This is a genomic window from Bifidobacterium sp. UBA4282 (genome assembly GCF_002394995.1).
GTDB lineage: Bacteria > Actinomycetota > Actinomycetes > Actinomycetales > Bifidobacteriaceae > Bifidobacterium > Bifidobacterium pullorum_B.
This window is the reverse complement of record NZ_DGVO01000003.1, coordinates 393-115,735: the sequence shown is the minus strand read 5'-3', so window position 1 is coordinate 115,735 and position 115,343 is coordinate 393. Positions and strand designations below refer to the sequence as shown.

The 115,343-nt window shown below is 64.3% G+C and carries 84 protein-coding genes, 1 tRNA gene and 1 pseudogene (1 of these 86 only partly in view); 24 read left to right on the top strand and 62 right to left on the bottom strand.

The window, feature by feature from the left end:
* The 11 genes from B4C31_RS00760 to leuA form a co-directional block, all read right to left on the bottom strand.
* Positions 1-613: the start of a glycoside hydrolase family 3 C-terminal domain-containing protein gene (locus tag B4C31_RS00760; protein ID WP_291530931.1), read on the bottom strand. It extends 2,510 nt beyond the left edge of the window; the window shows 613 of its 3,123 coding nt (coding positions 1-613); it begins with the start codon at positions 611-613; its stop codon lies off the left edge, out of view.
* A gap of 197 nt (positions 614-810) precedes the next feature.
* Positions 811-2,127 carry an ATP-binding protein gene (locus B4C31_RS00755; protein ID WP_291530930.1) on the bottom strand — a complete coding sequence of 439 codons (1,317 nt, stop codon included), beginning with the start codon at positions 2,125-2,127 and terminating at the stop codon, positions 811-813.
* Positions 2,117-2,830 carry a LytR/AlgR family response regulator transcription factor gene (locus B4C31_RS00750; protein ID WP_291530929.1) on the bottom strand — a complete coding sequence of 238 codons (714 nt, stop codon included), beginning with the start codon at positions 2,828-2,830 and terminating at the stop codon, positions 2,117-2,119. Before B4C31_RS00750 ends, B4C31_RS00755 begins: the two co-directional genes overlap by 11 nt.
* 324 nt (positions 2,831-3,154) lie before the next feature.
* Positions 3,155-4,522: a DHA2 family efflux MFS transporter permease subunit gene (locus B4C31_RS00745; RefSeq protein ID WP_291530928.1), complete on the bottom strand. Its 1,368-nt coding sequence runs from the start codon at positions 4,520-4,522 to the stop codon at positions 3,155-3,157.
* Between the two features lie 402 nt (positions 4,523-4,924).
* Complete coding sequence (locus B4C31_RS00740; protein WP_291530927.1) at positions 4,925-6,214, bottom strand: alpha/beta hydrolase; 1,290 nt, start codon at positions 6,212-6,214, stop codon at positions 4,925-4,927.
* Between the two features lie 3 nt (positions 6,215-6,217).
* Positions 6,218-6,607, bottom strand: coding sequence for a hypothetical protein (locus B4C31_RS00735; protein WP_291530926.1), 390 nt, complete (start codon positions 6,605-6,607; stop codon positions 6,218-6,220).
* Position 6,608: 1 nt separating this feature from the next.
* Positions 6,609-9,554, bottom strand: a complete 2,946-nt coding sequence (locus B4C31_RS00730) for a glycoside hydrolase family 3 protein (RefSeq protein ID WP_291530925.1) — start codon at positions 9,552-9,554, stop codon at positions 6,609-6,611.
* A gap of 113 nt (positions 9,555-9,667) precedes the next feature.
* The gene (locus tag B4C31_RS00725; protein ID WP_291530924.1) at positions 9,668-10,984 is read right to left on the bottom strand and encodes an ATP-binding protein; all 1,317 of its coding nucleotides are present in this window, start codon (positions 10,982-10,984) and stop codon (positions 9,668-9,670) included.
* Positions 10,981-11,688, bottom strand: coding sequence for a LytR/AlgR family response regulator transcription factor (locus B4C31_RS00720; protein WP_291530923.1), 708 nt, complete (start codon positions 11,686-11,688; stop codon positions 10,981-10,983). Before B4C31_RS00720 ends, B4C31_RS00725 begins: the two co-directional genes overlap by 4 nt.
* A gap of 307 nt (positions 11,689-11,995) precedes the next feature.
* On the bottom strand, positions 11,996-12,901 hold the full coding sequence (locus B4C31_RS00715) for a glycosyltransferase family 2 protein (protein WP_291530922.1): 906 nt from the start codon (positions 12,899-12,901) through the stop codon (positions 11,996-11,998).
* Between the two features lie 149 nt (positions 12,902-13,050).
* Positions 13,051-14,961, bottom strand: coding sequence for a 2-isopropylmalate synthase (leuA, locus tag B4C31_RS00710; protein WP_291530921.1), 1,911 nt, complete (start codon positions 14,959-14,961; stop codon positions 13,051-13,053).
* A 193-nt stretch (positions 14,962-15,154) separates the two neighbouring features.
* Between leuA and B4C31_RS00705 the strand changes: the two genes are divergently transcribed.
* A complete protein-coding gene (locus B4C31_RS00705; RefSeq protein ID WP_291530920.1) occupies positions 15,155-16,693 on the top strand; it encodes a metallophosphoesterase in 1,539 nt (512 codons plus the stop codon).
* Here B4C31_RS00705 and B4C31_RS00700 read toward each other — a convergent pair whose 3' ends face one another.
* Positions 16,694-17,314 carry a DUF5701 family protein gene (locus B4C31_RS00700; protein ID WP_033507085.1) on the bottom strand — a complete coding sequence of 207 codons (621 nt, stop codon included), beginning with the start codon at positions 17,312-17,314 and terminating at the stop codon, positions 16,694-16,696.
* Between the two features lie 117 nt (positions 17,315-17,431).
* On the opposite strand from B4C31_RS00700, the gene asd reads away from it, so the two are divergent.
* Positions 17,432-18,526: an aspartate-semialdehyde dehydrogenase gene (gene asd / locus B4C31_RS00695; RefSeq protein WP_291530919.1), complete on the top strand. Its 1,095-nt coding sequence runs from the start codon at positions 17,432-17,434 to the stop codon at positions 18,524-18,526.
* 66 nt (positions 18,527-18,592) lie between these two features.
* Here the strand turns inward: asd and B4C31_RS00690 are convergent, their stop codons facing one another.
* The 3 genes from B4C31_RS00690 to recR form a co-directional block, all read right to left on the bottom strand.
* A complete protein-coding gene (locus B4C31_RS00690) occupies positions 18,593-19,159 on the bottom strand; it encodes an ACT domain-containing protein (RefSeq protein ID WP_291530918.1) in 567 nt (188 codons plus the stop codon).
* Positions 19,160-19,189: 30 nt separating this feature from the next.
* Entirely contained in the window at positions 19,190-19,954 is a 765-nt protein-coding gene (locus B4C31_RS00685) for an aspartate kinase (RefSeq protein WP_033507079.1), read from the bottom strand.
* A gap of 196 nt (positions 19,955-20,150) precedes the next feature.
* A complete protein-coding gene (gene recR / locus B4C31_RS00680; RefSeq protein WP_033508134.1) occupies positions 20,151-20,756 on the bottom strand; it encodes a recombination mediator RecR in 606 nt (201 codons plus the stop codon).
* 163 nt (positions 20,757-20,919) lie between these two features.
* Here recR and B4C31_RS00675 point away from each other — a divergent pair, with 163 nt between their 5' ends.
* Positions 20,920-21,294, top strand: coding sequence for a hypothetical protein (locus B4C31_RS00675; RefSeq protein ID WP_291530917.1), 375 nt, complete (start codon positions 20,920-20,922; stop codon positions 21,292-21,294).
* A 67-nt stretch (positions 21,295-21,361) separates the two neighbouring features.
* Positions 21,362-22,081, top strand: coding sequence for a hypothetical protein (locus B4C31_RS00670; protein ID WP_291530916.1), 720 nt, complete (start codon positions 21,362-21,364; stop codon positions 22,079-22,081).
* A 24-nt stretch (positions 22,082-22,105) separates the two neighbouring features.
* Here B4C31_RS00670 and dnaX read toward each other — a convergent pair whose 3' ends face one another.
* The 9 genes from dnaX to B4C31_RS00625 form a co-directional block, all read right to left on the bottom strand.
* Positions 22,106-24,583 (bottom strand): DNA polymerase III subunit gamma/tau, encoded by a 2,478-nt coding sequence (gene dnaX, locus B4C31_RS00665; RefSeq protein ID WP_291530915.1) that lies wholly within the window; start codon positions 24,581-24,583, stop codon positions 22,106-22,108.
* 145 nt (positions 24,584-24,728) lie between these two features.
* A complete protein-coding gene (locus B4C31_RS00660; RefSeq protein WP_033507074.1) occupies positions 24,729-25,790 on the bottom strand; it encodes a diacylglycerol/lipid kinase family protein in 1,062 nt (353 codons plus the stop codon).
* Positions 25,791-25,831: 41 nt separating this feature from the next.
* Positions 25,832-26,242: an Rv3654c family TadE-like protein gene (locus tag B4C31_RS00655; protein ID WP_291530914.1), complete on the bottom strand. Its 411-nt coding sequence runs from the start codon at positions 26,240-26,242 to the stop codon at positions 25,832-25,834.
* Positions 26,243-26,287: 45 nt separating this feature from the next.
* Positions 26,288-26,722, bottom strand: coding sequence for a TadE family type IV pilus minor pilin (locus B4C31_RS00650; RefSeq protein ID WP_291530913.1), 435 nt, complete (start codon positions 26,720-26,722; stop codon positions 26,288-26,290).
* Positions 26,719-27,003 carry a DUF4244 domain-containing protein gene (locus tag B4C31_RS00645; protein WP_129238162.1) on the bottom strand — a complete coding sequence of 95 codons (285 nt, stop codon included), beginning with the start codon at positions 27,001-27,003 and terminating at the stop codon, positions 26,719-26,721. Before B4C31_RS00645 ends, B4C31_RS00650 begins: the two co-directional genes overlap by 4 nt.
* A gap of 192 nt (positions 27,004-27,195) precedes the next feature.
* Positions 27,196-27,699 (bottom strand): type II secretion system F family protein, encoded by a 504-nt coding sequence (locus B4C31_RS00640; RefSeq protein WP_291530912.1) that lies wholly within the window; start codon positions 27,697-27,699, stop codon positions 27,196-27,198.
* Positions 27,700-27,743: 44 nt separating this feature from the next.
* The gene (locus tag B4C31_RS00635) at positions 27,744-28,076 is read right to left on the bottom strand and encodes a hypothetical protein (RefSeq protein ID WP_349679111.1); all 333 of its coding nucleotides are present in this window, start codon (positions 28,074-28,076) and stop codon (positions 27,744-27,746) included.
* Between the two features lie 317 nt (positions 28,077-28,393).
* The gene (locus tag B4C31_RS00630) at positions 28,394-29,404 is read right to left on the bottom strand and encodes a CpaF family protein (RefSeq protein WP_291530910.1); all 1,011 of its coding nucleotides are present in this window, start codon (positions 29,402-29,404) and stop codon (positions 28,394-28,396) included.
* On the bottom strand, positions 29,397-30,296 hold the full coding sequence (locus B4C31_RS00625; protein WP_291530909.1) for a P-loop NTPase: 900 nt from the start codon (positions 30,294-30,296) through the stop codon (positions 29,397-29,399). The genes B4C31_RS00630 and B4C31_RS00625 overlap by 8 nt, the downstream gene beginning before the upstream one ends.
* Before the next feature lie 577 nt (positions 30,297-30,873).
* Here B4C31_RS00625 and B4C31_RS00620 point away from each other — a divergent pair.
* From B4C31_RS00620 to B4C31_RS00610, 3 genes are all read left to right on the top strand, one after another.
* The gene (locus tag B4C31_RS00620) at positions 30,874-33,111 is read left to right on the top strand and encodes an RNA degradosome polyphosphate kinase (protein ID WP_291530908.1); all 2,238 of its coding nucleotides are present in this window, start codon (positions 30,874-30,876) and stop codon (positions 33,109-33,111) included.
* Positions 33,112-33,218: 107 nt separating this feature from the next.
* Positions 33,219-34,286 carry an NUDIX hydrolase gene (locus B4C31_RS00615; RefSeq protein WP_043170282.1) on the top strand — a complete coding sequence of 356 codons (1,068 nt, stop codon included), beginning with the start codon at positions 33,219-33,221 and terminating at the stop codon, positions 34,284-34,286.
* A gap of 4 nt (positions 34,287-34,290) precedes the next feature.
* Positions 34,291-35,013 carry a hypothetical protein gene (locus tag B4C31_RS00610; protein WP_291530937.1) on the top strand — a complete coding sequence of 241 codons (723 nt, stop codon included), beginning with the start codon at positions 34,291-34,293 and terminating at the stop codon, positions 35,011-35,013.
* A gap of 140 nt (positions 35,014-35,153) precedes the next feature.
* Here the strand turns inward: B4C31_RS00610 and B4C31_RS00605 are convergent, their stop codons facing one another.
* The 7 genes from B4C31_RS00605 to B4C31_RS00575 form a co-directional block, all read right to left on the bottom strand.
* Positions 35,154-36,188, bottom strand: a complete 1,035-nt coding sequence (locus B4C31_RS00605) for a LacI family DNA-binding transcriptional regulator (RefSeq protein ID WP_291530907.1) — start codon at positions 36,186-36,188, stop codon at positions 35,154-35,156.
* Between the two features lie 171 nt (positions 36,189-36,359).
* Positions 36,360-37,907: an alpha-N-arabinofuranosidase gene (locus tag B4C31_RS00600; protein ID WP_291530906.1), complete on the bottom strand. Its 1,548-nt coding sequence runs from the start codon at positions 37,905-37,907 to the stop codon at positions 36,360-36,362.
* 412 nt (positions 37,908-38,319) lie between these two features.
* Positions 38,320-40,599, bottom strand: coding sequence for a KUP/HAK/KT family potassium transporter (locus B4C31_RS00595; RefSeq protein WP_291530905.1), 2,280 nt, complete (start codon positions 40,597-40,599; stop codon positions 38,320-38,322).
* Between the two features lie 283 nt (positions 40,600-40,882).
* Positions 40,883-41,851, bottom strand: coding sequence for a family 43 glycosylhydrolase (locus tag B4C31_RS00590; protein WP_291530904.1), 969 nt, complete (start codon positions 41,849-41,851; stop codon positions 40,883-40,885).
* 74 nt (positions 41,852-41,925) lie between these two features.
* Entirely contained in the window at positions 41,926-42,759 is an 834-nt protein-coding gene (locus tag B4C31_RS00585) for a carbohydrate ABC transporter permease (protein ID WP_291530936.1), read from the bottom strand.
* Positions 42,760-42,806: 47 nt separating this feature from the next.
* On the bottom strand, positions 42,807-43,760 hold the full coding sequence (locus B4C31_RS00580) for a carbohydrate ABC transporter permease (protein WP_291530903.1): 954 nt from the start codon (positions 43,758-43,760) through the stop codon (positions 42,807-42,809).
* A 225-nt stretch (positions 43,761-43,985) separates the two neighbouring features.
* The gene (locus tag B4C31_RS00575) at positions 43,986-45,230 is read right to left on the bottom strand and encodes an ABC transporter substrate-binding protein (protein ID WP_291530902.1); all 1,245 of its coding nucleotides are present in this window, start codon (positions 45,228-45,230) and stop codon (positions 43,986-43,988) included.
* Between the two features lie 263 nt (positions 45,231-45,493).
* Here B4C31_RS00575 and B4C31_RS00570 point away from each other — a divergent pair, with 263 nt between their 5' ends.
* Positions 45,494-46,507: a LacI family DNA-binding transcriptional regulator gene (locus B4C31_RS00570; protein WP_291530901.1), complete on the top strand. Its 1,014-nt coding sequence runs from the start codon at positions 45,494-45,496 to the stop codon at positions 46,505-46,507.
* Positions 46,508-46,511: 4 nt separating this feature from the next.
* Here the strand turns inward: B4C31_RS00570 and B4C31_RS00565 are convergent, their stop codons facing one another.
* Positions 46,512-47,468 carry a TatD family hydrolase gene (locus B4C31_RS00565; RefSeq protein ID WP_291530900.1) on the bottom strand — a complete coding sequence of 319 codons (957 nt, stop codon included), beginning with the start codon at positions 47,466-47,468 and terminating at the stop codon, positions 46,512-46,514.
* Positions 47,469-47,997: 529 nt separating this feature from the next.
* Here B4C31_RS00565 and B4C31_RS00560 point away from each other — a divergent pair.
* The gene (locus B4C31_RS00560) at positions 47,998-49,041 is read left to right on the top strand and encodes a LacI family DNA-binding transcriptional regulator (RefSeq protein WP_291530899.1); all 1,044 of its coding nucleotides are present in this window, start codon (positions 47,998-48,000) and stop codon (positions 49,039-49,041) included.
* A 177-nt stretch (positions 49,042-49,218) separates the two neighbouring features.
* Positions 49,219-51,264, top strand: coding sequence for a glycoside hydrolase family 31 protein (locus tag B4C31_RS00555; RefSeq protein WP_291530898.1), 2,046 nt, complete (start codon positions 49,219-49,221; stop codon positions 51,262-51,264).
* 106 nt (positions 51,265-51,370) lie between these two features.
* Here B4C31_RS00555 and B4C31_RS00550 read toward each other — a convergent pair whose 3' ends face one another.
* A complete protein-coding gene (locus tag B4C31_RS00550) occupies positions 51,371-52,744 on the bottom strand; it encodes an ATP-binding protein (protein WP_291530897.1) in 1,374 nt (457 codons plus the stop codon).
* A gap of 391 nt (positions 52,745-53,135) precedes the next feature.
* Positions 53,136-54,506: a glycoside hydrolase family 27 protein gene (locus tag B4C31_RS00545; protein WP_349679113.1), complete on the bottom strand. Its 1,371-nt coding sequence runs from the start codon at positions 54,504-54,506 to the stop codon at positions 53,136-53,138.
* A gap of 248 nt (positions 54,507-54,754) precedes the next feature.
* On the opposite strand from B4C31_RS00545, the gene B4C31_RS00540 reads away from it, so the two are divergent.
* Positions 54,755-55,819 (top strand): glycoside hydrolase family 43 protein, encoded by a 1,065-nt coding sequence (locus B4C31_RS00540; RefSeq protein ID WP_291530895.1) that lies wholly within the window; start codon positions 54,755-54,757, stop codon positions 55,817-55,819.
* A 102-nt stretch (positions 55,820-55,921) separates the two neighbouring features.
* On the opposite strand, the gene B4C31_RS00535 is transcribed toward B4C31_RS00540, so the two are convergent.
* The 9 genes from B4C31_RS00535 to B4C31_RS00495 all read right to left on the bottom strand — a co-directional run bounded on the left by B4C31_RS00535 (position 55,922) and on the right by B4C31_RS00495 (position 70,629).
* Positions 55,922-56,893: an AraC family transcriptional regulator gene (locus B4C31_RS00535; RefSeq protein ID WP_291530894.1), complete on the bottom strand. Its 972-nt coding sequence runs from the start codon at positions 56,891-56,893 to the stop codon at positions 55,922-55,924.
* Between the two features lie 4 nt (positions 56,894-56,897).
* Positions 56,898-59,081, bottom strand: coding sequence for a glycoside hydrolase family 127 protein (locus tag B4C31_RS00530; RefSeq protein ID WP_291530893.1), 2,184 nt, complete (start codon positions 59,079-59,081; stop codon positions 56,898-56,900).
* Positions 59,082-59,376: 295 nt separating this feature from the next.
* On the bottom strand, positions 59,377-60,186 hold the full coding sequence (locus tag B4C31_RS00525) for a hypothetical protein (RefSeq protein ID WP_291530892.1): 810 nt from the start codon (positions 60,184-60,186) through the stop codon (positions 59,377-59,379).
* A gap of 115 nt (positions 60,187-60,301) precedes the next feature.
* Positions 60,302-61,621 carry an ATP-binding protein gene (locus tag B4C31_RS00520; protein WP_033507050.1) on the bottom strand — a complete coding sequence of 440 codons (1,320 nt, stop codon included), beginning with the start codon at positions 61,619-61,621 and terminating at the stop codon, positions 60,302-60,304.
* Between the two features lie 466 nt (positions 61,622-62,087).
* Positions 62,088-63,893: an ABC transporter ATP-binding protein gene (locus tag B4C31_RS00515; protein WP_291530891.1), complete on the bottom strand. Its 1,806-nt coding sequence runs from the start codon at positions 63,891-63,893 to the stop codon at positions 62,088-62,090.
* A 17-nt stretch (positions 63,894-63,910) separates the two neighbouring features.
* Positions 63,911-65,758 carry an ABC transporter ATP-binding protein gene (locus B4C31_RS00510; RefSeq protein WP_291530890.1) on the bottom strand — a complete coding sequence of 616 codons (1,848 nt, stop codon included), beginning with the start codon at positions 65,756-65,758 and terminating at the stop codon, positions 63,911-63,913.
* A 513-nt stretch (positions 65,759-66,271) separates the two neighbouring features.
* On the bottom strand, positions 66,272-67,249 hold the full coding sequence (locus B4C31_RS00505; protein ID WP_291530889.1) for an aldo/keto reductase family protein: 978 nt from the start codon (positions 67,247-67,249) through the stop codon (positions 66,272-66,274).
* A 399-nt stretch (positions 67,250-67,648) separates the two neighbouring features.
* Complete coding sequence (locus B4C31_RS00500) at positions 67,649-68,977, bottom strand: MFS transporter (RefSeq protein WP_291530935.1); 1,329 nt, start codon at positions 68,975-68,977, stop codon at positions 67,649-67,651.
* 320 nt (positions 68,978-69,297) lie between these two features.
* Positions 69,298-70,629, bottom strand: a complete 1,332-nt coding sequence (locus B4C31_RS00495; RefSeq protein WP_291530888.1) for an MFS transporter — start codon at positions 70,627-70,629, stop codon at positions 69,298-69,300.
* Between the two features lie 231 nt (positions 70,630-70,860).
* Between B4C31_RS00495 and B4C31_RS00490 the strand changes: the two genes are divergently transcribed.
* On the top strand, positions 70,861-71,697 hold the full coding sequence (locus B4C31_RS00490; RefSeq protein ID WP_291530887.1) for an AraC family transcriptional regulator: 837 nt from the start codon (positions 70,861-70,863) through the stop codon (positions 71,695-71,697).
* 104 nt (positions 71,698-71,801) lie between these two features.
* A complete protein-coding gene (locus B4C31_RS00485; protein ID WP_291530886.1) occupies positions 71,802-73,349 on the top strand; it encodes a DUF5597 domain-containing protein in 1,548 nt (515 codons plus the stop codon).
* A gap of 99 nt (positions 73,350-73,448) precedes the next feature.
* On the opposite strand, the gene metG is transcribed toward B4C31_RS00485, so the two are convergent.
* The gene (gene metG, locus B4C31_RS00480; RefSeq protein ID WP_291530885.1) at positions 73,449-75,314 is read right to left on the bottom strand and encodes a methionine--tRNA ligase; all 1,866 of its coding nucleotides are present in this window, start codon (positions 75,312-75,314) and stop codon (positions 73,449-73,451) included.
* Positions 75,315-75,458: 144 nt separating this feature from the next.
* Here metG and B4C31_RS00475 point away from each other — a divergent pair, with 144 nt between their 5' ends.
* Complete coding sequence (locus tag B4C31_RS00475; protein ID WP_291530884.1) at positions 75,459-76,037, top strand: hypothetical protein; 579 nt, start codon at positions 75,459-75,461, stop codon at positions 76,035-76,037.
* 41 nt (positions 76,038-76,078) lie between these two features.
* Positions 76,079-76,408 (top strand): hypothetical protein, encoded by a 330-nt coding sequence (locus B4C31_RS00470; RefSeq protein ID WP_239455074.1) that lies wholly within the window; start codon positions 76,079-76,081, stop codon positions 76,406-76,408.
* Between the two features lie 18 nt (positions 76,409-76,426).
* On the opposite strand, the gene rsmI is transcribed toward B4C31_RS00470, so the two are convergent.
* On the bottom strand, positions 76,427-77,491 hold the full coding sequence (gene rsmI, locus B4C31_RS00465) for a 16S rRNA (cytidine(1402)-2'-O)-methyltransferase (RefSeq protein WP_291530883.1): 1,065 nt from the start codon (positions 77,489-77,491) through the stop codon (positions 76,427-76,429).
* 126 nt (positions 77,492-77,617) lie between these two features.
* Here rsmI and B4C31_RS00460 point away from each other — a divergent pair.
* From B4C31_RS00460 to B4C31_RS00450, 3 genes and pseudogenes are all read left to right on the top strand, one after another.
* A pseudogene (locus tag B4C31_RS00460) lies at positions 77,618-78,016 on the top strand (transposase); the annotation flags it as partial.
* 178 nt (positions 78,017-78,194) lie between these two features.
* Positions 78,195-78,869, top strand: coding sequence for a VTT domain-containing protein (locus tag B4C31_RS00455; protein ID WP_291530882.1), 675 nt, complete (start codon positions 78,195-78,197; stop codon positions 78,867-78,869).
* Positions 78,870-78,950: 81 nt separating this feature from the next.
* A tRNA-Ala gene (locus B4C31_RS00450) sits at positions 78,951-79,023 on the top strand.
* Between the two features lie 135 nt (positions 79,024-79,158).
* Here the strand turns inward: B4C31_RS00450 and B4C31_RS00445 are convergent.
* Genes B4C31_RS00445 through B4C31_RS00435 form a run of 3 tightly spaced genes read right to left on the bottom strand, consistent with a single transcriptional unit; the run spans position 79,159 to position 85,955 of the window.
* Complete coding sequence (locus B4C31_RS00445; RefSeq protein WP_291530881.1) at positions 79,159-82,215, bottom strand: hypothetical protein; 3,057 nt, start codon at positions 82,213-82,215, stop codon at positions 79,159-79,161.
* Positions 82,212-82,841 (bottom strand): hypothetical protein, encoded by a 630-nt coding sequence (locus B4C31_RS00440; RefSeq protein WP_291530880.1) that lies wholly within the window; start codon positions 82,839-82,841, stop codon positions 82,212-82,214. Before B4C31_RS00440 ends, B4C31_RS00445 begins: the two co-directional genes overlap by 4 nt.
* 45 nt (positions 82,842-82,886) lie before the next feature.
* On the bottom strand, positions 82,887-85,955 hold the full coding sequence (locus B4C31_RS00435) for a hypothetical protein (protein WP_291530879.1): 3,069 nt from the start codon (positions 85,953-85,955) through the stop codon (positions 82,887-82,889).
* A 177-nt stretch (positions 85,956-86,132) separates the two neighbouring features.
* Between B4C31_RS00435 and B4C31_RS00430 the strand changes: the two genes are divergently transcribed.
* The 5 genes from B4C31_RS00430 to B4C31_RS00410 all read left to right on the top strand — a co-directional run bounded on the left by B4C31_RS00430 (position 86,133) and on the right by B4C31_RS00410 (position 91,727).
* Positions 86,133-86,855, top strand: coding sequence for a vWA domain-containing protein (locus B4C31_RS00430; protein ID WP_289068216.1), 723 nt, complete (start codon positions 86,133-86,135; stop codon positions 86,853-86,855).
* A gap of 63 nt (positions 86,856-86,918) precedes the next feature.
* Complete coding sequence (locus tag B4C31_RS00425) at positions 86,919-88,367, top strand: protein phosphatase 2C domain-containing protein (protein WP_291530878.1); 1,449 nt, start codon at positions 86,919-86,921, stop codon at positions 88,365-88,367.
* Entirely contained in the window at positions 88,358-89,392 is a 1,035-nt protein-coding gene (locus tag B4C31_RS00420; protein WP_291530877.1) for a hypothetical protein, read from the top strand. The genes B4C31_RS00425 and B4C31_RS00420 overlap by 10 nt, the downstream gene beginning before the upstream one ends.
* Before the next feature lie 3 nt (positions 89,393-89,395).
* A complete protein-coding gene (locus B4C31_RS00415; RefSeq protein ID WP_291530876.1) occupies positions 89,396-90,100 on the top strand; it encodes a hypothetical protein in 705 nt (234 codons plus the stop codon).
* A 37-nt stretch (positions 90,101-90,137) separates the two neighbouring features.
* The gene (locus B4C31_RS00410) at positions 90,138-91,727 is read left to right on the top strand and encodes a protein kinase domain-containing protein (RefSeq protein ID WP_291530875.1); all 1,590 of its coding nucleotides are present in this window, start codon (positions 90,138-90,140) and stop codon (positions 91,725-91,727) included.
* Positions 91,728-91,730: 3 nt separating this feature from the next.
* On the opposite strand, the gene B4C31_RS00405 is transcribed toward B4C31_RS00410, so the two are convergent.
* The 8 genes from B4C31_RS00405 to B4C31_RS00370 all read right to left on the bottom strand — a co-directional run bounded on the left by B4C31_RS00405 (position 91,731) and on the right by B4C31_RS00370 (position 104,374).
* Positions 91,731-92,402: an HAD family hydrolase gene (locus tag B4C31_RS00405; RefSeq protein WP_278711568.1), complete on the bottom strand. Its 672-nt coding sequence runs from the start codon at positions 92,400-92,402 to the stop codon at positions 91,731-91,733.
* A 77-nt stretch (positions 92,403-92,479) separates the two neighbouring features.
* The gene (locus B4C31_RS00400) at positions 92,480-93,052 is read right to left on the bottom strand and encodes a heat shock protein transcriptional repressor HspR (RefSeq protein WP_033507034.1); all 573 of its coding nucleotides are present in this window, start codon (positions 93,050-93,052) and stop codon (positions 92,480-92,482) included.
* 16 nt (positions 93,053-93,068) lie between these two features.
* Entirely contained in the window at positions 93,069-94,076 is a 1,008-nt protein-coding gene (locus tag B4C31_RS00395; RefSeq protein ID WP_291530874.1) for a DnaJ C-terminal domain-containing protein, read from the bottom strand.
* A 157-nt stretch (positions 94,077-94,233) separates the two neighbouring features.
* The gene (gene grpE / locus B4C31_RS00390; protein WP_291530873.1) at positions 94,234-94,944 is read right to left on the bottom strand and encodes a nucleotide exchange factor GrpE; all 711 of its coding nucleotides are present in this window, start codon (positions 94,942-94,944) and stop codon (positions 94,234-94,236) included.
* 15 nt (positions 94,945-94,959) lie between these two features.
* Entirely contained in the window at positions 94,960-96,825 is a 1,866-nt protein-coding gene (gene dnaK, locus B4C31_RS00385) for a molecular chaperone DnaK (RefSeq protein WP_291530872.1), read from the bottom strand.
* A 384-nt stretch (positions 96,826-97,209) separates the two neighbouring features.
* Entirely contained in the window at positions 97,210-99,267 is a 2,058-nt protein-coding gene (gene phoA, locus B4C31_RS00380) for an alkaline phosphatase (protein WP_291530871.1), read from the bottom strand.
* 499 nt (positions 99,268-99,766) lie between these two features.
* The gene (locus B4C31_RS00375; RefSeq protein ID WP_291530870.1) at positions 99,767-102,262 is read right to left on the bottom strand and encodes a glycoside hydrolase family 31 protein; all 2,496 of its coding nucleotides are present in this window, start codon (positions 102,260-102,262) and stop codon (positions 99,767-99,769) included.
* A 339-nt stretch (positions 102,263-102,601) separates the two neighbouring features.
* Complete coding sequence (locus tag B4C31_RS00370) at positions 102,602-104,374, bottom strand: alpha-amylase family glycosyl hydrolase (protein WP_291530869.1); 1,773 nt, start codon at positions 104,372-104,374, stop codon at positions 102,602-102,604.
* A 323-nt stretch (positions 104,375-104,697) separates the two neighbouring features.
* Between B4C31_RS00370 and B4C31_RS00365 the strand changes: the two genes are divergently transcribed.
* On the top strand, positions 104,698-106,035 hold the full coding sequence (locus tag B4C31_RS00365) for an ATP-binding protein (protein WP_291530868.1): 1,338 nt from the start codon (positions 104,698-104,700) through the stop codon (positions 106,033-106,035).
* A gap of 96 nt (positions 106,036-106,131) precedes the next feature.
* Here B4C31_RS00365 and malQ read toward each other — a convergent pair whose 3' ends face one another.
* From malQ to B4C31_RS00335, 6 genes are all read right to left on the bottom strand, one after another.
* Positions 106,132-108,381 carry a 4-alpha-glucanotransferase gene (gene malQ, locus B4C31_RS00360; RefSeq protein WP_291530867.1) on the bottom strand — a complete coding sequence of 750 codons (2,250 nt, stop codon included), beginning with the start codon at positions 108,379-108,381 and terminating at the stop codon, positions 106,132-106,134.
* A 267-nt stretch (positions 108,382-108,648) separates the two neighbouring features.
* Positions 108,649-109,410, bottom strand: coding sequence for a TraX family protein (locus tag B4C31_RS00355; RefSeq protein ID WP_288922805.1), 762 nt, complete (start codon positions 109,408-109,410; stop codon positions 108,649-108,651).
* 62 nt (positions 109,411-109,472) lie between these two features.
* The gene (locus tag B4C31_RS00350; protein WP_291530866.1) at positions 109,473-111,563 is read right to left on the bottom strand and encodes an alpha-amylase family glycosyl hydrolase; all 2,091 of its coding nucleotides are present in this window, start codon (positions 111,561-111,563) and stop codon (positions 109,473-109,475) included.
* Between the two features lie 128 nt (positions 111,564-111,691).
* Positions 111,692-112,597 carry a sugar ABC transporter permease gene (locus B4C31_RS00345; RefSeq protein ID WP_033507012.1) on the bottom strand — a complete coding sequence of 302 codons (906 nt, stop codon included), beginning with the start codon at positions 112,595-112,597 and terminating at the stop codon, positions 111,692-111,694.
* Positions 112,594-113,994: a carbohydrate ABC transporter permease gene (locus B4C31_RS00340; protein WP_291530865.1), complete on the bottom strand. Its 1,401-nt coding sequence runs from the start codon at positions 113,992-113,994 to the stop codon at positions 112,594-112,596. Before B4C31_RS00340 ends, B4C31_RS00345 begins: the two co-directional genes overlap by 4 nt.
* 19 nt (positions 113,995-114,013) lie before the next feature.
* Positions 114,014-115,270 carry an extracellular solute-binding protein gene (locus tag B4C31_RS00335; RefSeq protein ID WP_291530864.1) on the bottom strand — a complete coding sequence of 419 codons (1,257 nt, stop codon included), beginning with the start codon at positions 115,268-115,270 and terminating at the stop codon, positions 114,014-114,016.
* Between the last annotated feature and the right edge of the window lie 73 nt (positions 115,271-115,343).

Sequence of the window (115,343 nt, the reverse complement as noted above, 5' to 3'; positions counted from 1 at the left end):
ACTCGCCGTACTGCGAGGCGTAGTCGGGGTTGAGCTGGGCCAGCTCGTCCAGCGTCAGCTCGCACGGATCGTTGTACTTGGTGATATCCGCATACTCGGGGATGACGCCGCTGCCGAACTGCGGGGTCGACCACTCCTTGTCCGCGAAGTAGGCCTCGTACGCGGCCAGCATCGAGGGGTTGAGCTGGAAGCCCTTCTCGGCGAACGCGTCCGCGATCTCAACGGTCGAGTAGCCGTCGGTGATCGAGCCGCCGGAGCTGCCGTAGACCGGCGCGTAGCTGCGCACGCCGAACATCGTGATCTTCGCGTCCTTGGCGATCGGCAGCGCGTCGTTCTCGTTCTTCAGCAGGACGTTGGTCTCCTCGCCCTCCTTGAGCGCGAACTCCTTGAAACCGTTGTACGCCTCCTCGGCCGTCTTGAATTCCGACTGGTAGGTCCAGGTGTCCTCGTCGTTGTCCGAGGCCTCGGTGACGGTCTGCTGGCTGCGTGTACCGAGGAAGGCATCGACCGAGGTGCGGTACATCTCCAGCGTCAGGCTTGCGATGATGGCGATGGACAGCAGCAGCGCGCCCACCGTCGTCAACCCTCTCCAGATGTTTGTTCGTTTGAACATCTATCCTCCTTGATTCTCTGGTCCGGACGCATCCCATCCGCCACGACGGGACGCAGGTCCGGGGAAATCCGAAGAGACTCCCTATGTTCCAGAATCCGCGGGGAACGACGCATATTCAACGCCCGCTGCGCAACCAGCGGTTTTTCCGCATCGAACGGCATGTCATCGGCGCGCGTCAGGTGGCGCACGCAGCGTCGTCAGTCCAGGTTGAGCGGAATGAGCGCCGTCAGCCGAAACACACCCCCGTCCGCGTCGATGGCCATCGTGCCGCCGTAGCGTTCCACGATCATCCGGATCGAGCGCACACCGAACCCGTGATAGCGGTCGTCGCCCTTGGTGGTGCGCGGCAGGCCATCACTGAAATCAAGATGACCGGCGTATGGGTTCTCCACACGGATGGCGAGCATGCCGCGGCGGCAACGCACATCCATATCGATATACCGCCCGGCATCGTCGGCCATGCCGTCATTCGCCTCGATGGCGTTATCAATGGCGTTGCCGAACAGCGCATAGATATCGGTCGGACGCATGAAGGAGAGCGGACGGCCGTCGACCATCCGATTGAATGGGATATGGCGGCGTTCGCAGGTCAACGCCTTCTGCTTGAGGAGCACGTCCAGCGCCTCGTTGCCGGTGCGCACCGACGAGTCATAGATGTCGACCAGGCCATTCAGCTCCTCAATCTCATCGGGATCGATGCGGTCACCGAATGCGGCAAGCTGTTTCTTCAGATCATGGGTTTTGACGTTAATCAGGTCGATGGTCTCCTTGGACTGCTCCATCTGCGCCTTCTGCTGTTCCAGCAGCCGCTGCAGCACATTCGAGTCCTCCTCGGCACGCTCACGGTCCACGATCTCGCGCAGAAGCGCGAGCAGGAACACGCAGTTGACCAGATCGAACAGGGCGAACACCGTATAGGTGCTGCCCGTCAGATCGTCCGCAGCCAACGTATTGAACACATTGGTGAACACACTGACGCACAGCGACATGCCCGCCAGCAACGGCAGGATCAGGCCATAGCCCAGGTTCTCCACACGTCTGCCGCGTAGGGGCCTGACGAACGCCGCATACCCAATCGCATACATCGGCACCAACAGCACGGGGTAGGCGTAATCCACCCACGACTCTGGCGTACCGCCGAACACATGCAGCGCGGCGGCCATCAGTCGCCCGCCGCGGAACGCGAAATGCTGCAGCGTACCCGCCGCAACCATGTAGAACAACGCCTGCGACCATCGCACATCCACGCACCAGTGCAGCAACACGGCCGACGCCGCGAAGTACACCATGTACTGGGCGATCAGCGTCCACGTGTTCTCCGGTATCACGGCATTCCACGCCACAGACAGGCATACCAGCGCGATCAGCGCCACCGGCACACGGACGGCTGCATGCCGCCGCCGATCCAGCCACCCGGTGAATAACACGGCGGCAACCATGAGTTCGAGCATGAACCCGTTGTCGTCGAAGAACATCACCGCCGACCGGACAAGGTCGGACCAGTTACAGGACATTGCCGACCCCCATTGCGCGGGTCAGCCCCTCCATGAACGTCTTCCTGAACGCGCGTCCGATCGGCAGCTCGGTGCCGTCCGCCATCAGCAGCGTGGAACCACGCACCTCACGGATATGGCGGGCGTTGACCAGGAACGCCTTCGCGCACCGCAGGAACCCCTTATCCCCCAACCGTTCCTGCGCCTCGGCCAGCGTGCCCGAACCGTGGACCACGCCGGATTCGGTGTGCAGGATCAGGTTGTGGCCGCGCACCTCGAGATACTCGATCTCGCGCAGCAGCAGGCGCACGGTGCCTCCCTGCTGGCTGACGACGATGGCGTCCGACTCGTGCTCGCACAGCCGTACCGCACGCTTGAGCTTGCGTTCGAAATCCGGATAGGAGAACGGTTTGACGATGTAGTCGAGCGCGTCCACCTCATAGCCCTTGGCTGCGAACTGGGCCATGTTCGTCACGAAGATCAGCACCACCTGCTCGTCGATCTCGCGCAGCCGGCGGGCGGCCTCCATGCCGTTCATATTCGGCATCTCGATGTCCATGAACACAAGGTCATAGGACGGCTTATACCCTTCAAGGAAGCTCGTCGCCTCCACGAAGCGGGTCACGTTGAACCGCACGCCGTCGGTGCCGGTGTACTGGCCCAGACAGGCCTGCAGCTTCGTCGCCGCCGCATCGTCATCCTCGACGATCGCCACATTCAGCATCACCGACCTCCTTCCGGCCCACACCCTCCCACTATAACGGCTGGCGGCGGGCACGGGACCGGCCGGCAGGCAGGACGCGCACGGACGGGACTATGTGTCACCGGGACAGTCCTGTTGAACGGTATGCGCAAAGGACCCCTTCCCCGCGCAATAGTCAACAGTTGAAAAGACGACCCTGTCGAAAAAGTCGCGGAAAACGGGCGATTTCCACAGCCTATTCAACAGTTGAACAAGCTGTACTGTGCAAAACCTTGCGCGGAACGGCCGTTCCCTGCAGGGTTCTACACAGTACCAACAAGTCAACAGTTGAGAAAGCGGCCGTCGTCACTCGGCGGCGAGCTCGCGCCGCTCCTTGAGCAGGAACGAGAGCGCCAGCAGGACCACGATCAGCACGATGGCGAAGACGTAGCCGTAGCGGGCGCCGTCCACGAAGCCCTGCGCCGGGTCGGTGCCGCCGGCGGCCTCGTAATTGGTCTGGCCGAGGGTGAGCAGGCAGGTGGCCACGGACGTGCCGATGGCGCCGACGACCTGCTGCATCGTGTTGAGGATGGTGGAGCCGTCGGCCGCGAGTTCGCGCGGCAGACCCTTGAGGGCCGCGGACTGCACGGACTGCTGCATGAACGGGATGCCGACCATGATGACGATGTGCGCGAACACGAAGAACGCCGGCGCCGTGCCGGTGCCGATCATCAGGAACAGCACGCCGCCGATGATGGCGATGACGGCGCCGATGCGGGCCAGGATGGTCGCGCCGTGACGGTCGTACAGGCGGCCGGCCGCAAACGAGCAGATCGCGTTGATCACGCCGCCGGCGAGCATCAGCATGCCGGCCACGGTGGTGTCAAGCCCCAGACCGCGCTGGAGTTCCTGCGGGGCCAGGTACATGACGGCCAGCGTGCAGGCGAACGAGCAGGTGACCATGATGGCCGGGATGCGGAATTCGGCGATGCCGAGCGTACGCAGCTCCAGCAGCGGGGTGTCGACGTGCAGCTGGCGGTAGACGTAGAGCGCCAGCACCGCGATGCCGATGACGAGCAACGCGATGACCAGCGGGCTGAAGCCCATGTCGGCGACCAGGCTCACGCCGGCGACCAGGCAGCCGAAGCCGATGACCGAGCTGATGACGGACAACGCATCGACCTTCGGCCGTGTGGTGTCGATCGGGGTGACGAAGAATGCGGCGGTGCAGACCATGGCCACGGCGGCCACGACCGCGAACAGCACGAAGATCGCACGCCAGGAGAACGCACCGATCAGCACGCCGGCCAGGGTCGGACCGATGACCGGGGCGAACATGATGACCAGACCGGCCACGCCGTTGGCGGCGCCGATCTGCTGCGGCGGGAACACGCGCATAATCGCGGCGTACATCGTCGGCAGTACGACGCCGGTGCCGACGCCTTGCAGGATGCGGCCGAACAGCAACAGCGCGAACGTCGGGGCGGCAGCGGAGATCACCGCACCGATCAGGAAGCAGCCAAGGGCGACCATCACCAGGGTCTTGGCCTTGACCCACTTGAGCAGGAAACCGACGCACGGCAGCACGATGCCGATGGCCAGCATGTAGCCGACAACCATCCACTGCGCGGTGCCGGCGGTGATGGCGAAGGTGTCGCACAACGCGGGCAGCGCGATATTCATCGACGTCTCGGACAGCATGCCAAGGAACGCGCCGATATACAAACCGATCATGAGCCTGTGGGGATTCGCGAATGCGTTTCGTTCAGACACGGGCGGCATAAACCTCTCTCTCATTCTGGCCTTCCGGGCCATGGACAACGGGAATGCTTATGCGGCAGGCGGCGACGCGTCCGCCGACGGTGATCGGCGGCCACCGTCGGCCCGGCAAAGAAAAACCGCATGCCCTCTTGGGATCAACCGGCGCGAGGTCCGGTACGACAAGAAGTCATGCGGTTTTCGAAAGTCAGCGGTTACCGTAACACGAAGACACCGTGCTTCGTAAGTCGCGCGTGTCGCGGGACGCATGCAAAAGCGCCCGGCCGCGCAATGGCGACCGGGCGGGACAGGCCAAGGAGGAAGCCTGCGTGCGGAATCAGGCGGCGTTATGGCGTCAGCCGCCCGAGCCGAGAACCGTCAATGGAAGATCCGCGGCAGGAAGTTGTAAAGCGCGAGATGCCAGTTGCCGGCCGAGTGGTACCGCATCGGGAAGATGTCGAACTCAGTGTTCACGCCGGCTTCCAGTCTCGGTTCGATGGACAGCAGCGTACGGTAGTCCTCGATCTGCCCGGGTAGGGCGAAGTCGAAGGTGCCGCTCGTCACATAGAGATAATTGATCGGATAGTCCTTGAACGCGTCCGATTGGATCGTCTCACGGAAGTAGTCCGCAGAGGTCCGGCTGCCGCTGAATGTGCCGAACCAGGAGAACCAGTCCAGGCTCCCGCAGATCGCCGAATGGTAGGTGGTCACGGCGCCGCGGGAAAGCCCGGCGAAGGCGCGGTGGTCGCGGCTGGCTTCGAAACCGACGGCGTCGGCCGTCTCGGCATACGTGGAGTATCTCGATTCGATGATCGGCATCAGATCGTTGCGCAGCTCCTCCTTGAAGGAGTACGTCAACGGGTCCAAACCATCGGCGCAGTCATCCTCCACATAGAACGTCGGGGTCACGATGATCATCGGTTCGATGGCACCCGTTTCGATCATCCTGTCGACCATGGTTTTGTTCTCGGGATGGGTGACGAACCAATACGCCTCGTCGTCCCCGGTGCCGTGCATCAGGTACAGGATGTCGTACTGCCGCGACTCATCGTAGCCGTACGGCAGGTATACGTATGCGGCCTTGGTGACGACACGTTCGTCGGTGGCGTACGCCTTCGTCTCGTATTCCACGCGTTCGAGCGTGCCCTCCTGCTCGGCCGGCGTCGAGAAGACCGCAGGCACGTCCCAGATCTCGGTCTGCACAGTGGTATGGGAGCGGGCGATCGCCGCACCACCCTGCCAGACGGCGAGCGAGACGACCACAATGGCGGCGATGGCGGCGAGTACGCCCCCGCCTGCCTTGACCGGCACCCGCCGGAACCGGATTTGCACCGCGGTTCCGGCGACCGCGCCGATCAGGGCAATCGCAGCTTGGACAAACATCTCAGCGTTGAACATCGTCGTCTCGGCGTAGTTCATCGTGCAACCAAGCACAATGCCGGCCACGCCCGGCGCCACCAGCACCGCCGGCAGATTGGAACGCACCGCCAGCACGCCGGAGAGCACGAACAGCAGCTCGACGACCATGATGGTGGCGATCGGCCACATTCGGCCCAAGGCCGCATACCGAATCAGGTCGAACACGGCGATCACGGCGAACCCTGCCGTCGCCGCGGCGCAGATCGCTTCCACCGGGTGCCTGACCACCGTCTGACGAAGTTCACGCATCGTCTACTCCTTTGCAGGCTCTCCAGCAGACGCGGGCCGGACGACGGTCGCCACCGCCGCGGCGATGACCGTCACGCCCAGCAGAACCGCGCTGACGATGTAGGAGGTGCTCAATCCCTCCACGTTCATCTTCGAAAGGATGTCATACCCTTCGTCGAACGCACGGTCCACAAACACGGACGCAGCGGCCAATGCGGCCACGAAGGGCGCGTATTCGAGGAACGGGAGCTTTGCCGCGAACGCGCAGACCAGTTCGAGCGCGGCGCAGACGATCAGCAGTCCGATGATGATCGGCGAGTTCTCCTTGGCGTCGGCGAGCGCGTAGACGACTGTGGTCGCGACCGCCAGCACGGCTGCAATGATGCCGGGAATCTGAATGGTTGGGGACTTCATGTCATGCCTCCGTTTCGATGGTAACCCGGTTGCCGCGTAGCGACCTGCGAACCAGCAGCGCCACCATCACGATGTCCGAGATGGCCAGCGCGGCGACGGCTACGTAGGCGATGTTCAGCCAATACGGGTTGACACGGTTGACGACGGTTGCCGTGGAGATGCCGTTGATGCCGATGGAATTGGCGACGTTGTACAGGATCACGTGGCAGGCCTCGCGCAGGTTGGCCAGCATCTTGCTGTCCTGTCCGGCGGTTTCGCGGATGACGTTGTAGAACACGTCCGCCGAGGTGGCCCACATGGTATTGCCGTTCTCAAGGCCGGCACCGATGCTCTGCAGTCCGGGCAGCACGGCCATGTCCGTGTCGAGGATGGCCGTCGATCCCCATTCCCCGCGGATCACATCCTTGAGCAGCGGCGCATAGGCACCGGACCAGGTGCAGCCGATGCGGTTGAACGAACCCATTGTGGCCTGCGCCTGACCTTCGGTGAACGATTTCTCGAAGGCCTTGAGATAGATCTCGCGGATGGCCTGTTCGTTCGAGAAGGTGCTGACGCCCTGACGGTTGGTCTCCTGATCGTTGAGGGTCAGGTGCTTGATGAACGTCATCACGCCGCGCTCCTGCATGCCGACGACCTCTTCGTAGGCCAGTTCACCGGACAGGTAGCCGTCTTCGGAGAAGTACTCGAAGTTACGTCCGGCATACGGCGTGCGGTGGATGTTGACGGCCGGGGCATAGGCACCGGCGGTCTCGGTGCGGATCCAGTCCTCGCCCATCGCGTCGCCGAGGCGGCGCAGCAGGTCGCGGTTGAACGTGGAGGCGCTGACCACCTCGCCGCAGTAGCCGGTGGCCGGACTGCCGTCTTCCACGTACATGCGCACGTTCTGTCCGGCGGGGCCGTCCTTCATGTAGACAGCAGGATAGGCGATCGTCGGCACGGCGATCTGGCCGGACTTGGTCACGAGTGTGACCATGTCGTCGACGGTGAGCTGGTCGAGGAACGTATCCCACTGCTCGGTGTCGTCGAATTCCACCCCTGCCATCTGGGCGATGTTGATGCCATTCTTCGCGCCGGTGGTGATCGCCGAGGTGTCGGAATCCCCCGGCTGGTACTCGCCGTCGGCGTTGATGTCGGCGATCATCTCCTCATTGGCTTCCAGTTCGGAGTAAGGCTCGGGGAAGGTGTTCCAATCGGCGCGGGTCAGATAGCCCGTCTCCTTGCCGTATCCTTCCAGGGAGGCGGTGTCGAAGCGATTGGTGATCTCCTCTCCGGCGTACGACTCGTCGAGCAGCACCTGCTCGACGTTCGTCCAGGAGAAGGCCTTCGCGGCGTCGCCCTCGGCATCCATGCCGTCGGCGGTGGTGTACCCTTGCGCGGCGAGGATGTTGTTCAGCGCCTCATGCGCGCCGTTTCCGATCGCGAAATGGTAGTCGCCGGCATCGAGCACATAGGTTTTCGCGGTCTCGTAATCATACGAGCTGTAATCGTCCGCATCGATTGCGATCGTCACTTCCTCGGAGGCACCGGGTTCGAGCGTATCGGTCTTGCCGAATCCGACGAGCTGAACCGCAGACTTCTCCGTGCCGCCGGCGGTGTACGGCTGCTGCGCATACACCTGGACCACGCTCTTGCCTGCCACGTCGCCGGTGTTGGTCACGCGTACGGTCACTTCGGCGCCCTCGGCATTCACGGACGAGGAGACGATCTCCTGCTCATACGGGTTGCCGTCCTCAGTGCCATAGCTCAGGCCATAGCCGAACGGATAGACGACTTCGGCGTCATAATCCCACGTATCACCCATCGTGGCACCCGCTGCGGAGAGCGCGTTCGTGCCGGAAGGGTCGGTCACGCCGTCGGCGTAGCGGGTTTCGTAATACCGATAGCCCACGTAGATGCCTTCGCGGTAGACCACGTACTTGGTACCGAACACCGATTCGCCGGCGGCCGCGGTGATCGCGTCGGCGTTGGAGAACGTAAAGTCACCGAAGTTCTGCATGGCGGGCGATGAGAACGAATCGGCCGCCCAGGTGTCGACCAGGTGACCGGACGGATTGATCTCGCCGTCCAGCACCTTGGCCACGGCGCGTGCGCCGCTCTGGCCCACGCCGCCAATCCACAGGCAGGCGTCAATGCCGTACTGTTCCTGGTCCACCCAGCTGAGCTCCATGGCGTTCGATGTGTTAATCAGCGCGATGACCTTGTCGAAGGCACCACTGGACTGGATCTCCTCCAGCACGGCCTGCTCGTTCGGCTGCAAGGCCAAGTACTTGGTACCGTCACCGAAATCGCCGATCGGCATGTCCGATCCCTCGCCGCCGACGCGGGAGAACACCACGATGGCGGCGTCCGCGTAGTCGGCATAGGAGGCCTTGGCCTCATCCGTGTATTCCGCCACAGGCGGTTCGGCCACGAAGATGTCCTCCGGCAACGCGCCCATGTAGGTGCCGTTCGACCGTGTGTAGCCTTCCTTGCCGTCATAGGTCTTGTAGAAGTCCCACATCGCGTCGTTGACGTCGAACCGGCCGCTATCCTCCAACGCGTCCTTGAGATTCACGGCGCGACTCGGGTCGATGCCGCCCGCGCCGGTCCCGCCCAGCACCAGATCGACGGACGAGCGCCCGAACAACGTGACCTTCGAACCTTGCGCCAACGGCAACGTATCGTTGTCGTTCTTCAGCATGACGATGCCTTCGCCGGCCACCTCCTGGACCAGCTGGTCGGCGGTGTCCTTCCATTCGGCCAAGGACATGCCGTTATCCTCGCCGTTGTTGACGACCTCGCCAGTACCATCGTCAACGGTCTGGTAGGTCGAGCCTCCCAGAACCGTGGAAATCAGCGAGGCGTATGAGCCGGCGCCGGTGGTCGCGCCGACGGCCAAGGCCAGCATCGTGCTGACCACCGCGACGCCCACGCGCAGGCCTCTGCCCGTTCCTCGTGGTGTTGTCATGGATTCTCCTCCTAACTGCTCTGTTATGGAATGAGCTAGGAACTACGGTATGCAATCCGTCACGGGTGGAAACCGGTATGGCAAAACCGGTATCCGAGCTGGCAAGAACGTCGTCACCGCGCCGCTACGCACTCGTTTCCGTATGGCAGCAGGATGCTGACGACGAAGAGGTCGCCCTCCGTGGTGATCGCCAAGGATCCGCCATACCGTTCGACGATGTACCGTACGCTGCGCATGCCGAACCCGTGGTATCGACGGTCGTTCTTGGAGGTGACGGGCAATCCACCGACCATCCGCGGACGGCGTGCGCAATAGTTTTCGATTCGAATGACCGACATGTTGCCATTACGACGTACCGATACTGCGATGGTGCGCAGTGATGGCGGTTCGACGGTGCGTTCGTGCTCGATGGCATTGTCCAGGATGTTGCCGAACAGGGATGCGATGTCGGAGGGGCGCATGAACGTCAACGCCTCACCTTGGGCGATGACCGTCATCACGATGCCCTCGCTGCGGCAGACCATCTGCTTCTGCGCCAACACCACGTCCAGATCCCGGTTGCCGCTGTTGCATGTGTCCTCGTATCTGGCCACAATACGTTCGATATCGTTGAGTTCGGCGTCATCCACATTACCGGTTGCACGGATACGTGCAATCTGGTGTTTGAGATCATGCGCCTTCATGTTGATCAGGTCGACGCTCTCCTGCGCGATGGCGTACTGACGGGCCTCCTGACGCATCATGCGCTCCAGCATCGCCCTCTCGTCGGATTCGCTTTTCAGCGCCACGAACCCATATTGCACGCACAGGCCGGCCAGACAGCACAGAATCAACGGCGGACGCGACACCCAGTACCGGTCCAGCCCGTACACCTGGAACAGATATTGCATGACATAGGTGAACAGCGCCGCCATCACGGCGAACGTGTACACGTAACGGCCTTCCACCTCAACGTGTCCGCTCGCATACGGACGTCTGGCGAACAGCAGGAAACAGAAGGCGTACACCACGCAGGTGCATCCCACCGACAACGCGAACCAGCCCACGTCGGGAATTCTGTCGGCGAACGGGCGATAGATCAGATTCTCCACGTTATATGACAGGTTCTGCGTCAGTTGCGCGCCCACGCAACAGAACAGCAGCTCACGGAACGAGCCCTCCAGTATCCACCGCCACAACATCAGCGACAAGAGAAAAACGGTCAATGAAAACAAACCGGAGACATATCCGCTGATCCAATTCGGAACCGCCACCATCAACGGCAGAGCCACGACGAATCCGAATATCGCACGCATCACCGCGTGGCTGCGCCGGCGCAAACCATACGTGAACAACGCTTCAGCCAGCAGAATCTGGACGATGTATCCGTGGGCGATGGTGATGCGCAACAGCGAAGGCAATCCGGGAACCAGGGCATCGGTTATGCTCACGGCAACACACCTCCCGCCATGAATACGGTCAGTCGCCTGCGGAAATCGTTGCGATAGGTGCGTGCGATCGGCAGGTGCTCGCCGTTCACCATCACCTCGTCGGCGCTGGCGGCCGTCACGTAGGCCATATTCACCAGAATCGACGCGCGGATTGCGGCGAATCCCCGGCCTTCGAACCGCGGCGAGAGATTGCGGATCGTGTCACGCACGCGGAACTCGCCATCGGCGGTATGGATATGAACGTAGTGTTTGTCGCTTTCCAGGTACATGATGCGCGAGAAATCGATCGAACGCACCTCACCCGGCAACACGACCGTGAACCTGTCGTCCGTGTGCACACGGACCAACGCCTTGTCGAACTTGATGCGGAACAGGTCGTACGACAACGGCTTGAGTACGTAATCAAGCGCATCCACCTCGTAGCCGCGAATCGCATACTGCGCCATGCTGGTGATGAACATCAGGCATACGTTGGGGTCACGATCGCGCAGTTGACGCGCGGTTTCCAGCCCGTTCATATGCGGCATCACCACATCCATGAACACAATCTGATATTGACCCCGGAACCCGTCAAGGAACACCGAGCCATCAACGTACCGGTCCATACCGAACGCGCGGTGGGTCTCGCCGGCATATCGTCGGACGTATTCCTCCAACGTGGAGGCGAACTCATCATCATCCTCGACAATGGCCACGCGCACCATTCCTGTGTTCCTTTCTCGCCACACTTCCACTGTATCGGAGACATTCGGGCAATCCCGAATCCGAATGCTTCAGTATGCGCCAAACGACGCGTAGCTACGCGACACGTGGCAAAAACCGACGCGTGTCAGGCAACAATCGTCGTACACGCCCGGTTTCTACGGACTCTGATGCATCGTGACCGTGATCTAATTCAAAGAACGGCGGTATTCCGCCAATCTCTGAAAGTATCAGAGTCACAATAGTGTCAGAGTCCACAGAAGCCGGGCGTGCCGGGGAGAAGTGGGAGGTTGGAGCGGCAGAGGCAGCTTACGTCACCGAACGCAGGCGGACGGCGGCGGCCATGCCACCATCACCGTATGTGGGCGAGGCCATGAAGGCGCGCGAGTCCGGCTGGCTCTCCAGCAACGCGGGGTGTTCGCGGACCGTGCGCTCCCACAGGTTGAGCCGGGCGATCGACGTGGCCTCGATGCCCAGGAGCGCATCCGTGAGATGGGCGGCGTATGCGGCATGGTGCTTGTCGATGAGATAGCGCATCGTTTCCAGACGCGTGGTCATGCTGGTGATATTCGGGCTTGCCGGCGCAGTGCGGTACTCAATCAATGGCTCGGGGGCGATGGCGATGTGAGGCTCTCGCCCGGTCACGGTTGTGTCTGTCTCCGGTGCCACGGTTTCGAGCAGGGACAGGCAGAAGTCCCAGTCCTCGAATCCGGAACGCATCGACTCGTCGTAGCCGCCACATGCTTCCCAGACGGACCGCCGGAACGTGAAGGTCGCCGGGCAGGCGTTGCGCGACAGGAAGTCGGCGATCGTGCCGCCGGTCGGTTTGACGACCGCGTCCAGCACACCGAAGGTCCGCAGCCAGCCGGATGCGGCGACGGCGGACGCATCGCCGTCCAACAGACCGACCGTCGTCTCCAAGAACGTTGGCAACAGTCGGTCGTCGCCGTCCAGCACTGTCACGTAATCGGTCCGCGCCGCTCGGATGCCGACGTTGCGCGCGGCGGACGGTCCGGCGTTCCCCTGCCGGACGACGGTGATGTCGTCCGCTTGTTCCAGTTCGTCCAGCACGTGTACGGATGCCGGATCCGTCGACCCGTCGTCCACCACGATGATCGCATCCGGACGCAGCGTCTGCCGCCGTACCGAGTCGACGGTCTCGCGAATCATCTCGTTCTGGTTGTAGCTGGTGATGACCACACTGACATTGCCCATGCCCACCATTATCCCCGTATCCGTTCCCGACCATGCCCGCCGTTGCTTCGGTTTGCAGACAGGGACATAACGAAGGGTCCCGCAGCCATTCGGAGCTGCGGGACCCTTCAGGAGTCTTGGCACGCCGTCGTTGACGACGGCCCGTATGTTCAGCGCATCGACCGGTTGATGGCGGAGATGATGGCCTTCAGCGAGCTGGTGATAATCGAGGAATCGATGCCGACGCCCCAGATCACCGTGGTGTCCGCCTCATCGCCGATCTCGCACTCCACGTAGGAGGCGGCCATGGCGTCGGTGCTGGCGGTCATCGTATGCTCCACGTAATCCATCACCGACACATTGATGTCGATGGCGGCAATCGCGTTGATGAACGCGGCGATCGGGCCGTTGCCCACGCCCATCAGCTCGCGCTCGACCGGCTCATCCACGCCCACGTTCACGCCGCGGTCGAGCAGCCTGGCCTTGAGCACTGTGTCGGAGCCATCCTCACCGGAGGAGACCTGCACCTTGAGCAACTTCAGACGGCCCCACTGTTCAAGCGTCTCGTCATGGCTGTCGCCAACGATCGCACCGGCGGCCGTGGCACCCGTCTCCTCGACCGGCAGGTACTCGTCCTTGAACAGACGCCAGATGTCCGCGTCCTTGACCTCCTTCTTGGTCTCGTCCGCGTACTTCTGCACGATCTTGTCGAACTCCACCTGCAGGCGCTTGGGCAGGTCGAGGTTGTGGTTCGTCTTGAGCAGGTAGGCCATGCCGCCCTTGCCGGACTGGGAGTTCACGCGGATGATCGCCTCGTAACTGCCGCCGACGTCCTTCGGGTCGATCGGCAGGGACGGCACGAGCCACACGAAGTTCTCCAGGTTGGCGCCGGCCATGTCAGCCGCCATCTGGCGGGCCTCCAGACCCTTCTTGATCGCATCCTGGTGCGAGCCGGAGAACGCGGTGAACACGAAGTTGCCCGCGTACGGGTGACGTTCGGAGATCTTGATCTGGTTGCAGTACTCGACCGTCTTGCGGATCTCCGGCACGTTCGAATAGTCGATCTGCGGGTCGATGCCCTGGGTCAGCATATTCAGACCCAGCGTGACCAGATCTACGTTGCCGGTGCGCTCGCCGTTGCCGAGCAGACAGCCCTCGATGCGGTCCGCGCCTGCCAGGATGCCCAGCTCGGCGGCCGCCACTGCCATGTCCTCGTCGTTGTGCGGGTGCAGCGAAAGCACCACCGAATCGCGGTCCTGCAGATGGTTCGAGACATACTCGACCTCATCGGCGAACACGTTCGGCGTGGTCATCTCCACCGTGGCCGGCAGGTTGATGATCATCTTGTGCTCGGGCGTCGGCTTGATCACGTCGATCACCGCGTTGCACACCTCGACCGCATAGTCCGGTTCGGTGCCGGTGAACGATTCGGGGCTGTACTCGTAGTACAGCTCGGTCTCGCCTGCCTCGCCCTCCAGCTCCTTGCACAGTTCGGCCGCATCGGTGGCGAGCTTCTTGATGCCCGCTTTGTCCTTGCGGAACACCACCTCGCGCTGCAGCACGGACACCGAGTTGTAGAAGTGCACCACCGCGCGCTTGGCGCCGCGCAGGCACTCGTAGGTCTTGCGAATCAGGTGTTCGCGCGCCTGGGTGAGCACCACGATCGTCACGTCGTCGGGGATGAGCTCACGCTCGATGAGCAGGCGGATGAAGTCGTAATCGGTTTCGGAGGCCGAGGGGAAGCCCACCTCGATCTCCTTGAAGCCCATCGAGATCAGCATATTCCAGAAGCGCAGCTTGCGCTCCGAATCCATCGGGTTGACCAGCGCCTGGTTGCCGTCGCGCAGATCCACCGAGCACCAGCGCGGCGCACGCTGCAGCCGCTTGCCCGGCCAGGCGCGCTCCGGATAGTCGAACGGCACCTGCTTGTCATACGCCACGTACTTGTTGTACGGCATCTTGCTCGGCTTCTGGGGTTCGCCGATGAAACGCGCCGGAGGCAGCAGCGGGTCGTTGTTCCCTCCGTTGGATGCGGCGGCCACCGCCGCAAGATCGAATACCGATGATTGATCCTGACCCATCTCTCCTCCTTTACTTGGTAGCGCCGCCGTCAGGGCGGACCGTTGCATGGGTAAGCCACGTGCATGCACGCTTATGCCTCATACTAGCGCCTCAACCCGTCGCCGAACCCGCGCGTTTCGTACTCTGGTTCCAGTCGCTTCGCAATCAGCTAGCCGCCATACGACTACGCTCGAAACCGGATACAGTGGAACCATGACGCTGCGATTCAACGAGGACGGCACGTTCCGCGTGCTGCAGATGGCCGACATCCAGGACAAGCCCGAGGTCAATCGGGACACCATCCGTCTCATCGAGGCCGCAATCCGTGAGACCAAACCGGATCTGGTGGTGCTTACCGGCGACCAGATCCGCGGCTACGATCCGGCATACATCGACACGTTCCTGCGCCGACGCGGCGAGGAGCCGGGCGCACGGGTACGGCTCATCACCGAAATCGAGGCCCACATCTACGGCGTCAAGCGCAGGTACCCCGAGGCGGCCGAACTAGCCGAACGGATGGCCGACCGTCTGGAGGACCGCGGCCATACCGCGCCGGCGGTGCTCACCGGTGATGAGCCGCCGAGCATCGACGAGCTCATGGCCGAATCGGCCGGCAAGGTCCGCCGAACCATCCAGGCGTTTCTGCAGCCGGTTGTGGATGCGGGGGTTCCCTTTGCCGTGACCTACGGCAACCACGACTTCCAATGCGGCATCCTGCCCGATGAACAGGATGATATGTATCGCGAACTCCCCGGCTGCATGAACCCGGTTGCACCCTCGGCGCGACCAACGGCGGATGCAGTGGACACGGCGGATGGCCTGAGCCGAGATGGAATGGCAAGCCAAACCCCGGACAGGCCGGGCACACCGTCCCCGGCCGAATCGTTGGGATTCGAGCCGGGCACGTTCGCGCTGCCGATCGAATCCGCGGACGGCTCGGGGCGCATCGCGATGGCGGTGATGATGGTCAACTCCGGCGATTACGCGGGCAAGCCCGAGGAGAACGACGCCGAGTATCCGGCGTATATCGCCAACTCGCGAGGACTGGACCTCGCCGATTCCGACGGCTACGGCACCCCCTCCCCCGAAGCGATCGCCTGGCTGGGCGGCGTGCAGCATGAACTCGGCGCGCGCAACGGCGACGGCCAACCGGTGCCGGCGATCGCGTTCCAGCACATTCCCCCGCAGGAGTTCTACGACTGCCTGACCGAGGTGCCGGCGTGGACCCCGAATGCCGTGGAGGGTGCACGCACGCACGCCGGCCACTGCTACGTGCTCAACGATGCGGTCTGCCGTCCCGGATCCAGGCTCGGCGAAGCGATCGGCTGCGCGGACGAGAACGTCGGGCAGGTTGAGGCGATGCGTCAGGCGGGCGGCTATTTCGCGCTGTTCTGCGGGCACGACCACAAGAACGCCTTCGTCGGACATGTGCACGGCATGGACCTGGGGTATGCGCCGACCTGCGGATTCGAATGCTATGGCCCGAAGTCGCGGCTGCGCGGGGTGCGACTATTCGAGTTCCATGAATCCGATCCGGCCGCCTATGAGACGCGGATGCTGACCTGGGGCGATCTGATCGGCAGATATTCCCGCAACGAGTTGCGTGTGTTCTTCGAAGATCACTGCATAACCGACGCCATCGGCTTGCGCAACGAGCTGCGCCGCCCGTCGGTGTTCACCACCTTGGTGGGGCTTGGCGCCGCCGCATTGGCCGGCATCGCCGCAATGATTACCCGCCTGTTCAAACGCTGATCACGGGAAGAGGCTCACGCCGCGGCGGGCCATGCAGTACGCGTTGCCCAGCCAGGTATGGCGGGAGTTGGGCCAGACCGCGCCCAGACGCGGGGCGTTCTGGCTCATCCAGATGCTGGGCACGCGGCCGTCGGCGCTGCGCGACCCCAGCAGGTTGAAGCCATTCTTCTCCAACAGCCATTCCGGATGTTGGGTGGCGATGGCGAGCCCCTCCTCCAGGGTGAGCGGTAGTCGCTCGTCGGAGTCGATGAGTTTGCGCGCCACGTCGGGTTCGCGGTTGATGTAGCAGGTGCCGGTGTGTGGTTCGACCACCAGGTAGAACGGCCCCTCGGGTGGGGTGAACCCGTCTTGCGGCAGGAAGCTGGCGATGTCGCGCGGGGGCATGGTGGTGAATCCGGCCATGCGGTTGATGCTGGTCCGGGCGATCAGCGATTCCGGGGAAACCAGCTCGCGTGTGGGGATCAGAAGGATGTCGCTACCCAGATCGCTGTGTTCCAGCGCGGCGATCAGCGGCTGCGCGAGCGCGCGGAACGCGTCCTCGCTCATGTCGGCCACGTCCGCATATCCCAACGCCACAATACGGTCGAGCTGCCTCGACGCCTCTTCCGATGCCTTCGACATGCCTCCAGTATCCCACATGCCCGCTCCCACGGCCAGCATGTGGAAAAGGGCGAAAACGAAGTTCCCGCCGTCTCCTACAATGAGGGCACGTCATCCCCACGATCCCAGAGGTGAGATATGTCCGAAAAACTCAAGGTCGGCATCATCGGCGCGACCGGTATGGTCGGCCAGCGTTTTGTGACGCTGCTTGACAATCATCCGTGGTTCGAGGTGACCACGCTCGCCGCATCCGCCCATTCCGCAGGCAAGACCTACGAGCAGGCCGTGGGTGGCCGGTGGAAGATGGAGACGCCGATGCCGGCGGCCGTCAAGGACATGATCGTGCGGGATGCCGAGGATGTGGAGTCGGTGGCCGCCGACGTGGATTTCGTGTTCTCCGCCGTGAACATGCCGAAGGACGAGATCCGCGCGTTGGAGGAACGGTACGCCAAGACCGAAACCCCGGTGGTCTCCAACAATTCCGCGCACCGCTGGACCCCGGATGTGCCGATGGTGGTGCCGGAGATCAATCCGGAGCATTACGAGGTCATCAAGTACCAGAGGGCCCGCCTGGGCACCACGCGCGGGTTCATCGCCGTCAAGCCCAACTGCTCCATCCAGGCGTATACGCCGGCGCTGGCGGCCTGGCGCGAGTTCGAGCCGCGCGAGGTGGTGGTGAGCACGTATCAGGCCATCTCCGGCGCGGGCAAGACCTTTGCCGATTGGCCCGAGATGGAGGGCAACATCATCCCGTTCATCTCCGGCGAGGAGGAGAAGAGCGAACGCGAGCCGCTGCGGGTCTTCGGCCATGTGGATGAGTCCAAGGGGCAGATCGTGCCGTTCGACGGGCCGCTGCGCATCACCTCGCAGTGCATCCGCGTGCCCGTGCTCAACGGCCACACCGCCACGGTGTTCATCAACTTCGGCAAGAAGCCGTCCAAGGACGAGCTCATCGACCGTCTGGTCAACTACACGTCCGAGGCGTCGCGTCTGGGGCTGCCGCATGCGCCGAAGCAGTTCATCCAGTATCTGACCGAGGACGACCGCCCGCAGGTCCGTCTCGACGTGGACTATGAGGGCGGCATGGGCGTGTCCATCGGTCGTCTGCGTGAGGATACGCTGTTCGACTTCAAGTTCGTGGGTCTGGCCCATAACACGTTGCGTGGCGCGGCGGGCGGCGCGTTGGAGAGCGCTGAGATGCTCAAGGCGCTGGGCTATATCTCCGCCAAGTAGGTCGGTATGCTGAGGCGGGAGGCAGTGGCTGCCTCCCGCCGTTCTGTTTCGGGAAAACCGACCGGTTCAGCGACCGGTGCCGCCGTAGACCACGGCCTCCACCTGATCGGCGTCCAGCCCATAGGCGGTGTGCAGGGCGCGCACCGCGTCGTCGAGCTCCGGCAGCGGTACCAGGGCGGCGATGCGGATCTCGGAGGTGGAGATCATCAGCACGTTGATGCCATGGTCGCTCAGCGCGTTGAAGAACTTGGCCGCCACGCCCGAATGTGTCTTCATGCCCACGCCGACCACAGCCACCTTGCCGACATTGTTGTTGATCTCGAACGCCTGATAGCCCAGTTCGTCCTGCTTGACCTCCAGCACCTCCTGCACGCTGCGCACCGTGGTCTCCGGCACGGTGAAGGAGATGTCGGCGGTGCCGGTGGAGGCACCGGCCTGCACGATCATGTCCACGTTCACGCCGGCCTCCGCCAGCTGGGTGAACACCTTGGCCGCCATGCCCGGCTCGTTCGGCACGCCGCGTAGCGTGGCCAGCGACTCGCTGCGGTCGTGCGCCACGCCGGAGATGACCGGGGCCTCGGGGCCCAGGTCGGGGAACAGATCGCCCATGGACTTGTTGTCATTCTCGTTCATTGGTCCGCCTTATCCGATGGTGGGTTGTTGTCAGTCGATGTTGGGAAGCGTGCGGGGGTCCACGCCGTCCGGCACCACCAATGTGCCGGGCCGGTGGGAGAAGGAGCTGCGCACATGCAGCGGCATCATGAACCGCTGCGCGTATTCCACGCAGCGCAGGGCCAGCACCTTGGAGCCGCAGGACGCCATCTCGGTGATCGAGTCGTAGTCGATGACGGGGATGCGGCGGGCCGTCGGCACAATGCGCGGATCGGCGGTAAAGATGCCGTCCACGTCGGTGTAGATCTCGCAGATGTCGGCGCCCAGAGCCACGGCCAACGCCACGGCGGAGGTGTCGGAGCCGCCGCGACCGAGCGTGGTGGCGTCGCCGCCCTCGTTAACGCCCTGGAAGCCGGCCACAATCGCCACACTGCCCTTGTCCAGGGCGCGCTGCACGCGGTCGGGCTTGACGGCCTTGATGTGGGCGGCGCCGAACTGGGCGTCGGTCATGAATCCGGCCTGCGACCCGGTGAACGAATAGGCGTGGGAGCCGGCCGCGTGGATGGCCATGGCCAGCAGGCTCATCGAGATGCGCTCGCCCGCGGTCATCAGCATGTCCATCTCGCGCGACGGCGGGTTGGAGTCGATGCTGAGCGCCTGGTCGATCAGATCGTCGGTGGTGTCGCCCATGGCGGAGACCACCACGGCCACGTCATGGCCGGCGTTCTTCGTTTCGATGATGCGACGCGCGACGCGCTTGATCGAATCCGTGTCGGCCACCGAGGAGCCGCCGTACTTCTGCACGATAAGAGCCACAGTTGGTCCAATCCTCTTCTTCCAATACCGCCCACGATTCTACGCAAGCGCCACGATTATATGGACGTCGCGACGGCGCGGACCGTGCCAAGACCACGATGCGGGCTGCAAGCGCCCGTATACCGGGCAGTACCGGGATGCCCGGCAATCCATGGATGACGGTCATCGGACAACACACGGCGACCGCGGTGCGGGCTCACGCCTCCCGGCGACCCTCCAATGCGCGGCCCAGCGTGATCTCGTCGGCGTATTCCAGATCGCCGCCGACCGGCAGGCCGCTGGCCAATCGCGTGACGGTGATGCCGGACGGACGCAGCAGCGCGGACAGGAACCGCGTGGTGGCATCGCCCTCGATATTCGGGTTGAGCGCCAGGATGACCTCGTGCACGCCGCCGTCTTCCTTCAGCCGTTCCAGCAGTTTGGGGATGTTCAGCGATTCCGGCCCCACGCCGGCCATCGGGTTGATCGCGCCGCCCAGCACGTGGTACAGGCCGTGGAACGTGTGCGTGCGCTCGATGCTCATAACGTCCTTGACCTCCTCGACCACGCAGATCACGCCGCGGTCGCGCCGCGGATCCGCGCAGATCGGGCAGGGGCTCGATTCGCAGACGTTGCCGCACACCTCGCAGAACCGCACCTTGGTCTTGACCTCGTCGATCGCGTCGATCAGGTTCTGCGATTCCTCGTCGGAGGCCGACAGCAGATAGAAGGCGATGCGCTGCGCGCCCTTCGGCCCGATGCCGGGCAGTTTGGCGAATGCGTCGATCAGGCGCTGGATCGCGCCGTCATACACCAGTGCCATCGCACACCCCGCCTTTCGCAAACCGTTGCAACTGTCGTCCCAACATCCGCCGAACCGCCATCATACCAACATAACGTCCACCATCATCGTAGCCGTCATATACACAATACGCGTAGCACCCCGCAGGAGTCGCACACACCACGACATTACAATCGCCATACGGATGAACGCACCCGCAACGATGCGGCCCGCATCCCACAACCAACAATCACAGGAGATTATCATGACACGGAAAACTTCATCGATTATCGCAAGCGTAGCATGCTGCGTCATGCTATGTCTCAGTAGCCAGACCGCCTCGGCCGAGGAATACTATTACACCGGCGAGCGCAATGACTCGCAATATACCGCCTTCTATGGGTACAACTGGACCCATTCCTACGCTTCATGTCAGTCCCGCGCTTCACGGTGCACCGTGGAAGCATGGCAGGACGGACACGCTCACAAGAAGGCGACGGTTCAGGGAATGAATCAACTCATCAAGGTCGAAGATTGGGGCGACATAAAGAATGTCAACGACGGTGCCAAATTCTACTAAGCAGCCGTGCCGTGGAACGGCTTATCCGACGGCACGACAAATCATCACCCTGCTGGTTTGCCTAATTATGGCGCTGGCACCGGCGGCATGCTCCTCTGAAGACGACGCGTCGAAGGACGCCGCCGATACCGCCGCGGTTCAGGAACCGTCCACAGGCGTCACTGGCAACGGCGAAGATTCCCCCTCATCCCCCGACGAATCGGCGAACACATCCAAAGACGGTGCGTCAAGCGAGGTGTTCGCCAATTCAATCGAGGGATACATCGACTACTACTTGGCCCAGCCCGCCATCCTGAGCGACTACGAGACGACGGTGCTCACCAAGGCCCGCGAACAGGGAGGTGTGTCCGTAACCCAATACGAGCAGGCGTGGTCGCGCTACAAACAGTGTATGACGGATCTGGGCTACAAGAACGTCATCCTTGATCATTTGTCCAACGGGCTGTACCAGCGGGTGATGAGCGACACCATCCCCGATCAGGCCAAGTATGACAAAGCCATGCGTGACGATGACGACTGCTACGACGACATCGCCGTAATAGCACAGGTGTACAACGCCCAAATCGGCAACGTCCATTTCTACACCGATATCGACGAGGGCTTCATCGACTGTCTGCGCCGCAACAGCCTGGTACCCATCTCATACACCGCCGACCAGTACAGCGAGGAACGAGCTTCACAGCAACTGAGCTTCAACCTTAATGACCCCGAAGTCGTGGGATGTGCGGTGGCGAACAATTACTTCTACGGATATGAGGGTGAGCCGCATACCAATTGGTTCCAGTAATCGGTTCGCCAGCGATCCGGCAAATCACCCCATGCCGTGCTTGGGCGGTTGGGCGTTCCTCGGGTTCTTCGGGTCGTCAGCGGCGAATTTCTCGACCTTCTTGACCTCGAAGATCTTCGAGAGCTCCTCGACGCTCAGCGCGGCGGCCGTGCCCAGCGATTCGTCGCTCAGCGAGTATTCGTCCTCGTCCGGATCGACCTGGGGTCCGGACGGTTCGACGGGTCCGGCGGCCTCGGCCGCGTGCGCGTCGAATCCGCCTGAGGCCGGAGCCGACCACGGATCGTCCGCAGTGGCATCCGGGGCTGCGCCCGCGAAGAAATGCCGCTCATGGCCCGCCGACGGCTGCGACGCCGCGGCCGGCTGCGACGCCTGCCGTGGGGCCGGTGACGTCTGCGATACGCCCCCGTCCAGCACGGCATCCGGCACCTGCGGTGCCGGCATCGGATGCGCCCAAGGATCATCGTCATCGCTCAGGTCGGGAACCGCGACATGCTTACGCGGGGACGACATCGGTGGTACGGGCGTGATCGGCGTCATCCAGGGGTCATCATCGTCCGGCGACTCCGCGTTGAAGACGGGCGACGATGCGACCGGGTGCGACGGGGTTCCTCGGTGCCCGGGTTCGTCGGATTCGGAGGGCTCCTCGCCATCGTGAGCCGCGTGGCTCCCCGGTTCGGCCGCGGCGCGACCGGCGGTCATGGCCGCCGTGCTGGCCGCCGCGGCCTCGGCCTTGGCCATGAGAATCTGCGTCTTCACCTGCTTGACCTGTTCGGGGCTCAGACGCTTGATGGGCACCACGCGCTCGCCGTTCGCGGCCACGCCCGTGGGCGCGATCATCGTATGCGCGCCGAAGGTACGGCGCACCTCATCCAGCACCACATTGGCGGCTTTCTTGCCGCTATGCTCCGCATCGGTGGCCACGGCCAGCGAGAACGCGTGCTGGCTCAGCGCGCTATCGAAGGTCATCGACAGCCGTCCCTTGCCGGAGGCGTCCACGGCGTAGGAGACGGTCGGTACCTTGCCGTGGTCCACGTACTCGCGGATCTCCTCGGGCAGCGCGGTCAGCACGGCCTCCCACTTCTGCTCGGGCGTGCGCGTATCAGGCTGCCGCGGTTGCTCCGTAGCGGGTTGCGGGGCCGGCTGCGAAGTGCCGGCATGCTCCTGTTGCTGACCGGCCGGGGCATCAGACGGCACGCCTGCGACGGGACGCTGCGCTGCCGCGGCAGCGTCCTCGCGCGGGGACGTCGTGGACGCACTCAGGGCACTCGCCGGCTGAGGCTTCCGATTGCGCGCGGCACCGACGAACCCGACGTGGGGCGTGGGCTGGGACACCGTCTGACCGGCGGCCTCCGCGGAACCGGATGATTGCGGGACGGCGGACGCGGCCGGCGCGAATCCCTGCTCACGGCCGGCCAACAGTCGCGCGGCCAGCAGCTCAAGCCGCATGCGCGGCGAGGTCGCGCCGGACATCGACCCCAGCGTCGTGTTGATCATCTCGGCCATCGCCGTCAGCTCCGACAGGCTCAACGCGGCGGCCTGACGGTGCAGACCGTCCATATCCGAGGCGGCGTCATCGCCCAGCACATGCTCGGCGCGTTCACCGCCCAACGTCAGCACCAGCAGGTCGCGAACGCGCGCCAGCAAGTCCTCCACGAACCGGCGTGGATCGAACCCGCCGATCACCACCTTCTGCACCACGCCGTACAGGGCCTCGCCATCCTTGGCGATCACCGCGTCGATGGCCTCGCCGATCAGCCCCTCTGGCGTGAACCCCAGCAACGCCACGGCCGAATCATACGGAATCGCCCCGTCCACGGCGCCGACCATCAGCTGGTCGAGCACCGACAGCGTGTCACGCATGGAGCCGCCGCCCGCACGCATGGCCAGCTTGAGCACACCCGGCTCGGGCCTGATGCCCTCCTGCTCGCAGATGCGTTCCAGATACGGCCCCATAACCTCCTGCGGCACCAGCCGGAACGGGTAATGGTGGGTGCGCGAGCGAATCGTGCCGATGACCTTCTCCGGTTCGGTGGTGGCGAAGATGAACATCACATGCTCGGGCGGCTCCTCCACGATCTTCAGCAAGGCGTTGAAGCCCTGTGGCGTGACCATATGCGCCTCGTCGAGGATGAAGATCTTGTACCGGTCGCGCGCGGGGGCGAATCCGGCGCGTTCGCGCAGCTCGCGGGCATCGTCCACGCCGTTATGGCTGGCCGCGTCGATCTCGACCACGTCGATCGACCCCGGTCCGCCGGTGGCCAAGTCCTTGCAGCTTTCGCATTCGCCGCACGGATGCGACGTGGGTCCCTGCGCGCAGTTCACGCAACGCGCCAAGATGCGGGCGGAGCTGGTCTTGCCGCAGCCGCGCGGCCCGGAGAACAGGTAGGCGTGGGTGAGCTTGCCCTGGTCGAGGGCGCGCATCAGCGGCACCGTGACCTGGTCCTGTCCGATCACACCGTCGAAGGTGTCCGGACGATACCGCCGATACAGTGCGAGTGCCATGGCCGCCTGCCTTTCACATCCCCGTGCCGCCGTTGTCGATTCCTGTAGTGTGTTCACATTACCCCACCGACGGGAACGGGCCACGGCGAAGACCCTCATCCATACGCGCTGTCATGCGGAGGCTCGCCGCCGAACACGGCGGCCGTCAGCAGACGAATTCGCCGGTCAGCGAATCACGGCCGTCGCGGCGGATGACCACCGAGGACCGATCATCCAGCCGGCGCAGCTGCTGATCCGCAACCGCCGGGGGCACCAGCACGCGCAGCGCCCGGTCCATGGCCGTCACCCTCACAGGCAGATCACCGACGTATTCGCCGTCCGCCATCAGCATGGGCGGCATCGGGTATCCCTCGATGTGGGAGATCTCCACTTCGCGGACGCGGCGCCATCCGAACAGCGGGTGGGCAAGCAGCCGGCCGTTGTAGACGTTCGGCACGATCCGCGCGAGCTCCCCGAGCTTGGGCATATGGTCGAGCCACACCAGGTCCAGCAGCCCGTCGTCGAAACTCGCGTACGGGCAGACCTCGATGCCTCCGCCGATATGCCGCGAGTTGGCCACGGTCAGCAGCGGCGAGACGATGTCCCGCTCATCCACACGGCCGTCGGCCAGCACGGCACGGACATGGTATCCGTATGCCTTGAGCCGGGTCAGTTCCACCGCCACGGCGGCCAGGTACCGCAACGACCCGTTCGGCAGATGCGAATGGTTCGCCCGATCGTTGATGCTGGCGTCCACCCCGCAGGACAGCATGCCCGCATAGTAGCGGTCGATGGACGCGGATTCGCCGATGCCGGTCACATGCCCCATGTCCACATCAAGGGATGTGCCGCATGCGATCGCGCCCACAATGCCTTCGACCGCCGTCTCGATACGGTTCACCGGCAGTTCCAGGCCACGGGCGAAGTCGTTGCCCGACCCCACCGCCACGATGCCCAATGGCTTGCCGCTGCCTCCGATGGCGTTGGCGCCGAGTGCGATCATGCCGTCGCCGCCCACCACCACCAAGGCATCATAGAGTTCCGCGTGCTGCCGCGCGTTCGCCAACGACTCCTCGAAGCTGCCGCCGGTCAGATCCATGACGGCGAAGCCGTACCGTTCGCCCTCCCGACCCAGCAGGTCGAACGCCCGCTCGTAGGCTTCCTCGCCATGACCCTTATCCGCGATGGGGTTGCCGATGCATGCCACCGTTCCGATCGTTTCTGCCATACCGTCACCTTATCCGATACCGGTGGTTCCACGCCAGTGTTTCACGGAATGTCGCACCGTTGCGGACCGGCACGGGATCGCCGTTCCACCCACGCCGCCACGGGAACGCCCGTGGGCGATCGGATCGTCACCGTCACATCCTCATCCTCGATGGTGCAGGACTCCAGCTGCGCATCCTGTGCGGAGGCGATCGTCCGCGCCGCCGCACATGGATCGGCGCCGCCCTCGAGCAACATCCGTGCCGCGGATACCGCGGCCGTGTCGGCCACGCCACGCGCCTTCGCCCCGGCGATCAGCACGGCGCCTCCTGCCGCAAGTGCCCCCATCAGCAAGGCGACCACCAGAATCAGCATGACGCCGGCCACCGTGCCCGACCCCTCGTCGCAATCGCCCCAACCGCGGCCACGACGCCACTTTCGTTCAACGGATGCATCCTTCAATTCGTCCACCATCAACACCCCTTTCCGTCATCCACCGGATTGGCAGCGGCAACGCCGTCACTGTGCGACGCCGGTGGCCTCAGCCGTTACCACGGTAGGCAGCACACCCAGCGGATCAGGGATAACCGGGCAGGACACCGTGACGCTCACCGCTTCGCCGCCATGCGTCACCGACACCGACGAGTCCGATCCAGCCACCGCCTGGGCGGCTCCGACCGGGTCCGACTCGTCACCGGCGACGACGATCTCGCGAACGGCAACGGCCGCCGCGTCCTGACAGCTCATCGACACCGTCACCGTACGGGCGAGCGCAATCAGCACCACGGCAACCAGGACGACGGCGGGGAGCACCACCGCGAATTCCGCGGTGACGGCCCCCTCGTCCGCCGCCAGACGCCAGCCCCGCCACAGCCGACGGTTGCGACGACGTTCACCGACGGTTCCGAAGTGAATCCGCCGGATGTCACGTCGTTGATTCATCCGCTGGCTCATGCCACGTTCAGCGCCTGCTTGACGATATCCGTCAGCAGGTTCTTCACCGTTCCGGATTTGAGAATCGCGACCAGCAACGCCGCGAATCCGGTGGCCGCCACCAACACCACCGCGTATTCGGCGGTGGCCGCACCCTCCTCCGGCTCCGCCGTCAGCGTTCTCATCCGTGCGTCCAACAGGCAGATCCCGCGTTCCGCCCGCTCACGCCATCCCGCCACGCGTTCACGCAACGGCACCGATATGCCGGTCCCCGCGCCGATGGCATCCGTCTGCTTGCTCATGATGTCCCCTTACGTAGTAGTGCGCCCGATCGGATGACCGGGTGCACACCACTATGGACCACAACGGATTCCGACGCCATGGCATCCGGACAATGTGGTCGAACGATACCGGGTTATCCACACCTCGGGCATGTCGTCCACCGATATTGTGGACGGATGGCTCATACCCTGGAAGCACACCACAGCGGCGGGTCAGAGGAACGACACCACCGAGGGGATCACCCCGACGCAGATGAACGCGGGCAGGAAGCACAGCCCGGTCGGCATCAGCAAACGGACGGACAGTTTCGCCGCGCGCCGTTCGATGCCGGCCCGTGCGGCCCCATCGACGCGTTCGATGGCGGCGGTCAATCGCTCCTCCGGCGAAGCACCGTACAACCATGCGTCCTCCAACGCATCCCTGACCTGCCGGCAGCTCACCCCATGCCGCCGCTCCTGGCCGCACGGCACCACCCACGCCTCATGCCACGGCATCCCGCGGCGCAGCCCATCCGCCACCCCGCACAGATCGCCGCCGAACTCCCCGCCAACCACCCTCCCCACCTCGTCCAATGCCGTGGGGATCGATGACCCCTGCCGAATCACCACGGCCAGCATCCCCATCACCGCAGTCACGGAGGGGTCCTCCCACACCGCCTCCGACGATCCGCCGTCCGGCAACCGGTCATGGCGTCGTACCAGCAGCATCCACGCCATGCAACCTATTGAGACCGCTGCGCCCCACATCCACCACCCCATCGTCATGAATCCCCCTCATCCTCAAACAAGGCGCGCAACCACACCAGACCAATCAGATAGCAGACCCCTCCCAGTCCCAGACACGCCATCCCGCCGGCCGAACCGAGCAGGAACCCCACCGGATCGGCTCCCAGCAGCATGCCCATCGCCACCGTGAGGAACGGCAACGCCGACAACAACCTGACCGTGGCCAACGGCATGGCGAAGGCGTTGCGGCGCAGGTCCTCCATCATACGCAGCCGTCGATAGTCGTCGGCCACCACGTCGAGACAACGCACCATCTCGCAGCCCGAACGCTCGCTCAGCCGACACGCGGCCGTGAACTCGAACGCCATTGTCTCCACCTGCCGCATGGTCTCGTCACGATTCCGAGCACGCCGCAGCACCGCAACCATCCTGGCCACGGTAATGGACCGTGTGGCGAACGGATACCTTCCGTGACTCCCCAATGCCTCCTGCACTGTCCCACCGCCGCGCAGGCGGCCACGAACCTGGGCGAGGAATTCCCCCATGCCCTCGCCCGTCGGTACACCGGCACCGGCGTTGCCGCCACCGCCACAGCTCCGCCACCGCAATCTGCATACCGCGCTTGGGCGCCATGCGGTGGACACCGCGGCAGCCACCGCAACAGCCGCGCACACCGCCCAGCTCATCATGATTCCGCCGCCATCCACCGGCGCCGGAACGGTTCCCATTCCGGCGCATACGCGGCGCGGCGGCCATCCCATACGGCGATCGGCACGCCGGACAGGCTGCCGCGGTCATATATCAGGCAACCGATCTGGCCGATGTATCGTCGGCCGTTGCGCCGTTCCAGGTGCAGCACCACATCGAACGCACCGGCCGTCAACATCGCCAACGCCTGGGGAGCCAACCCCGCCAATAGTCCCAAGGCTTCCATCCGCGCCGGCACACGGGCCACGCCGTCGGCGTGCAGGGTCGTCATACCGCCGTGATGCCCGGAGTTCAGCGCACGCAACAAATCGGCGATCTCCTCGCCGCGGCATTCGCCCAGCACCACACGGTCCGGGCGCATACGCAGCGTGGCCTTCACCAGTTCCGGCAATCCCACCGCGCCGGCCCCCTCCACGTTGGCCTCGCGCGAAACCAGCGACACATGGTTCGCCAGTCCCAGCATGCCGAGCTCACGCACCTCCTCCACCGTTACGATGCGTTCGCTCGCGCCGCATTCGGCGAGCAGCGCCTTCATCAATGTGGTTTTGCCGGTTCCCGTGCCTCCGGTGATCAGGATGGTCGCGCGCCTTGATACCAGCCCTCTGAGCAACGGCAGCCACGTCTTCGGCATGGCACCCCGGACCGCCAACGATTCCAATCTGGGCATACCGCATTCGGGGAAACGAATCGAGATCGCGGCACCCTGCGGCACCAACGGCGCGATCACCGCATGCACGCGTATGCCGCCGGCGGTCGAGGCATCGGCGATCGGACAGGCATCGTCCAGCCGTCGGCCAAGCTGCGCGCACAGCTGCACGGCATAGTCGCGCACGGTCTGCGGGGAACGGAACGCCGCATGCGGATGGAACTCGTCCATCCCGTTGCCGCGATCAACCCACACACGCCCGTCACAGGTCACCGCCACATCGGTGACGTGCGGATCATGCGCCACATCCTCCAACGGCCCCAGCATCAATCGGTCATCCATCCCCACCCCCTTGGGCCATCATCGACTCCACGCTGTCCGTCAGTCGCCGGATGGCACGACGGTTGCGCCCTCGGAGCGCGCGCAAGCCCAGCCCCTGGAGCATATCGTCATGCAGATGCCTGTCATAGCGCACACAGGCTTCGAGCGGCGCATCCAGATAGTCCTCGGCCTCCACGCCGCTCACCACGCCTTTGCCGCGCGCGCCATGGGGATGGACGCCAACCAGCAGCGTCCTCTTGCGGAGCGTGCCGGGGACGTGCTCCAGCCAGACCTTGGCCCTGGCCAATCCCAATACCGACAGCTCCACCGCCACAACCTGAACCCCGGCCGCCACACCCGGCAACCTCTGACCGAGAGGACCACGCCCGGCATCCACTACCACCGTCTGGCTTGACTCGCGCAGGGCGTGCAACACCGCCTCCATCTCCCATGAGCCCGGAGCCTCGCCGCTCCATGGGTTGCATGCCAGTACACCGATACGACCCCACTGCGGCAGCTCATGGGCCAGCGCCCCGCCGTCGATGCGTCCGAGCGGGGCCTCCACCGTTTCGAAGCGGAGTCCGGATTCCCCTTCCAGGCCGAGCAGTACATCGAGGCCGCCGCCGTCGAAATCGGCATCGACCAGGGTGCACCGGCGGTCGCGCCGGTCCAATTCGGCGGCCAGCATGGCCGACACCGTGCTGGCGCCGAGCCCGCCGCTGACGGCCGTGACCGCGACCAGGTTGGCGTGCAATGTGGCGGTGGCCAGCGCCGGCGGACGAACGCCCCCGCCGCGCCCGACAGAGGGTAACGCCATGGCGGAAACCGTCCGGTGCCGCGCCTGCACGGCGACGTCCGTGGTCTTGTCCCGCCGGCTGCGCGGCGGTGATGTGGTTCCTGATGTGATGCTCATACGACGATTGAATGCTCTGCCCCAACTCGCGCTCAAGCCCGATGGGCCAATGTGGTCGAACGATGCCGGGTTATCCACACCGCCGGCGTGTCATCCACATGAGCGACCTGCACACATAACGAAAAGACCCGCCGAAGCGGGTCTTCCGACAAGTCCAACAGCGGCGGAATCGCAACACAACATCATCGTTGTAACGGTAAGTCTTTCCAATGCCCGTTCAACGTAACAGTCCTTTGTGACCATACACTTTTGTGGGCTTCCACCTGTTCAGTTGTCCTTGTACTTGCCATTATGCTCGGCGCTGCGCCAGGCGCAACCCGAAAACCACGAATGTGTTCTTTTTTGCCGAAGTGTTCTGCAACCGAACATCGTCACGCCCTCCATGAGAGGTCCTGCGACTATCGAACGGGTTCCGATGTTCATTTCTGTTCGCATCGCCGCAGCGCGGCGTGTCGCAGCGCCGTCCTGCGGCCCGATCGCCCAACCATGCCCCCAACGAGACAGTTTATGTAAACAGCGGTTGAATTCTTGCGTTTTCGCGTGCGCCGCAATCGTTGTCATCCTAAAGTAGAGGACTATGGCACAAATATTCGACGCATCATCGAAGGCGATCCTGCGCAGCCAAATCGCTGAGCACATCGCCGAAACCGATAAGGACGACAGGCGCGAGGCTCGCGACGGCGAGGCCCCGCTGCCCGACGACCGCTTCTTCGAGCGTGAGCTGAGCTGGCTCAAGTTCAACTGGCGTGTAATGGAGCTCGCCCAGGACGAAAGCCTGCCGCTGATCGAGCGCGCCAGCTTCGCCGCGATCTTCGCCTCCAACCTGGACGAATTCTTCATGGTCCGTGTGGCCGGCCTGAAGCGCCGCATCGACACCGGCATCGCCGTGACCTCATCAAGCGGCCTGAGCCCCCGCCAGCTGCTCCGTTCCCTGGGCGAACAGGCACACGCCATGCAGGACGAGCACGCCCACTATGTGGTGGATACGCTGCTGCCGGCCCTGGCCGACGAACGCATCGTGCTGCTCAACTGGGACCAGCTGAGCACCTCCGAACAGGAGCGTCTGTCGCGCTACTACCGCCAGCAGGTGTTCCCGGTCCTGACCCCGCTGGGCGTGGATCCGGCCCACCCGTTCCCGTATGTCTCCGGCAAGTCGCTGAACCTGGCCGTCATCGTGGAGAACCCCACGTCCGGCAAGTCGCACTTCGCCCGCGTGAAGATTCCGGACAACCTCAACCGTCTGGTGCCGGTCGATGACCGCACCGACGAGGAGGGCGCCGAGGAGCGCTACGGCTTCATCACGATGGAGAACCTGATCATCGCGCACCTGGAGTCGCTGTTCCCGGGCATGATCATCAAGGAGGCCCGTTCCTTCCGCGTGACCCGTAACGAGGACATCGACGTGGAGGAGGACGACGCCGAGAACCTGCTCAACGCGATGGAGAAGGAGCTGCTGCGCCGCCGCTTCGGACCGCCGATCCGCCTGGAGATCTCCGACGCGACCAGCCCGTTCCTCTCCCAGCTGCTCGCCGACCAGCTCGGCGTGACCAGCGACGAGGTGTACCGTCTGCCGGCCCCGCTGGATATGACCGTGCTGTTCGAGCTCGGTGGCATCGACCGTCCGGACCTGAAGTACCGTCCGTTCGTGCCGACCACGAACCGCCAGATCGCCGAGGTCGAGTCCAGCCGTGCGCAGGACATCTTCGCCGCGATCCGTCAGCACGACATCCTGCTGCACCACCCCTACGACTCGTTCTCGACCTCCGTGCAGGCGTTCCTGGCGCAGGCCGCGGCCGACCCGAAGGTGCTGGCCATCAAGCAGACGCTGTACCGCACCTCGAGCAAATCCCCGATCATCGACGCGCTGATCGACGCCGCCCACGCCGGCAAGCAGGTGCTGGCGCTGGTCGAGATCAAGGCGCGATTCGACGAGGACGCGAACATCGCCTGGGCACGCAAGCTCGAACGAGCCGGCGTGCACGTGGTCTACGGCATCGTGGGCCTGAAGACCCACTGCAAGATCTCGCTGGTGGTCCGTCAGGAAGCCGATGGTCTCAAGCGCTACTGCCATGTGGGCACCGGCAACTACAACCCGAAGACCGCGCGCCAATACACCGATCTGGGCCTGCTGACCTGCGACCCGGTGGTCGGCCAGGACCTGACCCGCCTGTTCAACCAGCTGTCGGGCTACGCGCCGAAGTCGAGCTTCCACCGCCTGCTGGTGGCGCCGCGCACTATCCGCACCGGTCTGATCCAGCGCATCCGCCGCGAGGAGGACGCCGCACGCGCCGGCAAGGAGGCGTGGATCAAGATCAAGGTCAACGCGATCGTGGACGAGAAGACCATCGACGCGCTGTACCGCGCCAGCCAGGCCGGGGTCAAGATCGACATCGTGGAACGCGGCATCTGCGCGCTCAAGCCAGGCGTGCCGGGACTGAGCGAGAACATCCGCGTCCGCTCGATTCTCGGCCGCTTCCTGGAGCACAGCCGCATCTACGCCTTCTGCAACTCCGACGGCCCGCAGATCGGCGAAGGCCCGGTCTCCGGCCCCGAGGTGTGGATCGGTTCCGCCGACCTCATGCACCGCAACCTGGATCGCCGCGTCGAGGCGCTGGTGCGCATCACCGACCCGGACCAGATCAACGAGCTGATCAGCTACGTCGACCTGCAGATGGCGGACAGCACCGCCTCCTGGCATATGCAGCCGGACGGCACCTACATCCGCCACTCCCGTGACGAGGAGGGCCGTCCGCTGGTCGACAGCCAGGACTACCTGATCAAGCGTCATCAGCGCCGTCCGCGCGGCAACAGCTGACGCCGTATTCCGCATACCGCACGATGGCCGGCCCCACGGGGTCGGCCATCGTCGTTTCTTAAGAAAACTACGTAGCCGCAACCCGGGAGTGACCTACAATGAGAGGAATGGGAAACAAAGTCAGACGAGTCGTGGAAGCGGCGGGCGGCATTCTCTACCGTTGGCGCGAAACGCCGCCGAACGCATCCGATTCCCCGGAACATGACCTCGACAACCTCCAGGTCTGCATCGTCCACCGTCCCAAATACGACGACTGGAGCTGGCCGAAGGGCAAACTCGATCCCAACGAGTCGCATCGCCACGCCGCGGTCCGCGAACTCGGCGAGGAAACCGGCACCACCGTGGAGCTCGGCCCATACCTCGGCGAGGTCGAATACCCGTTGTCCGAAGAGGGCAAGAAAACCCGGCGGTCCAAGGACCGTACCGTCGACACCAAGCACGTGATGTTCTGGATGGCGCGTCCGGTCGAGGCCGTGGACGCCGAACACCTGATCGACGCCTTCGGCCCCGTGCACCGCGCCGACGTCGGCGAGATCGACGGCATCAGCTGGATGTCGGTACGCGAGGCGCGGCGCATCCTGACCCATTCCACCGACAAGGACCTGTTGGCGATCTTCGTGGACCGCGTCAGGGAAGGCGCCGCTCGCTCGCACGCGATGATCATCGTGCGGCACGGCAAGGCGGAGGCCCGCAAAGTATGGAAAGGCACCGACGCGAACCGCCCGATCACCCCTCGCGGCGCGGCCTACGCCTTCGCCCTGAACCGCGAACTCGCCTGCTACAACCCGACACAACTAGCCACGTCGCCGTGGATGCGCTGCCAGGAAACCCTGCAGGTGCTCTCCTGGCAGACCGACCGCCCGATGAACCACGTGGACGAGCTGACCGAAGACGCCTTCGCGGAGGACCCCGACGCGACATGGCGGCGGTTCCTGCAGGAGATCCAAGACACCCTCAACAACCGTCGCAACACGGCCATCTGCATGCATCGTCCGGTCATCGGGGGCATGTTCGACCACCTGCGCGGCATGTGCGCCACCAAGCTGCTCGGCAAACGGCTCATCGCCAAATCCCCGTATATGCCCACCGGTAACGCCGTGGTACTGTATGTCATCGATTCACCCAACGGTCCCCGCATCATCGACATCCAAAAGGTGGCCCCCATTGTCTACTAGCGCACTGCACTACGGTTCCGGTTCGATCCTGCCCAGCCGCTCCGGGTTCGCCGCCTCCACGGGCGGCGCGCGGCCGGCGCGCCCCGGCCAGCTCAGCCAAGGGCTGCTGGACGGCCTGGCGGGCGGCGCCGATCCCGAAACGATTCGCGAGCTCAGCCATACCTCCGCGGCGGCCCTGCTCGACCGGGTCCATCACACCGAGGACCCGGAAGTGGTCGCACGCGTGCTGACGCTGGTCGACCACGAGGGCGTGGACGTCATCGCGGAGCTGTGGAGCCACGCGGAGCCCGACTCACTGCCGGGGGTGCTGTGGCGGCTGTACCTGCTGCGAACGTGGATGCGCAAGCGGACGACCGCGATCGCGCAGCTGTGGCGGCTGGGCGAGCCGACCGTGACCTCGGCCTCGGTGATTGCGGGCGTGAACCAGGCCCCCACCGAAGAGGACATCGCGGCCACCGCCGATTCGATTCTGGCCGGTGCGTTCACGGGTGATTTCGCCGTGGCATTGGACCGTGCGGCAGTGTTCACCGACGTGGTGGCCAACGGGTTGCGACTCCAGGCGCACCGGATGGTGGCGGGTTATGGTCCCGACGCAGCCGCATCGGACGAGGAGAAAACGGCGCGCACCCAAGCCGCGCGCCTCATGCATACCGCCGGCAACCTGATGAGCACCGCCAAGGTGTTCCATCACGGCGCCGCGCTCTGGCGGCACGGCAAGCTCGAATAATCCGGCGTGGCATACGCCGCGAGCCTGTACAATGTAGATTCGCGCCGGACCGTGCTTAAGCCCCGGGCTCCATTTGTTGCCGCTGCGAGCGGCGTTTGCGCCGACAGGCGCTTTCACGGTTCGGCGCTTCGCCTAATCTTCTATCGCGTGGAATCGCGGCGCACCAGATCGAACGAGGTCACGTATTTGCGCGCCGGTTCCGACGACCCCTCGATGCGCGCGACCAGCATATCCACGGCATGTCGCGCGTAATCATCCACATGCGGGTCGATCGTCGTCAATCCGGGCATGCAGTACTCGGCATCCGGCACGTTGTCGAACCCAATGACCTGCATATCCTGCGGCACGCGCACGCCGCGCCGCTGCAGCTCGTGGATCACCCCGATGGCGAGCGCGTCGTTCAGGCACATGACCGCATCCGGACGCGGCGCATCCGGATCGTCCAACAGCCCCGCCACCGCATCGCGGCCGCCGGACTGCACCCAATCCGCGTTACGGACCAGCCGCCAATCGACCTGCAGGCCACGCTCCTCATGGGCCAACACATAGCCGCGAGTACGCATCGTGCTGGTGGTTTCGGGCAGCGACTCGCGGTCGGCATCCGGGCATGCGTTCTCCGCGGTGCCGCCGATCAACGCGATCCTGCGGCATCCCGAATCCAGCAGCGACCCCACCGCGGTGCGTACGGCCTCCACGTTCGGCATCGTGACCCAATCGCACAACCCTTGCGTATCGTAATCGCCCACAATCACCAACGGATACGGCTGATGCAGTATCGTGCGATCCGTGATCGGCGAACCCATGAAGAAAATCCAGCCGTCCGCGGCCAGCTTCTTCGTCTCCGGAATCGCCTGCTCCAAGCCGCCGGCGCTGTTGTAGGTATCAGTGATCACCGCGTACCCGCGGGAACGTGCCGCCGCCACGATGCTGTCGGCGAGATAGGGCATGAACGGCTGGCAGAAATCGGTGATGGCCAGTCCGATGAGCTTCGTACCGCCGGTTTTCATGGCCCGGGCGGACACGTTGACACGGTATCCGAGGCGTTCGATGGCATCCTGAACACGCTGGCGCGTCTCCGGGCGCATACTGCCGGTGTTGTTCAGCACATTCGATACCGTCTTGATGGAGACGCCCGTCTCGCGCGCCACGTCGGTGATGGTCACCCGTTTCGCCACAGCACCCCTCTCGTCGTACCTCGGGCATGTTCGCACGGCTCGGCCGGAACGCCCGTCTGATTCCAGCATAACGCGTTTTCCCCTATGCAATCCGTTCCCTGCCGCCGAGCCCGGGGGAAACGAGGCCGTACGGTCCGACCTTCCACGGACCAGACCGCACGGCCGCTCGCGTCACTTGATGTGCAGGGCGGTCCAGCTCACCGGGGGCAGCGAGACGCGAACCGTGCCGGTCTCGGCGTCGTACGCGGCCGACTCGTTGGCGTGCGGGGTCACCCGGTTCTGATCGTCAAGCGTGTTGGCGGCGAACAGGTCGTCGTCGTGCAGCGTCTGCGCCTCCACGGACGCCGGCACCGCGCCGTCCTGCAGCTTGACCTCGAACTCGGCGGTCGACTCGAGCGAACGGTTCACCGCGAACACGGCAAGGGAACCGTCGGCGCAGCGCACGGCCACGGCGTTCACGCCGTCGACCTCGCCGTACCGCGGCGTATCCACCGTACCGGCGGTCAGCTTCGGTTCCAGCACGGTACCGCCCTTGGCCAGGCGCGCGGTGACGGAGAACGGGTGGAACGTGGTCTGACGCCAGGCCGGGCCACCCGGCTCCGTCATGATCGGGGCGATGACGTTGACCAGCTGCGCCAGGCTGGCGGCGTGCACACGGTCGGCGTTCTTCAGCAGGGTGATCATCAGGTCGCCGAACACCACGGCGTCAGTGGCGGTGTAGATGTCCTCCAGCAGGCGCGGGGCCACGGGCCAGTTGCCGATGCCTTCGGGGGTCTTGCTCGGTTCCTCGCCCTGATACCAGACGTTCCACTCGTCGAAGGAGATGTACACGTCGTGCGTGCTCTTCAGGTGGGCCTTCGTGGCGTCGATGACGGCGGCGACGTCCTTGATGAAACCGTCCATGTCCACGCCGGAGGCCAGGAAGCTGGCCATGTCGCGCGTGCCGTCCTTCTTGAAGAACGGCTGGTAGTAGGCGTGGCAGGAGATGAAGTTCACGTTCTCGTAGGTCTTCTCGAGCACGGTCTGCTCCCATTTGCCGAAGGTGGGCATGCCGTGGGCGGAGGAACCGCAGACCACCAGCTCCACGTTCGGGTCGATCTGGCGCATGCCGGCGGCCACGGAGGCGGCGAGCGTGCCGTAATCCTCGGCGGACTTGTGGCCGAGCTGCCACGGGCCGTCCATCTCATTGCCCAGGCACCACATGCGGATGTCGAACGGCTTGTCGGCACCATTGGCGCGGCGACGTTCCGATAGCTCGGTGCCGCCGGGCACGTTCGCGTACTCCAGCAGATCGAGCGCCTCCTCCAGACCGCGGGTGCCGAGGTTCACGGCCTCCATCAGCTCGTTGCCGCCGGTGGCCTCCAGCCATTCGGCCATCTCGTGCAGGCCGAACTCGTTGGTTTCGGTGGAATGCCAGGCCAGATCGAGACGGCGCGGGCGGCTCTCCTTGGGGCCGACGCCGTCCTCCCAGCGGTAGCCGGACACGAAGTTGCCGCCCGGGTAACGGATGGTGGTGGCGCCGAGTTCCTTGACCAGGTCGATGACGTCCTTGCGGAAGCCGTGTTCGTCGGCGGTCGGGTGTCCCGGCTCGTAGATGCCGGTATACACGCAACGGCCAAGGTGCTCGACGAACGAACCGAACAGACGATTGTTGACCGGAGCGACCTCAAAATCGTCATCGACGACGAGACGGGCGGCCAGATGGTCCTGCTGGGACATGGGATTCCTTTCTACATATCTGCATGCACTCTGCATACGTGACACGTATCCATACAACGATGTACCGCGGAGGCGCGGGCGACCGGGGACATCCGTGCGACAGCCACCAGTGTAGTACAACCTTGTACTGACTGCCGGAAGGCGTGTCGCAGAGACGACCGGGCCCTTCTGGTGCACCATCACCGCACCACTGCAACAAAAGGACCTCTTAGGCCTCAACGACGAGTCCAAATGACGCACTGGCACCATAAAGCTGCGACAAAAGGACCATAAAAAACGCCCGGCGGATCCGAAAGATGCACCTATACCGCAAAACTGCATCAAAAAGGGCCGCGAACCGTACAACGACGGTTCGCGGCCCCTGACATGCCATTAGGCCATCCGGCTCACGCCGGCTGTTCGGCCTGCCGGCTCAGCCCTCGCGCTTGGGCGCTTGGCTGGCCACGCGGGTCAGGCGCGGCGGGCGACGCGTGGACACGAACAACGGCTGCACCTCGACCAGCGGGTTGTACGGCGCCAGGCCGAACCACTTGACCGGGGAACCGGCCACGCGGCGGATCGCGTACTTGATCTGCAGCGAGAGGGCACCGCGGCCGGAGACCTTCGACTCGGGCATCAGCGCCTTGTGGATCACCACGTAGCGGATGGTGCCGATGCCGGGATCGGCGTCAAGCTTCGGGTAGATCGACTGCTGGTTCGGCAGTTCGCCGGTTTTCTCCAGATCGTGCATGATCTGATGCAGGTAGGCCGGGATGGACTGCGACACCTTGAAGCCGAGCCGGATGCGCACACGGAACAGGTAATCCGTGCCGAAGTTCTCGACCGAATACTCGCGGGTGAACGGCTCGTCGGTGGTCTCGACGACCACCGCCCACCATGCGCGTGCGCGCTTGGGGTGATCAGCGAAAATCGAGAAGAAGATGTCCGTATCGAGACGCTTCAGGTCCGGATCGCTGGTCAGGTAGACGATGTTGTCCGCGAACCGGTGAATGCGGCTGTCGCCGTGCAGCTTGTCCAGCGCGGGGAGGAAGTCCTTCGGCATCATATGGCGACGCTGCGAGCGCTCCAGCTTGGTGCCCTCGTTCCACGTGTACATGATCATGAGGATCGCCAGCGTGAGCAGCAGGGTGAACCAGCCGCCGTGCAGGAACTTAGCCATCGAGGCGGCGAAGAACAGGATCTGGATCGCCAGGAACACGATGGTGAACACAACGGCACCGAACTTGTTGCTGCGATGCCACAGGTAGATGCCCAGCAGGATCGTGGTGGTGATCATCGTGATGGTCAGCGCCAGACCGTAGGCCGCCGAGATATGCTCCGAGTCGCGGAACAGCAGCAGCACGGCCAGCGTGGCCACGCACAGCACCACGTTGACGACCGGAATGTACAGCTGGCCGCGGGTGCGGGCCGGGTACCGGACCTGCAGATGCGGCATCCAGTTGAGGCCAGTGGCCTCGGAGACCATGGTGAACGCGCCCGTGATCAGCGCCTGGGAGGCGATGATGCCGGCGGTGACCGACAGCACGACGGCCACATAGCGCACGTTCGGATCCATCATCTGGAAGAACGGGTTGATGCCCTCGGCATCGGCCAGTTCGGAGTTGTTCTGGTTGCGCAGCATCCAGGCGCCCTGACCGAAATAGTTGAGCACCAAGGCGACCTTGATGAACGGCCAGGTGAAGTAGATGTTGCCACGGCCCACATGCCCCATATCCGAGTACAGCGCCTCGGCACCGGTGGTCGACAGGAACACGGTGCCCATCAGCGCCAGGCCGGCGGCGTTATTCGGGCTGAACAGGAACTTGATGCCGTAGTACGGGTTGAGCGCGGCGAGCACGGACCAGTCGTTGCCGATGGCCACCACGCCGACGACCGCCAGGAACGCGAACCAGACCATCACCACCGAGCCGAACACCTTGCCGATCGACTCGGTACCGCGCGACTGCACGGCGAACAGGATCACGATGATCACCGCGGTAATCATCATCGTCAGATCCTTGTTCTCGGTGAACAGATGCTCCAACGCCGGCAGCGTCTTCAGACCTTCGACGGCGGACGAGATCGACACGGCCGGCGTCAGCACCGAGTCAGCCAGGAACGCCGCGCCGCCGAGCATGGCCGGTATGACGAGCCACGCGCCGTACTTGCGAATCAGCGAATACAGGGCGAAGATGCCGCCTTCGCCGTTGTTGTCGATACGCATGGCGATCAGCACGTACTTGACCGTGGTAATCAGCGTGATCGACCAGAACACCAGCGACAGCATGCCGAGCACGGCCTCGCGCCCGGTGTTGGCCAGGCCGCCCTGACCGGACAGGAAGGTCTGCGCGGTGTACAGGGGCGAGGTGCCGATGTCGCCGTAGACGACGCCGAGCGCCACGATGGCCATGCCGAGGCTGACCTTATCCGGACTGGACTGCAGTTTGCACCACCAGCGACCGATCGGGCCGCGGGCGGCGACCTTATCGAGTTTCTCGGCCTCCTTGCGTTCGGCCTCCTGCTGCTTGGTGATTTCCTCGCGCTCTTCCTTGGTCAGCTTGCTGCGCGAGACCTTCGGCGCGTTAATGAATGAATCCGCCCTGAGCAGAGTTTGATCGGGTTTCTCGGCGTTTCTATTAGCCGCGGAAGCACCATTACGTTTCCCAGACTGCTTCCCGTTCTGCGACGACCCACGCTGACGTGATTCCGCCATAGTACATATCCTCCATCGCCGGGGACCTTCCCCGCACGCGAGTTTCTCTCACTAGTACGAGAAGCGGCGCCGATTTTCGACGCCGCTCCCCTGCACTGCTGGATAGTCTATACGGTTCCTTCACCTTTTGCGAATCGAATTGTGAAGACGACCCCGGAAACCGTTGTCCCGCAACGGTTTCCACACTCCGGAAACACACCGCGACCATACGCGAAACGCCGCCGCGGGACGACAGGAATCCATCGTTCCGCGGCGACGCGGATATGCACCGTGTGGCGCGTGGTCAGAACGACAACGGCCTGACGTACGACCCGACCTGCGGCCGCACGACCTCCAGCGTGCCGTCGGCGTTGTGCATCAACGGTGCGAACACCACCTCGCGATGGCACCCGTCGCCCCCCGACCAGCGTCCCGCCGGATGGTACGCGAAGCGATGGTAGGCGATGATCCACTCGTCGGTTCCCGGAATGTTGACGATATTGTGATGCCCGGTACCGTACAGGCCGTGCGCCGGGTCCTGCTCCAGCAGCGTGCGCGGCTCGCTCCACGGCCCCTCAAGGCTCGGTCCCATCGCGTATTTCACGCAGTACTCCGGGTCGCGCGCGTCGTTCTCGCTCCACGAGGCGTAGTAGATGCCGTTGCGTTTGTGAATCCAGATCGCCTCACGGAAATCGCCGGGGATCCAGGAGAACGCGCGGTTGCGGTCGAAGCCGAGGCAGTCGCTGTCGAGCGGCGCAACCCACGCCCGACCGTTGCCCCACAGGAAATACCGGGTGCCGTCGTCCTCCACATATACGCCGGGGTCGATCGTATGGCAGTCGAAATCACCGCGACGCACGATCGGTTCGGGTTCGGCGAGGAACGGACCATACGGGGTCTCGGCCGTAGCGGCACCGATCTGGTTTCCCGCGACGAAATAGAACACGTAGCGGCCGTCTGCGGCACGCACGATGCTCGGCGCCCAGGCACCGTTCTCGCCACTCCACCACGGCACGTCACGCAGGTCCAACGCGGGGTAGCGCTCCCACGTCGCCAAATCGTCGGAGACGTACACGCTGAACACGGTGGTGCCCCAGTCGTCCACACCGTCGTCGGTGCAGTACAGGAAGTACCGCCCGTCGAAGATCGCGAGGTTCGGGTCGGCGCAGTAGCGGCGCAGGGGGTTGGTGTTCAGCCGGGTGTCGTTGACGCGGTGGGGCAGGTCGCCGCGCGCGGCCTGCGCCAGACGCGGCTGTTCCATGGCAATGGTCATGTCATGTACTCCTTGTATCGGTCCGCCCGCCGCCCGCGGAAGGAAGGGGACGGACGGCGGGCGGGACGGTTCGTTCAGCCCTTGACCGAGCCGGCGACCAGGCCGGCCACGATCCACTTCTGGCAGAAGATGAAGAACACGAACACCGGCAGCAGCGCCAGCACCGTGATCGTCATGAAGCTCGGCCAATCGGTGGAGAACTGGCCGACCGCGTTGTACACCTGCAGGACGATCGTGCGCAGATCCGAGCTGGAGATGAACACGTTCGCGTTCATGAAGTCGTTCCAGGTGCTCATAGTCTGGAATACGACCACGGTAGTCAGGATCGGCTTGATCAGCGGCATGACGATGTTCCAGAAGATGCGCAACGGTCCGGCGCCGTCGATGCGGGCAGCCTCGATCAGCTCGAACGGCAGCGAGCGCATGTAGCCGACGATCAGGAAGTAGCAGAACACAGCGCCACTGAGGTAGATGATGATCAGACCGGCAAGCGTGTTGACCAATCCCACCTGGGCCTCCATGCGATACAGCGGGATCAGCGTGGTCTGCGCGGGCACGATGAAGGCGACCATAAGGATGGCGCCCACCGCTGCGGTGAATGTGGATTTGCGCAGGATCATGCCGTAGGCGGCGAGCGCACCGACGATGACCTGGATGGCCACGCCGAAGAACGTGACGATCAGGGTGTTGATCAGCGAGCGGACGATCGGCACCGTCTCGAACGCGTCGATGTAGTTCTCCAGCGTCCACTCGGCCGGCAACCCCAGCGGGTTGGCGTTCATGTCGGGAATCGTCTTGAACGTGTTGATGACGATGTACCACAGCGGCACGGCGCACAGCAGGGCCAGGGCGATCATCACCACGCTGGTGATGACCGAGCCGATACGGCGGCGTGTGGTGAAGTTCATGCCGGCACCCTTGGGCGCGGGAGCGGAGATCTTGCCGTCGACGCTCATCACTGGAACCTCCTCGAAATCAGGTTGGAAATGCCCATCTGCAGGAACACCACGATGCCCGTGGCGATGAAGAACAGCACGGCCAGAGCGGAACCGATGCCGTACTGGGACTGGCCGATGCCCTGCTGGATGATCGACTGGGTGACCGTGTACGTGGAATAACCAGGGCCGCCCTTGGTCATCGTGTAGGGCAGGTCATAGACCTTCAGGCCGCCGGACATCAGCAGGAACGTCGAGGTGACGATGCCCGGGGTCAGCTGGGGCAGCGTGATGTGGACGAATTGCTGCAGGGGGCTGGCGCCGTCGACCCTGGCCTGCTCGTACAGGTCGGCCGGAATGGCCTGGAGGAAGGCCAGGTACAGCGTGGCGTGCCAGCCGATCTGGGCCCAGATGGCGATGAAGATCACGCAGAACTTGGCAAGCGCGTTGTTACTCAGCCACGGGACCGGATCGATGCCGAACGCCGAGAGCACGGAGTTGACCACGCCGCTTTTCATCGGCGAGAAGATGTACTGCCAGACCATGCCCATGATGGCCAGGGACGGCACGGAGAAGAAGAAGAATACGGAGCGGACGAAATTGCATCCGACGAACTTCTTATTCAGGACTACGGCCAGGGGAATGGCGAGCGCGGTCACGCCGATCATGACCACGACCGCGTACAGGATGGTGAACCCGAGACCTTCCAGGATGGAGGAGTCGGCGAACACCTTGGCGTAATTCTCAAGGCCGACCCAGTTCATGTCCATGCTGTACCCGTTGAAGTCGGTGAACGAGAAGTACAGCGTCTGCACCAGCGGCACGAGGAACAGAATGACGAACACCGCCAGGATCGGCAGCAGGAACCAGAACGAGGTGAGATCCTCCCGCAGGCCCTGCGCCTTGCGACGCTTGCGGTACACCTCCTCGTTCAGGGGCGGCAGCGTCGCCGCGGATTGACTTGTATGACTCATGGTCTCTCCAATCTCAGTAATGGAGTAATGGATGTCAATGGATGGTTCAGCGTCGGAACCATTACGGAGAACGGCCCCCGTACCGTTCCATGGCACATGAATTGCCGTGGGGTCGCGAAACCGGCGCGCCGTGCAGGCGTTCGGCGAGTTCCGCGAGAGAAGTTCAAGACCGGCCGACGCGACCGTGACATATATGTCACGCCGGCCTGGTCCATCGGCGACCGCTTACTGCGCGGCGGCCATCTTGGCGTCGATGTTGTCGGCCCATTCGTCGACAGTGATCTCGCCCTGCACCAGACGCTGGCTTTCGGCCTGCTGAGCGGTGATCAGCACGTCCGGGTTGCTGTAGAAGTTGGTGGACAGGAAGTACGTGCCGGGCTGTACGTTCTGCTGGTACACCGTGGTGTACTGTTCGGTCACCTCGGACTCATAGCCTTCCACGGTGACGGCGTTGCCGTTGGCGGTCTGCTGGTCGAGTGCCCAATCGCTGGCCATGAACTCCAGGAACTTCTTGGCGGCGTCAAGCTTCTCGCCTTCCAGCTTGGAGTAGATGGCGAACGCCGGCGACGGGGAGCCCTGGGCGTAGCTTTCCATGCCCTCCTCCAGGATCGGCATCGGAGCGTAGCCCCAATTCATGTCTGCGTCCTGGAAGGTGCTGAAGTCCCACGGACCGGTGCAGATCATGGCAACCTGTCCGTTGGCGAACTGGGTCTTCATGTCATCGCCGCTGATGCCGACCGTGTCACGGGTCACCAGATCACGCTCGTACAGCTCCATCCAAGCTTCGACGGCCTCCTTCTCATCGGCGCCCGGCGTCTGCGGATCCTCGTCGACAAGCGTGGTCACGTCCACGCCCTCTTGGGCGAACTGCGATCCGAGGAACGCGTCGGGGATACGGCTGAGACCGTCGGCGATCGTCTCCAGATACGGGGTGATGCCGGCGTCCTTGAGATCCTGGCACAGGTCGAGGAACTCGTCCCACGTCGCCGGCGGCTCCTCCACGCCGACCTCGGCGAGCAGATCCTTGTTGTAGACGATGCCCGAGGCCCACGAGGTCAGGGACATGCCGTAGACCTTGCCGTCACGGGAGACGAAGTCCTTGTTGGCCTGGGAGATGTTCTCCATGAACGGCTCGTTGGTCAGGTCGAGCACGTAGTCGTTGTCCATCAGATCGGCCTTGTTCTCGGAGGTGATGATGAACACATCGGGCGCCTGGTTGCCGACGAGGCGGGTCTGCAGGGTCTGGATGTACTCCGGGGTGGGCGGCGAATAGCTGAAGTCGATGGCGATATCCGGATTCTCCTCCTCGAACTTGTCGATGAAGGGCTGCATGATCTGCTCGTTGTCCCAGCTCAGGAAGCTGATGGTGGTTTTGCCCGAGTCCGCGCTGCCGCATGCGGCGAGCGGCAATGCCACGGCGACCGCGGCGACCGCGGCGAGCGCGACCTTGAGATTCCTGCGAAGTGTCATTGGGTCTCCTTTCGTTGCGGGCTTCCGCGCCCATGGTCAGGATGGCAGCCCCGCCGTCCCGTCTCCATTTGAATCCTGAATTGACACGATTCAATTGGCGATGATTCTGTTATACACGCATTGTTGAATCGTGTCAAATCATGGGGTACAGTAGCACTGAACACGGTGTTTCGCCGCCGCAACAACAACGACGGCGGCGACCGCGCAGTACGATGGGACGTATGGCGATCATCGCCATATGAGGAGGGAACATCATGGTCACGATGAGCGACGTGGCAAAAGCCGCAGGGGTGTCCCGGGCCACCGCGTCATACGCGCTGCGCGGCGACCCGCGCATCGCCCCCGCCACCGCTGACAAGGTGCTGCAGGCGGCCAAAACCCTGCGATACACCGCCAACCTGTCCGCACGTTCCCTGCGCTCGGGACGCAACGGCGTCGTCGCCGTCGCCATCTTCGAACTGGACCGGCCCTATCCCTCCGAGATGGCGGCCGCCGTCTCCCGAGAAGCCGCCCGCCGCGACATGCAGACCATCGTCCAGCAGACCTCGAACTCCAAGGACGACGAAATCTCCATCCTCCGGCACGTCACCAACCAACTGTGCGACGGCACCATCTTCAGCCCCGGCAACATCAGCGGCAAGGAGATCCGCGCCCTGATCGGAGGCAAACCGATCGTGCTGCTCGACGACATCTCCGTCGAGCCGGTCTTCGACTCCGTCGACACACCCTGTGAGGACGGGGCACAGACCGCCGTCGCCCACCTGCTCGACATCGGATGCCGCAACATCCTCATTGCCGGCGCCGGCCCGCAGGACCTCAACGCCGGGAACCCACCCATCGGCGTGCGCAGGAAACGCATCGTCGGATGCCGTCGCGCCCTCGAACGGGCGGGCATCCCGCTCTCCGCCGGCATGATGGTGCCGCTGGAGACCTGGGATTCGGAATCGGCACGGACGGCCGCGCACGCCATCGCCGACTCCGGACGTCCCGTCGACGGCGTATTCTGCATGACCGACACCATCGCGTTGGGCCTGATCCGCGGGTTTGCCGACCGTGGGATCCGCGTGCCCGAAGACGTGGCCGTCATCGGGTTCGACGGCATCTCGGAGGGCGAATGCTTCATCCCCTCCCTGTCCACCATCCGCACCGACCTCGACGATCTGGCGCGCAAGGCCATGGGGCTGCTGCTCAAGCGCATCGACGACGAAACCGACGACGCGCCCGTGCGCCTGACCGCCGACTACGAGCTGGTCGTGCGCGAATCCACGCGACGGTAGGCGCTCACACCCCGTACACGGTGCGGGTCACGCGGCGGGTGGCGCGCGCGACCTCGGCTACCGGCAGGTCGAACACGTCCGCCAACGCGGCCAGCGTGTACGGGATCATGTACGGCGCGTTCGTCCGGCCGCGATACGGCATCGGTGCCAGATACGGCGCGTCCGTCTCCACCATCACATGGTCGAGGCCCACAATGCGCGCCGACTCGCGGATGCCGTCGTTGCCCTTGTAGCTCACCGTGCCGGACATGCTCAGGTACCAGCCGTGCTCGCGAGCCACCTTGGCCATCTCCGCGTCGCCCGAATAACTGTGGAACACGGTGAATTCCGGGGCGCCGTCCGCCAGCAGCGTTTCGATGACCTCACGGTGCGCGTCGCGGTCGTGGATCTGCATCGGCAGGTTCAGCTCCTTGGCGAGCGCGATATGGTCGCGGAACGCCTGACGCTGCAGTTCGCGCGCCGAACCGCCTGTGCGGAAGAAGTCCATGCCGGTCTCGCCGATGGCCACCACCTGCTCGGGGTAGGTGACGGCCAGTCGATGCACCTCGGCGAGCGCCTGGTCGAAGGGCACGTCGTGATGCGGCTTGTACTTGAGCTCCAACCCGTCCGGCCCGGGTACACCGCGGTGCCCGTGCAGCACCGACTCGTTGGGGTGGATGGCCAGAGCCGCGTGCACCACGCCGGGATGGTCGAGGGCCATCTGCACGGCCGTCATCAGGTCCGGCAGCTCGCAACCGGAGTCGATGACGCCTTCGATGCCGACGGCCGCGGCCTGGTCGAGCAGCTCGCTGACGCTGTAGACGGGAACCGCCGGCTGCCCCTTCATCTCCGCCTCGTGGCTCATCGCCTTGGAGAAGGGGACGACGGAGGCGACATGCGTATGGTTGTCGATGGTCCGGGCGTCTTCGGGCAGCGGCTCGGGGGCCGGTGCCCAGCTGCGGTCGCGGTGATGCTTGCTCATGGTTCCCCAGTGTAGCCGGGAGGGGGTTCGCACTACCTCGCGATTCAAATCAGGAGGCCTTGATTTTCCTTGCCTCCGTTTTCGAAAGTCGAGGTAGTGCGAACCTCAGTTGGGCATCATCCCACAGCAATGACCGTAAACGACCACGCCAACATCCTGGAACAACATACAGCGTGCCTTGCGGCACGGCAATCCACCGATTCTCTCCTGCAGCCCATCGTCCGTATCCGTCGAAAAGGGAGCGGACAGCTCGTCCCATATTTCATCCACGACATGGAAAGCACAGGCGGAATCCCAGGCATACCGGCACTCCACCAACCGAAACGGACGCCCGCTGAACGCCAAGTCCGCCCACTAAATGACATCCCGTGAGCCCATGACCGAAAACGCGTCGCAACCCAGCAGTCCAACACCATGGGATAGTTCACCGGCCCGGAAACCCCTAAGCTGGAGATACATCGAATCGCCGGGCGGCCCAATGCCCAAAGAATCGGAGTGAAGCTTGGCGACCTAAACGAAAGGAGATGCCATGGTCACGCTCGACGATGTCGCCGCACGCGCCGGCGTCTCGCGCATGACGGCGTCGAACGCGCTTCGCGGCAAGACGGTCGTGCGCCCGGAAACGGCCCGCAAGGTCATCGCGGCCGCCGAGGAGCTCGGCTACCACCCCAACCTTGCGGCGCGCCAGCTCAGTTCGGGACGCACCCATGTCATCGGGCTGACCGTCGCCGACTTCGACCTGATCTTCCCTGCCGCCCTGGCCGCGGCCATCTCCGACCGGGCCCAGGCGCTCGGATACCAGGTCATCGTGCAGCAGACGCGGTTCTCGCACGACTTCGAACGCCGCATGCTGTCCAGTGCCACCAGCCAGATCTGCGACGGCACGATCATCTGCTGGCCCAGTTCCGCCTCCGCCGAGATGGAGACCTTCGCCCGCGACCACCCGCTGGTGCTGCTGGACGGGTTCGGCCTGGAAGGGCGCTGCGACTGCGTGTTCACCCCCTGCACCGAAGGCATGACGGCCGCAATGCGGCATCTGATCGAACATGGCTGCCACAGGGTGCTGATGCTCGGCGGCAGCTATCTGCCGCCGGAACGGTTCGCGGAGGCCGACACCTCCGAACGGCGCCGTATCCGGGGTGCGGCCGAAGGACTGCTGTCGAACGGCCTGCCGTACCGCGCCGAAGACGTCTACCCCTGCGGCTGGACGCGTGAGGCGGGGTACCGCCGCATGCGGGCCATCCTCGAGGAACGCCGCGACTTCGACGGCGTCTGCTGTCTGAACGACCCGATCGCGATCGGCGCGCTCACGGCGCTGACCGACGCTGGGATCCGCGTGCCGCAGGATGTGGCGGTCATCGGGTTCGATGGCGTGGAGGACGGCCGATATCTCTCCCCCGGTCTGACGAGCGTGGCCATCGACCCGAGGCAGGCCGCCGAGGTCTGCCTGGATCTGCTCATCGAACGCATCGGACAGCGGCCGGACGTCCCCACGGATGACGGAACCGCACCGCCGCGGACGATCACCCTCGGGTACCGGCTCGAATCGCGTGGCAGCGGTGAACGCCTGTGATTCGCAGGCGCACCCCTTGATATCGCCGCCCAAGCCACACGTGCTTGCCGCACCGAAATTTTAGCGCTACAATTCACGTGACGACAGGGAATGCATCCCGCGCATCCCGGCGGAGCAGCATCGCCCCGACCGCATAAACCCGCGGACGCATTCCACCCAACACAGCGAAGGAGCTCCATGACCACCTCACCCTTCACCATCGCCGGCAACGCCCTGACCTGGGTCGGCGACGGCGAGACAGTCCGCATCGAACCGTGGGGCGCGAACAGCGTCCGCGTGCGCGCCCGGCTCATGCAACCGATCGCCGACGCCGACTGGGCGCTGCTGCCGCCGCCCGCCGACGCCCCCGCACCGACCATCGTCATCGCCGATGACGGCTCCCAGGCCTCCCTGACCAACGAAGGCATCACCGTGACCGCGCGCATGCCCCGCTGGGACGGCCGCTGCGAGCTGACCTTCACCGACGCCGAGGGCAAGCTGCTGTTCAAGGAGGCCGACGACGGCGGCGCGCTGCGGCTCAAGGCGCGCAAGTACGAGCCGCTGTCCGGCGGCGGCGCCCGCACCACCGTCACGTTCGATGCCGACCCGCATGAGCACCTGTACGGCATGGGCGAGTACCAGCAGCCGGTCATGGACCTCAAGGGCACGTCGTTGGAGCTGGCGCACCGCAACTCGCAGGTCTCGGTGCCGTTCGTCGTCTCCTCGAAGGGCTACGGCTTCCTCTGGCACAACCCTGCGGTCGGACGCGCCACGTTCGCCAAGACCGGCACGCAGTGGCAGGCCGCGGCCTGCGACCAGATCGACTACTGGGTCACCGTGGGCACGATGCCCCAGATCGAACGCCAGTATGCCGACGCAACCGGCCACGCGCCCGTCATGCCCGAATGGGGCCTGGGATTCTGGCAGTGCAAGTTGCGCTACTGGAACCAGGAGCAGCTGCTCGAGACCACGCGCGAGTTCAAACGCCGCGGCATCCCGATCGACCTGATCGTCATCGACTTCTTCCACTGGCCGCTAATGGGCGATTTCCGGTTCGACGAGGAGTTCTGGCCCGACCCGAAGGCCATGGCCGACGAACTGCACGAGATGGGCATCAAGCTCATGGTCTCGGTCTGGCCGCAGATCGACCTGGAATCCGAGAACTATGACGAGATGCGCGCCCACAACTATCTGGCCCATGTGACCTCGGGCAAGGACGTGGGGATGTGGTGGCCGCGCGACAACCAGTTCCTCGACGCCACGAATCCGGAGGCGCGCGCCTTCGTGTGGGGCCTGGCCAAGCGCAACTACACCGACATGGGTGTCGATGCGTTCTGGCTGGACGAGGCCGAGCCCGAATGGGGCGGCGACTACGACTACGACCACTACCTGTTCCATATCGGCCCGGTGAACAAGGTCGGCAACGTGTACCCGCAGCTGTACAACAAGACGTTCTACGACGGACAGCTTCAGATCGGCCGCGAGAACGAGATCGTGAACCTGACCCGCGCCGCCTGGGCCGGCTCGCAGCGCTATGGTTCGTTGGTCTGGTCGGGCGACGTGCACTCCACCTTCGACGATCTGAAGGCACAGATTACCTGCCAGGTGCATATGGGCATGGCGGGCATCCCGTGGTTCACCACCGACATGGGCGGTTTCTGCGGCGGAAATCCGGACGATCCGGACTTCCGCGAGCTGTACGCGCGCTGGTGCCAGTTCTCCTGCTTCTCGCCGGTGATGCGCAACCACGGCGACCGCTCGCCCGCCACCAAGGTCCCCGGCAAGCCGACGTTCGACCGCAAGGGCAACCCGATCGACCACATCCACACCGGCGCGGACAACGAGCCGTGGACCTACGGCGAGGACGTCGAACGGATCGTGCGCAAGTACATCGACGTGCGCGAGACGATGCGCCCGTACACGCGCGACCTGTACGCGCAGGCCCACGCCGACGGCCAGCCGCTCGCCCGCGGCCTGTTCTACGAGTTCCCGGAGGATGAGGCCGCGGCCGACGTGGCCGACGAGTATCTGTTCGGCCCGGATCTGCTGGTCGCCCCGGTGACCGAACTTGGCGCGCGCTCCCGCGAGGTCTACCTGCCCGGCGACGGGTCGACGACATGGACAAACCTGCATGACGGAGCTGAGTACGCCGGCGGTCAGACCGTCACCGTCGACGCGCCGCTCGATGTGCTCCCGCTGTTCGCCCGCAACGGCGCCGACCACGGACTGAACGGCATGATCTGACGCCCGCCCCTTCACGACGGGTCCGGCGCGTAGGCTTCCGCGCGTCGGACCCGTCGCCGGCTCACGGCCGCCCGCATCGTCTGCATCCGCCGTCGGACGCCATCCCTCAGCGCATACCGCGGTCGAACAGTTCGACTGTATCGCCGTCGTCATATGCCCGCAGCAATCGGCGCAGGAGGAACGTGGCAAAATACGGCAACGTCAGCAGACCATCACTGGCTCCCACATTGCTTGCGCCGAGCTTTATCCCGAACTGAATATCCGGGTACGAATCAGACGACAGCAGCGTACGCATGGATTTGGCAGAACCGTTCCGAGCTTTTACCTCCACCGGCACCAGATTATTTCTGGTCCGAATGAAGAAATCCTCCTCCAACGTCGAATTTTCCCGCTTGTAGTAATACAGCCCATACCCACTCTTACGCAGGGCCTCAGCCACGATGCTTTCGTACAGAGCACCCTTATAAACTCCCAGATTACGGTTGGCACGAAGATCGTCACTCGCCTCATCATCCAACATGGATACGAACAACCCGGTATCGGCACAATAAATCTTGTATTTGTTTTCATCGTAGTTCCCCTTCAGCGGCAGCTCGGGAAACGACAGACAGTGGCAGACGTTCACGATGCCAGCCGATTCAAGCCACTCTATACAACCGCGATAGTCTTTGAATCGCGCCCCCCGAGCGACTTTGCTGATCTGGAACTTTTTGTTGTCCTTGGCCAACTGAATCGGGATATGCCTGAACACGTTGAGGATTCTCGCACGATCCATACCGACAGCGTATTTTTGAATATCTTCCTGATAGTCCAGCACAAGCTGGCGTTGCATCTGCAGTGTACCGGCAAATGTGCCACTCGTTATATAAGCGGCAACGACCGCAGGCATTCCGCCCAACGTACAGTAATCAAGGAACAAGGAAAGGAACAAGTCCATCTCGGTGCCCGAAAAGGGCTTCAGATCAACCAAATGAGAGAACATCCCCTCGATGGCATCATCATCGTAGCCTTTCGCCCAAAGAAACTCCTCAAAATCAAGTGAGTGCATCTCATAATCGGTCTTGTAGCCAACACTGTTGCTCTCAATGCGCTGATAGTTGATCCCCAACATCGATCCACTGCAGATGATGTCAAACCGTTTATCGATATGGAAAAACTTCAATGTGGTGGCGATGTCAGGGTAATCCTGTACCTCATCGAAGAAAATCAACGTCTTGTTCGGCACAAGTTTCTTGCCGGGGTCCAGTAAGGAGATATTACGAATCACGTCCTGCACGCCATACCCGTCGGCGGCAATCGAGCGATACTTCGGTTCTTCCACGAAGTTGATTTCCACCACGTTCTCATAATGACTCTTCGCGAATCGACGTATGGATTCCGTCTTGCCCACCTGTCGAGGCCCCTTGACGACCAAAGGCTTTCTACCATCATCGGCGTGCCATTGCGTCAGGAATCGATCTACCTTACGTTGCAGATACATCGAGAATCGGCCTCCTCACGGTGATTCTTCGTCTTCACCCACATTTCATGAGGGAGATTTAAGCAGTTTACCACATTTCATGAGGGAGATTTTGCACAGAAATCACATTTCATGAGGGAGATTTTGCCGTACATTCACGTTCCCGCGAAGAGGATGGAGAACGATGCGGTCGGTTCGGAGCGACGTGGTATAACCGTCATCACGGCCTCCGGGGATATGCGGTAGCGTTCAGTTGGGGGCGCAGTCGGTTGGGAACGTCACCTGATTGCCAGGCAGGATATGCCACCACATCGTGGCATATCCGGCCCTTGCGTCACGTTAGGTTCCCGAGTGAGGGAAACCCCAACTGAATACCGACCCGTCATGAAGCGGACGACCGATCACCCGGGGTTCACTTGGGATCGAGGGCGATCCACAGCACGCCGTGGGGCGGGATGGTGCCGCGGATCACACGGTCGGCCCCCTCGCCCTCGATCCGCACGTCGGCGGGCGCGGCGCCGTCCTCGATGCCGGCGAACAGGTCGGTCAGCGTCCACCGGCCGTCGCGTTCGTCCAGTCCCACAATCGACTGCAACTCGATGTTCCGGCCGAGCTCGTACGCATCGTCGCCGGTCCAGAACAGCGCGGCGTAGTGGCCGCCGTCGTGCGCGGACATCGTGCCGTCGGCCCAGTCGACGGCGTCGGCGGCCCACACGATGAGTTCGCCGCGGTAGGAGTTCTCATCGTCCCAACTGGCGAAGATCCGCTCGCGCACGGTCTCGTGGTTATTGCGGGACCCGGCGGTGACCTCGCGCAGCGCGGGGTTGGCGAGCGCGGCGATGGTCTGAGGCGTGGAGGTGGGCAGGTCGCCGCCGACCATGAGCGGGCTGCGGCCCATGCACCACAGGGCGAGCAATGAGCGGCGTTCGTCGGGGGTCAGGCGGCAGTCGCGGTCGTCGCCGCGTTCGGCACGCAGGCCGATATGGCCGAGCGGGAGCATGTCGGCGTCGGCCCAATGACCGGTGGTCTGAAACGGCGCCCAGCGGGCCAGGCGTGCGAACTGCTGGTAGATGTCCTCCCAGCGGTCCCACAGGTCGTCGGAGATGCGCCACATCTCGGCATTGCCGCGCAGGAAGTCCACGTAGCCGGTGGACACCCAGCCGCCGGGCGACAGCGACAGCGTGATCTCGCGCCCGTACTTGGTTTCGGCCTTGGCGATGGCGCGATGGTAGGCAGCGATCTCGTCGGCGTGGAACGGGGTCTGCATGTCGTCGACCTTGAGGAAGTCGAGCCCCCAGGCGGCGAACTGGTCGATCTGCGCGTCGTACCAGGCCTGCGCGCCGGGATGGTTCTGGTTCAGGCCGTAGTTGTCGGGGTTCCAGACGCATACGTGGTCGAGGTCGACGACGTCGCGGGCCGTGTACGTGGTGCCGAACACCGGCAGGTTGTTCTCGACGGCGATGCGTGGGATGCCGCGCATCATGTGCACGCCGAGTTTCAGACCCAGGGCGTGCACCTGTTCGGCGATCGGCCCGAAGCCGCGGCCGTTGGCCGATGACGGGAACCGCTGCGGGTCGGGCAGCTGCCGGCCGTATTCGTCGAGGATGAGAGGCGCGTTCTCGTTGTAGCCGTGGGCGCGTGCGGTCGGGTCGTACCAGTCGATGTCGATGACGAGCGTATCCCACCCGGCGTCCAGCAGGTGTTCGGCCATGAACCGCGCGTTGGCGAGCACCTCGGCCTCGGTGACGGTGGTGCCGTATGAATCCCAGCTGTTCCAGCCCATCGGCGGACGCCATGCCTTTATCGGTGCGGTCATGTTACTGCCCTTTCCGTCGCGTCGAACACACACCATGCAGGCGATCGGCGGCGACCTGTACGAAAACGTTGTACTATTGCAGTTGATATAGTATCAACGACACCCGTACCACATGCCGACCCGGTCGCATCCGGACGACGGTTCGCCGATGTCGGCCGACCGGCGGCGTCATGCCCGGTATAGTTACGATTCATATTGATACCCCCGAAGGAGACATGATGATCGCTCCGCCCACGGAACCCACCGCCGCCTATCTGTTCGTGCATTTCACCGGCTTGGAGCAGACCGAAACCGACGAACAGCTCTACTTCGCGCTAAGCCGCGACGGCCGCCACTGGCGCGACCTGCGAGAGGCTGGGTTCCCCGTGCTGACCTGGAAGGGCGGCGAAGGTGGCGTGCGTGATCCGCATATCGTGCGCGACCCGCGTGGCGGGTTCCACATCGTCGCCACAGACCTGAGCATCTACCACCGCGGCGGTTGGGGGCCGCACGACGGCGCGACCGAGAACGGCTCCACCGGGCTGGTGATCTGGGATTCGCCCGACCTGTCTCACTGGAGCGAACCGCGGCTGGTCGACGTGGCGTCCAAGATTCCCGGCGCTGGCATGGCATGGGCGCCCGAGGCCGCTTGGGATCCGGACCGCGAACAGTGGATCGTGTTCTGGGCCACCAAGACAAACGCGGACGCCCCCGCGGGCAGCGATGCAGCCGCGCTGAACAACGAGCTGGGCGACCGCACCAACATGTATTACGCCACAACCGCCGATTTCCGCACGTTCTCCGATCCGGTCAAGTGGATCGACCGCAAGAACGTGATCATCGACACCACCATGCTGCGCGACGATGACGGCTGGTGGTACCGTGCATCCAAGGATTCCGAGATCACGATCGAGAAGACCCGCAACCCGTACGCGGTCACGCGTGAGGTGCTGCGCACCGACGACCCGAACGAGTGGAGTTTCGTCGGCACGCTCACCGATCTGCTGGGTAACGGCCGCTATTCGGAGCACTATCTGGAGGGGCCGGAGCTGTTCGTATTCAACGACGCGGACGTGGCGACCGTGAACGGACGCCCGATGCGCTACGGCCTGATGTGCGACCAGTATGCGGAGGGCAAAGGATATACGCCGTTCCGCTCGGCAGATCTGGGGTCGCGCGACCCGCTGGACTGGTCCGTGGCCGACGACATCGACTTCGGCCGGGTCAAGAAGCGCCACGGCGCGATCCTGCCGATCACCGAAGCCGAGTACGAGGCGATCGAGGACACCTTCGCCAACTGATCCGGCGCATCGACGAGACACACCATGCCGATGGCACAGACCGTCGCCCCGCCTCCCGCGCCATCGTCGGCCACCGCCTCATCGCCCGCGAATCCACCGGCCTCACTCCGTGTTGAACAGGCGCGCGGGGAAGGCTTCACGGTATTGGGTCGGCGTCAGGCCGGTACGGCGTTTGAAAACACGCATGAAATACTTAGGGTCGTCGTATCCCACCTCGGCGGCGATATCGGTCACGGGGCTGGTGGTGGACGACAGCAGTTCGCGCGCCCGATCGATCCGGTATTCGGCGATCTGTTCGGCGACGCCGATGCCGAACACCCGCCGGTACAGCGAGGTCAGGTAACTGGGCGTGTAGTGGAACCGTTCGGCCACACCAGCCACGGTGACATCCTCATACGCGTTCGCCCTCAGCCATGCGCGTACCGACCGCATGGCCGCCAGCCCGGAATCCGATGTCCGCCCCGATCTCCGCGCCCGCTCCTGCGCCGAGACCTCCAGCAACAGGCTGGTGGCGAAGTAATCGCAGTACGCGTTACGGTATGGGCCGAATTCGGCGAACAGATCGACCATCTGGGCGAACATGACGGACAGTCGATCCGGATTCGCGACCTCGGCCAGATCAGGCAGGACAAGATACCGGTCATCCTTCGGCAGCGCACTGCCGGACATCATGGGATGCAACCCGTCATCGCCGTTTCCTCCGACCGCGCGATGCCCTGCATCCACCTCCGCTGCCGTGTCTATGCCGACGGCACACCCCGCAACCGTCCGGCCGGCATCGGCCTGCGCAACGGCACACACCGGCAATCGGAAATGCATCCAATAGAACTCCAAGTCGGCAGTGATGGACTCGGTGCCAGCATGCTCCACGCCGAGCGGGAACAGCGCCACCTCATGCGCGGCGACATGCATCCGGCGCTCCCCGACGTGGATCGGCAACACACCGCGACGCACGAACACCAGTTCATGCTGGTCCATCGTGCGCCGCATATGCCGCCACCCCGGACCAGACACAAACCGCCCGACCGACTGGAACGCCACCGGCCCCTCCAGCCGCCCAACCATCACCGCCATACGCTCACACATGCAGCCAGACGGTCATCTCGGTCTCTCCGCGGTTGGCCCAAGCGAAGTACGGAATCAGCGTGATCGACGCGGACTCGCGCTCAGCCGGATGCCAAGCGGCATACAGCGAGCCGCCGGCAGCACTCCGAACGTCACCGGACTCACGCCAGCCGGGAACTATCAGCCGGACGATGTCGCGATCGACGGACTCGACCTCACCGGTTCCACGCTCATCCAGACCTTCGGCTCCGGCGTGAAACTTGGTCCGCTCGATGCGCACTGCGTTCGGGTCGGCTGCAACTGCCGCAGCGTCCACGTGCAACAGGTACAACGCCGCGCCGTTATCGATGCCCTCTGCGCAGTACGTCACCGGTCCGCGCATGAACGCCACCTTGCCGGCGTCCTCGCGCACATTCGGGTTCGCGGCGAGCATCCGCACCGGCATTGGGAAGTCGAACGTCACCGTATCGCCATCCCGCCATTCGCCGGTGAGGTACAGGTAACCGTCATGCACCTCGCGCGACAGGCGGCCGTCGGCCTCCTCGACGCGAATCGCGTCGGCCGCCGCCTCGCCGCCCGCCCAGGACGGCAGGCGGAAGGCCAACGTGGCAGTGGTCACAGCATTGGCAGGCATGTCCGATTTGTCCGCAATCCGCACCACCGCACGGCCGTCGCCCCGCCACGGCAGGTTCGCGTCCATCACGAGCGCCACCGGCCGCCCGCCAAGCTCGACCGTTGCCTCACCACCCATGTACAGATGAGTGTACAGGGTGGACGAATCGTCGCTCACCGTATAGGCGTACTGCTGGATCGACTCGACGATGCGGGCGATGTTCGGCGGGCAGCAGGCGCATCCGAACCACTTCTGACGCACGGATTTCACGTGGAACTTGCGCTCGTCGCGGTGGCAGGCGGTCGGGTCCACCTCCAACGGGTTCACATAGAAGAAGCTCTTGCCGTCCATCGCCATGCCCGCCAGCACGGTGTTGTACAGGGCCAGCTCCATGACGTCCGCATATTCCGACACCGGGCGGATCTCAAGCATGCGGCGGGCGAAGAATGCGAGCGCGATCGCCGCGCAGGTCTCCGAATACGCGGTGTCGTTCGGCAGGTCGTAGTCATAGGAGAACGCTTCGCCGATGTGCGTGCCGCCGATGCCGCCGGTGATGTACAGCTTGCGGTCCACGATGTTGCGCCACAGCCGATCGCATGCGGCCAGCAGGTCGGGGTCCCCGGTCAGGCGGGCCACGTCGGCCACGCCCGAGTAGAAGTAGGCGGCACGCACCGCATGTCCGACGGCCTCAGTCTGCTCGACGACCGGCTCGTGCGCCTGATAGTAGGCGTACGGCTTGGGCAGGTTCGTGTTCGGTTCGACCGCCGTGCCGTCGAGTTCGGCGCGATGACGGTCCTCGGCCTCGAAATACAGCGGCGAACGTCCGCGTTCGGTGACGAAGTAGCGCGCCAGGTCCAGATACCGGCGTTCACCGGTGGTCTCGTACAGCCGCACAAGCGCCATCTCGGCGATCTCATGCCCCGGATAGCCGCACAGTTTGCCCTCGTCGCGTCCGAAAACGGAGTCCACGTAGTCGGCGAAACGGCAGGCGGCCTTGAGCAGCTTGTCCTTGCCGGTTCCCTGGTAGTAGGCCACGGCGCCTTCGACCAGATGGCCCAGACAGTACAGTTCGTGGTGGTCCTTCAGGTTGGTGAACGCGCGGTCCATGCCGTTGAGGATGTAGTAGGTGTCCAGGTAGCCGTTGTCCAGCTGGGCGTTGCAGACGATGTCGATGGCGGCGTCGGCAGTGGCCTCCAGCTCGGGATCAGGGTGCTGCGCCAGGCTGTAGCCGACCGCTTCGATCCACTTGGAGAAGTCTGAGTCCTGGAACACGAAGCCGTAGAACGCGTCCGGATCGGGGTGTGCGGGATCCTCCGGCAACGCCTCGAAGCCACGGAACGTGTAGGTCGGGGGCACGAACGCCTTGCCCTGGGCGGCCTTAGACGCGTTCTGGCGCGCGGCAGCCTTGAAGTTGTGCATGCAGTAGCTGGGGGCGGCGCCGGGCACGTTGTCGTTCAGCGCGTCCCACTGGAAGGGGATGACCGCGGTGCGCACCAGCTCCTGTTCGGTGTGCCAGAACGCGTCGGTCACGGTGACGCGGAACACCTCCAGCGGACGGCTGTGTTGTGCGTTGTGCTCTTGCATGGGGTTTCCTTCCTTACAGGTGCATTCCGGACGCGGATGCATCGGTTCGCGCATCATATTCCAGCATGGGATGCCGTCCACGATAGCGAACATGGCCACCGGCAGCAGGTGGACAAATCGTCGATGCGGTGGACTGTACACGCCGATGCGGAATCATCGTCGCACATCCTGCGTCAGCGGACAACTCAACTGGACTCCGTCAATCCACCATCGCCGGCAATCGCCGAGGGCCCGGCACCCACTGAACGAGCCGGAACCCAGTAACCGGAGGCGTCTGGTCCAGACACCTCGGAAATCAAGCGAAATCGAGGAATTCCACGAACGCCCGCGGGTATTCCACGCCGGTCTCCTGCACGTTGGAAAAGCACAGCACCGCGTCTTCGGGCAGGTCGCCGTCCGCCGTCCATTCGGCGGAACGGTCCAGGTCGAGTCCCTTGAGCGGCAGCCAATCGCCCTGCGCATCCTTCACACCGGAATCGACCGTGATCCCCGCCGATTCAAACGATTCGATCTGGTCTGCGGGCAGCACCTCCTCCAGCGCGGACGTCAATCCACGCTCGCACAACTCCCGGAATGTCTCCTCGTCGGTGACGATGGTATTCACCTGCCCGACGGACGCCATCGTGAACAACCGCGAGCTGCCGTCCACCATGCCGCCGCTCACGCCGGTTTCCGTGATGGTGAAGTTCGCGTCGTAGGTGACCAGCTCGGAGTCCAGCTCGGCATCGGCCACGAACCGCTGTTCCAAAGCCTCCATCGGTTCGGTGTATTCCTGCGGCATATTCACGCCGGCGATGTACAGCAGCGGATCCGACGGCTGGGTGACCAGATTCACCACGAACGCAATCACCGCCACCACGGCCGCCACAATGGCCACGGTGGCACCGAGGAAATGCTGGGCAAAGAACGGCCACTTGTCCTTCATCGGCAGTTCGCGCAACGTCTGCCATTTCGACTGCTTGGCGTAGGTGTTCTCGCTGGCCAGCCCGGCCAGCGCCTCCCGCTGCTCTTCGGTAAAGACGATGCCCTCGCGCGCACCGGGATCATCGTGGCGTTCGGCGCCATCTGACGTACCGGCCATATCATCGTCGTTCCGCTCCGACATCGAGCACCTCCATCCCACCATGGTGACCATATGCGTTCCCGCTCAGTCTACACCGCCGTCCTCGGCGTATGCCGAATGCGCGAACCCATGGGCGTCGTACACTTATCAGCGCCGCTCACACGCCCAACGTATCCAGTGGAATAACCTGCACGCCATCGTCGCGACGGTATGCGAAGCTCCCCACCCCCACGATGACGGCCTTCACCGAAGCAGGACGCTGCCCCCGTTCGCTCATCTTACGATCAAGCCGCAGCACATTGGCGGCTCCCTCATCAATCTGCACGGCACCCAGCTTCACCTCGAACGCACCCCACGTCCCGTCCCGCATCTCCACGATCAGATCCACTTCCAGACCAGAATCATCCCGGTAGTGCATCACCTGCGCATCCATGGCACGGGCATATACCAGCACATCATGCGTCACCAATGATTCGAACAGGAACCCCAACGTCTTCGGATCGGTCCGCAACGTTTCCGCGGTACCGCCGATAGCCGCCGCAGCCAGCGAAGGGTCGGCCAGATGCCGTTTCATGGCCGCGCGGATGCGCACCGGCGAACGCAGGGCAGGCCGCCATGCAGGGATGTCCTCAATAACGTGCATACGGTTCAACGCACCCAGATAGTCGTCCAGCGTCGTTTCGGACAATGCAACCGGGCCGCGTCCTCCCCTGCGCTTGACACCTTTGCCCTCGGCGTCCTCGGGTAGATATTCGGCGGTATCCCGCAGCAACGCTGCCTTGCTGGACAACGTAGCCTCGTTGCGTCCCAGTGAGGTCAGCACCCGACGGATCCTCGCAGGATCACGCGCCGCGCCGTCGACCGCAGACAAGTCGTCATCCGCCACAGCGTCAAGATAGCTGCGGGCCGTCAATTCGGCGTGGTAATCGTCCATCCCCAGATTCGCGGGCCATCCGCCGCGCACCACAAGCGAAGCTATCCTCTCCAGGTCAAGGCTGGAATTCGCCGTATATGATTCGCCTGCGAACAATCCTCGTAACGAAACTTTGCCGCAGGACACTCCTTGCTCCATCAATGTCATGGATGACATGTGCAGCCGGGCAATGCGCCCGGCACCGCTGTGCATCGGCCGTTGCGCCGCTCTCGGCGTGGCCGATCCAGTCAGCAAGAAACGCCCGTGCCCCACACTTCTATCGCACTCGAACCGCACAGCATCCCACAATGCGGGAGCTTCCTGCCATTCGTCAATCAACCGCGGCTCCGCACCTTCCAACGCAAGCGCGGGATCAAGCTGCGCGATACTCCGGTTACGGAAGCTGCCAGAGGGGTCAGCAAGGCTGAACTGCGAAGCCGCATGCTGACTGGCCGTTGTGGTTTTGCCGCACCATTTCGGCCCCTCGATGCAGACCGCCGGAAACGCTTCAAGATAGTCACGGACAGCAGCGTCCACGATGCGCGGAACATATGACTCCGACATGACCCCTCCCTTGCCACGACTGCGCACACCGGGTGGCTCCTAGCACACATCCTACACATGAGAACAATGCAAACTTGCTTTTTCAACTATTGTACTATGGTTTTTTCGAATGATTCACTAAGGCTTTTTCGAATTAGTCAGACTGGATTTTACAAATGATTCAGACCCGATTCTTCGAACATCACGGCATATTCGGATAACGGTAGGTGTTAATCTCGCCTCGTTCCACAACTGGCGAAATCGAACCGGAGCGGCCAAAGTCCCTCGCCAGCAACGCGTCTCCTTCCGCCCTCAATCTTCCTTCACTGGGCGGGTTGACGCTTCAGTGGGCGCCCCACAGCCGAGACCCGGCCCGTTAATCCTTGCAATATCAAGGCGCCTCGCGGAGGAAATCCCCCGCTAGGCGCCCACTGAAGCCATCATCCGCCCACTGAAGCGATGTTCCGTTCCAGCAGGGAGCCAAGGCTCACAGATCCGCGTTGTGTGCGGCGCGGATCATCGCGTACTGCGACTCGTACAGGCGGTAGTACGCGCCCTTCTGCGCCAACAGCTCATCATGCGAACCGTGTTCCATAATCTGCCCGTGGTCGATGTAGAAGATCTCGTCCGCATTCTCGATGGTGGACAGGCGGTGCGCGATGATGAACGAGGTACGCCCCTTGAGCAGGTGGTTCAGGCCCGCCTGCAGCGCCTCCTCGGTGCGGGTGTCGATATTCGACGTGGCCTCGTCCAGGATCAGGATCCGCGGATTGGCGAGCAGCACGCGCGCGAACGCGATGAGCTGGCGCTGTCCGGCCGACAGCGTCGAGCCGCGTTCCTCCACCACGGTGTCGTACCCGTCGGGCAGTTCCATGATGAACTCGTGGGCGTGCACGGCCTTGGCCGCGGCCTCGATCTCTTCGTCCGTGGCGTCCAGCTTGCCGTAGCGGATGTTCTCGCGAACGTTGCCGGAGAAGATGAAGGTATCCTGCAGCATCACGCCCATCTGCCGGCGCAACGACTCGAGCGTCACGTCGCGCACATCGTACCCGTCGATCGTCACCGACCCCTCGGAGACGTCGTAGAACCGGGAGAGCAAGCTGATGATCGTGGTCTTGCCGGCACCGGTGGGGCCGACCAGCGCAATCGTCCTGCCCGGCTCCACATGGAAGTCCACCAGGTTCAGGATGTTGCGGCCACCCTCCTCGTAGCGGAACACCACGTCGTTGAAGTCCACGCGACCGCGGATCTGCGGCAGGTCGCAGGCGTTCTCCTTGTTGCGGATCTCCGGCACCACGTCCAGTGTCTCGAAGATGCGCTCGAGGTAGGCCGAGCAGGTGATCAGCTGGTTGTAGAAGTTGCCGATGTTGATGACCGGGTTCCAGAAGTTGTTCGCGTAACCCACGAACGCGATGAGTACGCCGGTGGTCACGCTCACGCCGCCGAAGCCCATCACGCCCACGTAGTAGATGAACGAGATCGTCATGACGGAGATGGTCTGCACGCCGGGCCACATGAGGAACTGGATGTGCACCGCGTGCATCCAGGCGGTGCGCTGGTCGGCGTACTGCTCCTGGAAGGTCCGGTACTGGGCCTGCTCCTGAGCGAAGGTCTGCGTGGTCTTGACGCCGGCGATCGACTCGTGGATGTAGGCGTTCAGGTTGCTCTGCTTGTTGGAGAGCTTCTGGTAGGCCTTGCGCTGGAAGTACTGCAGCACGCGCACCCAGATGATGAGCACCGGGAACAGGATGAGGCTGAACAGGGCCAGCCGCCAGTCGATCACGAACATGACCACCAACGTGATCAGGAACGTGAACACATCGGAGATCACGTTGATCAGGCCGGAGGAGAGCGTGTCGGACAGCGTGTTCACGTAGTTGACCACGCGGATCAGGATCTTGCCGTGCGGACGCGAGTCGAAGTAGCTGAACGGCAGGGTCTGGATGTGGGTGAAGATGTCGCGGCGCATGTCCTTGAGCATCAGCTGGCCCACGCGCGTGATCGCCACCGTGCGATACCGCAGGCAGAGCTCGAATACGACGATCGCCGCCAGGAACACACCGCCCAGGATCAGCAGTCCGGTCATATCTCCGGCCGGGATGATCTGGTCGATCATGATCTTGGTCATGTACGGGATGGACACGGCGATGCAGCTCATGAAGATCACGACGGCCAGGATGCGGAACACGTCGGCCTTGTAGGGCTTCAGATAGACGCCGATGCGCAGGATGTCCTTGAGGTTGATCTGCTCCTCAAGCGCCTCGTCCTCGCGGTAGGTATTGCGTTGTGCCATGGTCGAATCCTCCTTCCTTACTCGTCGTATCCCTGCGAACGCCCGGACTGCATGCCGAGCTGTTTCTTGTAGATCTCCCAGTACCGGCCGTGCGATTTGACCAGGCTGGCGTGGTCGCCGCGCTCCACGATCCGCCCGTGTTCGAGCACGAGGATCAGGTCGGCGTCCTTGATCGAGGAGATGCGGTGGGCGATGGTGATGATGGTCTTCGACCCGCCCATCTCCTTGAGATGCTGCTGGATCTCGGCCTCGGTCTCCATGTCCACGGCACTGGTGGTGTCGTCCATGATCAGGATGGCCGGGTCGTCCGCGAGCGCGCGGGCGAGTGACAGGCGCTGCTTCTGCCCGCCGGACAGGCCGACGCCGCGTTCGCCGACGACGGTGTTGTAGCCTTCCGGCATCGAGCGGATGAACCCGTCCGCGCCGGCGATGGCGGCCATGCGGCGGATGTAGTTCTCGTCGCGGTTGCTGCCGGCGCCGAAGGCGATGTTGCCGCCGATGGTGTCGGAGAACAGGAACGTGTCCTGCGCGACGACGCACACCTGCGAGCGCAGGGTGATCAGCGGCCAGTCGCGCGCGTCGATGCCGTCGATGACGACGTGGCCGACGGTCGGGTCGTAGAACCGGGAGATGAGGTTGACGAGCGTGGACTTGCCCGCGCCGGTTTCGCCGAGGATGCCGAGTTTGGTGCCCGCGGGCACGAAGAAGTCGATGTCCTTGAGGATCGGGGTGTTCGGGTCGTCGGGGAACGCGAAGCTGACGTGGTCGAACCGGATCTCGCCGCTGATGCGGTCGGGGGCGGCCGCGCGCTGCTGGCCGACCTGGCTTTGGATGGTCACGGCCTGCTTGACCGACTCCTCGGCGTCGGGCTTCTCCACGATGCGCGACTTGGCGGTGAGCAGGCGGCGGATCTTCACGCAGCTGGCGTTGAAACGCTGCAGGTCGTTGAGCAGCCAGCCGAACTGGCGCACCGGGCCGTCGATCATCCACAAGAAGCTGTTGAAGCTGACCAGGTTGCCGAGGGTCATGTATCCGTTGATCACGAGCCAGCCGCCGAACACCAGCGTGATCAGCTGCAGGGAGAACGAGCAGCCGTCCAGCCAGGGCAGATAGCGGCGGGAGTTGTAGGCCTGCGCCATGTTGCGCTGCATGTAGTCGTCGTTGCGCTCGTCGAATTTCTCGGTTTCGTAGTCCTCGCGCACGAAGGCCTTGACCACGCGGTTGCCTTCGATGTTCTCCTCCACCATGGAGTTGAGCGAGGCGAGGGAGTTGCGGATATCAAGGAACAACGGCCGCGCGTGGCTGGACAGCTGGCGCGCGAAGAACCAGATGAACGGCGTCACGCAGGCCAGGGCGAGGGCGAGTCGCCAGTCGATGACAAACATCACGCAGATCGCGCCGACGAACATCACCACGCAGTCGAGGATGTTGTAGGTGGTCCAGGACAGGAAGTGACGCATCGCGTCCGTGTCGGAGGTCATGCGGCTCATGATGTCGCCGACGCGGGTGTGGTTGAAGTAGGTGAAGTCGAGCTGGTGCAGCTTCTCGTACTGGTCGGAGACCAGACGGAAGATGGTGTTCTGCCCGAAACGCTCCATGAACATCTGGTAGCCGTAGCGGGAGCCCACGCGGATCAGCGTGAACACGATCATGATCAGGCACAGCCGTGTCAGCATGTCGGCGTGGCCGCCGGTGATGACCTGGTCCACGATCACACCGGTGATCAGCGGGATGATCAGCGCCATCGTGTCATTGACGATGAACAGCAGCACCGCGCCGAGCACTCGTGGCAGGTCGGGTTTGCAGTACGGCAGGATCCAACGGAGGTTGCTGGCCTGCTGGTTGCGGTTCGGATCGACATACATGGTATGGGAACCCTCACTCCTGTGGTAGGTAGGCAATCCGCAAGGCGTCGGCGCCGCTGGACGGACATGGCCGCGCAGAATCCGGTGGCATGGCTACGCCACCGTCTCGTTCGACGGTCACCGGCTGACTCTTGGATTGTGTTTGCTTGGTTTTCGGTTTCGGTTTTGTGGTGCGGCCATTCCGCGGCCGCTACGATTCACGTCCGTCGTGTTTCGAGTAGTCCCGTCACCGGCTCTTCTCCCGGCCGAACCCCCTGTTCGGATTCGCAAACGCGGTTCATTCTAGAACAACCATCACCGGCTGCAACCTTGTACTACATTCGCGTGTTGCCGCGTTATCGCAACGTTTTCCGGCTGCTTAGCCCTATGCGGATGTATGTGGTTTTTTCGTGACTGCCGACGCTTGTCAGGCCCATATGGCGTACCAACGCCGGCACCGTGCACCACAAGGACCACTTAGGTGTGGCCCAAACGGGTTTTGGGCCACACCGTGTTTGTTCGCTCCCCTGATCGTCAGCCGATATGGCGCTCGAACCGGCGGAAACCGAGGATGCGGTCGATCTCGGCGAGCGCGTCCGCCGGCAGCTCCACGCCCGAAGCCGCCAGGTTCGATTCGAGCTGGCTGGGCTTGCTGGCGCCGACGATCACCGAGCTGATGACCGGCAGGCGCAGGATCCATGCCAACGCCATGACCGGCATCGGCAGGCCGAGGCCATCGGCCACGGAACGCAGCGCCTCCACCTTGTCCAGATTCTCCTCGGTGAGCAGGTCGTTGATCTGATGGTCGGACTGCCAGGTGGCACGGGAGCCCTCCGGCAACGGCTGGCCCTTGCGGTACTTGCCGGTCAGCAGGCCCTGCGCGAGCGGCGAGAACGGAGTGATGCCGATGCCGTAGCGTTCGCAGGTCTCAATGATCTCATGCTCGATGTAGCGATCCAGCATGTGGTACTGCGGCTGGACCACCGTCATCGGGTGCAGGCCGCGCTCGGAGATGATGCGTTGGGCGCGTTCGAGCCGGGCCGCGCTCCACTCCTCGGAGACGCCGTAGTACAGGATCTTGCCCTGGTCCACCAGGTCGCTCAGCGCCTGCAGGGTCTCCTCCATCGGCGTGGTCGGATCGAAGCGGTGGCAGTAATACAGGTCGATGTAGTCCATGCCGAGGTTCTTCAGGCTCCGCTCGCAGTTGGCCAGGATGTGCTTGCGGGACAGGCCGTGCTGGTTCGAGCCAGGGCCGGTCGGGAAGAACACCTTGCTGGAGACCACGACCTCGTCGCGTGGATACTCCTTGAGCACACGGCCGAGGAAGATCTCGGCGTCGCCGCCCGAGTAGGCGTCGGCGCAGTCGAAGAAGTTGACGCCGGCCTCCCACGCCTTACGTACGATCTGCGCCGCGTTCTCCACGGCGGCCGTGTCCTCCAGCCGGGTCATCCAGCTGCCCAGCGCGATCTCACTGACCTTAATGCCGGCCTTGCCGACGTTGCGATACTGCATGTGTGGTTCCTTTCTCATGCGGGGATTCGCTCCGCCCGATCCTCATCGTCGAGCCAGTGTCCGCCGCGATATCCCGCCATCGCATCCATCACCATAGTACATCGTTTACCTTTCTTCAACCCGCCTCCGGACCAACCATCCCCGTCCGAACAAAGAGAAACCCGGCGGAGGGAGCCGCCGGGTGAGAGAGAAGAGAGAAGAAGGGTTCAGTTATGGGGTTCTGCCAGGAACCTCGCCACCAGCCGTAACTGCTGACGACATCCATATAACCGCTCGTTGCTTGGAGGAACTTCAGCGTTTCCCTCAAAGCTCGCTGAGAGGAATGTGGTGGGGATGTGACGGTTAGACAACGCCATTCGAACCGTATCATTATCCACGGCGTGGACACGTCAATCGACGCTAATCGACGCTGGCATTCCGACTGGCGAGTATGGCGTCGGCTTCTGCGTTCTTGGCGTTGATCTCCTTCATGCGCTTGTTGGTCAACTTGTACGGGATGAGCGGAATCACGCACAGGAACGTGAGAATGGCAGGCACCGCGTTGACCACGAAGTTGATGTTCTCGCGCATGGCCTCATCCACGACCACGCCCTGGTGGTAGCCGAACAAGCCAAGTAGGAACAGACCGAGCGATCCGCCGACGGCCAACCCCAGCTTGATGCTCATTGCCATCACGCCCACGGAGGCACCCGGCATGCGCTTGCCGTTACGGTAATACCCGTATTCCACACAGTCCGACGTGGCGGAGAACATGATCAGCGCTGTCATCGCAAAGAATCCAACGAAGAACGAACCGATGACCACCAGAATCGGATTCGCATCCGGACCGAGTAGGAACAGGACCAACAGCGCCCCGCCGTCCAGCAGGTTCGTGATGATCATGCTCATCTTCTTGCCTGCAACCTTGATCAGCGCGGGAACGACGAACGGCACCAGGAACTGCCCCACCTGATAGGCCACCATGATCGTGCCGGCCAGGTCCGGACGCTGCAGCGAATGCTGGTAGTAGTACACCTGCGTGCCGACGCGGGTCAGCGACGCGGCCGTACCCAACGTGCTCGAAACCACCAGCAGGAGCAGCATCGGGTTCTTCACCAGCGAACCCAGCGATTCGGAGAACCTGACGGGCTTATCGAACACATTGACGTTGACGACCGTCTCCTTGCAGAAGAGAAAACTGCACAGGATCAGCGGGATGCACACGATGATGTAGATCACGTTCGTGATCTGGTAGGCACCAGAATCGTTGCCCAGGAACAGGATGATCGGCATCGTGATGGCGGACAGCACGATGTTGATGACCGCGGCGCCCGCGGAGCGCCACGAGTTCAGGATGACGCGCTCGTCGCCGTCCGCGGTGATCGTGTTCACCAGCGCGGCCTTCGACGTGTCGATGAGGGTGTAGGCGAACTCGAGGCCGATGTAGGTGATGTACGCGTACATGACCTTGCCCGCGCCCGAGAAGTCGAAGTCCGAGAACGTCAGAATCGACAGCAGCACCAGAAACGGCAGGCCCCACAACAGCCACGGCCTGGCGCGCCCGTACTTGCTGCGCGTCCCGTCGATGATGCCGCCCATGATCGGGGCCGCGACCGCGTCGATCACGCGGACCACCAGCATCAGCGTGCTCACCACCATCGGGGTCAGGCCGACGGCGTCGGTGTAGAACACGCTCAGAAACGAACTGATCATATAAAAGCTGAACGTCGTACCCATCTCAGCCGACATATAACCAAAACGAGCCAAATACTTGGATTTCACACCTACTGCAGCAGCCATTGCCACAATTCCTTTCCAAGACACACCCAAGGCGCGATGCCCGCGCTTCCTCGCTTGAATCATCGCTCACTGCCGATGGATGGACCCAACACTTCGGCCTGCTCTTATGCGCGCGCCGCGCCTTCCGACGGTTCGTCGATGAACCGATTGTTCTCTTTACGACCACATTTGCTTGCATGCCGACGCCCGCTCCCACGGATGCCGGGCGACGGCGGGAACCGTGAGCCGCTCGGACGAGATGGTCGAGCGGCTCACGTTGCGATTGACGATCAGGCCTTATCGGCACCTTGCAGTTCAGCCGCTTTGGCGTCGGTTTCGGCGTTCGCGGCGTTGATCTCGTCCATGCGCTTGTTGGTCAGCGAGTACGGGATCATCGGCAGCACGCTCAGGAACGTCAGGATCGCGGGCACCGCGTTGACCACGAAGTTGATGCTCTCGCGCATGCCCTCGGTCACCTCCACGCCCTGCTGGTAGCCGAACAAGCCCAGCAGGAACAGCCCGAGCCATCCACCGATCGCCAGGCCCAGCTTCACGCTCATCGTCATCACGCCCACCGAGGCGCCCGGCGTACGCTTGCCGTTGCGGAAGTAGCCGTACTCGATGCAGTCCGACGTGGCGGAGAAGCTCATCAGCGCGCTCATCGCGAAGAACCCGACGAAGAACGTGCACACGATCACCGCGATCGGGTTCGCATTCGGCCCCATCAGGAACAGGACCAGCAGCGCGACGCCATCCAAAGCGTTCGCCACGATCATGCCCATCTTCTTGCCCAGGAACCGCAGCACGGTCGGCACGACGAACGGGACCAGGAACTGGCCCACCTGATAGGCCACCATGATCGTGCCGGCGAGGTCCGCACGCTGCAGCGAATGCTGGTAGTAGTACACCTGCGTGCCGATACGCGACAGCGAGGCGGCCGTGCCCAGCACACTCGAGACCACCAGCAGGAGCAGCATCGGGTTCTTCACCAGCGAGGCCATGGATTCCGAGAACTTCACCTTCTCACCGCTCGTGGTCGCGTCGACCACGGTCTCCTTGCACAGGAAGAAGCCGGCGAGGATCAGCGGGATGCACACGATGATGTAGATCACGTTCGTGATCTGGTAGGCACCAGAATCGTTGCCCAGGAACAGGATGATCGGCATCGTGATGGCGGACAGCACGATGTTGATGATCGAGCCGCCGGCCGAACGCCACGAGTTGAGCACCACGCGCTCCTGGCCGTCCGCCGTGATCGTGTTCACCAGAGCAGCCTTCGACGTATCGACCAACATGAACGCCAGCTCAAGACCGATGTACGTGATATACGCGTACATCACCTTGCCCGCGCCCGAGAAGTCGAAGTCCGAGAACGTCAGAATCGACAGCAGCACCAGGAACGGCAGGCCCCACAACAGCCACGGACGGCAACGGCCCCACCTGCTGCGCGTGCCGTCGATGATGCCACCCAGGATGGGCGCGACCACCGCGTCGATCACGCGCACCACCAGCATCAGCGTGCTCACCACCATCGGCGTCAAACCCACCGCGTCCGTGTAGAACACGCTCAGGAACGAACTGATCATGTAAAAGCTGAACGTCGTACCCATCTCGGTCGCCATATAACCGACACGAGGCAAATACTTCGACGCCAAGCTACCGGAAGCAGCAGCCATACTATCTCCTTCGACAATCGAACCGCTTCATCGGCGGATGACACCCCATTGAGGTGACGGGCCGATGTTTCAAACTCCTTTGGTCTGAACAGTCTTATTACAGCGCCGAAGTCAATCGTCGTCCATCGCAATAAAATAATATTGATAGTAAATGATTAATTTTTTTGTGGAGATATCGTGATTATCACACTAAGTAACCGCAGGCGCGGCAAAGACGCCATGCCGCTTGAGGTCAATATCCTCGGCTACAACCACAAGCAGGAAACCATCGACCGACCACGCGGCATGAGCCTGTACCAATGGTTCTATTGCGAACGCGGCAGCGGCGCCCTCACCGTCGACGATCAGCGTATGGTCATCCGCGAGAAGCAGGGTTTTCTTCTGCATCCGCACGTCACTCACACCTACCGGCCGCTCAGCGACGACTGGACCGTCCACTTCGTCGGATTCAAGGGGCCGATGTGCGCCACCCTGCTGATGCAGCTGAGCATGTACGACTCCGGCGCATACTACTTTTCCGATCCGGATTTCTTCCGGGACCGCATCGCCGACATGTTCCACCTCTACATGCGCGACCGCCAGGATCACAACGGCATCGCCGCCTCATGCTTCCACCTGCTGCTGGGCCTGTCGGAACGCATCAGCCAGGTCGAGCACATCGGCACCTACAACGCCAACCCGATCGTCGACCGCGCCATTTCCGCGATCGAACGGCGATACATGGAGCCGCTGTCCATAGAGGACATCGCGGCCGAGGCCGGCGTATCCAACGAATACCTCTGCAGCCTGTTCAAGAAGACGGTCGGGCAGACCGTCCACCATTTCCTGACCGTCACCCGCATCGTCAACGCCCGTCTGCAACTGCTGCAATTCCCCGACAGGCCCATCGCCGACATCGCGGCCGACTGCGGATTCCGATCGACGAGCCATTTCTGTTCGGTGTTCAGGAAGCATTCCGGCAGCACACCGGCAAAGTACCGACAAACTGCAAATATCAGCGATCTGCACAATTAATTCACTTTGTTCTTAATTTTTTCATATAAATAAGAAATTTTTGCGATAGACAGTCCGTTTGCGCCGCGGTGTAATGAAGGGGACCACTTTCCAAAGGAGGAACAATGGAATCCATTCCGCACATCGAAGACGTGAACGGCATCCCCACACTGTTCGTGGACGGAGAGCCGTTCCTGGCCACCGCGGGCGAGCTGCAGAACTCGTCGGCAGCCAGCCTTGATTATATGGAGAAGAACGTCTGGCCGAACCTGGAGGGCATGCACGTCAACTCCCTGGTGATCCCGCTGTACTGGGAGCAGATCGAGCCCGAGGAAGGCAAGTTCGACTTCACGCTGGTCGACGGCATCACCAAGCAGGCCCGCGAACATGACACCAAGATCATCGGCCTGTGGTTCGGTCTGTGGAAGAATGCCGAGTCCATGTACGTGCCCGGCTGGATGAAAACCGACACCGCCACCTACTTCCGCGCCCGCAAGGTCAACGGCGAGCCGCTCGACTCGATCTCCCCGCTGTGCGAGGCTGCCATCGAGAAAGATGCGAATGCCTACACCAAGCTCATGGAGCATATCGCCGAGCTCGACCGCGACCAGACCACATTCATCTTCATGCAGGTCGAGAACGAGATCGGCCTGCTCGGCTCCGACCGAGACTACTCGGACATGGCCAACGAGCTATTCGCCCAGGGCATCCCCGCCGACCTCGCGGAGAAGCTCGGTGTCGCCGCGGGCACCCCGTGGGCCGACGAGTTCCCGGGCCACGAGGGCGAGAACTTCATGGCCTACCATTACGCGAAGGCCGTGGAGCGCATCACCGCCGCCGGCATGTCCAAGCACCCGATCCCCGCCTACGCGAACTCCTGGCTGTACCAGTACCCATGGAACCCGGGCTCCTACCCGGCGGGCGGCCCGGCCACCCCGACGCACCGCGTCTGGAAGGCCATGGCGCCGTCGCTGTTCACGCTCGCCCCGGACATCTACGTACCCACCATCGCCAAGGCGATGAAGGACTACAGCTACGAGGGCAACCCGCTGTTCATCCCGGAGGTCCGCAAGGACGCGCAGACCGCATCGTACGCCTTGCACGCGTTCACCAAGTACAACGCAATCGGCTACTCGCCGTTCGGCATCGAACAGCTTGCCCTCGACCCCGACTCGATTCCGAAGCCGCCGATGAGCGTGATGATCGCGCTGAATATCGACCCCTCGTCCTTCGACATCACCAACAGCAAGCCGTACCTGTCACGCGTCTACGAACTCATCCAGGGCATGAAGCCGCTACTGCTCGAATACCGCGGCACCGATCGCCTGCACAGCTGGGTTCGCGAGAGCGAAACGGACTTCGGCCGTTACTTGACGTTGAAGAACTACGATCTCAAGGTCGCATTCTCTCCCAAGGCCGAATCCCAGCCGCTGGCTTCCGGTGCACTGTTCGAGCTTGATGACGACACACTGCTGATGGTCGGCATGATGTGCTCGATGAGCTTCTCCGCCAAGATCGGAGAGAACAGCAAGGTGGGCATCGTCTCCTACCAGGAGGGCACAATCGCCGACGGCAAGTTCGTCGCCTCGCGCGTGCTCAATGGCGACGAAAAGATGAGCATCGAGTTCGGACCGATGCCCGAGGCCCGCCTGCTCAAGCTGTACAAGTACTGATCTTCCCTCTCTCCTTCCCCGTCTACACGAAAAACCGTGCATCCCGCATCCCGGGGTGCACGGTTTTTCGTTGTCATGAATCCGTCCGGATTCCGCGTCTCAGCCCTGCAGCTTGGCCTTCTCCGCAGCCAGGCGCTGGGCCTCGGCCTCGCGGCGGGCGGCCAGCTCGGACTCGAAGCGCGCCAGCTCCTCCTCGACGGCCTCCTTCGGGATCTTCGCGAAAATCGGCGTGGGCTTGGACACCGGGGTGCCGGGCACGATCGGTTCGCTGGTCCACGGGCGCACGGTCTCACCGAGCTTGTAGTCGCCGGTGATGATCGGATAAGTGAAGCCGGGCTTGTCCAGATCCTCGACCTCCTCGATGCGCGGCAGCGGCGAGAACACGCCCGTGCCGCCCAGCGCCTCCCACACCTTCTGCGCGGAGTGCGGCAGGAATGGGGCCAGCAGGTGGTTCGCGTCGGACACGGCCTGTGCGGCCACGTGCAGCACGGTGCCCAGACGCGCCGGGTCGTCCTTGATCTTCCACGGTTCGGTGGCGGAGATGTACTTGTTGATGTCGCCGACCACACGCATCGCCTCGGTTAGCGCGTTCTTCTGACGGTGGCGCTCGATCAGGTCGCCGACCGTGGCGAACGCTCCGCGGGTCTCCTCGAGCAGGGCGCGATCCTCGTCGGTCATCTTCGATTCGTCCAGCGCAGGGATCTCGCCGAAGTTCTTGTGCATGAGGTTGGCCACACGGTTGACCAGGTTGCCCCAGCTGGCGGCCAGCTCCTCGTTGTTGTGGCGCACGAACTCGCTCCAGGTGAAGTCGGCGTCCGAGGTCTCCGGACCGGCCACCGAGATGTAGTAGCGCACGGCGTCCACGGGGTAGCGGGCCAGGATGTCCTTGACGTAGATCACGATGCCGCGCGAGGAGCTGAACTTGCGCCCTTCCATCGTCATGAACTCGCTGGCCACCACCTGTTCGGGCATGTTGAGTGGGCCGAGCTTGCCGGCTTCGCCGCCCTTGGAGCCGGCACCGTTGTAGCCGAGCATCTCGGAGGGCCAGATCTGCGAGTGGAAGGTGATGTTGTCCTTGCCCATGAAGTAGTAGCCGGGTGTGGAGGGGTCGCACCACCACTTGCGCCAGTCCTCCGGGGTTTCGCCGAAGCGGCGGGCCCACTCGATCGAGGCCGACAGGTAGCCGATCACCGCGTCGAACCATACGTACAAACGCTTGTTCGGGTTGTCGATCCAGCCGTCCACCGGCACCGGAATACCCCAGTCGATGTCGCGTGTGATGGCGCGGGGCTTGACCTCCTTGAACAGGCCGATCGAGAAGTTGATGACGTTGGTGCGCCAATCGGTACGGGTCTTGAGCCACGCCAGGTTCGCCTCGGCGAGCGCCGGCAGGTCCAGGAAGAAGTGCTCGGTCTCCTCAAAGCGCGGCGTCTCGCCGTTGATCTTCGATACCGGATTGATCAGCTCGTCCGGGTCCAGTTCGTTGCCGCAGGCGTCGCACTGATCGCCGCGGGCGCCGTCGGTGTGGCAGATCGGGCATTCGCCCTCGATGTAGCGGTCGGGCAGCGTGCGCCCGGTGGAGGGGCTGATCGCCACCTTCTGCGTACCCTTATAGATGTACCCGTTCTTCAGGCACTGCTTGAACAGTTCCTGCACCACCTGCTCGTGATTGCCGGTGGTGGTGCGGGTGAACAGGTCATAGCTCAGGCCCAGATCGCACAGGTCCTTGGCGATCACGCGATTGTACCGGTTCGCCAGCTCCTGGGCGCTCAGTCCCTCCTTCTCCGCTTCCACCAGGATCGGGGTGCCGTGCTCGTCGGTGCCGGACACCATCAGCACGTCATTGCCCTTCATGCGCTCATAGCGCGCATACACGTCCGAGGGGACGCCGAATCCGGCCACATGGCCGATATGGCGGGGGCCGTTCGCATACGGCCAGGCAACATTCACCAGTACATGAGTCATAGCCCCGATTATCAGGCTCAGCGCGGACAGTTCGCCAACCCCGACTTACGCACCATACGGCGCGGTCCACCGGCGATTATCCACATATCCACAACTTTCCCTCCGGCGCTGGCACCAACCACCGCCGACGCGTACCGTCGAACCATGGACACGACATCATCAACCACGGCAGCCATGTTCCCGCTGCTCCGCGACGACACGCTTCCGGGACCCATGAGCATGCGCCGCCTCGCCGAGATCGGCGCGATCCACCAGCTCGACGACGACAGCGCCTACTTGTCCGAGGACGCGGAGACGCTGTTCGGCAGGGCCAACATCACCAACATCCTCAAACCGTTCAATACGGTGTCCTGCGCTGTCAGCGCCGCATGGGTCTGGCTGGGCGGCCGCTTCCCCGACACCATCGACGTCATCTCCACCTCGCATTACCGCGCCCCGATACGCGGACGACGGGTCCGGGTGTTCAACCGCAAGGCCCCGCGCGACCACATCGCCACCATAGGTGCGCTGCAAGTCACCACGCCGGCGCGGACGGCATGCGATCTGGCACTGCTCCCCGCTACCGAACACCCCGGCAGGGAAGCCGCCGCCATGATCTACGCCATGATGGATTCCGGACGCTGCAAACCACGCGACTGCCTCAACATCCTCGACGAGAACCGCTACTGGGCCAATGCCCCTCGCGCCCGCACATTTTTCGAATATCTCGCGCCCTGTTTCTGACCATGCCCGACCACCCCGACCGCATACAGCACCGAGGACCCATGACCACCCGACTTGCACGACTACAGACGCGCGCGCAACAGCGCAGCACAGCGACGACGCAAGAACGACTGCACGCCCTCACACTGCAGCGCATCCGACAGGCAACGGCCGCGGTTCCCCCGCCGCCGCTGCAACCCACGCCGGCCATCGCCTGCGCACCGGACACACCAATCGAGACCTTGTGGGCCATAGCCCGCAGCCATCCGGAGCTGAGACGTTGGATTGTGGCCAACCCCAACGCCGACGCCGATCTCCTGGAATACATCTCGCAGCAAGGCGGCCCCCATGTCAGGCACGCACTGGACATCCTGCTCGCCTCGCTCGCATGAGGACAAGCCCCGATACCGTCACGACTTCATCGCCAGCACCGCGGCATACACCTGCTTGCGGTTCGCCAGGGAGCCGTCCGGCAGCGGGTGTTCCTCCACCACCTGCATAATGGCGTCCTTGATCCGCAACCCGTCCTCCAGCGCGCGGTCGACCGCCAACACCGCCAAGTCCGCCACCGACAGCGACGCCGGCGCGGCGGCCTGCACGTCCGTCTCGGATGCGCCGCCCACCACCAGCACCATCTCCCCGCGGGGCGGATCGTCGACCACGCTCTGCCGGATTTCGCCGATCGTGCCACGCCGCACCTGCTCGTATTCCTTCGTCAACTCGCGGCATAGCGCCATCGGACGGTCCGGGCCGAACGCCTCCAGCAGGTCCGCCATCGACTCGTCGATGCGGTGCAGCGTCTCATAGAACACCATCGTGCGGCGTTCCACGCGCATCGTGCGCAGGTACTGCACCCGCTCCGAGTGCTTGCGCGGCAGGAATCCCTCATAGCAGAACCGGTCGGTCGGCAGACCGGACAATGCGAGTGCGTCCAGGACGGCGGAGGGGCCGGGCGCGCAGGTCACCGGCAGACCGCGCTCGATGGCCCGACGCACCACCGCCAGGCCGGGGTCGTTGATCGTCGGCATGCCCGCGTCGGAGACGACGAGCACCGTGGCGCCGGCTTCCACACGGTCGAGCAGGCCGTCGGCTTTCTCGCGTTCGTTGTGGTCGTGGTAGGCGACGACATGGCCGCCGACGTGCACGCCGAGACGGTTGGCGAGCGCGTACAGCCGTCGCGTGTCTTCGGCGGCGACGATGTCGGCGTGCTCCAGCAGGGCGATCAGACGCGCGGAGGCGTCGCCGTCGTTGCCGATCGGCGTGGCGGCCAGCACCACGGTGCCCCGGGGAATGGCAACCGCACGCGTCGCGGTGCGTTCCGACGACTGGGAGCCGCCAACGTCCGCCGCGGGGCATCCGGCATCGTGGGCCACAGTGTCGTCCTCCACGGCTTCGGACGCCCCAGCCGACCTCGTTGCAAGGTCGCCGCAATCGTCGGAGGTCGGACCATCTGTCAGGTACTGCACGTCTTCCATACCATCCAGTATCCCGCAACCGGTCGATGCACCGGCCCCCATCCAGATTGCGGGTTCTAGAAAGAAGTGCAACACCTGCCTAGGGTTGGAGGTGTTCAAGTTCTTACCGAAGAAGGTGTTGCACTCGTGGGTATACGTTATTCGCGCCTGTCCCCGGACGAGCGGATCCGGATCGAGAGGCTGCATTGCGAGCAGGGTCTGAGCGTCGGGGAAACGGCCAGGCTGATCGGCCGGGACAAGGCCACCGTCAGCCGCGAGCTGAAACGGGGACCGTGGTTCGCGTCCAACGAGAACGGGTCATACCGCCCGTACCGGCCGCGGCGGCCGAAGACCGGGCCGTGGACGTCCATGCCGTTCTACTCCGCCCTCGCGGCGCAGCGGAGGGCGGACCGCAAACGACATGAGCCCCGCAAACCGCATCGCATGGACGATGACCGACTGCGCTCGTGGGTCATGGACGCGCTGCGCCATGGGTGGAGCCCCGAGCTGATCGAGGGCAGGCCGAAGCTGGAGTACCCCAGCGATGCGCGTCAGCCACGAGTACACGCAGTGAACCGCACCGCCAAACTGCCCCAAGATGCATCCGCCATCTTGTTGCCATGCGGCGGTATGGTGGGTTCCGGCCAACACGGACCAGCACGGCGAGCGCGCCGGGACGAGATACACAGAGGACATACAGAGGTACAAGGCGGAAGGCAACGTCATGGGTTTCGTCAATTTCATCATCGAACTGCTCAAGGATCCGCGCGCGGCGATCGCCAGCTGGATTGCGATGGGCGTCGCGCCGACGCTCGGCTTCATCTTCCTGATCGTCTTCATCGAGACGGGCGTGGTGTTCTTCCCGTTCCTGCCGGGCGACTCGCTGCTGTTCGCCGCCGGCTTCTTCGCCGCGCCCGACGCCACGACCGGTGAGTCGGCCCTGCCGCTGATGGCGCTGCTGCCGGTGGTCTGGTGCGCGCCGATCGTCGGCGACCAGTGCAACTACTTCATCGGGCACTTCTTCGGTCGCCGCATCATCGAATCCGGCAAGGTCAAGGCCCTGACGCCGGAACGTCTGTCCAAAACCGAGGCGATGATCGAGAAGTGGGGGCCGTTGGCCGTGTTCCTCGGGCGTTTCTTCCCGTTCATCCGCACGTTCATGCCGTTCATCTCCGGCATCTCCGGCATGCGATGGGCGCGATTCACGCCGTTCTCGGTGCTGGGCGGCCTGTGCTGGTCCACGCTGTTCACGTTGCTCGGCTATTTCTTCGGCGGTATTCCGGTGGTGCAGGAGAACTTCGAATTGGTGATCGTGGCGATTCTGGTGATCTCGCTGATTCCCACCATCGTGGGCCTGCTCAAGGCCAAGTTCGGCAAGAAGCAGCCCGCCGCCGAATAATCCGACGCCACGGAATTTGCATTTGGGCAGGGGGCGCACTATAGTGGCCGATGTTGTCCTGCGGAGCAAGACAACATCCACGGGGCTGTAGCTCAGTTGGTAGAGCGCTTCGTTCGCATCGAAGAGGTCGTGGTTTCGATTACCATCAGCTCCACGAAGACCCTCCGGATTCCACCCCGGAGGGTTTTCTTTTTTGCCCCTCTCGGACCCTGATCCATCGCGACCGTGATCCAATCCCAAGAATGACGACATTCCGCCAATCTCAGAAAGCATCAGGGTCACAAAAGTGTCAGAGTCCGGAGCAACCGGGGGTGTCGGGGGCGACCGGCATGGCGAATTCGAGTTGCTGGAATGCTCTGCTGAGCAGTACGCCGTCGGAACCACACCGACGGAACGGCGTCTTTTCCAGATACCGCTCGTACTCCGAATCGTCCACGAACCCCAGATAATAACCGGCCACTAGGCAATACAGCCGCATGCGCCCCATACGCCACCAGCCATCGGTGGGATCCGGCCCGAACGACCATTGCAGGCATTCGTCCCACACGGACCGCACATCGCAATCGTCGCCATATCGGGCACGCAGCCCCGCCAACGCCGCACGGGCGTCGTCGGCACCGGCATGCTCCTCAACGGCGAGCGCATACAACGCAAACGCCAGCACCGCCATGAACGGCATCTTCACACGCATAGTCATCGCCTTCTGCACTTCGTTCCAGGGCGTCAGCGGGGCGTGCCTGGCATCCGGATCAAAGTCCAGCATCTCCGTCGGGGCATGCCGCTGCAACAACATCAGACATGCCGCCGACGCCACCATCCGCAAATCGCAGGCCTGTCCGGCGAAGGCACCCCTGAGCGCCAGCTGTTGGAACGGCTCGCAGGCGGCGCGATACAGCGCCTCGCGCTTCAGCCACATCTCGCCTTCCTCCGCTGAGGACGCGGCCGGGCCCCGGGCTCGTCCGGCCTGTCCTCCAACGCTTCCACAATCCCCCTCCGCCGAGGATGTGTCCGATACGAATACGGAATCACCGTCGAGGACGGCCAGCACCGACCGCCGATACCCGTCGGACATCAGGCATGCCTCGGCCACGTCACGCGGCACCGGCTGCGGCATGGCGAACCGTTGCCGCACGCACCATGCCGCCAAGTCGATCAGCAGCATCGCGTGCAGTTGTCGTCGCCACCCGTCGCCGTTGTCAACCGCATCAACGGCCTCATTGGCGACCCTGCCAGTAACCGTGTCGGCACCACCATCGGAGGCTGCACCAACACCCCCGTCCGCAACCGACGCGGCAATCGTCACGGCCTCGCGTAAATCGCCGTCCATCGCCCCCTCATGCACGATCAGCTCCAGCCATACGGCGTTCCGGGCCCGGTCCAGCTGCCTGACATCGGCGGTGTCCAGATACCGGTTGCAGGCGTTCTCGAATTCCACGACGGCCATCCGCCGCAGCACCCGCAGATTGCCTGGCAGCAACGCGCCGTCCGCGCGCGCGCCGTCGATGACGCGCAGCTGATGCCGGTCCGTGCCGCCCTCCAGCATGCAGTCGGCCCACATGGCGGGCCATTGCACACCCAGGTTGAAGTCGAATCCCAGAGACAGCCGCACCAGGTTCCATCCGACCTGATCGAGGCGTTCACCGGCATTGAATCCGTTGCAGTACAGGCTGTCGTTCCCCATCACATGCCGGTAGGACACCTCCAGCATGCGCAGCGCCTGCCGTTCGCGTTGCTGTGAACGGATGCCGAGCATCATGCGCAGCATGTAACGCACCAGTGTCTGCCATTGCCGCAACGAGAGGTCATTGGTCAGCGCGGCCACGATATCGACCGGCACCGCGGCACCGCGCTCCCCCTCATACGAGGCGTCGACCAGGATCTTGGCCAGGAAGCACAACGCGAAGGCCGACAGCACGGTGCGCTCGTGGTACATCAGGTCAGTACTCGGCATCTTCTGGATTGTGCACTCCAGATATTGGGCGTATCGACTCCGTTCGGGAACAACGCCGTCCCGTAGCACTTCCCCGCGTACCATGGCCGCGTGTTCCAGCTCCGTCAAACAGTCCTTCCAGCGCCGCCCCAGGCTGCGAGCGCCGATCGCGCCGTCGATGTTGTCCTCCCAGTACTCGTGCAGTGTCTGTTGCACGGCGTCATACAGTCTGCGGCGTTCGTCCGCATGCAGCAGCCGCGCGTCCATGGCCTCCATGAATTCGTAAGGGGTGTCGATGTACACCCCGTCGCACAGCAGCGCCGCGAAGGCGACGAGGATGTCGATATTCACCTCAGGACGTTCCGTTTGCCCACGGCTGCGGTCACGACCCCGCCCACGATTGCGTCCGTGCCCGCGTTCCCGCGCCGAGGACAGCGTCTTCTCGTCCGATTCCGGGCGATGTTCCGGCAGTTCGTGCACGAACTGCGCTACCAGGTTGCCCAGTTCGTGGCGGAATTCGTCGCCGGTACCGCCGTGGCCGAACCATCGCCACCATATGTCGGCGAATCGGTTCAGCGCATCAAGATCGGCTACCTGCTCCAGCTCGTAGAGCCGCCATTGCGCATCCTCCAAGCCGGGATACTGCCCCTGGCGAATCCGTTCGAGCAATATGCGACCGATAGTGCGCCGTTCACCGAGTCCCGTGCCCGGCAAATCCTCGGAAACATTATCCGACAACCATGAATCCGTCGGCGAACTGCACACCAGGATCACCAGATGGTCGATATCCTCCCGATACGCCATCGTCCACTGGGTCATGCCAAGCCGATCGGCGATCATCGGCAGTTCCACCCCTCCCTCGCTGCAATCCACCACGCAGGTGGAGCATCCTCGCGCGGCGGCGGCCTGAAGCTCAGTCTCATCCGGTTCCACCATCGGCACACGGTCTGTCTGCAGGGCATGGGCCGAGGCGCGCAACAGGTCCGCGTCCACCACCCATCGACCCCTGCCGTACCGGCACAAAGCCTCGCCGGATAGGTAGAACACCGGTTCCACATCGGGGTTGCGACTGGGCGTGTTCAACCGCAAAGGCGCGAAGAACCGCTGCCGCAAACGTTCACCGCCATCGTCCACTGTTTGCGTCGGCAGGGCCAGCAATGAGACCAGGCTCTGACGTAGGAATGGCGTCATGGCGGCCAGCGATTCCGGAATCTCGACAACCGTGCAGCTGCGACGGCCCCGACGCTCACCGCCGTCCAGGGCCGGGCTGCGGTCGATCAGGCGCAGGGGAAACAACGCATCCGCGCCCGCAAACCAATCGACGGTACCGATGCCATCATGACTATAACGTCGCGACCGGGCGATCTCGGGGATGCGGGCGGCCGCACGCCGGTACCAATCGGACAGCGCGCTCATGATTGATCCCGATTGCCTCGTTCACGGTTCTCGACCAGTTCGCGCGCCGACGGCAGCCAGGTTAGGAACGCGTCGATCTCCTCGTCGTCGAGTTCGCCTTCCGCATACGCCTTGAGCTTCGGGTACTGACGCAGCCCAACGCGCGCGGTCAGATTCAACAGCTCCACGAACAGCTGTTCCGGGAACGGATCCCCGACGCGGTAGGGGATGAGACAATTACAGATGATCTCGCCGTCACTGTCCAACTCCACCCGTGCGAATCGCATGCCGAACGCCTCCGTGCTCACGTACGCCTGAGCAAACGGCAGCGTCTCAGGCGGGATATGGAACGGGTACATGATGCGAATTTGCACCGAATCCATATCCGGTTCGAAGATTACCCGCTCGGTCACGGTATGCCCTTCGGCATCGGACACCGCATATTGCAGCATCCATGCGTCATCGTCGTCATCATCACTGACGAATACGCGTTTCCACACAGTTTTCGCCAGCCGTTTCATGGTCGACCATACCTCACGCACCTGGGCGTTGGACATCAGCGCACGGAGGTCGTCCGATGCCTCGCCCGGGATCGCCGGGTCGCCGACACCGCTGGTATCACCGTTGATGGATTCCACTGTCATCATCGTTCTCCTTGCGTGGTTGTGTTGCACCGCGGACGGCTGCTGTCATTATTGCGCACCACCCGCCGGGGAAGCGCCGGGGAAACTTCGCAGCGCCTTGCGCCAGGTGGCGATCGGCTCGGGTTGGCGAACCGGTCCGCCGAAGTCGAAATCGTCCATGAGCCGCAGCACGCGTTGCGCGTTGGTTGCGGCCACCATGCCGGAACGTTGCCGGTAGTCGTCGTGGGCGAACGCAGCGTACAGCACGCGCCGGTAGAACGTCCTGAGCACCGCGCCACCGTCCTCGCCGATCTCCATGCGTTCCAGCGCGCACAGCATGGCGATGGCCACGGCGTCGCTGACATGGCCGTTGTCGGCCAGGAACCGGTCGATCATCACACCGCCGCCCTCGTCCACAGCGAGCTTGCGGCACAGCCAGATCGCGGCGAAGTACGCCTTGACGGCGTCGTATTCGAACCGGATCGTATCGGCGTCCTCGCGGAAGATGCCGCAGCGGGAGATGGTGCGGTCGAGCGCCTCCTCATTGTCGGCGCGGTCGCCGTTGCCGTCCTCCTCGCGGTAGCGGTTGAACAGTTCCAGGAAGCGTTCGCGGTCGAACACGCCCTGCCCGTTCGATGCGGCACGTTCGACCCCATCAGCGAACACGCGGCGTTCCGGCACGATGGCGTCGTACGCCAGATGGGCGATGGCGATGCGGTCGCACCCGGGGATCTCCCCGCCGGTTTTCGGCAGAATGCGTTCGATATTCGCCAGACACCGGTTGACCAATGTGCCGACGCTGCCGTCCGACCGTTTGAGTTCCTCCACGATCGCGGCCAGCATGCCCGGGTTGCCGAGCAGGCTGCCGAACCCGGGCGTGGCGCGTACCGCTTCGAATCCGACGGGAGCCATGCCGCCGTACGACCGGTCGAGGATGTCGAACAGTCGCCGCTGCCGCGGTTCGTCGAACGGGGCGAACTCCGCGCGTTCCCCATCGCCGCACAACCGGTCGATCCGCGACTCCTCGGTGCCGCCCAGCGACCGGCTGGTGATGATGTACCGGCCGATGGCGTACCCGTCGTCCGCAATCAGCCGCTCCAGCGACTCCAGGAAGTTGCCGCGGCATTGGAACGGTATCTCGTCCACCGAATCGATGAGCACCAACGTATCGGGCCGTTTGAGCAGACGCCGGAACCGGTCGACGCCCACCGCCACCGCGTCGCCGGCCGCGCAGCCCCGCCCGCCCAGTGCCATCAGCGCTTCGAAGCTGTCGCCCCGGCGCCGCGGGACGCGCACGCGTTCGCCGTACATGCGGGTCTTCATCTCTTCGGGCAGATGGTCGTACAGGAACGTCGTGAACTCCTCCGGCTCCAACGGGCCGGAGCGCAGCGCATCATACGAACGGTACCATTCGGTCTCGCGTACATCCGCCTCGGTGGCGCTCATCGCATACGGCACATCCCGCTGGGCGATGACCACCGGTATCAGCCCGCTTCCGGCGATGGCCCGCCACTGGTCCGCATCGACCTGCGCACGCATGTAGTCCACAAAACCCGCGCGCAGCGGGGCGCGGTTACGTGCCGACCGGTATTCATACGGCAGCAGGCCGCCCAGCACATACGCCACGCCGCGCACGAACGTGCTCTTGCCCATGCCCGCGTTGGCGCGCATGAACAGCCCGCGCCTGCCGCCCTCGACACCGGCCACGGAGGCCAGCCACTGCACGGGCTGCGCGCCGATGAAACCGGGGTCCACAAACCCTTCGTCATAGGTGGGCGCCTCGTCGTTGCCGTCCGGACGGCGCATGGGAATCGTCCGCCCCCATTCGGCCACGCCGTCCAGATAATCAGGCAGATATGGCGGTACCAATCCTTCGGCGTGGGCGTTGAGGCAGTCGGCGAGCACCTGTCCGAATCCACGCCCGCTATGGTCATGCTCATGGTTCAAGTACAGACGGATCATCGCCTGTGCGATCACCTGCGCAATGGCGTACGGATCGTCCGGCATGCGCAGGCCCGCAGGGAGTGCGGCGTCGAACGCATCATCCGCCGATTGCAGGGCGTCGATCATCGTCCGGCATGCGGCGACCCTGTCGCCGGCGCACTGCACGCGGTCCAGCCATGCGGCCACCGCATACGGGAAACACACGGCGTAGTCCAGATAGTTGTCCGCGCCGATGCTGCGACTGCGGAAATCGGCTTTGAGGCGTTCTCCCACGTCGGCCCGCCAGGCGTCGGTCTCGCTCCAGCAGTTGCGGCCCGCGGCGTTCTCGCCGTTGCGATCGCCCTGCTGGAACGGGAAGATGCGCCAGCCGGCGTCCGGCTCCAGCCGCAGCGACCCGACCGGCCGCAACCGCAGGATCAGCTCGCCGTGCGGGCCGATGCCGCGCATCCGGTACGCCGCCCCGCGCGACAGGTACAGCTCCCCGCCCGCCATGCCCGCGGCGCGCGACTGCTCCCGTTCCGCCAACTGCGCACGGGCCTCCTCCCATCCGCACTGCCCGTAGAACGAGAATCCCGGAATCGACCGGTAGCTGACCGTCACGTCGCCGATGCCGCGGTACCGGGCCCAATCGTCCACATCGACCCCGTCCGCGAACCGGTACCGGCACTCGACCGCCGACGCCTCGGGAATCCGCGGACCGTCCGGCTCCGCGGCGGCTCCGGCCGGCAGGTTCCTGGACAGTCCCGCGGCGATGCGTGCACGTTCGCCCGTGTCGAATCCGTCCATCACCCGCCAGAACCAGGCGTCGAAGCAGTCGTCGTCCGCGTAGACGCCGTGCTCATCCGACACGGTCACGTATTGCGACCACCGATGGTTGTAGGCGGTCGCATGCGCCTGCGGCTCTCCGCCTTCCGTCGGCGTCCACGTGCCGAACACGACGACGGCGTCCGCATTGTCGTCGAAGCAGGGGCCGATCATCCGTTCCAGCAGCATCGTCTGCTTGCTGCGTACATATTTGCCGGTTTCCGCGGGATTCGACCATTCGCGGTGCGCGGGGTCGGCGTCGTCGCGTATGGGGCGGAGCAGCCCCTCGATCAGCCGGTACCCGACAGCCTCAAGACGCCACCGCCCGTCAGAGGGTATGGCCGACACCGCTCCGGAGCCCGACGCCGGTTCCTTCTTCGCTCTGGCCATTCCCGCCTCCTTGCTCCACGACTCTTTCCATACTACGGCGCGCAGTCGCACTGCCGCGCGGCACCGGGACCGGGGAACGGGTTATCGGCGCGTTCCCCCGTCGTTCCCCCACGTCGGCCGCCGTACCGTCGATGCCATCAAGGGCGCCCGCCCTTGCGATTCAAGAAAGGAACGGCAATGTCCCAGTATTACAACGAACTCGTTTTCAATCCCTTTCTGGCGATCTTGGACGTATCCAGCTCGATGAGACTCGACCGCAACGGCAATTCACCCATTGCCACGGAGGCTTGCATCGTACCGGAACTCTCCCGACTCGGCCGTGAGCACCCGACCGTGGATCAGACCACCACCGCCGGTCTGATCCTGTTCTCCACCAATGCCGAAGTGGCGCTGCCGATCGGGGCCTCCGGACGCCTCTCCCAACTGGATGACGAGCACATCAACCTGAATGCGGAAGGGTTCACTCATTTCGGCACCGCATTCGACCTGGCCCGCACGGAGCTGGAGGCGCTGCCCCAGCGCCTGCGCGACAGCGGCCGGCTGCATGGCGCACGTCTCTCGCTGCGCCGTCCGCTGGTGGTGATGGTTACCGACGGTGCGGCCAATGACGATGTCGACGAACGCGATCAGGCCTGGCAGCGGCTGGTGAACAGCAAGCTCAGTCCGAACATCGTGATGGTGGGTGTGGGCGACGCCGACCCGGACCAGCTCAAGCGATACAAGAACCGCCGTGGCGTGGCCCTGTTGAGCAAGACGCCGGACGATGTCTCCGGCGCGCTGACCGGGCTGATCGATCTGATGCAGGGCACGATCATCGCCATGGGCGAGGCGGACAACGCGTCGCAGCCGATCATCGACGAGTCGATGATCGACGACGACCTGTTCGAAATCCTCGAATAGCCCGACGGACAGCACGGGACACAAGGCATAACGCGCAGGACACAGCACAGGAAAGGAGCAACCATGTGGACCGACCTATGTCTGGGGGCGTCGGTGGTGATGGCGGCGTTCATTGTGGCCATCGTCGCGCCGATTGTGGCCAATGCCATGGTGAACGCGGAACGGGAGCGGCCGCACCGGGTTACGGCCGCCGAGACAGCCTGCCCGAACGACGGCGCGCCGGCGAGCGGGACGGCCGCCGCGGCCGCCATGCCGGACGCAACACCGTCCGCCGTCACGGTACCGAAAACCGCTGCGGACAGGCCGCCTGCGTTCCCGCCGCGATCCGACGGCACCGTACGGACACCGAATCCACCCGCCACACAGTCGCCGGGACCACCGGCCACATCCGACACCGCCACGCAAACGCCATCCACGGATGCCGATGACACCGCGAACGACGGACGGCACCAGCCGGCTACGGCACATCCCGAATCGGTGTCCGCCCTGCCGCCGCGACCGCCCCACAACTGGATCATCCCGCCCCTGGCCACCGACATCCGCACCGTGGAGTCGGGCGTTGCAGCCGGACTGGATGAGCTGGGCGAGCCCAGCGAATACGCCGAACTGGAACACCGTCCGGTCAACGACGCGCAGGCGTCCTCGGCACCGACGGCCGTGGCGCTCGACATGCTCGAATGCCACGGCGCCACCGCCGCGTCGGTATCGATCCGCGGCGTCGGACACCGCGATTTCCGCCATCCGCGGCAGGATGCGACGGCGATCCGCGCCGTCGGCGAGCGCATCGTGGCCGTGGTGTGCGACGGCGTCTCCGCATCGCCCCGATCGCATATCGGCGCGGCGTCGACGTGCAAGGCCGTGTTGTCCTGCGTCCAGCGCCAGCTGGATGAGGGCACCGACATCGATCGCATCGACTGGCCGCAGGTGACCGCCGCCGTGCGCGCAACGTTGCGGGAGCAGGCCTCGCGCGCGCTCAGGCCGCGGCACGGTGCGCCCGGGGACGCCGACCGGCAGGCGGCCGACGCGGATGCCGTGGCCGCGCAACTGCTCGGCACCACCTGCGATGTATTGGTGGTCGATGTCGGCGGCGATACCCCGCGGTTCACACGCGCGACGCTGGCCGGCGACGGGTTCGGATATCTGGTGGATGCGGTGCGCGGCATCGAATTCCTCGGCTCGACCAAGGTCCGGCCGGGTGCCACGCTCCCCGCGGACGAGGCCGGTATCGAACCGGACGCGCGGCTGACCTCCAGCGCCGTACGCCCGTTGCCCGCCGACCCCGGGGACCGCTTTCCGATGGTCGTCTCCGGTCGGCTGCTCCGCGGCAGGCAGGCCGTGGCCATCGTCAGCGACGGCTTGGGCGACGACCTGCGCGACGGCTCCACCGCGGCCGCGGGATACCTGTTCCGCCGCCTGGTGCGCCCCATTCCGCAGCACGAGCTGCTGCGCATCGCCTCCTATCTCAAACTTGGTTCAACCGACGACCGATCGGCGGTGATTGTATGGCTCTGACGCTGCATATGCTGGCCACTGACCGGCCGGGCGACCTGGGGCTGCAGCAGTGCGGCATCGGGGCGCAGTCGGTGGTGTATCTGCTGCCCAAAACCCTGCGCGTCAACGGCCGCGCGAACCTCGTCTACAAGCGCTACCGCCCCAAAGCGCCTTCGTTCCGGGGACGTGAGGCGGCAACCAAGGTCGCCCTCGAACAGCTCATCGGCCTGCATCACATCCTGGATCTCGCCTCGGACGGCAAACGCATCCGCACGGCGCTCGAACGGCATGTGGCATGGCCGCTGGCGGTCGTGTCCCGCGGCAATGCCGCGCTCGGCGTTGTGGAGCCGAAGGTCGACGCCGCATTCCTCGGCGCCCCTTGCGACGACCTTACGCCGGCCATGCCGTTGGAACGTTTCATCCGCCCGGACGGCGAGCGCGCGCTTCTGCTCGGCCAGGGTCTGCATCCGCTGGATGATGATGGCCGGCACCGCATCGCGTTGCAGCTGGTGGCCACCGCCTCGCTGTTGCACCGTATCGGTCTGGTCATCGGCGACATCTCACTGCGTAACGTCATGGTCTACGTACCCGAGCACGACCAGCGGAACCAGGCGTCCGCGGCATTCATCGACGCAGACGCCTGCCGTCCCGCAATCGGCGGCTGCGGCCTGCCCCAGGGGTCCACGCCCGCGTTCGACCCTCCGGAATCGCGATTCTGGCGCAGGAAGGCCGACGCCGTACCCGACGGTCCGAAACGACGGTATGCCCTGGCCATGGCCGGTCTGCAGACTCAGCCTTCCGACGTCTATAAGACGGCGCTGCTGATCCTGCGCATGTGCTCATGCGAGGAGGAGCAGCCCACCGGCGTGCGTCGGATTCGCAGCGCCACGCAGCACAACACCATCGTCGACCTGTTCGGAAACGCCGGTCTGACCGCTCTGACCGACGCGTTGGCCGATACCCCCGCCGACCGCCCCAGCATGGCGGAACTCTACCGCGCCCTGCACGGCGGCGACCCGACACAATCCCACCATGAAACGAGGTGACCCATGTCCGCCGATATCGCAATCGCCGTGCTGATCGTCGATGGTGTCGCCGTACTGCAGGATGCCACCGTCGGCCGGCTCTGCAGCGGGGCACCGGACACGGCTTTGGTCGTGGCGGTGGCCGTACGCGACGGCGGCGGCGACCTGTTGTGTCCGGTGTCGCCGTTGGCGTCCAACGCCAACCGTCCCATCCGCAGCCTGTGGCCGAATGGACCCTGCACCGGCGATCCGTCCGCGCTGCTACGGCAGGAGATCTGGTATGCCCGGGCCCTGCTCGGCAACGCCGATGCCGGCGTCACCGTCTACCAGCATGCCGACCTCACGCTGTTTCCCGAGGTGCGGGCGGTATTCGACGAGACGCCTCGCCTGACCGTGCAGTCGTCGCCGACGGTATCGGACGCTGCCACGGATCCGTATCTCTTCATCGATGACGACGATACCGATGCGGAAGCATCCCTCCCACCACAGCCGAAGGCCGACACGCGAGCCGACGGTCCCGGTGCCGCCCCCGATGCCGATCCGTCGCCACGGCGCGGACACCGGATGCTGTTCGCCCTCACCGTATTGGGCGCGCTGGCACTGGCTTGCTGGCTGATACCGTTGCCGTTCGACGTCGACGACGACGTCGTCACGGTCGAAACACTCGCCGGACAGGCCGCGGATTGGTTCTCCGATCTGGTCGGCCGCATCGGCGAACTGGTGTCCTGATCCCATCCCGCATCCTCCCCAAGAAAGCGAGCGCATCATGTCATCCCCCTCCCTGCAACACCCCGACCACGTTCCCGCCGCGGAGTCACCGACCATCGCCATCCATGCGGGGCAACGGGCTCCTGTCCGATCCGCGGCGCCGCATGATGACCCGACCGAGCTGCTGCCGATGGCATCGGACGGCGGTACACGCGTCATCCAACCCCGGCAGGTGGTCAGCGAACCGCAGACCGTCCTCGTCCGGCCCCGTTCCGAAGCGCAGCCGATCCGTCGGCCGCGGGAACGTGTGGCGCAGTCAACGCCTCAGGTCTCTCAGGTTTCTCAAGTTCCTCAGGTTCCGCCATCGTCTGAATGCCACGGGCAACCGGACGGCACCGAGCCCGCGCCACCGATCGCCGACGCGCCCCGTGTCGGCAGCGTGCTCGACGGGCGGTGGCGGCTGACCCGTCTGCTCGGGCAGGGCGGCATGGGACAGGTATGGCTGGGTGCGGACCTGCGGCTGCCCACACGCACGGCAGCCGTGAAGACGATGCACACCCGCTTTGTCGAGGATCCCTCGTTCCGTGAGCGTTTCGCCCGCGAACAGACCATCATGGCCACGGTGGACGACTGTCCGCACATTCCCGCGTTGCTTGATGCCAGCGCGGAGGACGCCCCGACCCCCTACTACGCCATGCAGGTCATCCGCGGTGCCACGCTACGCCAGATCACGCAGCTCGGCCATGGTAAGCCGGTGCTCTCCACGCACGACACCTGCACGGTGATGGTCGAACTGCTCGAAGGGTTGTGCGGCATCCACCGCCATGGCATCATCCACCGTGATCTGAAGCCGGGCAATCTCATCATCACGCCCGACGGTCGGCTGATCATCACCGACTTCGGCATCGCCAAACCGACCGACCCGGAGGCGGATCAGGTCACCCGATTCGGGCAGGCTGTGGGCAGTAACGACTACGCCTCCCCCGAACAGCGCCGCGGCGAACCGGTCGACGAGCGCAGTGACGTGTACTCCGCGGGCATCATCTGGCGCGAGATGCTGGTCGGCGGATTGCAACAACTCAAGTCACAGCCCAAACCGCAGGTCGCCCCACAGGCTGCGCCGCAACCCAAACAGCGGTCGAGCCAACCGGGGCACACGTCTTCGCCCAGCGGCCAGCCGGTGCCCTCATGGATCAGGACCTTGTGCTCGGCGGCCTTGCGTCCTGATCCCGATCAGCGCCCATCCGCCGCGGAGTTGCTGGAACGGTTGCGTGCGGGGCTGCTGCACCACCCCACGCCGACGGAGAGTCCGGCGGCATTCCCTCCGCCGGACGGCGCAACGGTCTCCGACCCCGCGGCCGTCGATTCACCATGCACCGACGACGACATCGACACCATGCGGCTGCTTGGCAACCTGTATTTCCGCGGCAGCCACTGTCTGGCGCGGAACCTGGCCACCGCGGGACGGTGGTATGCGCGGGCGGCTGCGGAGGGTGATCTCAAGGCGTTGTACAACCTTGGTGGCGTGAATCAGGCTGCCGGGCACCGCGCCGAGGCGCAGGCCTGCTTCCGAGCTGTGGCGGATGCCCCCTCCGTAATCCCGTCCCTACGCGATCTGGCCCGGTCCCGACTCACCGCCCAGCGGTGACGGCTACGCGGCGAGCCGCTTGCGCACGATGGCGTCCAGCGAGGCGGCGTCGATGCCGTCGTAGGAGTCGATGGACAGGAACTGGCCCAGGCCGGAGGTATCGGTGCGGATCCAACCGGTCTGCGCGATCACGGTGGCACCCGACGCCACACCCGAACGCAGGCCGGAGGACGAATCCTCGAACACCACGCAATGCGGCATATCATCGGCGCTCAGTCCCAGCCGGCTAGCGGCCTCCAGGTATGGCGCGGGATCGGGCTTGTGCGCCACGGGGTCGTCGCCGCACACGTACCCGGCGAACAGCCCCTCCGACTGGCGCATGACGTTCTCCACAATCGGCCGGGGCGAGGTGGATACCAGCATCGACGGCACGCCAGCATCCTTCAGCGCATGCAGCACGTCCAGCACGCCGTCGATCCACGGCAGACCCTTCAATTCGGATTCGTAGACGTACCGTTTAAGCTGCACGTCAATCTGTTCGACGGACAGCGTGCATCCCTTGGCGATCATGCGTCGGGCCACGTCGGGAACGGGCGTGCCGGAGCCAGCCCAGCCGTCATCCTCATTCCATTCGCCGCCGTTGGCGTGGGCGATTTCGATCTCACCCTGATGCCACAGCGGCTCCGAATCGATCAGGGTGCCATCCAGATCCCAGAATACGGCCTTCAGCTCCATCATTGCCCTCCGGTGTTCGACTGCTACAGCCATCTCACCAAAGGTCCGGGACGATTGCCGGTCGGCCACCCCTCCGCTTACGCCATGCGCCAGACGACCACAGCCTGGGACCCGCTGCCGTCGTCCGTCCCACCGTCGTCATACCGTTCGCGACGCGCGGGCAGCGCCCGGGGGTCGACGTGAATCTGCCGACGCCACCGACGGGCACTGCCACTGCGTTCGATTTCCACGATGCCGCCGTCCGCGTCCGCGGCGAACACGCTGGAGCCGGAGGGTTTGCGCAGGCGGGCCACCTGCCGGCGCAGCTCGCGGTTCTCCTCCTCCAACTCGAGGATGCGGGTGATGCCGGCCAGGTTGATGCCCTCATCCTGGCTGAGCTGCTGCGCATGCGCCAGACGCGAGACGTCGCGCAGGGAGTAGCGACGGGCGCCGCCATCGGTCCGCTGCGGCACCACGAGTCCGAGACGGTCATACTGGCGGAGGGTCTGCGGGTGAATGTGGGCCAGTTCGGCGGCGCGGCCGACCGTGAACACGGGCAGCTCGACGTCGAACCCCACTTCGCTGGCACCGTCGAGGTGCGCGCGTCCGGAGACCAGCGCCACGGCGCACATCTCATACAGCTGCCGCACCTGCTGCGCCACCCGTGCCATACGCCCTCCTAGTTACTTACCGTTGCGAGGCGAGTTCGTCCGCAAAACCGCCGGACTCCTTGTCGAATTCCTTGGCCGCACGCTTGAGCCCCATGCCGGGCTTGGCGGGAACGCGAATCTCCACGCGGCCGATCAGGTCGCCGGCACCGCGCGAGGACTGCACGCCCTTGCCCGCCACGCGAATCTCCGCGCCGCTCGACGACCCGGCCGGCACCTTGAAGGTCACCGATTCGCCGTCGATATCCCGCGCTTCGACCTTGGCGCCGCACACGGCCTCGCCCACGGTCAGCGGCAGGGGCATGACCAAGTCATGGCCGCGCATCGTGAAACGGTCGTCGGGCTTGACGCTCAGCTCCAGGTACAGGTCGCCGGCCTTGCCACCGTTGCGGCCCGGCTTGCCCTTTCCGGCCAGACGAATCTTTTGACCGTCCTTGACCCCGGCGGGGATGTGCGTCTTGAACTTCTTGCCGTCCACGCTCAGGGACACCGTGGCGCCCTTGACCGCCTGACGGAACGTCAGCGTGACCTTCGAGTTGCGGTCCTCGCCGTTCTCGGGGCGGGGCGCCTCCTGGTACCCACCGTACGGCGACCCGCCATAGGTGCCGCCGGCAGGTCCGGCACCGCCGCCGAACATCGAGAAGATGTCGTTGATGTTCGTCGGTCCGCCGCCGTTGGTCTGGAAGCGGATGTGCGAGCCGTTACCGCCGCCGAACATCGAACCGAAGATGTCGGAGAAGCCGCCGGCGTCGAACCCGCCGCCCCCGGCACCGCCGGCGAAGCGAGCCCCGCCCATGCCGAACTGTCGGATGGCGTCGTATTTCTGGCGGCTGTCCTTGTTGCTCAGCACGTCATAGGCCTCGGAGATGTCCTTGAACTTCTCCTCGGCTTCCTTGGTCTTGTTCAGGTCCGGATGGTATTGGCGAGCGAGCTTGCGGTAGGCCTTGGTGATCTCCTGGTCGCTGGCGTCCTTGGAGACACCGAGGACCTTGTAGAAATCCTTGGAGAGCCATTCATTCTCAGCCATTCTCGCTGCCTCCTTTCGTTGCGTAAATCATGGGTTTGTACAGACGCCGGGTGCCCCGCGAATGGGAGGGGCGCCCGGCTACACGTAGCGTAAATCAGTAGGGGCGGTAGGGCCGGCCGCGCGGGTCGTCCGACCCGGCGGACGCCCTACCGATCACTCAGGCCTGCGGCGAGGCCACAACCACGCGGGCGGCGCGGATCACACGGTCGCCGATGCGGTAGCCCGCCTCGACCACGGTATCCACGACCTCCTTCTCGGCGGTCGGGTCCGGCTTGTGCAGGATCGCGTCGTGCTTGGTCGGGTCGAAGTCCTCGCCCTTCTCACCGAACTTCTCCACGCCGAACTTCTCGAAGGCCTTGTCGATCTTGGCGGAGACGGCCTTGAAGGAGTCGTCCATCTCGCTGTGCTCGCGGATGCGGTCGATGTCGTCGAGCGCGGGCAGCAGCGCGGTGAGCACGTCGATGATGCCGTGCTGGCGGAAACGCTCCTGTTCCTTGGCCGCGCGGTTGCGGTAGTTGATGAACTCCGCACGCTCGCGCTGCAGCGCCTCAAGGTATTCGGCGGCCTCCTGCTTGGCCTTGCCCAGCGGGGTCAGCGTGTCCTCGGCGGACTCGGACTGCGACTGGTCACCGGAGTCGGTACCGGCGGCCGCATCCTGCGCGGTCTGCGCGTCGCCGTCGGCCGGGGCCGATTCCCCGGCATCGGAGCCGTTCCCGGCGTCGCCTGCACCCGGCACAGCCTGGTCGTCGGCCGGGGTCGTGCCGTCAGCGGGGGCCGACCCGGCCGAGGCCGACGCCGCGGTCTTGTCCGCGAAGTCGTCGGCGTCCGGCAGGTCGTTGAGGTAATCGTCCTTATTGAACTCAGCCATGATTACCGGCCCTTATTACTTGTTGTCCTTGTCGTCGTCCACGACCTCGGCATCCACCACGTCGTCGTCGTCACCGTTGTTGGCGGCACCCGACGCGCCCGCGGCACCGGCGGCGTCCGCAGCACCCTGCTGGGCGTACAGCGCCTGGCCGATCTTCTGGGCGGCGGTCATCAGCTCGGTCTGCTTGGTCTTGATGGCCTCGATGTCCTCACCCTTCAGGGCTTCCTTGAGCTCGTTGACCTTGTCGGTGACCTCCTTGGCCACGTCGTCGGAGAGCTTGTCCTTGTTGTCATTGACGAGCTTCTCGGTCTGATAGGCGAAGGACTCGGCCTGGTTGCGGGTCTCGGCGTCCTCACGGCGCTTCTTGTCCTCGGCCTCGTGGGCTTCGGCCTCCTTGACCATGCGGTCGATCTCGTCCTTCGGCAGGCCCGAGCCGCCGGTGATCGTCATCGACTGCTCCTTGCCGGTGCCCTTGTCCTTGGCGGACACGTGCACGATGCCGTTGGCGTCGATGTCGAAGGTCACCTCGATCTGCGGGATGCCGCGCGGCGCCGGCGCGATGCCGGTCAGCTCGAAGGTGCCCAGCGGCTTGTTGTCACGCGCGAACTCACGTTCGCCCTGGTAGACCTGGATGAGCACGGACGGCTGGTTGTCCTCGGCGGTGGAGAACACCTCGGAACGCTTGGTCGGGATGGCGGTGTTGCGGTCGATGAGCTTGGTCATGATGCCGCCCTTGGTCTCGATGCCGAGGCTCAGCGGGGTCACGTCGATCAGCAGGACGTCCTTGCGGTCGCCCTTGATGACACCGGACTGCACGGCGGCGCCGACGGCCACGACCTCGTCCGGGTTCACGGACTGGTTCGCTTCCTTGCCGCCGGTCAGCTCCTTGACCAGGTCCTTGACGGCCGGCATACGAGTCGAACCGCCGACCAGCACCACATGGTCGATGCCGCTCACGCCGATGCCGGCGTCGGCCAGCACATTGTTGAACGGGGTGCGGCAGCGGCCCAGCAGGTCGGAGGTCATCTCCTCGAAGTGGGCACGGGTCAGGGTCTCGTCCAGATGCACCGGGGTGCCGTCCGGGGTCATGGCCAGGTACTGCATGGAGATGGTGGTGGAGGTCGAGCTCGACAGCTCCTTCTTGGCCTGCTCGGCGGCTTCCTTCAGGCGCTGCAGCGCGATCTTGTCCTTGGCCAGATCCACGCCGTACTTGTTCTTGACCTCGGTGACCAGCCAGTCGATGATCTTCTGATCCCAGTCGTCGCCGCCCAGGCGGTTGTCGCCGTTGGTGGCCTTGACCTGGATGGTGGAGAAGCCGTCCTCATCCTTGCCGATCTCCAGCAGGGACACGTCGAAGGTGCCGCCGCCCAGATCGAAGACCAGGATGCGCTCGTCCTCCTTGCCCTTCTCCAGACCGTAGGCCAGGGCGGCCGCGGTCGGCTCGTTGATGATGCGCAGCACGTTCAGGCCGGCGATGGTGCCGGCGTCCTTGGTGGCCTGGCGCTGGGCGTCGTTGAAGTACGCCGGGCAGGTGATGACCGCGTCGGTCACCGGCTCGCCCAGGTAGGCCTCGGCGTCGCGCTTAAGCTTCATCAGGATCTGCGCGGAGATCTCCTGCGGGGTCCACTTCTTGCCGTCGATCTCAACTGTCCAGTCGGTGCCCATGTGGCGCTTGACCGAGCTGATGGTGCGGTCCACGTTGGTCACGGCCTGGCGCTTGGCCACCTCGCCGACGAGGATCTCGCCGGACTTGCTGAACGCCACGACCGACGGCGTGGTGCGCGAGCCTTCGGCGTTCACGATGACGGTGGGTTCACCGCCTTCCAGCGTGGCGATGCAGGAATTGGTGGTTCCCAGATCGATGCCTACTGCACGTCCCATAATGTTCGCTCCTTTATTCGTTGTCAGTTACGTCCTACGCCCAGGTTCTGGGTGCTTCCAAAACTTGAGCCTACACCACTCAACTTTACGGCGCAAGTGTTTATTCCCGGATTGGGGAGGAATTTTCTGGCACGGCGGCAAAGACCGCCGTCCGCCTCACCGGCTCCGGCATCCGCACGGGCGAGCGCTTCACCGCGCCACCGGACCAGGCGAGGGCCGTCCTGCATGGCGTTCGCGCGGACACGACGGTCCGGCGCGTGCCGCTGCCGGCCAAGCGCGCGAAAAGCCCTGCGGCATCAATCCGCAGGGCTTATCCTCTGTTCAGGCGGACGGTCGCGTAACGGCCGTCATATCCTTATACGGCCGCGCATCCGCGCCGCGGACTCAGTGACGACGGCCCTTGACCGTCTTCAGCGCGAGCGCGGTGGAGACCAGCGCGGCGATCAGCACGACCACCGCAGCGATCGCGGAACCGGTCTTGCCGAGCACCCCGGCCACGCCGGTCTGCTGGCCGGCGGCGGAGGTGTTGTCGCCGGGGTTCTCGACGGTCTCGCCGGGCACGACCTGGGAGTCGTCGCCGGCTGCGGCCGCCGGGGCCTGGAAGTCCTTGGCCACGACCTTGCCGGACTGGCGGCCGGTGATGGTCACGCGGTAGGTCTTGCCTTCGGTGAGCTTGCCGGTCAGGTCGATGCTCATGGTCTGGTCGGTGCGGACGCGCACGCCGGAGACCGGGTCGGTCGCCTCGCCGGAGGTGGCGATCACGGCGTCGTTGTTCGTCGGGTCGGTGACCGTGTAGGTGACGGACGCATCGCCGTCGAAGCCGGAGAACTCGACGCGCTGGCCGTTCTCGTCGACAACGAGGTTCGCGTCGGCGCCGTCGGACAGGGCCTTCATCTGGTCGGTGGTCTCGGCCAGGTCGAGGGCGTTGGCGATGGTGAAGAAGTTGTCGGTCTGGTCGGTCAGACCGTTGACGCGCTGCGCGCCCGGGCCGGAGGCGGCGATGCGCAGCTGGGTGCCGGTGTGCGACATCGAGCTTTCCACCTCGTCGAACTTCGGGTCGTCATCGTTCGCGTACATCTGGTCGGGCGAGGTGCCGTAGGACACGGTGATCTTGGCGCCGTCGACCGGGGACTTCAGCACAGTGCTCAGCGCGTAGTTCGGCTGCTCCTCCACGATCTGGCTGGTGTGCGCGTGGTCGGCGGTCACGATGATCAGCGTCTCGTTCAGGTCGACCTTGGCGAGCGCGGCGGAGATGGCCTTGTCGAGGTCGTCGGTCTCGCCGATCTGGCCGCAGGCGTTGGCGTTGTGGTCCTGCTTGTCGATCGAGGCGCCCTCGACCTGCAGGAAGAAGCCGTTCTTCTGGCCGTTCGGGTTGGCCTCAAGCAGGTCGATGGCCTTGGCCGTCATATCCGCCAGCGAGGCGGAATTGCCGTTGGCGTTCTTATTGCCGAGCCAGCCGGGGTTGGTCTTGCACTGAATCGGGTCCTTATCCTTGGCCGGGTCCTTCTTGGTGGCCACGGACGGGGCGAACTGGGTCTGCAGGTTGCCGCCCGCCATCAGGGCGAGGACCGGCTTGCCGGTGTACTCCAGCGCGTTGAGCGCGTCCACGTCCTTCTCCACGGTCTCGTAGCCCATCGCCTTGGCCTGATCCCACACGGTCATGCCGGCGTACTCGCCGCCCTGCACGGTCTGGTGCAGGTACTTGGCGCCGCCGCCGATGGTCACGTCGGCGCGGGTGTCGAGCATCTGCTCGGAGATCGAGCCGATGCCGCCGTTCTCCTTGAGCTGGGCGACCTCGCACTGGTCGGCGGCGTTGTTGCTGGAGCCGTCGGTCTTGCCCTGCGGGCCGTAGCAGGAGCGCAGCGTCGAGTGCGACATCTGGGCGGCCGGGGTGGCGTCCTGGATCTCGGAGGTGGTCACGTTGCCGGTGGCCTTGCCGGCGGCCTTGGCGAGCTCGGTCAGGTTGAGCTGCGGGTTGCCGTAGACGTCCACGTCGAGCGCGTTGTTGTAGGTCTTGGTGCCGGTGGCCCAGGCGGAGCCGGAGGCCGCGGAGTCGGTCACCGGGGTGACGGTCGGGTTGCCCTTGTCCTGGATGCCGTTGCCGAGCGAGAACGTGGTGTACTGGCCGGTGCCGACGGTGGTGTCGCCGTACGAGGACGGCTGGCCGATCTTGTCAAGGCCGTCGAATGAGCCGTTCGCGCCGTGCAGGTAGTCGCGGGCGACGGTGATCTCAGAATCGCCCATGCCGTCGCCGATGAACAGGATGACGTTCTTGGCGTTCTGGTTGCCGTACATGCCGGCGATGCGCTGCGCGGCGCCGTGGCCGGCCAGTTCGGCGGCGGACTTGCCGTCGGCCGCATAGGCCATGCCGCTGACGCCAGCGAGCATGGCGGTGGCGACGAGCGCCGCCACGGTTCCCTTCAACACGTGATGCTTGTTCACTTCATGCCTCTTTTCGTTGGCTTCACGACGAGGCCGGCCGCGTTCCCCACGGGTTACGACCGCCCTCGGGATTCCGGTCATGTCAGGCTTCCCGACCCTTCCGGCTTCTCCACCACGCACGGTAGGACGCCAAACCGTCGCCCAGCTGACGGAATCGCCACGCAACGGTGAACAATTGCAATGGGCAACGAACTCTCCATGAACCGCAAGCGACTACGTATCCGGGCCTCGGTGTTACATGCGGGATTGCGGTCCTCGTCGACCGAAAGTTGGCAAAGTGGCAAATCCACCACCAAAACTGGTTGGAACAATGGCAGCGTAACGCTAGACGGCGTGTTGTCGCAGCCATGCGACAACACGGACGTTTGGAGCTAACGGTCAAAGAACTCGTTGTGAAGCGTGGAGCAGCTTCGCACTACCTCCAACTTTATAACAGGACCGGCGGAATTCCGCCGGTCCTGAATGTGAAACCCGAGGTAGTGCGAACCGCCTCCGGGAATCAACCCCTCAGCAGCACCTCCTCAAGCGCGCCGATCACGCTTTCGGGCATGTGCGACTGGAAGAAGTCACGCTCATTGCACTGCTCGCGCTCCAGCGTGCGCAGTCCCGGAATCGCGGCCACACCGTAGCGGCTGATCTGCGCCATGGCATGCTCCTTGGTGGTGTACAGCATCTGCGCGTCAAACAGGATGCGTTCGCAGTCCGCCTCGGTCGGGGATTTGGCCAGGGCAAGCCCCTGCGGGAACAGCACCTGGATCCGCGACGAGGAGGGCACGTCGTATAGCTTCACGCTCAGACTCAGCGTCTCCGCATCGTAATCCACCACCGTGGTGCCGACCAGGTCCTTGTCCCAGGCTTCGCCGCCGACGATCACCTGCATGGCCGAGCGGGCCACGCCGCGGAAGATCAGGGTCCAGTCGCGCCGTTCCGGCACCACCGACGTGTTGCCGGTCGGCGCTTCGATGACGAACTGCGGGGAGCGCCCATCATCCCACTGCCAGGTCATGGCGGTCACGGCCGTGGCGGATTCCTGCGCCGCAGCAGCGTCGGCGCACACCTCGCGGAACTCGCCGGAGTCCTCGCGCATGGCGAACGAGCCGTCCGCACCGGGGAAGATCACCACATCCAACGCACGCGGGTTCACGGTCATATCCGAAAGCGGATCGGACTGCATCGGCACGATGCCGCCGGCCTTGGCGAACACCGGAATCCGGTCGATTGTGCGCCACACCGCCAGGCGGCGGCCCGCCGGATCGGCGGCTACATAGCGGCGGCCGTCGAAGAAATCGAACCAGTCGCCCTGCGGCAGCCAAGCATCGGCCTTACCGCGCATCGAGGCCTTGTCCATCGGATCGACCACCGGCGCCACCACCAGCTCGGTGCCGAACCGGAACTCGTCGGGCACCTCGTAGGACTCGCCCAGATTCGGGTTGGCCCAGTACATCGGTTCGACGATCGGATCGCCGTCCACGGCGGCGCGCCAGTTCATCGTGTACAGATACGGCATCAGCGCTTGGCGCAGCCGCAGCACGTCGACCATCGCGGAGCGCACCGGCTCATGGAAGTTCCACGGCTCCTTGCCGGAGAACGGCGAGCAGGTGGAGTGCAGGCGGTTGATCGGGCTGAACACGCCGAGCTGGTACCATCGGGCCTCCAGCTCCTCGTCGCGGTAGCCGAACATGTGGCCGCCGATGTCATGGCTCCACCAGCCGTAGCCGATGTTCGAGGCGGTGGCGGTGAAGTACGGTTGGAACTTCAGTGACTTCCAGGTCACGACCGTGTCGCCGGAGAAGCCGACCGGGTAGCGCTGCGAGCCGGGTCCGGCGAAGCGCGAGAACGTCAACGGCCAACGGCCGTCGCGGCCGGAGTCCAGATAGTGCAGGTGGTTGAGCACCCACAGCGGGTCGAGGCCGGGCTGGCGGGTCACGCCGCCCTGCTGCCAGTCGAGCCACCAGAAGTCGACGCCTTCGGTCTCCAGGTCGTGGTGCATGTCGAAGTAGGCGCGCACGAACCTCGGGTTGGTCAGGTCGAACTCGACCGGCTCCTGTGCCTCCGCGTCGACGCCCACGGTCGCCGCGGCCTTGGCGTACGGCTCCTCGAAGGCGCGGATGCCGTCGCGCGGGTGCACGTTCAGCGTGGTCTTCAGGCCGCGGTCGTGCAGCCCCTCGAGGAACGCCCTGTGGTCGGGGAACAGCTTGCGGTTCCACGTGTAGCCGGTCCAGCCGGAGCCGAAGCGCGGGTCGACGTCGTCGACCAGATGCCAGTCCATGTCGATCACCGAGGTGGTGAACGGGATGCCCTCGGCCTTGAACCGGTCCATCAGATCGAGGTATTCGTCCTGCGAGTAGCGGTAGTAGCGGCTCCACCAGTTGCCGAGTGCGAAGCGCGGCAGCAGCGGCGCGGGCCCGGACAGCTTCTGGAAGTCGTGAACGGCCTCGCGGTAGCGGCGGCCGTAGCCGAAGAAGTAGATGTCGGTTTCGCGATGGTCGCGCGGGGCGACGCCGATGCCGCCGTACGCCACGACGCCGTCGGGCAGGTTGCCGTCCGCGTCGGCGGTGACGAACACGTTCGACGCGGAATCATCCAGCACGGCCCAGCCATCGCGGGAGATCACGCCTTGTCCGAGCGGAATCGCGCCGTCGGCCTCATCGAGCGTGCGTGCGGTGCCGCCGAGATTGCCTTTGGGATCGTCGCCGTAATGCCAGGTGTTGAACTGCGAGTCCGGCACGCCCTTGACGACGATCGTCAGCCCCTCCTTGCTGAACGGCTTGCGGTCGTAGGTCAGACGCAACGCCGGCGTTTCGACGACGAGCATCCCGTCGCGTTCGCCGGTGGTGTAATCCACGGCACCAGACGGCAGGAAGGCGCGGTCGACGGCCATCAGCGTGGCTCGGTCCTCGAACTCGCCGCTGTCGGACCATTCCAAACGGATCAGGGATTCGGTGATCAGTCCGATGCGCCAGTGCTCACCTTGCAGCGTGGTGGTCGGACTCATTGCGGGATGCATGCCCCGCAGGAAGCGGCCAAAACCCTGAAAGTCTTGAAAAGACATGTGCTTCCAACTCCTTTGTTTCATTGTGCTTCAATGGATGATTACGCTTGCACGCAAGTATAGTGCAAACGTTCGCAAAACACGCCTGACGGTTATGCATAGTAATTGCCACGCCCGCCGTTACCCGCCCCGACAAGACCAGCAGGCTGGGGCACACCCATCCCGCCATATTGTCCGAATCCCCAGATTCGAGCAAACACCCAAACCCAAGGCCGCATGCAACAGGGCCCCTCGGGAAATCCGAGGGGCCAAGGAGTCTAGGGGCGCGGGAAGCGCGCTGGCTCAGATCATCATCCACACGGTGGTATCGGCGGGCAGGATGAACCCGCTGATCGGCTCCGAGGAAAAGATGATCTCGCCGGCCGGCAGCTCCACGGGATCCGGCCCAAAATTGGTGATGCTGGCGAAGCGGTCGCCGCCCTCATCGGCGCTGACGCGCGAATACGCCACCACCTGGCCCGCCTTGTCGCCGAACTCGGAATCCCCGATCCACCGGATCGACGTATCGCCGGTCGGGGTGAGCATCCGCTGGCGGAACGCGATGGCCCTGCGGTACAGGTTGAGCATCGAATCCGGATCGGAGTCCTCCACATCGGCGGCGAAATCCTTGTACCACAGCGGCTGGGGCAGATGCGGGTCGGCGGCGGGCGTGCCATCGGGGCGCGTGGCCGGAGAGAAGCCGAACGAGGCGCCGGTGCCGAACTTCGCATCCCACGGCGCCGGGGTCGGCTCGTCGGCGGCGGACCACGGCAGCGGCACACGGCAGCCGTCGCGCCCCTTGGCCGTGCGGCCGTGGTCAGTGCGGAACGGGGTCGGGTCCTCTAAGCGGTTCCATGGGATATCCGCCACCTCGAACAGGCCGAGTTCCTCACCCTGATACACGTACACGGAGCCGGGCAGACCGAGTTCCATCATGATCGCGGCACGGGCGCGGCGGGTGCCGAGCTCGCGGTCCTCGAAGAAGTTCGAGCCGCTGCGCAGCAGCCAGGCGTCGGCCAACTGGTGGTACCACTGCGTCTTCACCTGCGGCAGGCCGTACCGGCTGGCGTGGCGGACCACGTCATGGTTGCTCATCACCCAGGTGGTGGTGGAGCCGGATTCCTCGGCGGATTCCAAGCCTTCGCGGATGGCGGTGCGGAAGTCCTCGGCGAACCAGTCGGCCTTGGCGAACTCGAAGTTGAACACCTGTCCCAGCTCCTCCTCGGAGGCGTACAGATGCTGGTGCTCGGGCACCACCCAGGCCTCGCCGACGGCGAAGCGCGGCGGGTCGTACTCGTTGAACACCTCGCGCCATTCGCGGTAGATGTCATGTACCTCGGGGCGGTCCCATAGCGGATTCGTGCCGTCGTGGCACAGCCCCTCCAGCGGGTTGCCCTTCAACGCCAGTTCGGTCAGCGGCGCACTGTCGAGATCCTTGGCCAGGCCGTGCGCCACGTCGATGCGGAACCCGTCCGCGCCATGGTCCGACCAGAAGCGCAGGGTCTTCTTGAACTCCTCGTGGACCTCCGGGTTCTTCCAGTTGAGGTCCGGCTGCTCCTTGGCGAACATGTGCAGGTACCACTGGCCGTCCGGCACCCGCTCCCAGGCGCCGCCGCCGAAGATCGACTGCCAGTCGTTCGGAGGCAGCTCGCCGTGCTCGCCCAGGCCGTCTCGGAAGATGTACCGGTCGCGGGCGGGGGAACCGGGCTCCGCCGCCAGCGCCTCCTGGAACCAGACGTGCCCGTCGGAGGTGTGGTTCGGCACGATGTCCACGATCACCTTCATACCGGCCTCATGCGCGGCGGCGGCCATCGCGTCGAAGTCGTCCATGGTGCCCAGCCGCGGATCCACGTCACGGTAGTCGATGACGTCGTATCCGCCGTCGGCCAGCTCGGACGGATAGAACGGCGAGAGCCAGATGGCGTCCACGCCCAGTTCCTTCAAGTAGGGGATGCGGTCGGTCACGCCGGCGATGTCGCCCAGACCGTCGCCGCTCACGTCCTTGAAGCTACGCGGGTAGACCTGGTAGACCACCGCTTGCTTCCACCAGTCCGCATGGGTGTTGTTCAGGGTCATATACAGCTCCTTTCGGCCACACATGATGTACAGCGCTGTCAACATCTGATCCGACGCAAATGCACCGTAATCCGAGTATCAGTGTAGCAAATAGTGCAAACGTTATCATCCGTGTTGCAGGTTCGCACTACCGCAGGGTTTCAATGGCGGCGGGTTGATATTCCGCCACGTGAAATTTCAGCCCCGCGGTAGTGCGAACACCGCCTTCATTTACTCCACTTCACCAACCACCTCAGCGGAAAATAATGTCAAGTTCTACACTTTTTTCCGGAAAAAAGTGTATACTTTTACACTAATTTCTGTTCATAGCCAAGGAGGATCCCATGCCGAACATGCGTCGCGCCATCAGCCACAAGCTTCAGGCATGGAGCGAGTCATCGCACCGCAAGCCCTTGGTGATTTTCGGCGCACGGCAGGTGGGGAAAACCTACGCCATCAAACAGCTTGCCTCAGACCGTTACGATTCTCTGGCCTACATCGACTTTTCCCGGGACGCCCGAGCAGCGGCCTTATTCGACGCTTCACTCGCGCCAGCCGAGCTCGTGCCCAAGCTGGAGGTTTTTCTGCATACCCTCATTGACCCCGATCGCACATTGATAGTCTTCGACGAAGTACAGTTGTGCGAAAGAGCGTTGACCTCGTTGAAATATTTCTGCGATGACGCACCGCAATACCACGTCGTGGCAGCCGGTAGTTTACTAGGCGTCGCCCTCAAACGCGAGCTGTACTCGTTCCCCGTCGGCAAGGTCGATTTACTGCAGCTGCGCCCATTGAGTTTTGAAGAGTTCCTGTGGGCACGCGGAGAAACACGTCTGGCCGACGCCATACGCGACGCGTATGAGAACGCCCCAGATCAGGCGTTCGCCCTGCATGATCGCGCCATGCAGCTTGTCCATGAATATGAGCTCATCGGCGGCATGCCGGAAATCGTCTCGGCATACGTCGCCAATGATGCCCCCGGCATCGACGCATTGGAATCTGCGCGCAACAAGCAGCAGGAAATCAACGTGGCATATCTCGCGGATATGGCCAAGTACGCCACACCCACGGAAACGCCGCGCATCATGGCCGTATGGAACAGCATTCCCCAGCAACTGGCCAAGGAGAACCATAAATTTCAGTACAAGCTCATCAAGTCGGGGGGCCGGGCTGCAATATACGAGAATGCCATCGCATGGCTGGACGCTGCGGGCATCATCATGCGATGCACCCAAGTCACCGAGGCCACGGCACCGCTGAAAACCTTCGAGAACAGTAGCTCGTTCAAGATATATACAGCTGATGTCGGATTGCTGTCGGCGCAGTATGAAGCCATCCCGCAGGATCTGGAACCGGCGACGGACAAGGCAGCCGGATTCCGCGGAGGCATCACCGAGAACTATGTGCTGCAGCAGCTCGTCGCCTCGGATTCATCCGTATATTACTGGGGTACTACCAGCAAAGCAGAGGTCGAATTCATCGCCCGCGCCAAACAAGGCGACGTCATCCCCATCGAGGTCAAGTCCGGACGCAACGTCACCGCCAGAAGCCTCGAATCATTCCGGGAACGCTACCATCCGCCGTATCTCGTGCGTGTCAGTGCACGTAACTTCGGTGTCGGCAACGGTATCCGCAGCATTCCCTTATATGCGGCTTGGCTTCTGGGGGAAGACCTCCAGTAGCGCAGAGGCAGGTTCGCACTACCTCGGGGTTTCTATGCCGGAGGGTTGATATTCCGGCGATTGAAATTTCAAACCCGAGGTAGTGCGAAGCCCGTCTCAGCGGTTCAGCGCCGCGGCCAACGACTGCACCCGCGGCAGGTCGAAGACCTCCTCGGTATGCACCACGCGCCCGGTCTCGTCGGCCAGCGGGATGCGCCAGTTCGGGTACTCCCAGCTGGTGCCCGGCTGGTTCTGGGTGCGGTGCTCGCCCACGCCGTCCACCAGAGCGGCCTGCACCAGCACGCTCGGCGAATCCCGCAGCATGACGTGCATGGCCTCCACTACACGCTGGATCAGCGCCTCGCGGTCGGCCGTCTCGGCATCGTCGGCGTCCGGCGCGCAGGCGGCCTTCAGCCCGTCGGCCACCTCCTGCGGCTGGTATCCGCGCGAAACCAGCAGCGCCAGCATCTGATCGATCTCGGCCTGTACCTCGGCGCGGAACTGCTCGGCCGGCTCGTTGAGCAGGTCGAGCTCCTCGCGCAGATCGACGTGCTCCAGCTTCAGATAGCCCGCCGTCGGCGGCAGGTCATGCGTGGTCACGGAAGCGAGCGCGTACTTGCGGTAGTCCTCCGGCGGGGCGTACGGGTCGCCGGCGTTCGGGGAGTTGTCCACGCGGGAGAACCATTCCACGGCGGTGCCCAGCACGCCGTGTTCGGCCAGCACCTTGGAGACGTATTCGGGCACGGTGCCCAGATCCTCGCCGATGACCACACCGTTCGCGCGGGAGGCCTCGATCGCCAGGATGGAGAGCATGACCTCGTGGTTGTAGATCACATAGGCACCGTCGCGCGCGGTGCAGCCGCGCGGGATCCACCACAGGCGGAACAGGCCGAGCACATGGTCGATGCGCAGGGCGCCGGCGTGCGCGAACATGTTGTGCACCATCTCACGGTAGACGCGGTAACCGGTGGATTCCAGATACTGCGGGCTGAACGGCGGCTGCCCCCAGTCCTGGCCGAGCTGGTTGTAGAAGTCCGGCGGGGCGCCGACAGTCACGCCGTCGGCGAACCGTTCGGGGCTCCACCACACGTCGGCGCCGAGGGCGTGCACGCCCACCGCCATGTCCTGCATCAGGCCGAGCGCCATGCCGGCGTCCTTGGCGGCCTGCTGCGCGGCGGCCACCTGTTCGTCGGCGATCCACTGCAGCCAGCGCTGGAATTCGAACATGTCATGGTGGTCACGCACCAGGGCCGCCACGGCCGGCGAGTTCTTGTCGGTGCGGAAGAACCACGAGTTCTCCTCCCACGGCGCGCCCCACACCTCGAACGCCAGGCACCAGGTGGCGAAGGCGTCCAGGTCCGGCCCCGCCGCGCGCTTGAACTCGGCGAAGGCCGCCTCGCGCTCCCCGGAGCGCGGCGCGGAGAAAATCAGCCACAGCGCCTGACGTTTGGCGTCCCACGAGGCGTTGATGTCCATCGGCTCGGCGCTGTCATTGGCGGCGGCCACCGAGGCGTGCAGCTCCTCGACCTGCGCGCGGGTCGCGTCGTCGAGCGCCGCGTATTCGGGGATGTCCTGCGGCCGGATATAGGTGACGTTGAGGAACCGGCGTGACTCCGGCAAGTACGGCGAGGGCTGCAACGGGGGCACGGGGGCGCCGGCGTGGATCGGGTTGATGAGCATGAAGTCGGCGTGCGACTTCTCACCGGCGTCGGCGGCCAACCGCTTCAGGTCGCCGTAGTCGCCGACACCCCAGGAATCGGCCGACCGCACGGAGTACATCTGCGTCATCCACCCCCAACGCTGCCGCTGACGCACCGCTTCGGGCAGTTCGATGCGGGGCGGGGCGACGATGACCGTGGCGCGACGCTGCACGCCGCCGACCTGCACGTTGAGCGTGTGGTATCCGATCGGCAGGTCGTCCGGCAGCGTGAGTTCCAGCTGTTCGCCGAAGTCGGCGTCCTTGTGCACGCGCAGGTTCGCGCGCAGGTCGCCGGCGTAGGCGGTTCCGTCCTCCAACGCCAGTGTCAGCGCCACCAGCGCGTCCGCCGAGCAGCGCAGCGGCACGTTGTTCGCCCGGCCGGTGATGGCCAGCACGGTCGGGGGCACCAGCTGTTCGCGCTGACGGCATTCGGTTTCCAGCAGCGACTTGCTGATGGCCGCGGGGTTCGAGGCGTCCACGCCCAGCGACGCCAGTACGGCGACGAGCACCTCGTCACGGATTTCGACGTAGGCCCCGAGCTGGTCGATATACGACGTAGAGACGCCGCACGCCTTGGCCAGGCGGATGAGCGGACGCTTGAGGCGCGCCGGGCTTTCCTCCCGTTGGGCGGTCTGCGTCTGATTCTGAGCTTCATTGCTATCAGTCATCGGTTCTCACCTTTTCTGCAGTGATGTGATGATGCGTCGCCAGCGAGGACGACCTCGTGATGCTAGCGCTTGCATTATAAATCTATCCGCTTAGATTCTAGAGCGTCGCATCGACGAAACGTCAGGGGCAACCGTCACCAATCCCATGTTTTTCGTGTTTTCTCGGAACGTCACACCCGCCCGATACGCCTTGCGACCGAAGCCACAACGCTCTCGGAGGTACACGCCACAGCCTACCGCATGATGCTAACGTTTGCAAGTGAATGGCTACGCCATGCCGACCAGCCCGAATGCCAGCAGCTGCAGCGGATACAGCACGTAGAACAGCCATTTGACCCACGGGGCGGGATATCCCTCCCTCCGCGAGCGCCAGTGCAGCAGCATCACGCCCAGCACCGGCAGGATGAACATGCAGGCGCCGAACGCGCCCGCCGTGAGCATCATCGTGTTCTCGCGCCTGGCCAGCGTGTAGAAGATCACGGCGAACACCAGGGTCATCAGCCCCTCGCCGACCAGACCGAGCCGCAACCCCACATTGAACAGGTACGCCCATAACGTGGCCGCGAGCAGCACCGCAATCCGAATCGCCCATGACGCCACGTCGCGGCGCCCCTGGAACGCGCGGAGCACCATCAGCGCGATCAGTGCGATGCACAGCCCCCACACCGGATTCTGCGAGGTCATGTCGAAGAACCGCCCCGACGTCGCCATGTCGTAGGGCACCTCGGACACCGCCGCCAGCACAGCCAGTCTGGCCAGGTACCATCCGGCGGCGTGCGTGCGGCGGAATCCGTTGACCAGCATCCACGCATACAGCGGCACCGCGCACCAGGAGAACGCGTCGGTCACCACCACGCCGGTCAGCGCGCCCATATCCGCCGTGGCCAGATCGCCGACGCCGGGCAGCAGCACCGCGGTGCTGAACGACCCGAGCATGACCAGCAGCAGCGCGACGATCTTCATCGCGAACGTGGTGATGCCTTTGGCGTTGTCCAGCGAGGCATCATGCCCGGCCACAGATTCGTTCATCGTGTTCACATGTCCTTCCGTCAACGTTGTCCGTCAGCCCATCGCGCCCTATGCCGGCATTCCTATTGTGCATCGTCGACGCACCGCTGCCACACCGTAAACGACCGTGCCGGCAACGTCACCGTGGCCGTCCCGCGGGCGCCGTGCCCGGTTTCGGCACCGGCATCCGGCGGCGTGGCCCGCCCGGCCAGCGCGTCGGTCGAATCGGCGACAACAGCCCATTCGCCGTCCGAGGCGGCCCCGCCCGTCATATCGAGCGTGGACTCCCCGTACCCTGCGTTGGCCGCCATCACCAAATCGCCGACACGGTACGCCACCACATCGTCCGCGGACGGCAGCGGGATGTGCGCGCCCCGGCACAGTTCCGGATGCGACCGCCGCAGCGCGATCAACGTCCGGTACCAATCGACCAGCGGCGCCATCCGCACGGCGCGCCGCCAATCCAGCAGGTTGAGCGAGGCCGGCCGGTCGAAGGAGTCGGAGCAGCCGAGCTTCGTGCGGGCGAACTCCTCGCCGGACAGCAGGAACGGCAAGCCGGCCGCGGTCATCACCAGGCCCGCGGCCATGGCGTTGGCCGCCAGCATGTCCGCGACGTCACCGTGGCATCCGCCGGTTTCGCCGCCGACCGCATCGTCCGCCGCGCCGCCACCGACAGGACCCGCCGCTTCCCCGGCCACCCCGCCGCACGTGCCGCAAGCCGCGTAATCCGCCTCCGTCGGCCCGCCCGGGCACATCGTGGCGCACAGCTTGTCCCACAGCGTCAGGTCGTCGTGCGCGGAGACGTACTGCACCAGCTGCATCGGGTCCTTCGGCTCGCCCACCGCGCCGTGCCAGGCGTCCACCGCCTTGCGCACGGACGGCGCGAACGCACGGCCGAGCCCGTTGACGAAACCGGCCTGCTCCGCGTACAGCACATGCCCCTTAATCGAGTCGCGCGTGGCGTCGCAGAACCAGCCGATGCGGCGGCCCAGCCGGGACACGCCGCCCTTGTTCGCCAGGATCGTCCCGGGCTCCACGGCCGAGTCGGTGGCCGACCACGGCTCGCCGTACAGCAGGATCCCCCGCCCGTTCGGCAGCGCGTCGACCGAGGCGCGCACGGCGTTCATGGTCTCCACGTCGATCAGGCCCATCAGGTCGAAGCGGAAGCCGTCGATGTGGTATTCGCGGGCCCAGTACGTCACCGAATCGACGATGTACCGGCCGAACATTGCGTGTTCGCTGGCCGTGTCGCTGCCGCAGCCGGAACCGTTGGCGAGCGCCCCATCGTCCGCGCGGCGGCAGAAGTAGCCGGGCACCATGCGTTCTAACCAGTTGTCGGCGGAGTACATGTGGTTGTAGACCACGTCCATGATGACCTTGAACCCCGCGCGGTGCAGGGCCTGGATCATCGTCTTGCATTCGCGGATCCGCACCTCGCCGTGGTAGGGGTCGGTGCTGTAGGAGCCTTCGGGCACGTTGTAGTTGACCGGGTCGTACCCCCAGTTGAACTGGCCGTCCTCGGGCAGGGTCTCGTCTACGGAGCCGTAGTCGTAGAACGGCAGCAGCTGCACGCAGGTCACACCGAGGCGCTTGAGGTAGTTCAGGCAGGTGGGCGATGCGGGATCGCCCGTGATGTGGGTCCCATCGTGCGTGAAGGCCAGGAACCGCCCGCGATGTTCCGCGGGCACCCCGCAGTCCGGGTCGTTGCTGAAGTCGCCGATATGAGTCTCCCATACGACCAGTTCGCCGTCGGGGATATCGGGGCCGCGGTCCTCGTCCCATCCCTCGGGGTTGGTTCGGGTCAGGTCGATGACCATGCTGCGCACACCGTTCACGCCGGCCGCGCGCGCCCAGGGATCGGCGGCGCGGTTCACGGTGCCGTCGGGGAAGGCGACCAGAAAGTCGTAGTAGACGCCCGCCAGCCGCTCCGGGATCTCCGCGTGCCAGGTGCCGCGCGGGCCGGACGCCATCGGACGCTCGGCGATGGTGCGTGCGCCCGACTCGTCGTCGGAACCGGTGGCGAACAGTCGCAGCGTCACGGATTCGGCGGTGGGTGCCCAGACGGTGAACGCCGTGCCGTCGGCGGTGAGGCGTGCGCCCAGTTCGCCGTCGTACGCGGGCAACATGGAGATCGGATTGACCGTGGAACGTTGGTAATCACGGGGTTGCGTCATCGGAACTCCTTGCATGACAACGATGGTACAGGTCCGGGGCAACGGCCGTTGCCCCGGGTCCTCCGCGGCGGGCGGGAGCGGGTTCCCGCCTCCGCCCGCCTGGCGGATGTGTGATCGGATGTGCCGGCTCAGCCCTTGACGGCGCCGGACATGGCCTCCTGGTAGTAGCGCTGCATGACGATCGTCAGGATGGCGATCGGGATGGCGATGATCACGGCGGCGGCCGCGAATCGCGCGAACCAGGAGTTGAGGTACTCACGGCTGAGCATCTGGTACAGGCCCAGCGCCACCGTGTAGTTGTCCTGCGTGCGGCAGATGGCCTTGGCCATCACGAAGTCGAGCCAGGGGCCGAGGAACGCGGTCAGGGCCTGGTAGACGAGCATCGGCTTGCACACCGGCAGGATGATGAGGCGGAAGGTCTGCCAGCGGGTGCAGCCGTCGAGCGCGGCGGCCTCGTCCAGGGACATCGGGATGGTGTCCATGTAGCCCTTCATCACGTAGAAGCCCGCGCCAGCGCCGGCGGAGTAGACCAGGATCAGCGCGACGGTGACGCCGATGCCTTGGGTCAGGCCCAGCGACTTCAGGATGAAGTAGATTACGACCACGGACATGATGTTCGGGAACATGCCGAGCACCAGCACCACGTTCATGAAGGACTTGCGGAAGCGGAAGCGCAGACGGCTCATCGAGAACGCCACGCACAGCACGAAGAACACGTTGATCAGGCACGAGATCACCGCAATGATGAACGTGTGCATGAACATCTTCGGGAAGTTCAGGATGTGCGTGTCGGTGAACAGCTGGATGTAGTTGTCCAGCGTGTACTCCTCCGGGAAGAACGACGGGTTGTACGGTCCCGGGTTCGCATTGAAGCTCTCCATGACCACCCACGCGATCGGGATGATCCAGATGACGGCGAGCACCACGAGCAGCAGGTGGCTCAGCACATCGCCCACGATGCGCCGCTTGCGCTGGTCGTGCAGGAACGGATTGCTTTCGGCCTTGACAGTGGCCGACTGGGTTGCTTGGCTCACCGGAAGCCTCCTTCGTTCTTATAGGATCCGCTGCTGCGGTAGGTGATCAGCGAGACGATCGCCAGCACCACGAATGTGAAGATGCCGATGACGCCGCCGAGGTTGTAGTCGCCGCGATCCACCGTGAGCTTGTACAGCCAGGTGATGAGCAGGTCGGTGGAACCGGCGGTGTCGCCGACGGCGGTCGGGTTGCCTCCGGACAGCAGGTAGATGACGTTGAAGTTGTTCACGTTGCCTGTGAACGTGGTGATCAGGTACGGGGTGAGCACGAACACCAGATACGGCATCGTGATGCGGGTGAACGTCTGCCACCAGTTGGCGCCGTCGATCCTGGCGGCCTCATACTGGTCGGCGGGGATGTTCTGCAGGATGCCGGTGATCTGCATGATCGTGAACGGGATGCCGATCCACAGGTTCACGACGATCACGGTCACGCGGGCCCAGGTCGGATCGGTGAAGAACGGCAGCGGTTCGGTGATCCAGCCCCAGGATTCGAGCGTGCTGTTGATGGCGCCCTCCGGCTGGAGCATCTGGTTGATGGCCAGCAGGGAGACGAACTGCGGCACGGCCATCGACAGGGAGAAGATCGACCGCCACATGCCCTTGAAGCGCGTGGTCTTGCGGTTGATGATCATCGCCAGGAACAGGCCGAAGAAGAAGTTCAGGAACGTGGCGAAGATGGCCCAGATCAGCGTCCAGCCGAGCACACGCACGAACTGGTTGGCGGTCACCGCACCGGTCTCGGCGAACAGCGAACCGAAGTTCTTGAAGCCCACCCAGTCGAACAGCAGCACGTGGTCGGAGTCGTAGCTGGTGAACGCGATGCAGATCATGATGAGTGTCGGCAGCACGGTGAACACCAGGATGCCCACCACCGGCAGGAACATCATCGAGACCTGCGCGTTGCGGTCGGTCAGGTTGCGCCAGTCGTCCAGCAGCGTGGGCGCGGCGCCGGTCTCGCGCTGGAGCACCTGCGCCTTGTAGGCGCTGCGCACCGCGTACGACCAGAACACCACGAACAGGACGGTGATGAACACCGTGGCCACGCCGGCGGTCAGCAGCAGCACGGAGTTGTCGCCGGCGTCGTAGTACCAGTAGCCGTCGATCTTCTGGCGGGTCTGGGTGCGCGACCCCAATGAGACGAGCGTGCCGAGGCTGCCGACGCCCACCGTCGCCATGTAGACGATGTAGGCGATCTCGACGGCCAGGAACAGCAGGCCCTTGACAATCTGCTTGCGGGCCAGGTTGCCCGCGCCCAAGATCAGGAACGACAGGCGCGTCAGGGCGTCGCCGTCCTTGGCGGCCGCGCGCAGCGTGTAGCGCGACGGCGGGATATAGTCCGTCTTGCGGCGGATCAGGCCACGCTTGGCGGGGCGTGGCGAAACGGTTGCTTCCATGTTCAAACCCTTCCTTGCGTCACATCAGGCTCTCGTAGGACGCCATCCACCGCTCGGTCTGCTCGGCCGCGTTGTCCAGCGTGACCTCGCCGTTGTAGATGGCCTTGCCGAAGTTCTCACAGGGGACCCAGAAGTTGTTCATCTCCGAGATGGACGGCTGGACCACCGACGTGTTGGCGATCGTATCAATCTGCGCCTGGGCCACGGCGTCGGCCTCGACCTCGGGGGTCGCGGCAACCTTGACGTCCGAGGGGATGACCGAGCGCATCGTGTAGTGCTTCTCCTGCGAGTAGGTGCCGGACAGGAACGCGGCGAACTGGTCAGCGGCCTTCGGGTGCTTGCTGTACGGATTCCACGCGTACACGGTGGATCCGGCGAACGCCTTCATCTGCACCTGCTGGCCGTTCAGGGTGAAGCAGGGCAGCTGCGCCACACCCCAGTCGTCGCCGAGGTTCGCGCGCACGGTGGCGGCGTCCCAATTGCCGGTGAAGACCACATCCACCGAACCATCCTTCAATCCCGACAGACCGGAACCGTTCTGGTCCAGCACGAAGTTCGGGTTGTTGCGGAAGTTGACCAGATACTCGGTCACGGCCGCGCCGATCTCGCCGCCGAACTGCACGCCGGCCGCGCCGTCGGTGCCGTCGGGGCCGAACAGCTCGCCGCCGGCGCCCATGTAGAACGCCGGCACGTACCACGAGTTGGTCAGCGGGAAGGAGACCTTGCCCTTGGCCAGCATGGCGTCCAGCGACGTGATGTCCTCTTCGGTGAACTTGCTCTTGCGGTAGTACATGAACCAGGTGTTGCCGGCCAACGGCACGCCGTAGACGTTGCCGTCCTCGCCGCGCACCGTGTCCAGCATGGTCTCGCTGCCTTCCGTCTGCCCCTCCAGCTGCGCCATCGTCGGATCGCTGACCTGGCCGATCGCGCCGGCGTCCAGCAGGGTGCCCAGCTGGTCGGAGGCGAACGAGTAGACGTCGGCCGCCACGGTCGGGTCCTGCTTGGCCACGCCCGCGGCGTCGGCGGAGGCGACGACCTGGTTCTTCCAGGTGATGTTGTATTCGGGGTGTTCCTCCTGGAATGCCTTCTCCATTTCCTGGAGCCAGGAGTCCTCGTTGGCCTGGTCCTCCTGGGATGCCCAGACGACCAGGGTGATGTTCTCGGCGTCTCCGTTGACGGATGCGCCCGTGCCGCAGGCGGAGAGCCCTCCTGCGAACAGCGCACATGCTGCCACGGCCGCCACGGCCGCCAAGGCCTTGTTCCATCGCGCAATCATCGTTGATTTATTCCTTTCCTCGGGTTCTGACTGCGGTATCCGAACCCGCAACGCATCGGATACCCCCCCCCCC

Bases quoted from the DNA above. Each gene is read 5' to 3' on its own strand.
- B4C31_RS00755 (WP_291530930.1), bottom strand. From the start codon at position 2,127: ATGTCCTGTAACTGGTCCGACCTTGTCCGGTCGGCGGTGATGTTCTTC.
- B4C31_RS00750 (WP_291530929.1), bottom strand. From the start codon at position 2,830: ATGCTGAATGTGGCGATCGTCGAGGATGACGATGCGGCGGCGACGAAG.
- B4C31_RS00745 (WP_291530928.1), bottom strand. From the start codon at position 4,522: ATGATCGGTTTGTATATCGGCGCGTTCCTTGGCATGCTGTCCGAGACG.
- B4C31_RS00740 (WP_291530927.1), bottom strand. From the start codon at position 6,214: ATGCGTGAACTTCGTCAGACGGTGGTCAGGCACCCGGTGGAAGCGATC.
- B4C31_RS00735 (WP_291530926.1), bottom strand. From the start codon at position 6,607: ATGAAGTCCCCAACCATTCAGATTCCCGGCATCATTGCAGCCGTGCTG.
- B4C31_RS00730 (WP_291530925.1), bottom strand. From the start codon at position 9,554: ATGACAACACCACGAGGAACGGGCAGAGGCCTGCGCGTGGGCGTCGCG.
- B4C31_RS00720 (WP_291530923.1), bottom strand. From the start codon at position 11,688: ATGGTGCGCGTGGCCATTGTCGAGGATGATGATGAGTTCGCCTCCACG.
- B4C31_RS00715 (WP_291530922.1), bottom strand. From the start codon at position 12,901: ATGGGCAATGTCAGTGTGGTCATCACCAGCTACAACCAGAACGAGATG.
- leuA (WP_291530921.1), bottom strand. From the start codon at position 14,961: ATGGGTCAGGATCAATCATCGGTATTCGATCTTGCGGCGGTGGCCGCC.
- B4C31_RS00705 (WP_291530920.1), top strand. From the start codon at position 15,155: ATGACGCTGCGATTCAACGAGGACGGCACGTTCCGCGTGCTGCAGATG.
- B4C31_RS00700 (WP_033507085.1), bottom strand. From the start codon at position 17,314: ATGTCGAAGGCATCGGAAGAGGCGTCGAGGCAGCTCGACCGTATTGTG.
- asd (WP_291530919.1), top strand. From the start codon at position 17,432: ATGTCCGAAAAACTCAAGGTCGGCATCATCGGCGCGACCGGTATGGTC.
- B4C31_RS00690 (WP_291530918.1), bottom strand. From the start codon at position 19,159: ATGAACGAGAATGACAACAAGTCCATGGGCGATCTGTTCCCCGACCTG.
- recR (WP_033508134.1), bottom strand. From the start codon at position 20,756: ATGGCACTGGTGTATGACGGCGCGATCCAGCGCCTGATCGACGCATTC.
- B4C31_RS00675 (WP_291530917.1), top strand. From the start codon at position 20,920: ATGAACGCACCCGCAACGATGCGGCCCGCATCCCACAACCAACAATCA.
- B4C31_RS00670 (WP_291530916.1), top strand. From the start codon at position 21,362: ATGGCGCTGGCACCGGCGGCATGCTCCTCTGAAGACGACGCGTCGAAG.
- dnaX (WP_291530915.1), bottom strand. From the start codon at position 24,583: ATGGCACTCGCACTGTATCGGCGGTATCGTCCGGACACCTTCGACGGT.
- B4C31_RS00660 (WP_033507074.1), bottom strand. From the start codon at position 25,790: ATGGCAGAAACGATCGGAACGGTGGCATGCATCGGCAACCCCATCGCG.
- B4C31_RS00655 (WP_291530914.1), bottom strand. From the start codon at position 26,242: ATGGTGGACGAATTGAAGGATGCATCCGTTGAACGAAAGTGGCGTCGT.
- B4C31_RS00650 (WP_291530913.1), bottom strand. From the start codon at position 26,722: ATGAGCCAGCGGATGAATCAACGACGTGACATCCGGCGGATTCACTTC.
- B4C31_RS00645 (WP_129238162.1), bottom strand. From the start codon at position 27,003: ATGAGCAAGCAGACGGATGCCATCGGCGCGGGGACCGGCATATCGGTG.
- B4C31_RS00640 (WP_291530912.1), bottom strand. From the start codon at position 27,699: ATGGCGTGGATGCTGCTGGTACGACGCCATGACCGGTTGCCGGACGGC.
- B4C31_RS00635 (WP_349679111.1), bottom strand. From the start codon at position 28,076: ATGGCGTTCGAGTTCACGGCCGCGTGTCGGCTGAGCGAGCGTTCGGGC.
- B4C31_RS00630 (WP_291530910.1), bottom strand. From the start codon at position 29,404: ATGGATGACCGATTGATGCTGGGGCCGTTGGAGGATGTGGCGCATGAT.
- B4C31_RS00625 (WP_291530909.1), bottom strand. From the start codon at position 30,296: ATGAGCATCACATCAGGAACCACATCACCGCCGCGCAGCCGGCGGGAC.
- B4C31_RS00620 (WP_291530908.1), top strand. From the start codon at position 30,874: ATGGCACAAATATTCGACGCATCATCGAAGGCGATCCTGCGCAGCCAA.
- B4C31_RS00615 (WP_043170282.1), top strand. From the start codon at position 33,219: ATGGGAAACAAAGTCAGACGAGTCGTGGAAGCGGCGGGCGGCATTCTC.
- B4C31_RS00600 (WP_291530906.1), bottom strand. From the start codon at position 37,907: ATGTCCCAGCAGGACCATCTGGCCGCCCGTCTCGTCGTCGATGACGAT.
- B4C31_RS00595 (WP_291530905.1), bottom strand. From the start codon at position 40,599: ATGGCGGAATCACGTCAGCGTGGGTCGTCGCAGAACGGGAAGCAGTCT.
- B4C31_RS00590 (WP_291530904.1), bottom strand. From the start codon at position 41,851: ATGACCATTGCCATGGAACAGCCGCGTCTGGCGCAGGCCGCGCGCGGC.
- B4C31_RS00585 (WP_291530936.1), bottom strand. From the start codon at position 42,759: ATGAACTTCACCACACGCCGCCGTATCGGCTCGGTCATCACCAGCGTG.
- B4C31_RS00580 (WP_291530903.1), bottom strand. From the start codon at position 43,760: ATGAGTCATACAAGTCAATCCGCGGCGACGCTGCCGCCCCTGAACGAG.
- B4C31_RS00575 (WP_291530902.1), bottom strand. From the start codon at position 45,230: ATGACACTTCGCAGGAATCTCAAGGTCGCGCTCGCCGCGGTCGCCGCG.
- B4C31_RS00570 (WP_291530901.1), top strand. From the start codon at position 45,494: ATGAGCGACGTGGCAAAAGCCGCAGGGGTGTCCCGGGCCACCGCGTCA.
- B4C31_RS00565 (WP_291530900.1), bottom strand. From the start codon at position 47,468: ATGAGCAAGCATCACCGCGACCGCAGCTGGGCACCGGCCCCCGAGCCG.
- B4C31_RS00560 (WP_291530899.1), top strand. From the start codon at position 47,998: ATGGTCACGCTCGACGATGTCGCCGCACGCGCCGGCGTCTCGCGCATG.
- B4C31_RS00555 (WP_291530898.1), top strand. From the start codon at position 49,219: ATGACCACCTCACCCTTCACCATCGCCGGCAACGCCCTGACCTGGGTC.
- B4C31_RS00550 (WP_291530897.1), bottom strand. From the start codon at position 52,744: ATGTATCTGCAACGTAAGGTAGATCGATTCCTGACGCAATGGCACGCC.
- B4C31_RS00545 (WP_349679113.1), bottom strand. From the start codon at position 54,506: ATGGGCTGGAACAGCTGGGATTCATACGGCACCACCGTCACCGAGGCC.
- B4C31_RS00540 (WP_291530895.1), top strand. From the start codon at position 54,755: ATGATGATCGCTCCGCCCACGGAACCCACCGCCGCCTATCTGTTCGTG.
- B4C31_RS00535 (WP_291530894.1), bottom strand. From the start codon at position 56,893: ATGGCGGTGATGGTTGGGCGGCTGGAGGGGCCGGTGGCGTTCCAGTCG.
- B4C31_RS00530 (WP_291530893.1), bottom strand. From the start codon at position 59,081: ATGCAAGAGCACAACGCACAACACAGCCGTCCGCTGGAGGTGTTCCGC.
- B4C31_RS00525 (WP_291530892.1), bottom strand. From the start codon at position 60,186: ATGTCGGAGCGGAACGACGATGATATGGCCGGTACGTCAGATGGCGCC.
- B4C31_RS00520 (WP_033507050.1), bottom strand. From the start codon at position 61,621: ATGTCGGAGTCATATGTTCCGCGCATCGTGGACGCTGCTGTCCGTGAC.
- B4C31_RS00515 (WP_291530891.1), bottom strand. From the start codon at position 63,893: ATGGCACAACGCAATACCTACCGCGAGGACGAGGCGCTTGAGGAGCAG.
- B4C31_RS00510 (WP_291530890.1), bottom strand. From the start codon at position 65,758: ATGTATGTCGATCCGAACCGCAACCAGCAGGCCAGCAACCTCCGTTGG.
- B4C31_RS00505 (WP_291530889.1), bottom strand. From the start codon at position 67,249: ATGCAGTATCGCAACGTCGGCAAGGCCGGCATTAAGGTCAGTGAGATC.
- B4C31_RS00500 (WP_291530935.1), bottom strand. From the start codon at position 68,977: ATGTCGGCTGAGATGGGTACGACGTTCAGCTTTTATATGATCAGTTCG.
- B4C31_RS00495 (WP_291530888.1), bottom strand. From the start codon at position 70,629: ATGGCGACCGAGATGGGTACGACGTTCAGCTTTTACATGATCAGTTCG.
- B4C31_RS00485 (WP_291530886.1), top strand. From the start codon at position 71,802: ATGGAATCCATTCCGCACATCGAAGACGTGAACGGCATCCCCACACTG.
- metG (WP_291530885.1), bottom strand. From the start codon at position 75,314: ATGACTCATGTACTGGTGAATGTTGCCTGGCCGTATGCGAACGGCCCC.
- B4C31_RS00475 (WP_291530884.1), top strand. From the start codon at position 75,459: ATGGACACGACATCATCAACCACGGCAGCCATGTTCCCGCTGCTCCGC.
- B4C31_RS00470 (WP_239455074.1), top strand. From the start codon at position 76,079: ATGACCACCCGACTTGCACGACTACAGACGCGCGCGCAACAGCGCAGC.
- rsmI (WP_291530883.1), bottom strand. From the start codon at position 77,491: ATGGAAGACGTGCAGTACCTGACAGATGGTCCGACCTCCGACGATTGC.
- B4C31_RS00455 (WP_291530882.1), top strand. From the start codon at position 78,195: ATGGGTTTCGTCAATTTCATCATCGAACTGCTCAAGGATCCGCGCGCG.
- B4C31_RS00445 (WP_291530881.1), bottom strand. From the start codon at position 82,215: ATGAGCGCGCTGTCCGATTGGTACCGGCGTGCGGCCGCCCGCATCCCC.
- B4C31_RS00440 (WP_291530880.1), bottom strand. From the start codon at position 82,841: ATGATGACAGTGGAATCCATCAACGGTGATACCAGCGGTGTCGGCGAC.
- B4C31_RS00435 (WP_291530879.1), bottom strand. From the start codon at position 85,955: ATGGCCAGAGCGAAGAAGGAACCGGCGTCGGGCTCCGGAGCGGTGTCG.
- B4C31_RS00430 (WP_289068216.1), top strand. From the start codon at position 86,133: ATGTCCCAGTATTACAACGAACTCGTTTTCAATCCCTTTCTGGCGATC.
- B4C31_RS00425 (WP_291530878.1), top strand. From the start codon at position 86,919: ATGTGGACCGACCTATGTCTGGGGGCGTCGGTGGTGATGGCGGCGTTC.
- B4C31_RS00420 (WP_291530877.1), top strand. From the start codon at position 88,358: ATGGCTCTGACGCTGCATATGCTGGCCACTGACCGGCCGGGCGACCTG.
- B4C31_RS00415 (WP_291530876.1), top strand. From the start codon at position 89,396: ATGTCCGCCGATATCGCAATCGCCGTGCTGATCGTCGATGGTGTCGCC.
- B4C31_RS00410 (WP_291530875.1), top strand. From the start codon at position 90,138: ATGTCATCCCCCTCCCTGCAACACCCCGACCACGTTCCCGCCGCGGAG.
- B4C31_RS00405 (WP_278711568.1), bottom strand. From the start codon at position 92,402: ATGGAGCTGAAGGCCGTATTCTGGGATCTGGATGGCACCCTGATCGAT.
- B4C31_RS00400 (WP_033507034.1), bottom strand. From the start codon at position 93,052: ATGGCACGGGTGGCGCAGCAGGTGCGGCAGCTGTATGAGATGTGCGCC.
- B4C31_RS00395 (WP_291530874.1), bottom strand. From the start codon at position 94,076: ATGGCTGAGAATGAATGGCTCTCCAAGGATTTCTACAAGGTCCTCGGT.
- grpE (WP_291530873.1), bottom strand. From the start codon at position 94,944: ATGGCTGAGTTCAATAAGGACGATTACCTCAACGACCTGCCGGACGCC.
- dnaK (WP_291530872.1), bottom strand. From the start codon at position 96,825: ATGGGACGTGCAGTAGGCATCGATCTGGGAACCACCAATTCCTGCATC.
- B4C31_RS00375 (WP_291530870.1), bottom strand. From the start codon at position 102,262: ATGAGTCCGACCACCACGCTGCAAGGTGAGCACTGGCGCATCGGACTG.
- B4C31_RS00370 (WP_291530869.1), bottom strand. From the start codon at position 104,374: ATGACCCTGAACAACACCCATGCGGACTGGTGGAAGCAAGCGGTGGTC.
- B4C31_RS00365 (WP_291530868.1), top strand. From the start codon at position 104,698: ATGCCGAACATGCGTCGCGCCATCAGCCACAAGCTTCAGGCATGGAGC.
- malQ (WP_291530867.1), bottom strand. From the start codon at position 108,381: ATGACTGATAGCAATGAAGCTCAGAATCAGACGCAGACCGCCCAACGG.
- B4C31_RS00355 (WP_288922805.1), bottom strand. From the start codon at position 109,410: ATGAACGAATCTGTGGCCGGGCATGATGCCTCGCTGGACAACGCCAAA.
- B4C31_RS00350 (WP_291530866.1), bottom strand. From the start codon at position 111,563: ATGACGCAACCCCGTGATTACCAACGTTCCACGGTCAATCCGATCTCC.
- B4C31_RS00340 (WP_291530865.1), bottom strand. From the start codon at position 113,994: ATGGAAGCAACCGTTTCGCCACGCCCCGCCAAGCGTGGCCTGATCCGC.
- B4C31_RS00335 (WP_291530864.1), bottom strand. From the start codon at position 115,270: ATGATTGCGCGATGGAACAAGGCCTTGGCGGCCGTGGCGGCCGTGGCA.